General features: G+C 62.7%; 105 protein-coding genes and 1 tRNA gene (1 of these 106 cut by a window edge). 53 read left to right on the top strand and 53 right to left on the bottom strand.

Going from position 1 to position 112567, the window contains the following annotated elements; genetic code table 11:
• The 6 genes from OIK40_RS12290 to OIK40_RS12265 form a co-directional block, all read left to right on the top strand.
• Positions 1-251, top strand: partial view of a PilZ domain-containing protein gene (locus OIK40_RS12290; protein WP_273678635.1) — the 3' portion only. It extends 127 nt beyond the left edge of the window; the window shows 251 of its 378 coding nt (coding positions 128-378); its start codon lies off the left edge, out of view; it ends in the stop codon at positions 249-251.
• Positions 252-332: 81 nt separating this feature from the next.
• Positions 333-1796, top strand: coding sequence for an ABC transporter substrate-binding protein (locus OIK40_RS12285; protein WP_273678634.1), 1464 nt, complete (start codon positions 333-335; stop codon positions 1794-1796).
• A gap of 44 nt (positions 1797-1840) precedes the next feature.
• The gene (locus OIK40_RS12280) at positions 1841-2230 is read left to right on the top strand and encodes a DUF4112 domain-containing protein (protein WP_273678652.1); all 390 of its coding nucleotides are present in this window, start codon (positions 1841-1843) and stop codon (positions 2228-2230) included.
• A gap of 39 nt (positions 2231-2269) precedes the next feature.
• A complete protein-coding gene (locus OIK40_RS12275; protein ID WP_273678633.1) occupies positions 2270-3061 on the top strand; it encodes a tryptophan 2,3-dioxygenase in 792 nt (263 codons plus the stop codon).
• Positions 3058-4281 carry a kynureninase gene (gene kynU / locus OIK40_RS12270; RefSeq protein ID WP_273678632.1) on the top strand — a complete coding sequence of 408 codons (1224 nt, stop codon included), beginning with the start codon at positions 3058-3060 and terminating at the stop codon, positions 4279-4281. Before OIK40_RS12275 ends, kynU begins: the two co-directional genes overlap by 4 nt.
• Before the next feature lie 41 nt (positions 4282-4322).
• Complete coding sequence (locus OIK40_RS12265; RefSeq protein ID WP_273678631.1) at positions 4323-4928, top strand: twin-arginine translocation pathway signal protein; 606 nt, start codon at positions 4323-4325, stop codon at positions 4926-4928.
• A 12-nt stretch (positions 4929-4940) separates the two neighbouring features.
• Here OIK40_RS12265 and OIK40_RS12260 read toward each other — a convergent pair whose 3' ends face one another.
• A complete protein-coding gene (locus OIK40_RS12260; RefSeq protein ID WP_273678630.1) occupies positions 4941-5549 on the bottom strand; it encodes an HNH endonuclease in 609 nt (202 codons plus the stop codon).
• 142 nt (positions 5550-5691) lie between these two features.
• Here OIK40_RS12260 and gluQRS point away from each other — a divergent pair, with 142 nt between their 5' ends.
• The 4 genes from gluQRS to OIK40_RS12240 all read left to right on the top strand — a co-directional run bounded on the left by gluQRS (position 5692) and on the right by OIK40_RS12240 (position 8312).
• Positions 5692-6522: a tRNA glutamyl-Q(34) synthetase GluQRS gene (gene gluQRS, locus OIK40_RS12255; RefSeq protein WP_273678629.1), complete on the top strand. Its 831-nt coding sequence runs from the start codon at positions 5692-5694 to the stop codon at positions 6520-6522.
• A gap of 24 nt (positions 6523-6546) precedes the next feature.
• On the top strand, positions 6547-6777 hold the full coding sequence (locus OIK40_RS12250; protein ID WP_273678628.1) for an HIG1 domain-containing protein: 231 nt from the start codon (positions 6547-6549) through the stop codon (positions 6775-6777).
• Positions 6778-6789: 12 nt separating this feature from the next.
• A complete protein-coding gene (locus tag OIK40_RS12245) occupies positions 6790-7365 on the top strand; it encodes a cob(I)yrinic acid a,c-diamide adenosyltransferase (RefSeq protein ID WP_273678627.1) in 576 nt (191 codons plus the stop codon).
• A 77-nt stretch (positions 7366-7442) separates the two neighbouring features.
• Positions 7443-8312 (top strand): 3-hydroxyacyl-CoA dehydrogenase NAD-binding domain-containing protein, encoded by an 870-nt coding sequence (locus OIK40_RS12240; RefSeq protein WP_273678626.1) that lies wholly within the window; start codon positions 7443-7445, stop codon positions 8310-8312.
• Between the two features lie 5 nt (positions 8313-8317).
• On the opposite strand, the gene OIK40_RS12235 is transcribed toward OIK40_RS12240, so the two are convergent.
• Both OIK40_RS12235 and mutS read right to left on the bottom strand, forming a co-directional pair.
• On the bottom strand, positions 8318-8800 hold the full coding sequence (locus OIK40_RS12235; protein ID WP_273678625.1) for a hypothetical protein: 483 nt from the start codon (positions 8798-8800) through the stop codon (positions 8318-8320).
• Positions 8801-8841: 41 nt separating this feature from the next.
• Positions 8842-11484, bottom strand: a complete 2643-nt coding sequence (gene mutS, locus OIK40_RS12230) for a DNA mismatch repair protein MutS (RefSeq protein ID WP_510167389.1) — start codon at positions 11482-11484, stop codon at positions 8842-8844.
• A 150-nt stretch (positions 11485-11634) separates the two neighbouring features.
• Here mutS and OIK40_RS12225 point away from each other — a divergent pair, with 150 nt between their 5' ends.
• A complete protein-coding gene (locus OIK40_RS12225; RefSeq protein ID WP_273678624.1) occupies positions 11635-13908 on the top strand; it encodes an NADP-dependent malic enzyme in 2274 nt (757 codons plus the stop codon).
• Positions 13905-14297, top strand: a complete 393-nt coding sequence (locus OIK40_RS12220; protein ID WP_273678623.1) for a hypothetical protein — start codon at positions 13905-13907, stop codon at positions 14295-14297. Before OIK40_RS12225 ends, OIK40_RS12220 begins: the two co-directional genes overlap by 4 nt.
• On the opposite strand, the gene trmB is transcribed toward OIK40_RS12220, so the two are convergent.
• Positions 14294-14995 (bottom strand): tRNA (guanosine(46)-N7)-methyltransferase TrmB, encoded by a 702-nt coding sequence (trmB, locus tag OIK40_RS12215; protein WP_273678622.1) that lies wholly within the window; start codon positions 14993-14995, stop codon positions 14294-14296. The two genes, OIK40_RS12220 and trmB, sit on opposite strands and share 4 nt — an antisense overlap.
• A gap of 98 nt (positions 14996-15093) precedes the next feature.
• Between trmB and OIK40_RS12210 the strand changes: the two genes are divergently transcribed.
• A complete protein-coding gene (locus OIK40_RS12210; RefSeq protein ID WP_273678650.1) occupies positions 15094-16311 on the top strand; it encodes a mechanosensitive ion channel family protein in 1218 nt (405 codons plus the stop codon).
• A gap of 67 nt (positions 16312-16378) precedes the next feature.
• Here OIK40_RS12210 and ctrA read toward each other — a convergent pair whose 3' ends face one another.
• The 3 genes from ctrA to lptB form a co-directional block, all read right to left on the bottom strand.
• Positions 16379-17074, bottom strand: a complete 696-nt coding sequence (ctrA, locus tag OIK40_RS12205) for a response regulator transcription factor CtrA (protein ID WP_273678621.1) — start codon at positions 17072-17074, stop codon at positions 16379-16381.
• 204 nt (positions 17075-17278) lie between these two features.
• Positions 17279-18787: an RNA polymerase factor sigma-54 gene (rpoN, locus tag OIK40_RS12200; protein WP_273678620.1), complete on the bottom strand. Its 1509-nt coding sequence runs from the start codon at positions 18785-18787 to the stop codon at positions 17279-17281.
• 8 nt (positions 18788-18795) lie between these two features.
• Entirely contained in the window at positions 18796-19578 is a 783-nt protein-coding gene (gene lptB / locus OIK40_RS12195; protein ID WP_273678619.1) for an LPS export ABC transporter ATP-binding protein, read from the bottom strand.
• 251 nt (positions 19579-19829) lie between these two features.
• On the opposite strand from lptB, the gene OIK40_RS12190 reads away from it, so the two are divergent.
• On the top strand, positions 19830-20207 hold the full coding sequence (locus OIK40_RS12190; RefSeq protein WP_273678618.1) for a hypothetical protein: 378 nt from the start codon (positions 19830-19832) through the stop codon (positions 20205-20207).
• A gap of 237 nt (positions 20208-20444) precedes the next feature.
• Here OIK40_RS12190 and ppa read toward each other — a convergent pair whose 3' ends face one another.
• Complete coding sequence (gene ppa, locus OIK40_RS12185) at positions 20445-20978, bottom strand: inorganic diphosphatase (RefSeq protein ID WP_273678617.1); 534 nt, start codon at positions 20976-20978, stop codon at positions 20445-20447.
• 104 nt (positions 20979-21082) lie between these two features.
• Here ppa and hisS point away from each other — a divergent pair, with 104 nt between their 5' ends.
• From hisS to OIK40_RS12150, 7 genes are all read left to right on the top strand, one after another.
• The gene (hisS, locus tag OIK40_RS12180; RefSeq protein WP_273678616.1) at positions 21083-22351 is read left to right on the top strand and encodes a histidine--tRNA ligase; all 1269 of its coding nucleotides are present in this window, start codon (positions 21083-21085) and stop codon (positions 22349-22351) included.
• Between the two features lie 119 nt (positions 22352-22470).
• Positions 22471-23538, top strand: coding sequence for a peptide chain release factor 1 (gene prfA / locus OIK40_RS12175; RefSeq protein ID WP_273678615.1), 1068 nt, complete (start codon positions 22471-22473; stop codon positions 23536-23538).
• 13 nt (positions 23539-23551) lie between these two features.
• Positions 23552-24373, top strand: coding sequence for a peptide chain release factor N(5)-glutamine methyltransferase (gene prmC / locus OIK40_RS12170; RefSeq protein WP_273678614.1), 822 nt, complete (start codon positions 23552-23554; stop codon positions 24371-24373).
• Positions 24374-24650: 277 nt separating this feature from the next.
• Positions 24651-25355 carry a DUF4167 domain-containing protein gene (locus OIK40_RS12165; protein ID WP_273678613.1) on the top strand — a complete coding sequence of 235 codons (705 nt, stop codon included), beginning with the start codon at positions 24651-24653 and terminating at the stop codon, positions 25353-25355.
• Between the two features lie 38 nt (positions 25356-25393).
• Positions 25394-26968, top strand: a complete 1575-nt coding sequence (gene lnt, locus OIK40_RS12160) for an apolipoprotein N-acyltransferase (RefSeq protein WP_273678649.1) — start codon at positions 25394-25396, stop codon at positions 26966-26968.
• Between the two features lie 97 nt (positions 26969-27065).
• A complete protein-coding gene (gene metK / locus OIK40_RS12155) occupies positions 27066-28274 on the top strand; it encodes a methionine adenosyltransferase (RefSeq protein ID WP_273678612.1) in 1209 nt (402 codons plus the stop codon).
• A 22-nt stretch (positions 28275-28296) separates the two neighbouring features.
• Positions 28297-29490, top strand: a complete 1194-nt coding sequence (locus tag OIK40_RS12150; protein WP_273678611.1) for a DUF418 domain-containing protein — start codon at positions 28297-28299, stop codon at positions 29488-29490.
• Here the strand turns inward: OIK40_RS12150 and OIK40_RS12145 are convergent.
• The 5 genes from OIK40_RS12145 to OIK40_RS12125 are packed head-to-tail and all read right to left on the bottom strand — an operon-like array spanning position 29487 to position 33794.
• The gene (locus OIK40_RS12145) at positions 29487-30638 is read right to left on the bottom strand and encodes a CaiB/BaiF CoA transferase family protein (RefSeq protein ID WP_273678610.1); all 1152 of its coding nucleotides are present in this window, start codon (positions 30636-30638) and stop codon (positions 29487-29489) included. The genes OIK40_RS12150 and OIK40_RS12145 overlap by 4 nt on opposite strands.
• Positions 30639-30641: 3 nt before the next feature.
• Entirely contained in the window at positions 30642-31526 is an 885-nt protein-coding gene (locus OIK40_RS12140) for an alpha/beta hydrolase (RefSeq protein WP_273678609.1), read from the bottom strand.
• Entirely contained in the window at positions 31526-32176 is a 651-nt protein-coding gene (locus tag OIK40_RS12135) for a CoA transferase subunit B (RefSeq protein WP_273678608.1), read from the bottom strand. The genes OIK40_RS12140 and OIK40_RS12135 overlap by 1 nt, the downstream gene beginning before the upstream one ends.
• 5 nt (positions 32177-32181) lie before the next feature.
• On the bottom strand, positions 32182-33075 hold the full coding sequence (locus OIK40_RS12130; protein WP_273678607.1) for a hypothetical protein: 894 nt from the start codon (positions 33073-33075) through the stop codon (positions 32182-32184).
• Entirely contained in the window at positions 33072-33794 is a 723-nt protein-coding gene (locus OIK40_RS12125; RefSeq protein ID WP_273678606.1) for a CoA transferase subunit A, read from the bottom strand. The genes OIK40_RS12130 and OIK40_RS12125 overlap by 4 nt, the downstream gene beginning before the upstream one ends.
• 515 nt (positions 33795-34309) lie before the next feature.
• On the opposite strand from OIK40_RS12125, the gene OIK40_RS12120 reads away from it, so the two are divergent.
• Positions 34310-36616 carry a CDC48 family AAA ATPase gene (locus tag OIK40_RS12120; protein WP_273678605.1) on the top strand — a complete coding sequence of 769 codons (2307 nt, stop codon included), beginning with the start codon at positions 34310-34312 and terminating at the stop codon, positions 36614-36616.
• 34 nt (positions 36617-36650) lie between these two features.
• On the opposite strand, the gene OIK40_RS12115 is transcribed toward OIK40_RS12120, so the two are convergent.
• Together OIK40_RS12115 and polA are read right to left on the bottom strand one after the other, a co-directional pair.
• Entirely contained in the window at positions 36651-36884 is a 234-nt protein-coding gene (locus tag OIK40_RS12115; RefSeq protein ID WP_273678604.1) for a hypothetical protein, read from the bottom strand.
• Complete coding sequence (polA, locus tag OIK40_RS12110) at positions 36881-39733, bottom strand: DNA polymerase I (RefSeq protein ID WP_273678603.1); 2853 nt, start codon at positions 39731-39733, stop codon at positions 36881-36883. Before polA ends, OIK40_RS12115 begins: the two co-directional genes overlap by 4 nt.
• A 255-nt stretch (positions 39734-39988) precedes the next feature.
• Between polA and OIK40_RS12105 the strand changes: the two genes are divergently transcribed.
• A complete protein-coding gene (locus OIK40_RS12105; RefSeq protein ID WP_273678602.1) occupies positions 39989-40264 on the top strand; it encodes a hypothetical protein in 276 nt (91 codons plus the stop codon).
• A gap of 108 nt (positions 40265-40372) precedes the next feature.
• Here OIK40_RS12105 and OIK40_RS12100 read toward each other — a convergent pair whose 3' ends face one another.
• Entirely contained in the window at positions 40373-41407 is a 1035-nt protein-coding gene (locus tag OIK40_RS12100) for a serine hydrolase (RefSeq protein ID WP_273678601.1), read from the bottom strand.
• Positions 41408-41656: 249 nt separating this feature from the next.
• Between OIK40_RS12100 and OIK40_RS12095 the strand changes: the two genes are divergently transcribed.
• Positions 41657-43951 (top strand): DUF305 domain-containing protein, encoded by a 2295-nt coding sequence (locus OIK40_RS12095; protein WP_273678599.1) that lies wholly within the window; start codon positions 41657-41659, stop codon positions 43949-43951.
• Between the two features lie 285 nt (positions 43952-44236).
• On the opposite strand, the gene groL is transcribed toward OIK40_RS12095, so the two are convergent.
• On the bottom strand, positions 44237-45877 hold the full coding sequence (gene groL, locus OIK40_RS12090; RefSeq protein WP_273678598.1) for a chaperonin GroEL: 1641 nt from the start codon (positions 45875-45877) through the stop codon (positions 44237-44239).
• A 56-nt stretch (positions 45878-45933) separates the two neighbouring features.
• Positions 45934-46221 carry a co-chaperone GroES gene (gene groES, locus OIK40_RS12085; RefSeq protein WP_068864921.1) on the bottom strand — a complete coding sequence of 96 codons (288 nt, stop codon included), beginning with the start codon at positions 46219-46221 and terminating at the stop codon, positions 45934-45936.
• A 244-nt stretch (positions 46222-46465) separates the two neighbouring features.
• Between groES and OIK40_RS12080 the strand changes: the two genes are divergently transcribed.
• A complete protein-coding gene (locus OIK40_RS12080; protein WP_309557564.1) occupies positions 46466-47347 on the top strand; it encodes a mechanosensitive ion channel family protein in 882 nt (293 codons plus the stop codon).
• Here OIK40_RS12080 and OIK40_RS12075 read toward each other — a convergent pair.
• Positions 47322-48746, bottom strand: coding sequence for an MATE family efflux transporter (locus OIK40_RS12075; RefSeq protein ID WP_273678597.1), 1425 nt, complete (start codon positions 48744-48746; stop codon positions 47322-47324). The genes OIK40_RS12080 and OIK40_RS12075 overlap by 26 nt on opposite strands.
• A 266-nt stretch (positions 48747-49012) precedes the next feature.
• On the opposite strand from OIK40_RS12075, the gene OIK40_RS12070 reads away from it, so the two are divergent.
• Positions 49013-49879: a hypothetical protein gene (locus tag OIK40_RS12070; RefSeq protein WP_273678596.1), complete on the top strand. Its 867-nt coding sequence runs from the start codon at positions 49013-49015 to the stop codon at positions 49877-49879.
• A gap of 303 nt (positions 49880-50182) precedes the next feature.
• Here OIK40_RS12070 and rplL read toward each other — a convergent pair whose 3' ends face one another.
• The 7 genes from rplL to OIK40_RS12035 all read right to left on the bottom strand — a co-directional run bounded on the left by rplL (position 50183) and on the right by OIK40_RS12035 (position 54753).
• A complete protein-coding gene (rplL, locus tag OIK40_RS12065; RefSeq protein WP_068864947.1) occupies positions 50183-50560 on the bottom strand; it encodes a 50S ribosomal protein L7/L12 in 378 nt (125 codons plus the stop codon).
• 69 nt (positions 50561-50629) lie between these two features.
• Positions 50630-51145, bottom strand: coding sequence for a 50S ribosomal protein L10 (gene rplJ, locus OIK40_RS12060; RefSeq protein ID WP_273678595.1), 516 nt, complete (start codon positions 51143-51145; stop codon positions 50630-50632).
• A gap of 301 nt (positions 51146-51446) precedes the next feature.
• On the bottom strand, positions 51447-52499 hold the full coding sequence (locus OIK40_RS12055; protein ID WP_273678593.1) for a type 1 glutamine amidotransferase domain-containing protein: 1053 nt from the start codon (positions 52497-52499) through the stop codon (positions 51447-51449).
• A 74-nt stretch (positions 52500-52573) separates the two neighbouring features.
• Positions 52574-52810, bottom strand: coding sequence for a helix-turn-helix domain-containing protein (locus tag OIK40_RS12050; RefSeq protein WP_273678592.1), 237 nt, complete (start codon positions 52808-52810; stop codon positions 52574-52576).
• Positions 52810-53367: a DUF2975 domain-containing protein gene (locus tag OIK40_RS12045; protein ID WP_273678591.1), complete on the bottom strand. Its 558-nt coding sequence runs from the start codon at positions 53365-53367 to the stop codon at positions 52810-52812. Before OIK40_RS12045 ends, OIK40_RS12050 begins: the two co-directional genes overlap by 1 nt.
• Before the next feature lie 58 nt (positions 53368-53425).
• Positions 53426-53563, bottom strand: coding sequence for a hypothetical protein (locus OIK40_RS12040; RefSeq protein WP_273678590.1), 138 nt, complete (start codon positions 53561-53563; stop codon positions 53426-53428).
• 134 nt (positions 53564-53697) lie between these two features.
• Positions 53698-54753 carry a 50S ribosomal protein L11 methyltransferase gene (locus OIK40_RS12035; RefSeq protein ID WP_273678589.1) on the bottom strand — a complete coding sequence of 352 codons (1056 nt, stop codon included), beginning with the start codon at positions 54751-54753 and terminating at the stop codon, positions 53698-53700.
• A gap of 353 nt (positions 54754-55106) precedes the next feature.
• Between OIK40_RS12035 and rpoB the strand changes: the two genes are divergently transcribed.
• The 4 genes from rpoB (at position 55107) to gltX (ending at position 65675) form a co-directional block, all read left to right on the top strand.
• Positions 55107-59297, top strand: a complete 4191-nt coding sequence (gene rpoB, locus OIK40_RS12030; protein ID WP_273678587.1) for a DNA-directed RNA polymerase subunit beta — start codon at positions 55107-55109, stop codon at positions 59295-59297.
• Positions 59298-59365: 68 nt separating this feature from the next.
• Positions 59366-63667 carry a DNA-directed RNA polymerase subunit beta' gene (gene rpoC / locus OIK40_RS12025; protein WP_273678586.1) on the top strand — a complete coding sequence of 1434 codons (4302 nt, stop codon included), beginning with the start codon at positions 59366-59368 and terminating at the stop codon, positions 63665-63667.
• A 279-nt stretch (positions 63668-63946) separates the two neighbouring features.
• Positions 63947-64270 (top strand): DNA-directed RNA polymerase subunit beta', encoded by a 324-nt coding sequence (locus OIK40_RS12020; protein ID WP_273678585.1) that lies wholly within the window; start codon positions 63947-63949, stop codon positions 64268-64270.
• Between the two features lie 43 nt (positions 64271-64313).
• A complete protein-coding gene (gltX, locus tag OIK40_RS12015; protein ID WP_273678584.1) occupies positions 64314-65675 on the top strand; it encodes a glutamate--tRNA ligase in 1362 nt (453 codons plus the stop codon).
• A gap of 1529 nt (positions 65676-67204) precedes the next feature.
• Here the strand turns inward: gltX and OIK40_RS12010 are convergent.
• Together OIK40_RS12010 and OIK40_RS12005 are read right to left on the bottom strand one after the other, a co-directional pair.
• Positions 67205-67768 (bottom strand): recombinase family protein, encoded by a 564-nt coding sequence (locus OIK40_RS12010; RefSeq protein ID WP_273678583.1) that lies wholly within the window; start codon positions 67766-67768, stop codon positions 67205-67207.
• Positions 67769-67986: 218 nt separating this feature from the next.
• Positions 67987-68835, bottom strand: a complete 849-nt coding sequence (locus OIK40_RS12005; protein ID WP_273678582.1) for a hypothetical protein — start codon at positions 68833-68835, stop codon at positions 67987-67989.
• Between the two features lie 98 nt (positions 68836-68933).
• Between OIK40_RS12005 and OIK40_RS12000 the strand changes: the two genes are divergently transcribed.
• From OIK40_RS12000 to OIK40_RS11975, 6 genes are read left to right on the top strand one after another with little or no spacing between them, the layout of a single operon-like run.
• Complete coding sequence (locus tag OIK40_RS12000; protein ID WP_273678581.1) at positions 68934-71669, top strand: class I SAM-dependent DNA methyltransferase; 2736 nt, start codon at positions 68934-68936, stop codon at positions 71667-71669.
• Positions 71670-71680: 11 nt separating this feature from the next.
• Positions 71681-72409: a hypothetical protein gene (locus OIK40_RS11995; protein WP_273678580.1), complete on the top strand. Its 729-nt coding sequence runs from the start codon at positions 71681-71683 to the stop codon at positions 72407-72409.
• A 2-nt stretch (positions 72410-72411) separates the two neighbouring features.
• Entirely contained in the window at positions 72412-72609 is a 198-nt protein-coding gene (locus OIK40_RS11990; protein WP_273678579.1) for a hypothetical protein, read from the top strand.
• A 46-nt stretch (positions 72610-72655) separates the two neighbouring features.
• Entirely contained in the window at positions 72656-73069 is a 414-nt protein-coding gene (locus OIK40_RS11985; RefSeq protein WP_273678578.1) for a hypothetical protein, read from the top strand.
• A 3-nt stretch (positions 73070-73072) separates the two neighbouring features.
• Complete coding sequence (locus OIK40_RS11980) at positions 73073-75145, top strand: DEAD/DEAH box helicase (protein WP_273678577.1); 2073 nt, start codon at positions 73073-73075, stop codon at positions 75143-75145.
• Positions 75138-76316: a GIY-YIG nuclease family protein gene (locus OIK40_RS11975; protein WP_273678576.1), complete on the top strand. Its 1179-nt coding sequence runs from the start codon at positions 75138-75140 to the stop codon at positions 76314-76316. Before OIK40_RS11980 ends, OIK40_RS11975 begins: the two co-directional genes overlap by 8 nt.
• Positions 76317-76660: 344 nt before the next feature.
• On the opposite strand, the gene OIK40_RS11970 is transcribed toward OIK40_RS11975, so the two are convergent.
• The 3 genes from OIK40_RS11970 to OIK40_RS11960 form a co-directional block, all read right to left on the bottom strand.
• On the bottom strand, positions 76661-77194 hold the full coding sequence (locus tag OIK40_RS11970; protein ID WP_273678575.1) for a hypothetical protein: 534 nt from the start codon (positions 77192-77194) through the stop codon (positions 76661-76663).
• A 670-nt stretch (positions 77195-77864) separates the two neighbouring features.
• Entirely contained in the window at positions 77865-78824 is a 960-nt protein-coding gene (locus tag OIK40_RS11965) for a hypothetical protein (protein WP_273678574.1), read from the bottom strand.
• A gap of 1 nt (position 78825) precedes the next feature.
• A complete protein-coding gene (locus tag OIK40_RS11960; protein ID WP_273678573.1) occupies positions 78826-79602 on the bottom strand; it encodes a ParB/RepB/Spo0J family partition protein in 777 nt (258 codons plus the stop codon).
• A gap of 299 nt (positions 79603-79901) precedes the next feature.
• Here OIK40_RS11960 and OIK40_RS11955 point away from each other — a divergent pair, with 299 nt between their 5' ends.
• Positions 79902-80204, top strand: a complete 303-nt coding sequence (locus tag OIK40_RS11955; protein ID WP_273678572.1) for a hypothetical protein — start codon at positions 79902-79904, stop codon at positions 80202-80204.
• Here the strand turns inward: OIK40_RS11955 and OIK40_RS11950 are convergent.
• Entirely contained in the window at positions 80201-80761 is a 561-nt protein-coding gene (locus tag OIK40_RS11950; protein ID WP_273678571.1) for a helix-turn-helix domain-containing protein, read from the bottom strand. The two genes, OIK40_RS11955 and OIK40_RS11950, sit on opposite strands and share 4 nt — an antisense overlap.
• 144 nt (positions 80762-80905) lie before the next feature.
• Between OIK40_RS11950 and OIK40_RS11945 the strand changes: the two genes are divergently transcribed.
• Positions 80906-81076 carry a helix-turn-helix domain-containing protein gene (locus tag OIK40_RS11945; protein ID WP_273678570.1) on the top strand — a complete coding sequence of 57 codons (171 nt, stop codon included), beginning with the start codon at positions 80906-80908 and terminating at the stop codon, positions 81074-81076.
• A gap of 13 nt (positions 81077-81089) precedes the next feature.
• The gene (locus tag OIK40_RS11940; RefSeq protein WP_273678569.1) at positions 81090-82310 is read left to right on the top strand and encodes a tyrosine-type recombinase/integrase; all 1221 of its coding nucleotides are present in this window, start codon (positions 81090-81092) and stop codon (positions 82308-82310) included.
• A 130-nt stretch (positions 82311-82440) separates the two neighbouring features.
• Here the strand turns inward: OIK40_RS11940 and OIK40_RS11935 are convergent.
• Positions 82441-82527: transfer RNA gene (locus OIK40_RS11935), tRNA-Leu, on the bottom strand.
• Between the two features lie 227 nt (positions 82528-82754).
• Between OIK40_RS11935 and OIK40_RS11930 the strand changes: the two genes are divergently transcribed.
• The gene (locus OIK40_RS11930) at positions 82755-83711 is read left to right on the top strand and encodes a complex I NDUFA9 subunit family protein (protein ID WP_273678568.1); all 957 of its coding nucleotides are present in this window, start codon (positions 82755-82757) and stop codon (positions 83709-83711) included.
• Between the two features lie 49 nt (positions 83712-83760).
• On the opposite strand, the gene OIK40_RS11925 is transcribed toward OIK40_RS11930, so the two are convergent.
• Positions 83761-84639: a dienelactone hydrolase family protein gene (locus OIK40_RS11925; RefSeq protein ID WP_273678567.1), complete on the bottom strand. Its 879-nt coding sequence runs from the start codon at positions 84637-84639 to the stop codon at positions 83761-83763.
• A 111-nt stretch (positions 84640-84750) separates the two neighbouring features.
• On the opposite strand from OIK40_RS11925, the gene OIK40_RS11920 reads away from it, so the two are divergent.
• Positions 84751-86919 (top strand): PQQ-dependent dehydrogenase, methanol/ethanol family, encoded by a 2169-nt coding sequence (locus OIK40_RS11920; protein WP_273678566.1) that lies wholly within the window; start codon positions 84751-84753, stop codon positions 86917-86919.
• On the opposite strand, the gene OIK40_RS11915 is transcribed toward OIK40_RS11920, so the two are convergent.
• The 7 genes from OIK40_RS11915 to OIK40_RS11885 form a co-directional block, all read right to left on the bottom strand.
• On the bottom strand, positions 86916-87317 hold the full coding sequence (locus OIK40_RS11915) for a VOC family protein (protein ID WP_273678565.1): 402 nt from the start codon (positions 87315-87317) through the stop codon (positions 86916-86918). The two genes, OIK40_RS11920 and OIK40_RS11915, sit on opposite strands and share 4 nt — an antisense overlap.
• A 49-nt stretch (positions 87318-87366) precedes the next feature.
• A complete protein-coding gene (gene purU, locus OIK40_RS11910; protein ID WP_273678564.1) occupies positions 87367-88230 on the bottom strand; it encodes a formyltetrahydrofolate deformylase in 864 nt (287 codons plus the stop codon).
• 1 nt (position 88231) lies between these two features.
• Positions 88232-89245 (bottom strand): NAD(P)H-dependent flavin oxidoreductase, encoded by a 1014-nt coding sequence (locus OIK40_RS11905; RefSeq protein WP_273678563.1) that lies wholly within the window; start codon positions 89243-89245, stop codon positions 88232-88234.
• An 11-nt stretch (positions 89246-89256) separates the two neighbouring features.
• The gene (gene purT / locus OIK40_RS11900; RefSeq protein WP_273678562.1) at positions 89257-90441 is read right to left on the bottom strand and encodes a formate-dependent phosphoribosylglycinamide formyltransferase; all 1185 of its coding nucleotides are present in this window, start codon (positions 90439-90441) and stop codon (positions 89257-89259) included.
• 42 nt (positions 90442-90483) lie between these two features.
• Positions 90484-91404 carry a GGDEF domain-containing protein gene (locus tag OIK40_RS11895; protein ID WP_273678561.1) on the bottom strand — a complete coding sequence of 307 codons (921 nt, stop codon included), beginning with the start codon at positions 91402-91404 and terminating at the stop codon, positions 90484-90486.
• A 264-nt stretch (positions 91405-91668) separates the two neighbouring features.
• Entirely contained in the window at positions 91669-92343 is a 675-nt protein-coding gene (locus OIK40_RS11890; protein ID WP_273678560.1) for a helix-turn-helix domain-containing protein, read from the bottom strand.
• 103 nt (positions 92344-92446) lie between these two features.
• A complete protein-coding gene (locus OIK40_RS11885) occupies positions 92447-93718 on the bottom strand; it encodes an aspartate kinase (protein ID WP_273678559.1) in 1272 nt (423 codons plus the stop codon).
• Between the two features lie 49 nt (positions 93719-93767).
• On the opposite strand from OIK40_RS11885, the gene ubiG reads away from it, so the two are divergent.
• Positions 93768-94505 carry a bifunctional 2-polyprenyl-6-hydroxyphenol methylase/3-demethylubiquinol 3-O-methyltransferase UbiG gene (gene ubiG, locus OIK40_RS11880; protein WP_273678558.1) on the top strand — a complete coding sequence of 246 codons (738 nt, stop codon included), beginning with the start codon at positions 93768-93770 and terminating at the stop codon, positions 94503-94505.
• Here the strand turns inward: ubiG and OIK40_RS11875 are convergent.
• Genes OIK40_RS11875 through OIK40_RS11860 form a run of 4 tightly spaced genes read right to left on the bottom strand, consistent with a single transcriptional unit; the run spans position 94502 to position 97089 of the window.
• Positions 94502-95533, bottom strand: coding sequence for a glycerophosphodiester phosphodiesterase family protein (locus OIK40_RS11875; protein ID WP_273678557.1), 1032 nt, complete (start codon positions 95531-95533; stop codon positions 94502-94504). The genes ubiG and OIK40_RS11875 overlap by 4 nt on opposite strands.
• Positions 95512-95862 carry an ArsC family reductase gene (locus OIK40_RS11870; protein WP_273678556.1) on the bottom strand — a complete coding sequence of 117 codons (351 nt, stop codon included), beginning with the start codon at positions 95860-95862 and terminating at the stop codon, positions 95512-95514. Before OIK40_RS11870 ends, OIK40_RS11875 begins: the two co-directional genes overlap by 22 nt.
• Positions 95863-95875: 13 nt before the next feature.
• On the bottom strand, positions 95876-96349 hold the full coding sequence (gene ruvC, locus OIK40_RS11865) for a crossover junction endodeoxyribonuclease RuvC (protein WP_273678647.1): 474 nt from the start codon (positions 96347-96349) through the stop codon (positions 95876-95878).
• The gene (locus OIK40_RS11860; protein WP_273678555.1) at positions 96346-97089 is read right to left on the bottom strand and encodes a YebC/PmpR family DNA-binding transcriptional regulator; all 744 of its coding nucleotides are present in this window, start codon (positions 97087-97089) and stop codon (positions 96346-96348) included. The genes ruvC and OIK40_RS11860 overlap by 4 nt, the downstream gene beginning before the upstream one ends.
• Between OIK40_RS11860 and OIK40_RS11855 the strand changes: the two genes are divergently transcribed.
• Positions 97089-97883 carry a CPBP family glutamic-type intramembrane protease gene (locus OIK40_RS11855; protein WP_273678554.1) on the top strand — a complete coding sequence of 265 codons (795 nt, stop codon included), beginning with the start codon at positions 97089-97091 and terminating at the stop codon, positions 97881-97883. The two genes, OIK40_RS11860 and OIK40_RS11855, sit on opposite strands and share 1 nt — an antisense overlap.
• A 7-nt stretch (positions 97884-97890) precedes the next feature.
• Here the strand turns inward: OIK40_RS11855 and OIK40_RS11850 are convergent, their stop codons facing one another.
• From OIK40_RS11850 to OIK40_RS11840, 3 genes are all read right to left on the bottom strand, one after another.
• On the bottom strand, positions 97891-98238 hold the full coding sequence (locus OIK40_RS11850; protein WP_273678553.1) for a heavy metal-binding domain-containing protein: 348 nt from the start codon (positions 98236-98238) through the stop codon (positions 97891-97893).
• A gap of 79 nt (positions 98239-98317) precedes the next feature.
• Complete coding sequence (locus OIK40_RS11845; protein ID WP_273678552.1) at positions 98318-98554, bottom strand: DUF2312 domain-containing protein; 237 nt, start codon at positions 98552-98554, stop codon at positions 98318-98320.
• A gap of 81 nt (positions 98555-98635) precedes the next feature.
• The gene (locus tag OIK40_RS11840) at positions 98636-98947 is read right to left on the bottom strand and encodes a DUF1244 domain-containing protein (protein WP_273678551.1); all 312 of its coding nucleotides are present in this window, start codon (positions 98945-98947) and stop codon (positions 98636-98638) included.
• A 65-nt stretch (positions 98948-99012) separates the two neighbouring features.
• Between OIK40_RS11840 and pyk the strand changes: the two genes are divergently transcribed.
• The 5 genes from pyk to OIK40_RS11815 all read left to right on the top strand — a co-directional run bounded on the left by pyk (position 99013) and on the right by OIK40_RS11815 (position 102364).
• Positions 99013-100485 carry a pyruvate kinase gene (gene pyk, locus OIK40_RS11835; RefSeq protein WP_273678550.1) on the top strand — a complete coding sequence of 491 codons (1473 nt, stop codon included), beginning with the start codon at positions 99013-99015 and terminating at the stop codon, positions 100483-100485.
• Between the two features lie 70 nt (positions 100486-100555).
• The gene (locus tag OIK40_RS11830) at positions 100556-100867 is read left to right on the top strand and encodes an I78 family peptidase inhibitor (RefSeq protein WP_273678549.1); all 312 of its coding nucleotides are present in this window, start codon (positions 100556-100558) and stop codon (positions 100865-100867) included.
• Positions 100864-101253: a RidA family protein gene (locus OIK40_RS11825; protein ID WP_273678548.1), complete on the top strand. Its 390-nt coding sequence runs from the start codon at positions 100864-100866 to the stop codon at positions 101251-101253. The genes OIK40_RS11830 and OIK40_RS11825 overlap by 4 nt, the downstream gene beginning before the upstream one ends.
• Positions 101253-101858: a DUF1214 domain-containing protein gene (locus OIK40_RS11820; RefSeq protein ID WP_273678547.1), complete on the top strand. Its 606-nt coding sequence runs from the start codon at positions 101253-101255 to the stop codon at positions 101856-101858. Before OIK40_RS11825 ends, OIK40_RS11820 begins: the two co-directional genes overlap by 1 nt.
• On the top strand, positions 101855-102364 hold the full coding sequence (locus OIK40_RS11815; RefSeq protein ID WP_273678546.1) for a DUF1254 domain-containing protein: 510 nt from the start codon (positions 101855-101857) through the stop codon (positions 102362-102364). Before OIK40_RS11820 ends, OIK40_RS11815 begins: the two co-directional genes overlap by 4 nt.
• Positions 102365-102381: 17 nt before the next feature.
• Here the strand turns inward: OIK40_RS11815 and OIK40_RS11810 are convergent, their stop codons facing one another.
• Positions 102382-102771 carry a hypothetical protein gene (locus OIK40_RS11810; protein WP_273678545.1) on the bottom strand — a complete coding sequence of 130 codons (390 nt, stop codon included), beginning with the start codon at positions 102769-102771 and terminating at the stop codon, positions 102382-102384.
• 126 nt (positions 102772-102897) lie between these two features.
• Here OIK40_RS11810 and OIK40_RS11805 point away from each other — a divergent pair, with 126 nt between their 5' ends.
• The 5 genes from OIK40_RS11805 to mmsB all read left to right on the top strand — a co-directional run bounded on the left by OIK40_RS11805 (position 102898) and on the right by mmsB (position 107388).
• The gene (locus OIK40_RS11805) at positions 102898-104043 is read left to right on the top strand and encodes an acyl-CoA dehydrogenase family protein (protein WP_273678544.1); all 1146 of its coding nucleotides are present in this window, start codon (positions 102898-102900) and stop codon (positions 104041-104043) included.
• A gap of 2 nt (positions 104044-104045) precedes the next feature.
• Complete coding sequence (locus tag OIK40_RS11800; RefSeq protein ID WP_273678543.1) at positions 104046-104465, top strand: hypothetical protein; 420 nt, start codon at positions 104046-104048, stop codon at positions 104463-104465.
• Complete coding sequence (locus OIK40_RS11795) at positions 104462-105517, top strand: enoyl-CoA hydratase/isomerase family protein (protein WP_273678542.1); 1056 nt, start codon at positions 104462-104464, stop codon at positions 105515-105517. The genes OIK40_RS11800 and OIK40_RS11795 overlap by 4 nt, the downstream gene beginning before the upstream one ends.
• A complete protein-coding gene (locus OIK40_RS11790) occupies positions 105514-106308 on the top strand; it encodes an enoyl-CoA hydratase-related protein (RefSeq protein WP_273678541.1) in 795 nt (264 codons plus the stop codon). Before OIK40_RS11795 ends, OIK40_RS11790 begins: the two co-directional genes overlap by 4 nt.
• A gap of 213 nt (positions 106309-106521) precedes the next feature.
• Positions 106522-107388, top strand: a complete 867-nt coding sequence (gene mmsB, locus OIK40_RS11785) for a 3-hydroxyisobutyrate dehydrogenase (protein WP_273678540.1) — start codon at positions 106522-106524, stop codon at positions 107386-107388.
• Between the two features lie 121 nt (positions 107389-107509).
• Here mmsB and OIK40_RS11780 read toward each other — a convergent pair whose 3' ends face one another.
• From OIK40_RS11780 to OIK40_RS11765, 4 genes are all read right to left on the bottom strand, one after another.
• A complete protein-coding gene (locus tag OIK40_RS11780) occupies positions 107510-108262 on the bottom strand; it encodes a 3'(2'),5'-bisphosphate nucleotidase CysQ (RefSeq protein WP_273678539.1) in 753 nt (250 codons plus the stop codon).
• Positions 108259-110172 (bottom strand): sulfate adenylyltransferase subunit CysN, encoded by a 1914-nt coding sequence (cysN, locus tag OIK40_RS11775; RefSeq protein ID WP_273678537.1) that lies wholly within the window; start codon positions 110170-110172, stop codon positions 108259-108261. Before cysN ends, OIK40_RS11780 begins: the two co-directional genes overlap by 4 nt.
• Positions 110172-111074 carry a sulfate adenylyltransferase subunit CysD gene (gene cysD, locus OIK40_RS11770; RefSeq protein WP_273678536.1) on the bottom strand — a complete coding sequence of 301 codons (903 nt, stop codon included), beginning with the start codon at positions 111072-111074 and terminating at the stop codon, positions 110172-110174. The genes cysN and cysD overlap by 1 nt, the downstream gene beginning before the upstream one ends.
• Before the next feature lie 278 nt (positions 111075-111352).
• Entirely contained in the window at positions 111353-111766 is a 414-nt protein-coding gene (locus tag OIK40_RS11765) for a hypothetical protein (RefSeq protein ID WP_273678535.1), read from the bottom strand.
• Positions 111767-112567: the final 801 nt, after the last annotated feature.

Raw genomic sequence — 112567 nt, 5'->3', positions numbered from 1 at the left:
CCGAAGGCAATCTCGCGGTGAAACGCGGCCACCGGGTCGAGGTGGAGCTTCGCAACATCGGCTGTATAGCCGGCTCGGTCGCGTGGGTTCAGGACAACCGCTTCGGGATTGCATTTGACGAGGAAGTGGATTCGCAACAGGCACGACGGCCACTCCAGGCCGATGAGCTTGCTCCGGCCACCATCCTCAAGCCCTCGTGGGCGCACCGCGCGCCGTCGCCGCCCGACGCTGCCAAGCTGCGCAAGGTCTGATTTCACCGCAGCCGCAATTCTTCGGGCAATCTCGTTCCAGACAAGCTGACCCTTGCCGCACAAGCTGCTAGGCAAGGCGCGATGAGATTCTGGTTCGCCCTGTTACTGCTGACGCTCGGCTCCTGCGGTCCGTCCAACGGTGGCGGGCCTGTAAACGTGGCAATTATCGGGGCGCCCGAAAGCCTGTTCCAGCAAGGCGTGCGCCTCTCTCCTGCCGCCCAGCATCTTCGGGCGGCGAGTTTCGAAGGACTGGTCGCGCTTGATCCCGGCGGGCAGGTGGTGCCGGCACTGGCCGAGCGTTGGATCGTAACCGATGATGGCCTGAGCTACATCTTCCGCCTTCGAGACGGCACTTGGCCCGACGGCGAGGAAATCAGCGCGGTCGATGTGCGTCGTCTGCTCCGCGACGCGATCAGGCGCTTGCGGGACACTTCGCTCGGGCTCGATCTCGACAAGGTTTCCGAAATACGGGCGATGACGGGCCGGGTGATCGAAGTGCGGCTGTCGGGACCGATGCCCGACTTCTTGAGATTGCTCGCCCAGCCGGAACTGGGCTTTGTGAAGAACGGCAGCGGGTCGGGGCCGATGGTGGTTTCGCGAGACGACGATGCCATGCTAGCCCGGCTGTCGGCCCTGCCGCCCGAAGCGCGCGGTCTGCCTGCGCGCGAGGATTGGGAGGCGCTGGCTCGACCGCTCAATGTCCGGGCCATGTCTGCCGAGAAAGCCGCGGAAGCCTTTTCTCGGGGGGATGTCGACCTTGTGCTGGGGGGCAGCATTATCGACTTTCCGCTCGCCGAGGCCGGTCCGCTATCGCGCGGCACGATTCAGGTTGATCCTGCGCTGGGTCTGCTCGGACTGGTGATCCGCGAAGACAAGGGCCTGCTGTCCGATCCGGCACGACGCGAGGCCTTGTCGATGGCGATCGACCGTGCGGCGCTGATCCAGCCTTTCGGCTTGGGAGGTTGGCAGGCCAGCACATGGATCGTGCCGCCGGGCCAGTTTTCCGAACCGCCCTATCCGGCCCAGCGCTGGCAGGATCTCTCGCTCGACCAACGGCGTGCGACCGCGGCGGCGCGGATCCGGGCTTGGGAAGCAGAAGCGGGAGAAAAGGCGCAGATCAAGGTTGGCCTGCCTGCGGGGCCGGGCAGCGATATCCTGTTTCGTCAGCTGGCCAATGCCTGGGCGCAAATCGGCGTTGCGATTGTCCGCGCTGCCCCAGGCGAAGGGGCCGAGATCGAGCTGCGCGATAATCTGGCGCGATATTCTTCGCCGCGCTGGTATCTCAACCAGTTCAATTGCTCGCTGAAAGCCGGTCTTTGCTCGCCCCAGGCGGATGCGTTGGTTCGCCAGTCGCTGGAGGAACGCGATCCGGTCGTCCGCGAACGGCTGCTGGCCGAAGCGCATGCCGCGCTGGTTGCGCGCGAAGTCTATATTCCGCTTGGTGCACCGGTGCGCTGGTCGCTCGTGCGCGGATCGATCAGCAGCTACCTTGCCAACCAGTGGGGTTTGCACCCCTTGTTCCCGCTGTCCCAACCCACCACATGAAAAGGGAAAGGATTACCCACGTGAACCAGACCCGTCCCCGGCCGATGAATTTTGCAATGCTGACCGGCACCGACACTGCATCCGTGCGTGCACGGGTGGAGATGATGGAGCGCCTGCTGGAGCGGAGCTTCGTTGTGCCCGGGGTCAACATGCCGGTGGGGCTCGATGCATTGATCGGGCTGGTTCCGGTGCTGGGCGATGTCGTGGCCGCGGCGCTGGGTGCCTATGTCGTCTGGGAAGCGCGCAATCTGGGCCTGTCGAAGTGGAAGCTTGCGCGGATGGGCGCCAACGTTCTGCTCGACACCGCGATCGGCGCGATCCCTGTGGTCGGCGATGCTGCGGACTTCCTGTTCCGCTCCAACACCCGCAACCTGCGGATCATCCGCAAGCATCTCGATAAGCATCATCCGCAAACGCGCGTGATCGAGGGGTAGTTTCCTCGACGGTCGCACCGCGCTAGGACCGCGGCCACCATGGCCGAAAAAGTGACCTACGCGAGCTATCTCGATCTCGACCGCATTCTTGCGGCTCAGCACCCTGCGTCGGATGCGCATGACGAATTGCTGTTCATCATCGTCCATCAGGCGAGCGAGCTGTGGCTGAAGCTGTGCCTCCACGAACTCACCGCCGCGCGCGCAGCAATTGAAGCTGACAATCTGCGGCCCGCCTTCAAGATGCTGGCGCGGGTGGCGCGCGCGCAGCAGCAGCTGATCCAGAGCTGGGATGTGCTCAGCACCATGACCCCGCACGATTATTCCGCGATCCGCCCGCATCTGGGCGCGTCGAGCGGGTTCCAGTCGGCGCAATACCGGATGATGGAATTCATGCTGGGCGGTCGCGACGGCAAGCATATCAAGCTTCACAAGGGCAACGAGGACTGGGCCGAACGGCTGGAGACCGAGTGTGGGCGGGCGAGCCTGTATGACGCGGCGATCCGTCTGTTGGCTCGGCGCGGGTTCGACATCGACCCGGACTTGCTGAGCCGCGAGCCGGCGTCCCCTTATGTTCACAATGCCAGCGTCGAGGCGGCGTGGGCGGCAATCTATCGCGATCCGCAGGCGCACTGGGATCTCTACGAACTCGCGGAAAAGCTGGTCGATCTTGAATACCATTTCCAGCGCTGGCGGTTCGGCCATCTGAAGACTGTGGAGCGGATCATCGGCTTCAAGCGCGGTACGGGCGGAACCCCGGGCGTGCCCTATCTCGAAGGGGTGCTGAAACAGGCGTTCTTCCCCGAACTGCTGAGCGTGAGGACCGCGATATGACCCCTGAACAACGCGCCGCAGAGTTCGACGCCGCCGATCCCTTGGCAGCTTATCGCGAGCGTTTCACGCTGCCGGAGGGCGTAATCTATCTCGATGGCAATTCGCTTGGCGCACTGCCCAAGGCGACGCCCGCGGCGGTACGGTGTGTCGTCGAGCATGAATGGGGCGAAGGGCTGATCCGGTCGTGGAACAGCGCAGGCTGGTTCGAGGCCGCAGGCCGGATCGGCGGCAAGATCGCGCCGCTGATCGGGGCTGCGCCGCACGAAGTGATAGCCTGCGATTCGACCTCGGTGAACCTGTTCAAGCTGATCGCCGCCGCGCTGCAGATGCGGCCCGGACGCAAGGTAATCCTGTCCGAGCCGGGCAATTTCCCGACCGATCTTTACATGATCGCGGGGCTGGAACAGCAGGGCCTTGCCGAACGACGGCTGGCGGAGCGGGACAGGCTGACCGATGCTCTGGATGGTGACGTGGCGCTGCTGCTGCTCACGCATGTCCATTACAAGACCGGCGCAATGCACGACATGGTCGCACTGACCCGCGCTGCGCATGAGGCAGGGGCGCTGGTGCTGTGGGATCTGTCGCATTCGACAGGGGCGTTGCCAGTGGGCCTTAATGCAGCGCAGGCCGATTTCGCGGTCGGTTGCGGTTACAAGTATCTGTGTGGCGGGCCGGGCGCACCGGCTTTCGCCTTTGTTGCCGAACGGCACCATGCGAGCCTAAAGCAGCCGCTGACCGGCTGGTTCGGCCATGCCGCGCCTTTCGCCTTCTCCGACGATTATGCATCCGCGCCCGGGATCGAGCAGTTGTTGTGTGGCACCTCGCCGGTGCTGGGGTTGGCAGCACTTGAAGTCGGGGTGGAACTGATCGCCGAAATCGGGGTGGAGCGACTCTTCCAGAAATCCCAGGCGCTTTCCGAATTCTTCCTTGCCAGTCTGAAGGATCATGGCGTTGTGCTCGAATGCGTCAGCCCGGCTGACAGCGGCGCGCGCGGCAGCCAGCTTTCGTTTCGTCACCCGCAAGCCTACGCGATCTGTCAGGCGCTGATCGCGCGCGGGGTGATCGGCGATTTCCGCGATCCCGATGTGCTGCGGCTGGGCTTCGCGCCCGCCTATCTGTCCTTTGCCGACATCGCCGCCGCCGCGCGCCACCTCGCCGAGGTGCTGGCGAATGAGGAGTGGCAAAGTGACGAATTCCGTCAACGGGCAGCGGTGACGTAAGCTTGCGTCCGGGCCGCTTCCGGCCCAGCAAAGGACAAGAAATGCCACCCACACCATTCCCCGCCGCTCTTGCCCTGACGCTGGTGACGCTAACCGCTGCTCCGGCCTTCGCACAGGAGCCGCAGTCCGAAATGGCGGTGCCGCAGGCGTCTTTTGTTGCCCCGGAATTCGCGGTTCCGACACAGGTCGAAGGGCCGGGGTTCAAGCTTGTCCCGCTCGGTCCCGAATTGGTTGATCTCGACTATCAGGCCTACATGGGCTCGATCACTCATCTCCAGCAGACCTTCACTCGTAGCACGGGCTGGCCGCGCGAAGGCATTACCGCGGCCGAGGCGATGGTGGATATGGAGACCGAGCAAGGTCGGTTCGTCCGGCGCGAATCCTTCGCCTACGCAGTCCTGACTCCGGACGGCACCCGCGAGCGGGGGTGTGTTTATGTCTATCCCAGCAAGGTCGACGGGTATGATGCGGTGGTCCGGCTCTGGGTCACAAAAGCCGAGTACGACGCTGGTTTCGATGCCGAACTCTACGCCTGGACCCGGCAATGGATCGCCGAGAGTTGGCCGTTCGATAACGTCGCCTATCCGGGGCGGGCCATAAGTTGGGAAGCGTGGGACAATCTGGTCGCGAAGGAAAATACCGACTGATCCGGTGCAGCCTTACGCCTCCAGCTCGACATCCCAGTAAAGCCAGTCACGCCAAGTCTCGTGCAGGTAATTGGGCGGGAATTGCTTGCCGTATTGCTGCAATTGCCAACTGGTCGGACGGATCGGAGACTGGTGCACGGGCATTCCGGCTTGCTTCGGCGTGCGTCCGCCTTTCTTCATGTTGCATGGCGCGCAGGCGGTGATGATGTTTTCCCACGTGGTGCGTCCGCCCAGTCGGCGCGGGACAACGTGATCGAAGGTCAGATGTTCGTGGCTGCCGCAATACTGGCATTGGAAGCGGTCGCGCAGGAAGACGTTGAAGCGGGTGAAAGCAGGAAATTCGTTCTGCTTCACATATTGCCTGAGCGCGATGACGCTGGGGATCTTCATGTCGAGGCTGGGGGAGTGCACTTCGCGGCCATAGCTGGCGACGATGTCCACCCGATCAAGGAACACCGCCTTGATCGCGGTTTGCCAAGGCCACAGGCTGAGGGGGTAGTAGGACAGCGGCGTATAGTCCGCGTTCAGCACCAGCGCAGGACAGGCAGACAGGTTTCGCGTCGGGTCTTCGTCGACGCCGCGAAACCGGGCTGCTTTCTCGATCAGTTCGGCATTGAACACTGTGCGCGTTCCTCCCTGATTGACTGCATCCTGAACTGACAGGCCAAAGAGTCAAACCCGTGACAGGGTGGGTATCCACAGGGAGAGCTTGTGGAGAGCCTGTGGATAGCGAAACAAAATGTCCTGTGGCATGGGCAGAGCGATGAACGGACGCCCGCCTCCCGTGACCCGTTTCGCGCCGAGCCCCAACGGGCCACTGCATCTCGGCCATGCGCTGAGCGCGATCGTGGCCCATGATCTGGCGCAGGCGGGTGGCGGCCGGTTCCTGCTGCGGATCGAGGATATCGACGGGCCGCGTTCCCGCCCCGACCTTGCCGACGAATTCCGCCGTGATCTCGAATGGCTGGGGCTCGAATGGGAGGAAGTCCCCGCGCAATCGACCCGGCTGGCAACCTACGCTGCTGCGGCCGAGGCGTTGAAAGAATGCGGCCTGCTCTATCCCTGCACCTGCACCCGCAAAGAGATTGAGGCGGCGGGGGCGAGCGAGGGAACCGATGGCCTGATCTATCCTGGCACCTGCAAACGCACTGGGCCCGATCCGGCACGTCCCGCGGCATGGCGGCTCGATACCGAAAAGGCGCTCGCGGAGGTCGGACCGCTCACGTGGGAGGACGATCTGGCCGGTACGATCCCCGTTGATCTTGGCGGGTTGGGCGATGTGGTGCTGGTGCGCAAGGACTTGCCTGCCAGCTACCACCTCGCCGTTACGCTCGACGATGCGGCAGACGGGGTGACACTGGTGACCCGCGGGGCCGATCTATTCGCGCCAAGCCATGTCCACCGCACCTTGCAGGCCTTGTTCGGATTGCCGGTGCCGCGCTGGCATCACCACGCGCTGCTGACAGACGACAGCGGCCAGAAGCTCGCCAAACGCCGCGGTTCGCCCGCGCTGGCAGAGCGGCGGCAGGCGGGCGAGGATGGCAGAATGCTTGCCGAGCAACTGCGCTTGCGTCATTTGCGGCTTGGAACCTGACGCGCAAGGGCCCATTAAGATAGCATGACATATTTTCTCATCGCCGTGCTGCTCGTCCTGATGGGGCTGGTCGCCTATTCGCTGATCCGCGGGATCGTGGCTTTCCTCAAGACGACCAAGATCGACCTTGAAAGCGGCGAAGCTGAAACCGTGACCGAAATGCAGCTGCTGCAGAACAAGGCGATGTTCGCGCGGATCAAGTATCAGGCGCTGGCGATCGTGGTGGTTGCGATCATTCTCGCGGTTTCTCGCTGATCGCTTCGCGTCATGGTGAAGCTCAACCGCATCTACACCCGCACCGGTGATGACGGGACGACGGGCCTTGTCGATGGTTCGCGCTGTCCGAAATTCTCTGCCCGGATCAATGCGATGGGCCAGGTGGACGAGGCGAACAGCGCGATAGGGCTCGCCGTCTGCGCGATCACCGAAGATGGCGATCGCGCACTTCTGACGCGGGTGCAGAACGACCTGTTCGACCTTGGCGCCGACCTTGCCACGCCGGCCGCGGATGATGACTTCACCCCTTCGGAAATGGTGCTGCGGATTGTCCCGGCACAGGCCGAATGGCTCGAAGCACAGATCGATGCGCTCAACGATCGGCTTGAACCGCTGACCAGCTTCGTGCTTCCGGGTGGCACCGAGGCAGCGGCGCGCATTCATGTCGCCCGCGCCACGACCCGCGCGGCGGAACGCGCCATGGTTGCGCTGGCAGGCGAGACTCCGGTTAATCCGGCGGCGCTGGCCTATATCAACCGCCTATCAGACCTGCTTTTCGTGCTTGCCCGCGTGGCGAATGACGATGGCCGCACGGATGTGAAGTGGGTGCCTGGCCAGAATAGGTAGGGCGCTAATCGCTATAGTCAGGCGTGATCTTCCCCGCTAGGGCGGGCGCCTTGCTGCACTTGCGAAGGAAAACACCCATGCGCAACATCGCCGTCATCGGCGCCGGTCAGATGGGAACCGGCATCGCCCAGACCGTCGCCGCCCATGGCATGACTGTCATGCTCTCCGACGTGGATCTGGCCCGTGCAGAAGCGGGCAAGGCGAATATCGAAAAGGCGCTGGTAAAGCTGATGGGCCGCGGCAAGATCGAGGCCGCGGAGGCCGAGGCGCTGCTGGCCCGCATTACTCCGGTCGCCGACTATAGCCCGATGGCCGATGCCGATCTGATCGTCGAAGCCGCTACCGAGCGCGAGGAGATCAAGAACGCGATTTTCGAGGCGGCTGGCAAGGTGCTGAACGCGGACGCCGTGATGGCGTCGAACACATCCTCGATCCCGATTACCCGCATGGCCAACCACTCGCCCGATCCGGCGCGTTTCATCGGCCTGCACTTCTTCAACCCTGTCCCGGTGATGGGCCTGATCGAGGTGATCCCCGGTCTCGCCACGTCGAAGGAAACCACCGACCGCGTCACCGCCTTCGCGCGCGGGTTGGGCAAGGAAGTGGTGCTGAGCCAGGACGAGCCCGGTTTCGTCGTCAACCGCATTCTGCTGCCGATGATCAACGAGGCGGTGTTCGTGCTCGGCCAGTCGACCGCGGGGATCGAGGATATCGACAAAGGCTGTCGTCTCGGCCTCAACCATCCGATGGGCCCGTTGCAGCTGGCCGATTTCGTCGGGCTCGATACCTGCCTCGACATCATCAAGGTGCTCTACAAGACCACGCGCGACAGCAAGTATCGCCCGGCACCGCTGCTGGTGAAGTATGTCGAGGCCGGTTGGCTCGGCCGCAAGACCGGGCGCGGGTTCTATGATTATACGGGCGAAGCGCCGGTTCCGACCCGGTAGGCCCCTTAAAGCGACGGCGGTACCGGCGGGCGCCGCAACGCCGCGCGTTCCGCAGCGTCGTCCTCGCCCGGCTCGACGATTCCGGGATTGTCTGCAACGACCGGTAATCCGATCGGGCCTGACGGCCTTGCGACATATGGACCGCGACGCGCCGGTTCATAGCGGGGGTTGGACACCGGTTCGGGCTCTGTGACCGTGTCCGCCGCCTCCTCCTCCTCTTCCGGGGCAGCATCATAATCGTCGAAAACCGGAGCGCTTGGATTACCCCAGCCACTCGCCGGATCGAGCGGTTCCACGATCTGCTCCGGCTTTTTGCGGACAGGTTTCGGGGCCTCGCTGGCAACGTCCTGCTGCGGGGCAGAAGTTGTAGCCAGACGACTCAGCATACCGCCGCCGTCCTTCGGGCCAACCATCACCACCGCGCCGACAATCGTCACCGCCGCAAAGACAAGCGCATATTTGCTATTGGCTAAAGGTCCGTTCGACATGGCCGTGCGATAGCACAGTGGTGGTTAAGCTTTGGTGGATTTCAGCCGTTCCGGCGGGGCAGGGCCCGCTTCCATTCGTAAAGCAGATCGAGCGCTTCTCGCGGGGTTAACGCATCTAGATCGGCGTCCTGCAGCGCGTCCGCGAGTTGCTGCTCGGCCGAGGCCGGGGCGGGTTCGGCTCTCATCGCGGCGAATAATGGCAGATCGCCCAGGCCCGCAGCGATCCCGCCGGTTGCCTCGCGGGTTGCCTCCAGCTTCTCGAGCACCGACTTGGCGCGGTTGACGACGGACGCAGGCACGCCCGCAAGGCGTGCCACCGCGAGCCCGTAGGAACGATCCGCCGGACCTTCGGCGAGTTCATGCAGAAGCACCAGATCGCCCTGCCATTCCCGCGCGCGGACATGGTGGAGCGAAAGCGCCTCGCAGGTTTCGGCCAGCCGGGCCAGTTCGTGGTAATGGGTCGCGAAAAGGCAGCGGCAGCGGATCTGCGTGTGCACCGCTTCGGCCACCGCCCAGGCCAGCGCCAACCCGTCATAGGTCGATGTACCGCGGCCGACCTCGTCGAGGATCACGAAGCTTCTGCCAGTGGCTTGGGCAAGGATGGCAGCAGTCTCGACCATTTCGACCATGAAAGTCGATCGCCCGCGCGCAAGATTGTCTGCTGCGCCGACCCGGCTGAAAAGGCGGTCGACGAGGCCGATCCGGGCGCTTTCCGCAGGGACGAAGCAGCCGGCCTGTGCGAGCAGCACGATCAGCGCGTTCTGCCGCAGGAAGGTTGATTTGCCGCCCATGTTCGGCCCGCCGATCAGCCATAGGCGATCATCCTCACCCAGCGTGCAGTTATTGGCGACAAAGCGCTCCCCTGCCTTCGCCAAGGCAGCTTCGACCACCGGGTGCCGTCCGCCCTTGATTGCGAGGCCCGTATCCTCGGTGATCTCGGGACGACACCAGTCGCCCTCGGTTGCACGTTCGGCATTGGCCGCCCCGACATCGAGCCGGGCCAGCGCAGCGGCAGTAGCCGCTATCGCTTCGCGCGCCGCGACCACCTCGGCAACCAGTTCCTCGAAATGCGCCTCTTCCGCGGCCAACGCATGACCGCCGGCTTCGGCAATGCGGGCCGCTTCCTCGTGTAGTTTGAGCGAGTTGAAGCGTATCGCATCCTTCATCGTCTGCCGATGGGTAAAGCCGCTGTCTGGCGCCATCAGACGGTCGGCGTGGCGTGCGGACACCTCGATGAAATAACCCAGCACCCCGTTGTGGCGGATCTTGAGCGTGGCGATGCCGGTTTCGTCGCGGTAACGCGCCTCCATCGCTGCGATCGCACGGCGCGCATCGCCCGACGTCGCGCGCAATTCGTCCAGTGCGGCGTCGTAACCGTCGGCGATGAAGCCGCCATTACTGCGCTCGGTCGGCGGCGTGGGCACCAGCGCGCGCGACAGCAGGTCAGTCAGGGCGCCGTGGCCGGTCAGGCGGGAGAGGATTGCATCGAGCATCGCCGGGCGATCGGGCGCGCCGGTCAGCCAGTGGTGCAACCGCATCGCTTCGGAAAGGCCGTCGCGCAATTGTCCGAGATCGCGCGGGCTCCCGCGTCCGGCCACAACACGGCCCAACGCACGGCCAAGATCGGGAATCGCGCGCAAGGCGTCGCGCAGCTGTGCGCGTTCGATCGGACGGTCGCGCCAGAATTGCACCAGCGCGAGGCGTTCTTCGATCCGGTCAGAATCGAGCAGCGGAGCCGAGAGATCCTCGGCCAGGATCCGCGAACCGGCGCCAGTCACGCAGCGATCGACAGCAGCGATCAGACTGCCCGCGCGCGCGCCGGTCGAATTCTGGAGAATTTCAAGGCTGGCCCGCGTCGCCTCGTCCATTGCCATCCCCGACTGCGTCTCGCGCAGCACAGGGGGAAGCAGCAGCGGAAGATTCCCGCGCCCGACATGATCGAGATAGGCGATCAGGCCGCCGGCCGCCGCGAGCATTGCGCGGGTAAAAGAGCCAAATGCATCGAGGGTCGCCACGCCATGGATCGTGCGCAAGCGTTCGCTGCCCGTATCGCTGGCGAAGGTGCTGCGGGGACGGAATATTGCTGCATCAGGCCCTTGGGCCCAGTCTTCGGGCACCACCACTTCGCTGGGGGAAATGCGTGCCAGCGCCGCGCCGAGCATTTCCGGATCGCATTCCTCCAGCACCATCGCACCGGTTGAAACATCGACCGCGGCGATGCCGATGCTGCCGCGCAATTCGGCCAGCGCCACCAGCATGTTGGCGCGGCGCGGTTCGAGCAAGGCTTCCTCGGTCAGGGTTCCCGCCGTCACCAGTCGCACGATCGCCCGTCCGACCAGCGCCTTGGACGAAGGGGTGCCTTCGCGCTTTGCCCGCGCCTTGGCTTCGTCGGGGGTTTCGACCTGCTCGGCAATCGCAACCCTGCATCCAGCCTTGATCAGCCGCGCAAGATAGCTTTCCGCCGAATGCACCGGCACGCCGCACATCGGGATGGGTTCGCCCATATGTTCACCGCGCGTGGTAAGCGCGATGTCGAGGATCTGGGCTGCGGTGCGCGCGTCCTCGAAGAACAGCTCGAAGAAATCGCCCATCCGGTAGAACAGCAGCGCATCACCCGCTTCCTCGCGCAAGGCGAGGTATTGCGCCATCATCGGCGTGGGCTTGGATGCAGTGGAAGCGGCCATGCTGCCGGACTAGCCACAAGGCGCATGATTCGGAAATGTCTGCCGCTACGGCTTTCCCCCGACTCGGGCGATTTCCGGCCTATCGTTTGGCGGACGGCGCGGCTAAGACGGCCCCGGACGACCGGTTAAAGGCAAGAGGGATCAGGCATCATGGCCGAGGAAAACGCTAATCAGAGCAGGGGCGGCTTTACCACCCGCGAAGCGCTGTTCTATCACGAGACTATCCGCCCGGGTAAGCTCGAGATCGTTGCGACCAAGCCGATGACCTCGCAGCGCGACCTGAGCCTTGCGTATTCGCCGGGTGTGGCTGCGCCGGTCGAAGCGATTGCCGCCGATCCGTCGCTGGCGGCGCGCTATACCGCCAAGGCAAACCTTGTGGCCGTGATTTCCAACGGCACCGCGATTCTCGGCCTCGGCAATCTGGGCGCGCTTGCTTCGAAGCCGGTGATGGAAGGCAAGGCAGTGCTGTTCAAGCGCTTTGCCGACGTGGATTCGATCGACATCGAACTCGACACCGAGGACCCCGAGGCTTTCATCAATGCCGTCGCTCTGATGGAACCGACCTTCGGCGGCATCAATCTTGAAGATATCAAGGCCCCCGAATGCTTCATCATCGAGGCCGCGCTGCGCGAGCGGATGAAGATTCCGATCATGCACGACGACCAGCACGGCACCGCGATCATCACCGCGGCAGGCCTGCTCAATGCCTGCCACCTGACCGGACGCGACATCAAGGACGTGAAGGTGGTGGTCAATGGCGCGGGCGCAGCCGCGATCGCTTGCACCGCGCTTATCAAGGCGATGGGTGTGCGCCACGACAATGTCATCATGTGCGACCGTTCCGGCCCGATCACGCCGGGTCGCGAGGGCATGGACCAGTGGAAGAGCGCGCATGCAGTCGCCACTCCGGCGACCAACCTCGAAGAAGCGCTTGTCGGCGCAGACATCTTCCTTGGCCTGTCCGCGGCAGGCGCGCTGAAGCCCGAATGGGTGAAGAAGATGGCCGACAAGCCGATCATCTTCGCGATGGCCAATCCCGTGCCGGAAATCATGCCCGACGAAGCCAAGGCTGTGCGCCCCGATGCGATCGTCGCCACCGGGCGCAGCGATTTCCCCAATCAGGTCAACAACGTGCTCGGCTTCCCCTTCATTTTCCGCGGTGCCTTGGACGTGCAGGCGACCACCATTAACGAAGAAATGAAGGTCGCTGCGGCAGAGGCGATTGCCGAGCTCGCCCGCCAGCAGGTGCCCGAGGAAGTGGCATCGGCCTATGGCAAGAACCACAAGTTTGGCACCGACTACATCATCCCCGCCCCGTTCGATCCGCGACTGATCGAGGTGGTGTCTTCGGCCGTCGCCAAGGCGGCGATGGATTCGGGCGTGGCGCAGGCGCGGATCGATGATTTCGACGCCTACCGGATGCAGCTGCGTTCACGGCTCAATCCCACCACCTCGGTGCTTTCCGGGGTCTACGAAATCGCCAAGAGCAATCCCAAGCGGATGGTGTTCGCCGAGGCGGAAGAGGAAGTCGTGCTGCGCGCGGCGATCCAGTATCGCGATTTTGGTTACGGCACACCCATTCTGGTCGGCCGCACCAAGGCGGTGCTCGACAAGCTGCACCAGCTTTCCGTCAGCGATCCATCGAGCTTCGAGATCCAGAACTCGGCCGATAGCGAGCACGTGCCGGCAATGGTCGATTTTCTCTACAAGCGGCTCCAGCGGCGCGGCTTTACCGAGCGCGACGTGCGCCGGATGGTCAATCAGGAGCGCAACGTGTTCGCCGCGCTGCTGGTCGCGCTCGGCCATGGTGACGGGATCATCACCGGCATGACCCGCACTTTCGCGCAGACTGTGCGCGAGGTGAACCTTGTGCTTGATCGCAAGGAAGGCGCGCTGCCGTTCGGCATCCACATGATGATCGGCAAGAACCACACCACTTTCCTCGCCGATACTACCATCAACGAGCGCCCGAACGCGGAGGAACTGGCCCACATCGCCAAGGAGACCGCCGCAGTCGCACGGCGGATGGGGCATGAGCCGCGCGTGGCATTCCTGTCTTATTCCACCTTCGGCAATCCTTCGGGCCAGTGGCTCGACAATATTCGAGCGGCGGTGGCGATCCTCGACCGCGAGGATCCGGGCTTCGAATATGAAGGCGAAATGGCGCCCGATGCCGCGCTTAATCCCAAGGTGATGGCGCTCTATCCCTTCAGCCGACTGTCCGGCCCGGCCAACGTGCTGATCATGCCGGGGCTGCAATCGGCCAACCTGTCGGCCAAGCTGCTGCGCGAACTGGGCAGCAATGCCACCATCGGCCCGATGCTGATCGGAATGGAAAAGCCGGTGCAGATCGTGCCGATGACTGCCGCCGTGCCCGATGTGCTGACGCTGGCCGTGCTGGCCGGAGCGGGGATCGTGGGATGAGGATTGCCGGCGCGGCCGTTGCCTATTGGGCGATGGTGTTCGCGCTGGGGTTCGTGCTCGGAACCATCCGCGTGCTGTGGCTCGCGCCGCTGGTCGGCCTGATCCCGGCGACCGCGCTGGAACTGCCGGTGATGCTGGCCGCGAGCTGGATTGTTGCCGGCTGGCTGATGCAGCGGTTCGGGATTTCCGGTGGCGGCGGGGCGCTGGCCATGGGTCTGATCGCCTTTGCGCTCCTGCTGGCGTTGGAATGCGTGCTTGCCGGGGTGCTTTCGGGACAGACGCCGGCACAATGGCTGGCCGGACTGCGTGAACCGCACGCTTTGCTGGGACTGGGCGGGCAGGTGGTGTTCGCAGCCATCCCATGGCTGCGGACGCGCCGCAGTGGTTAGCGCCGCCGGAAGCGGAAGTACCACACCTCGTGCCCGTAAACCGTGCGGGCCTTGTGTTCGTAGCGTGTCTCGGGCCAACCCGAAGGGCGCACCTGCCAGTCGGCGGGCTTTTCGACCACCCATTCGAACAGGTCCGTATGGCGCTGCATCACCATCAGCGCGTGGCGCAGATAGACCGCGTGATCGGTGCCGAACCGCAATTCGCCGCCCGGTTTGAGCTTCTGCGCGAAGAGCTCCACCGGCCCGTCATTTATCATCCGCCGCTTGGCATGGCGTGCCTTGGGCCATGGGTCGGGGTGGAGCAGATAGAGCATCGTGAGTGCCCCGTCGGGGACGCGTTGCAACACCTCGATTGCATCGCCGTGATGGAGGCGGATATTGGCGAGCCGCTGGTCCTCGACATGGGTCAGCGCCTGCGCCACGCCGTTGAGGAACGGCTCGGCCCCGATGAAGCCGTGATCGGGCAGCAAGTCGGCGCGATAGGCCAAGTGCTCGCCACCGCCGAAGCCGATCTCGAAATGCAGCGGGCGATCATCGCCGAACAGCACCTGAGAAGTGACCGGGCCATCCGTTGGCACCGCGATCTGCGGCAAGAGGTTGTCGACCAGACCTTGCTGGCGCGCGCGCAGGGGCTTGCCCTGGCTGCGGCCATAGAGCCGGTTCAATGTGGTCGGATCGCCTTCCTTGAATGCCGTCATGGCCGCAGCCGCTAGGCGCGCAGCCGCCTGCTTGTCCAGTCCCCGTGTTTCCTGCCCGCCTTGCGATTGCGGCCCGATTGCCGCTATCGACCCGCGACATGGAGCAGGTCGCGCAATTTTTCGAAAGCCAGCCACCTTGGCTGCAATCGCTGATCGGGTTGACGGCGCTGGTGCTTTTGGCGCTGGCGGTGAACTATCTGCTCAAGCACGTAATCCTGCGCGCCGCTGCCCCGTGGCTTGATCGCCGGACCAAAACCATCGACAAGTCGGTGGGCTGGCTGGCGACCGTGGTGCCGCTGCTGATTGTTTCGAACGGGATCGCGCTGGTGCCGTTCCTGCCATTGGCTGTGCGCGAGCTGGTGGCCAATGTCGCCCAGACGCTCATCGTGCTGTCGGTCGCCCTGTCGATCGTCAAGGCGCTGACCTATCTCAACGAGCTATACGAACGCCTGCCGCAATCGAAGCATCGGCCGATCAAGGGCTATCTGCAGGTGGTCAAGATCATCGTGCTATGCGGTGCGGCGCTGATCGTCATCTCGATCCTGATAGACCAGTCACCCCTGTTGCTGCTGTCGGGTCTGGGTGCGATCACCGCGGTGCTGCTGCTGGTATTCAAGGATACCATCCTCAGCCTCGTCGCCAGCGTCCAGCTGTCCACCAATGATATGCTGCGGGTGGGCGACTGGATCGAGATGCCGGGGATGAATGCCGATGGCGACGTGATCGACATCTCGCTGCACACGGTGAAGGTGCAGAATTTCGACAAGACCATCACCACTATCCCGACGCACCGGCTGGTGTCGGATTCGTTCCGCAACTGGCGCGGCATGAGCGAGAGCGGCGGGCGGCGCATCAAGCGGGCGCTGCCGCTCGACCAGAACACCATCCGCTTCCTGTCGGACGAGGAGGTCACAGCGCTCCACCGCTTCCGGCTGCTGCGGCCCTATCTGGCGGAAAAACAGGCCGAGATCGCGGCCTGGAACGCGCGTGAACTGGCGGGGGAGGAGAACCCGGTCAACGCCCGGCGGCTGACCAATATCGGCACCTTGCGCGCCTATGTGCTGGCCTATCTCCAGCATCATCCGCGCATCAGCGACCATTTCACCCTGCTGGTGCGGCAGTTGCAGCCGGGCGGGCAGGGCCTGCCGCTGGAGATCTACTGCTTCGCCGATACCACCGCATGGGTGGAATACGAGGCGATTCAGGCGGACATCTTCGATCACCTGCTGGCGATCCTGCCCGAGTTCAACCTGCGGCTGTTTCAGGAGCCCGCCGGCGTGGATTTCGGCGGTCTCGCCCCGGCGGAACAGGTCTAACGCAAAGCGAAAGGCCCGGAAGCATTGCTGCTCCGGGCCTTTGCTTGTCTTGTTCGCAAAGCAGCGCTCAGGCGGCTTCGGCTTCCTCGTTCGGATCGCGCAGCACATAGCCGCGGCCCCAGACAGTCTCGATGTAATTCTCGCCCGCGCAGGCCAGCGACAGCTTCTTGCGCAGCTTGCAGATGAACACGTCGATGATCTTGAGTTCAGGCTCGTCCATGCCGCCGTAAAGGTGGTTGAGGAACATTTCCTTGGTCAGCGTGGTGCCCTTGCGCAAGCTGAGGAGCTCCAGCATCGCATATTCCTTGCCGGTCAGGTGCACGCGGGCGCCATCGACTTCGACGGTCTTGGCGTCGAGGTTCACCGCCAGCTTGCCGGTGCGGATGACCGACTGCGAATGGCCCTTTGAACGGCGCACCACGGCATGGATGCGGGCGACCAGTTCTTCGCGATGGAACGGCTTGGTCACGTAGTCGTCGGCACCGAAGCCAAAGCTGCGGACCTTGGAATCCATTTCCGCGATGCCCGAAAGGATCAGCACCGGCGTCTGCACCTTGGCGACGCGCAGCTTCTTGAGCACGTCGTAACCATGCATGTCGGGCAGGTTCAGGTCGAGCAGGATGATGTCGTAATCATACAGCTTGCCGAGATCCAAACCTTCCTCGCCTAGGTCGGTCGAATAGACATTGAAGCCTTCGGTGGTGAGCATCAGCTCGATTGCCTTGGCCGTGGTCGGTTCGTCTTCGATGAGCAGAACGCGCATTGCTGTCCCCTATCTTGCCCCTTGGTAACCCCCGCTTAGGAGAGGTTTCCGTCTGTTAACCACGCCACTTCTCACCAAAAAAGGTTAATAAGAAGTTTAGAGCGTTAACTTTTTGAAGTGAGTCTTTCGAGTCACACCACGGCTGATGGAAATTCCGCTGTCGGGGACGGTCTTTACGTCTACCGCGCAGGGGCGGAAAAAGTCCTAACGCAGCCCCGCCAGCTTCTTTGCCCGTCGCCGCTCGGCGCTGGATCCCACGCCGATCGCCTCGCGATATTTCGCCACGGTTCGGCGGGCGAGGTCGAAGCCCTCCGTCTTCAGCATGTCGGCAAGCTGTTGGTCGGACAGCACCTTCTTTGCGTCTTCGGCATCGATCAACGCCTTGATCCGGGCCTTGATCGCTTCGGACGACGCGCCTTCGCCGTCGGCGCCTTCGCCCACGCGGCCGACCCCGCTGGTGAAGAAGTACTTCAGCTCGAACGTCCCGCGCGCGCAGGCGAGATACTTGTTGCTCGTCACGCGGCTGACGGTGCTTTCGTGCATCTCGATCTTCTCGGCGATCTCGCGCAAGGTCAGCGGACGCAGTTCGGAAACCCCGCGACGGAAGAACCCGTCCTGCTGTTTCACGATCTCTGCGGCGGTCTTGAGGATCGTCTTCTGCCTCTGGTCGAGCGCGCGGATCAGCCAATGCGCATCGGCGAGCTTTTCCTTGAGCCAGCCTTGCGATGCCTTGTCCGACGCACCGGCATCGAGTTCGAGAAAATAGCCGCGGTTGACGATCAGCTTGGGCAGTGTCTCCTCGTTCAGCGCAATATCCCAGCCTCCGGCCGCATTGGCGGTCAGCAGGATGTCGGGCACCACGGTGCCGCTTGAAGCAGGCGCGAAAGCGAGGCCGGGCTTGGGATTGTAGCTGCGCAATTCGCGCAGCATGTCGGCGAAATCCTCGTCGTCCACCCGGCACAAGCGCTTCAGCCGCTCGACCTCGCCCCGCGCAACCAGTTCGAGATTGCCGATCAGCGCGGCCATGCACGGATCATAGCGATCCGCCTCGCGCGCCTGGATCGCGATGCATTCGGCCAGGTTGCGCGCGCCGACGCCGGACGGATCGAGTGACTGCACCAGTGCGAGCGCGGCCTCCGCCTCGTCCGGTTCGACGCCAAGATCGTCCGCTACCTCGTCCAGCGGCGTGGCCAGATAACCCGCATCGTCGAGCAGGCCGATGATATGCCGCGCAATAAAAGCCAGCCGCGCGTCCGGTGCAACCGCGCCGATCTGCGCTTCGAGATGTTCGGCCAGCGTGACCTCGGCAGCACGCAGCTGTTCCCAGTCGGGCATCTCGTCGAAATCGCCGCCGGAGCCGCTGGCCGCTGCGCCCCATTCGGCGTCGCGGGCGTTCGGAGCCTCACCGTCGCCAGTGTCCCAGTCGCGGTCGACAGAGGCAAGGTCGAGCGGCGCATCACCTTCGCCGCCGCCGCGCAGCATCAATTCGTCGGCCGACGCATCTTCGCCGAGCGGAACTTCGATCTCGCCGCGTTCGGGTTCGTCCGCGGCGGGGGCGGCGGTATCGAGCAGCGGATTGGCTTCGAGCGCTTCGGCGATGAAGGTTTCGATCTCGAGATTGGAGGCCGCCAGCAGCTTGATCGCCTGCTGCAACTGCGGCGTCATCACCAGCGATTGCGTCTGCCGTAAGTCGAGGCGGGGGCCGAGCGCCATCGAGGATGCTAAAGCGTGAAGCTCTCGCCGAGATAGAGACGCCGCACGTTCTCGTCGGCGACCAGTTCCTGAGGGGAGCCGGCGAACAATACCTGCCCGCCATAGATGATGCACGCCCGGTCAACGATATCGAGCGTTTCGCGGACGTTGTGATCGGTGATCAACACCCCGATGCCGCGCTGTTTCAGGTCTTTCACCAGATCGCGGATGTCGGCGATCGACAGCGGGTCGATGCCTGCAAAAGGCTCGTCCAGCAGCATGATCGACGGCTTGGCCGCCAGCGCGCGCGCAATCTCGCAGCGCCGCCGCTCGCCGCCCGAAAGCGCCATCGCGGGCGATTCGCGCAGGCGGGTGAGCCCGAATTCGTCGAGCAGGCGTTCGAGTTCCGCCGCGCGGGTCGTGGCGTCGGGTTCGACCAGTTCGAGCACGCAATTGATGTTCTGTTCCACGGTCATGCCGCGGAAGATGCTGGTCTCCTGCGGCAGATAGCCGAGGCCGAGGATCGCACGGCGATACATCGGCAGTTTGGTTACATCTTCGCCATCCATCAGGATGCGGCCCGAATCCGGCTTCACCAGACCCATGATTGAATAGAAGCAGGTGGTCTTGCCCGCGCCGTTGGGGCCGAGCAGACCCAGCACTTCGCCCTTGGCCACATGCAGCGAGATATCGGTCAGTACCGCGCGCTTGTCGTAGCTTTTGGCGATCGAGATCACCTCCAGCCCGCTGCCCAGCGGTGCGTTTGCGGCGATGGTGTCAGGCACCGCGTCGGAGAGCGAGGACTCGTGCATTTGATGCGGTCTTTAGCAGTCCTGAAGCCTCAGGAAAGACCCGAGACGGGTTTGGCAGGATTTTTGCTTAGTCTTGCGGCGCGTTCCGGTACGCCTCGTCGCCCATACGGGAGATCCTGCGATTCCCGATGCTTGCTGGTGTCAAGGTGCTCGTGACGCCACAAATTGACGAAATTTCGGGGACTGTTGCAACCTCGCGCCTGCTTTGCGATACTCCGCCCATCACAGGAAACCGTTGGGGAGCGGCCGAAATGGGGAAAGCAACCGGACAGCACGGCGCGCACGTAGCGACAAAAATCCGCGTGCGCGACTGGCGAAGGGCGATGAGCGATCATGTCGCCTACGGATTGCTGGTCTACACCGGCCTGCAGATTTTCGTGACGGTCAAGGCGCTGAGCGAAGGCACCTCGGGCTTGCTGCCCTACCTTGCACTGATCGTGCTGGTGGCGGGCATCATTCCTGCGCTGCGCTGGTTCGAGCGCCGCTGGATCGGGCTGGACGACATACAGGCTGCTGACGAAAGCTATGCTGCCGCCTTCCGCCGCGACACCATTGGGCTGTGGCTGATGGCGATCGGTCTGCCGTTCGTCCTTACCCTGATCTTCAAGGCGCTGCTGAGCGTCTTTTAGTTTTCCGCACGCCCTCCGGCGTACGAAATCCTCGCTCATGCGACCTGAAGGTCGCGTCGCTGCGGGCGGCCACTTGGCCTTGCAGTCGCTGACGCGAACGGAACCGGCGCAACCTTCTTGGCACAGTGCTGATTTTCGGTCGCGCCAGCGACCGCGAGCGCAAGGCGCGAGCCGCAGGAGCCCCGTGGCGCACGCCACGGGAACAGCGCCGAGGACGCAGCCGCGGAGGCGGCTGCGCTATCTGGGCGCCTGATACCGCTCGATCGCTTCAAGCACGATCTGGCGTGCTTCGGCGGCGTCGCCCCAGCTGCCGATCCGCACCCACTTTTCGGCTTCCAGATCCTTGTAGTGGGTGAAGAAGTGTTCGATCTGCTGGAAGATGATGCTCGGCAGATCCTTGGTCTCACCCACGTCCGAGTAATAGGGGAACGTGGTGTCGACCGGCACGCAGACCAGCTTCTCGTCACCGCCATGCTCGTCTTCGAGGTTCAGCACACCGATCGGACGCGCGCGCACCACGCAACCAGGGATGAAGGGCGAGCGCGAGATCACCAGCGCGTCGAGCGGGTCGCCATCGGGCGACAGGGTGTGCGGCACGAAACCGTAATTGGCCGGGTAGCGCATCGGGGTGTGCAGGATACGGTCGACGAACAGCGCGCCCGATTCCTTGTCGAATTCGTACTTCACCGGTTCGCCGCCGGTCGGCACTTCGATGATGACGTTGAGATCGTTGGGCGGGTTTGTTCCGGTCGGGATCTTGTCGATGCGCATGGATGGTCTCTTTTGCAGCTTATGTCGGTAGAGATAACGCGCCGCCCCTTAATCGGTGCCGCAGGATTGCGAAAGACCCTGACTGGCCTTAACTGCGCGGCCTTATGAGCAAGAAGACCACACCCCAGGCCATTCGCGGCACGCAGGACATTTTCGGCGCCGATGCCGAGGCTTTCGCCTTCGTGGTCGAAACCTTCGAGCGCGTGCGGCGCCTTTACCGCTTCCGCCGGGTGGAAATGCCGGTGTTCGAAAAGACCGAGGTGTTCGCCCGCTCGCTTGGCGAGACGACAGACGTGGTGTCGAAGGAAATGTATTCCTTCGAGGATCGCGGCGGGGAAAGCCTGACCCTGCGCCCCGAATTCACCGCCGGGATTGCGCGCGCTTACCTCACCAATGGCTGGCAGCAATATGCGCCGCTGAAGGTCGCGACCCACGGCCCGCTGTTCCGTTACGAGCGCCCGCAAAAGGGCCGCTACCGCCAGTTCCACCAGATCGACGCCGAGGTGATCGGCGCTGCCGAGCCGCAGGCGGATGTGGAGCTGCTGGCGATGGCGGACCAGCTGCTGAAGGAGCTCGGCATCAATGACGTGACCCTTCACCTCAACACGCTGGGCGACGCCGCCAGCCGCGAGGCGTGGCGGGCGGCGCTGATCGAATACTTCCGTGCGGTGAAGGATCAGCTGTCCGAAGAATCGCAGGAGCGGCTGGAGAAGAACCCGCTGCGGATCCTCGATTCGAAGGACCTGAGGGACAAGCCGTTCCTCGCGGACGCGCCGAAGATCGACGCGTTTCTGTCGGAGGAGGCTTCGGCCTTCTTTGCTGCCGTCACCAGCGGGCTGGACGCGGCAGGCGTGACGTGGGTGCGGGCGGAGAGCCTCGTCCGGGGCCTCGACTACTACCGCCACACGGCGTTCGAATTCATTCCCGATGAGGGCAGCGCCTCGGCGGCCGCCTTGGGAAGCCAGAGCACCGTGCTGGGCGGCGGGCGTTATGACGGGCTGCTGGAAAGCCTCGGCGGCGCGCCGACGCCTGCGGTCGGCTGGGCTGCGGGGATCGAGCGGCTGGCGATGCTGGTGGGGACCTCCGAAGATGACTGGGCAGATGTGGCGCTCGTGATCGAGGAAGAAGGGCTCGAAGCACTCGCCGCCAAGGCGATGCGCGCATTGCGCGAGGAAGCCCTGTCAGCCGAACTTTTCGATACCGGCTCGATCCGCAAGCGTTTCGACAAGGCGAGCAAGTCGGGTGCCTCAATTATTTATGTCGTGCGACGACAGGACGGCAAACTTGTCGGGCAGGCCAAGGGCCACGATCAGGGGCTCTGGGATAGCGTCACCAAAGTGATGGAGTTGCAACTGGCCGAGGCCAATCGCTAGCCGTCCCTTTTCAAACGTCTCCCCGGGCTTGACCCGGGGCCCCGCTTTTCTTCTCGCGGCGGGTCATTAAGTAACGGGATCCCGGATCAAGTCCGGGATGACGAGTAAGATAGACCGCAATGCAAATCCCCCCCGAACGCCTTGATCAGATCGCGCACCGCTTTGCGGAGCTGGAAGCGCGCATGGCGTCCGGCACGCTGGAGGGCGAAGCCTTCGTCCGTGCGTCGCGCGACTATGCGGAGCTTGAACCCGTGGCGAAGATCGCCGCCGAGGTGAAGGCCGCGCGCGAGGAGATGGACGGGCTGCAGGAAATGCTCGGCGATCCGGAAATGAAGGCCATGGCCGAGGAGGAACTCGCCCACCTCAAGGCCACGCTGCCCGATCTCGAGCGCCGCCTCGCCATCGCGCTGCTACCGCGTGATTCCGCCGACGCCAAGCCCGCAATGCTCGAAATTCGCGCCGGGACGGGGGGCGATGAAGCCGCGCTTTTCGCGGCCGACCTTTACCGCATGTACGAACGCTACGCCGCCGAGCAGGGCTGGAAGGTCGAGCCGGTCAGCATCAACGCCTCGGACATCGGCGGCTACAAGGAAGTGATCGCCAACGTCACCGGCACCGGCGTGTTCGCCAAGCTCAAGTTCGAAAGCGGAGTCCACCGCGTCCAGCGCGTGCCCGTGACCGAGAGCGGCGGGCGCATCCACACATCGGCGGCGACCGTGGCGGTGCTGCCCGAGCCGGACGAGGTCGATGTCCATATCGAGGACAAGGACCTGAAGATCGACGTCTACCGCGCGAGCGGAGCCGGCGGCCAGCACGTCAACACCACCGATTCGGCGGTGCGGATCACCCACCTGCCGACCGGCACCGTGGTGACATGTCAGGACGGGCGCAGCCAGCACAAGAACAAGGAAAAGGCGATGCAGGTGCTGCGCACGCGCCTCTATGACGCGCAGCGCGAGGCCACGCAGGGCGCCGAGGCCGAGGCACGCAAGGCCATGGTCGGTTCCGGCGACCGTTCGGAGCGCATTCGCACCTACAACTTCCCGCAAGGCCGCGTTACCGATCACCGCATCGGGCTGACCCTGCACAAGCTGGAAGAGGTGCTCGCCGGACCGGGCCTCGCTGAACTGATCGATGCGCTGATCGCCGAGGACGAGGGCAAGCGGCTGGCGGCGCTCTCGGAGTGAGGGGGGCGGAATAATGACCGTCGGCGAAGCCCTGCGCGCCGCTGCCGAACGCCTCGACGCGACCAGCGATACCGCGCGGCTGGATGCCGAATTGCTCATGGCCCATGCGCTGGGAGTAAGCCGTTCGGACATGCTTTTGAAGGCAATGCGCGATCCCGCTCCCGAAGGCTTCGCCGCGTTTGTCCAGCGTCGCGCAGCGCACGAGCCCGTCGCCTACATCACCGGCGAGGCCGAGTTTTACGGGCGCGTCTTTGCCGTCCAGCCGGGCATCCTTATCCCGCGCGCAGACAGCGAGGCGGTGATCGAGACAGCCCTGTCTGCGTCTCCCGATCCGCGCCGCGTGCTCGATCTGGGGGTCGGCTCAGGCGCGCTGCTGCTGACCGTACTGGCCGAACGTCCCGAGGCAGTGGGGGTGGGGATCGATGCTTCGGCAATTGCCATTGATGTGACAGGCAAGAATGCAATCGCGCTCGGCATTGAAAACAGGTTGGATTTGCACCGCCATGACTGGCGGGTAGCGGGATGGGCAGACGATCTCGGCTCCTTCGACCTCGTCCTTTGCAACCCGCCCTATGTTGAGGCAGACGCCGCGCTTGATGCCCAGGTGCGCGATTTCGAGCCTGCCACGGCGCTGTTTGCCGGACCCGAGGGGCTCGACGACTACCGCATCCTGATCCCGCAACTGCGCGCGCTTATGAACCCCGCCGCAGTCGCGATTTTCGAGATCGGAGCGAATCAGGCCGATGCTGTGGGCACAATCGCGCAGGCCGCCGGATTTGCCGTCGAGCTTCGCCGCGACCTTGCCGGACGGCCACGCGCGCTTATCCTTCGGTGAGGAAAAGCGCGGCAGGGCTTGGCAAAGCGATCCGGCATCGCTACTTGGCATAACAGGCCAGATGATCTGCGAAGGGCGCAAATCGCTGGGCCAAGCTCCAAAACCTAGCTGTAACGGCCGTCAGGGCACGTCCCCGGTCATGGCAGCGCGGAGCGCGCGTCACGCGTTGGCAGGCCCACAAGGCCGGGTCAAAACGGTGGGGTGCAAGGACAAGGGGTCTGTTGGCCGCGCGTGCAGATATTTTTTGCGCAGGGCCGCTGATTAAGGAACAATTTCCTTGAATAACAACCGCAACAACCGTCGCCGCGGGCGCGGGAATCGCTCCCAGGGCGGCAACGGCAACCAGCTTAACCGGATCGACAGCCGGGCGCGTGGCAATGCGCCCCAGATGCTCGAAAAGTACAAGAAGCTGGCGCAGGATGCACAGCACAACGGCGACCGAGTCCAGATGGAGTATTACCTCCAGTTCGCTGACCACTATTTCCGCGTGATCGCCGACAACAAGGCCCGTCAGGAAGAATCCCGCGGTCCGCGCCGCGGCGATGATCGCGATCAGAGCGACGATTCGGGCGAGGACGAAGGCGATTTCGATCGCGGCCGGCGTAGCGAACGCGGCCAGCGCCAGCGTCGCGACGAACAGGACGGCGAAGACCGCGCCAGCGATGAGGGCGAATATGGCCAGGAGGGCGAATCCTTCCTGAGCGGTGACGACAATGAAGCGCGTGGCGATAGCGATTCCGCACGCCCCGCCCCGCGCCGCCGCCAGCAGCCCCGCAAGTCGCGCGACGACGCACAGGGCGAACGCGGCGACAAGCGCGCCGAAAAGTCCGAACCGCGCCGCCGCAAGCCGCGCAAGACCGACAAGGCCGATGACGGAGAGCCGGGCGGCATCGATTCCTCGATCCTTCCGCCTTCGATCCGCGGCGAGGATTCCGGCGAAGGTGCCGGTGACGGGGACGGCGCGCTCGAAGCGGTCGGCTGACTGCCGTGAGGGAAAGGCTGGCGGCGATCCCGGCGCTGATGCAGCGCCGTGCGGCGCTTTCGGCCATCCTCCTCGGCCTGATCGGCGCCTGCGCCTATCCACCCTTGCACCTCTGGCCGCTCGGTCTCGCCGCTCTGGCGGGGTTCGTGTGGCTGATCCACACAGCGCCGAGTTGGCGTAGCGCGTTGTGGCGCGGGTGGTGGTTCGGCTGGGCACATCTGACGCTCGCCAATAACTGGATCGCGACGGCCTTCACCTATCAGGCCAAGATGCCCGAGATACTCGGTTGGGCCGCGGTGCCGCTGCTGTGCATCTATCTGGCATGGTATCCCGCTTTCGCCGCGCTAGCAGCACATCTACTGGCGCGGAAAAAGCCGCTGTGGGCTTTCGGGCTGGTGCTGGCAGGGGTGTGGATCGTTACCGAATGGCTGCGCAGCTGGGTGTTTACCGGCTATCCTTGGCCCCCGCTCGGCCTGATGCTTTTGGGCGGATGGGAAGCGCAGGGACTGGCGCGGATGCTGCCGGTCACTGGCACCTATGCGCTTGGCGGCTTCGCGATACTGGCTGCCGCGCTCATTCTTGAAGGGCTGATTGGACGCCGCTGGGTGAACACCGCTGGCTACGCGCTGCTATTGATTGCGGGGATGCTGATGCCCGTCGGGGTCCATCGTCCCGAAAGCGACATCCGCTACACGCTCGTCCAGCCACTTATCCCGCAGACCGAGATCAACGACGCCTCGAAGTTTGAAGAACAGTTCGCGCGGATCGCCGCCCTGACCAATCCGGGACGCGACGAATCGCGCATCGTGCTGTGGCCCGAAAGCGCGATTCCCGACTATCTCGAGGACGGCTATCCCCAGCGCTACTATCAACAGATGACCGCCGGGGCTGATCCCGAGTTCGCCCGTAAACGCATCGGCGGCATCATCGGGCCGCGATCCACCTTGCTCACCGGTGTCGTCAATCTCGACATCGGCACCCGTCCCGACGGCACCATCGGCGCTGTGAGTGCGCGCAATTCGGTCGCGGCGATTAACGGCAAGGGCGAGATCGCGGCGGGCTACGACAAGGCGCACCTTGTACCCTATGGCGAATATCTGCCGATGCGCCCCCTGCTCGAACCGCTCGGCCTGTCGCGGTTGGTGGCGGGCAGCATCGACTATGAACCCGGCCCCGGACCGCGCACGATTGACCTGGGCGAGCATGGCAAGGCGGGGATCCAGATCTGCTACGAAATCGTGTTCTCGGGTGCCGTGGTCGATCCGGCAAGCCGCCCGGACTACATCTTCAATCCCTCGAACGACGGTTGGTTCGGCACCTGGGGTCCGCCCCAGCATCTGGCGCAGGCGCGGATGCGTGCGATCGAGGAAGGCCTGCCGGTGCTGCGCTCCACCACCACCGGGATCAGCGCGGTCATCGATGCAGACGGGATCGTGAGCGGCAGCATTGCGCGGGGCAAGGCAGACAAGCTTGAAGGCATGGTTCCCAAGGCGAAGGCACCCACCTTGTTCGCCCGATGGGGTCACGCGCTGACGATTGGTTGGGCGCTGGTGCTGGTGGGCCTCGGACTGGCGCTGCCAAGAGCGCTTGCGCTGTTCCGCGCGCGCGGCTAGGGCGGTCCGGCACGAAGCCGGACATAAAGGTTTCCTTATATCTGCATAAGGTAACCGGCCCGGTGGACATCCGATCACCACAGCCCCCGGGGGACTCATGCGCAACGAATATCTCTTCACCTCCGAAAGCGTCTCCGAAGGCCACCCCGACAAGGTTTCCGACCAGATTTCGGATGCCATCGTCGATCTTTTTCTTTCGAAGGATCCCGAAGCGCGCATCGCCTGCGAAACTCTGACCACCACTCAGCTGGTGGTGCTGGCCGGCGAGATCCGCTGCAAGGGTGTGTACGAAGACGGCAAGTGGGCACCGGGTGCCGAGCAAGAGATCGAAGACACCGTGCGCGATACGGTGAAGCGCATCGGTTACGAGCAGGAAGGCTTCCACTGGGAGACGCTGACCTTCGAAAATCATCTCCATGGCCAGTCGGCGCATATCGCGCAGGGTGTCGATGCCGGGGCCAACAAGGACGAAGGCGCGGGCGACCAGGGCATCATGTTCGGCTTTGCCTGCGACGAGACCCCCGATCTGATGCCGGCGACGCTCGATTACAGCCACAAGATCCTCGAACGGCTTGCTGCCGACCGTCATTCGGGCGCAGCGCCGTTCCTTGAACCCGATGCCAAGAGCCAGGTCACGCTGCGCTATCGCGATGGCAAGCCGGTCGCCTGCACGGCGGTGGTCGTCAGCACCCAGCACGCGCCGGGCTATGACGAAGGCGAGAAAGAAGCCGAGCTCAAGGCCTATGTGAAGAAGGTCGTGGGCGAGATCTTGCCGGAAGGCTTCATTTCGGACGAGACCGTGTGGCACATCAACCCGACGGGCAGTTTCGTGATCGGCGGGCCGGACGGCGACGCGGGCCTGACGGGCCGCAAGATCATCGTGGATACCTATGGCGGTGCCTCGCCCCATGGCGGCGGCGCTTTCAGCGGCAAGGACCCGACCAAGGTTGACCGCTCGGCGGCCTATATCACCCGCTACCTCGCCAAGAACGTCGTTGCTGCGGGTCTGGCCAAGCGTTGCACGATCCAGATCGCCTATGCCATCGGCGTGTCGCAGCCGCTTTCGCTCTATGTCGATACCCACGGGACCGGCACGGTGGGCGACGACAGGATCGAAGCCGCGATCAAGGGCATCGACAAGCTCGGCGGGCTCACGCCGCGTGCGATCCGCACCCACCTCGGCCTCAACAAGCCGATCTACCGGAAGACCGCTGCGTACGGGCACTTCGGCCGCAAGGCGGAGGGCGATTTCTTCCCGTGGGAACGCACCGATCTGGTCACCGATCTGAAAGCGGCGCTGGGCTGAATTTTGCGCTAGGGCGTCGGCAATGGCGACGCCCGCGCATCCCGGCAAACGTATCCCCGCGCTCGACGCGCTGCGCGGGCTGGCGGTGGTCGGCATCGTCGGCATGAACGTCCATGCCTTCGCCTTGCCCGCGCCGGCCTATTACAACCCGTTGAGTTACGGCGCGACCGGTCCGTGGGATTACTGGGTGTGGCTGGCGAGCTTCGTCTTCATCGAGGACAAGTTCCGCACGCTGTTCGCGATGCTTTTCGGAACGGGATGCCTGATCCTGCTGGAAAAGGGCGGGGCGAGGCCGTGGCGGGCGCATTATGCCCGGATGATCGTGCTGTTCGCGTTCGGCCTGCTGCACGCGACCCTGCTTGCCAGCAACGATGTTCTGCGGGCCTATGCCTTGGCGGGATTGGCGCTGCCATTGCTGGCGGGACTTTCCGCGCGGGCGTTGCTGGCGGTCGCCCTCGGGCTGGTTACGATGCATTTCGGTCTCGGCCTGACCGCATTTGGCAGCGCGATGGTCGATCTGCACATGCAGCGATGGGGCACCGACGCGATGCTGTTTGCCGAGCGCAATTTCGGCAGCGACCCGGCGGCCATTGCGGCCTTGATCGAGCAGGGGCGGGAAGGGCTGGCGGATCGGATCGTCCGGCGCAGTCTCGGCATCCCGGCACAATTGACGACATTGCTGGCCTCGCTCCCGCTCAACCTCGCGGCGATGGCACTGGGCATGGGGCTGTGGAAGGCCGGGATGCTCAAGGGCGAATGGCGCACTTTCCGGCTGCAACGGCTGGCCGGCCTGAGCGCGTTGGCGGCGTTGCCCGTGTTGCTCGTGCTGGCCGGATGGCTGGTGCAGACGGGTTTCCCGGCAGCGCTGGTAGGGCCGGTGGCGCTGGTGCTGTCAGCGCCTTTCGACATGTTGCTTGGGGTTAGCTACGCCGCATTGGCGATGGCCTTCTTCGTCCCCGAAGGCCGGATTACCCGCGCCCTTGCGGCGACCGGTCGCCTGTCGCTGACCAATTACCTGATGACGAGCGTGATCCTGTCGGCGATCTTCGCGTCATGGGGTCTGGGGCTGTTCGGGACGCTCACCCGTTCGCAGGCATTCGCGATCGGCCTGGTGCCCGTGGCGGCGATGCTGCTGTGGTCGCCGTGGTGGGTGGCGCGGTTCGGGCAGGGTCCGTTCGAGCGGCTGTGGCGGGCGGCCGCAAGGCGGCTTGCCTAGCCGTCTTCTCCGTGAATTGGCGAGGGCCGGTCGAGCGCCAGTTCAGCGTCCGAGAAGGTGAAAGGGCTGCGCACCCCTGCCATCCCGCCAAGTTCCACCCGCAACCCGCGCGCGATGACCTGCGGATCGGCGAACACCTCGTCCAGCCGATTGATCGGCCCGGCGGGAACGCCTGCGGCGTGGCAGGCATCGAGCAGGCCCTGCTTGGTCCAACCCGCCGTCGCTGCTGCGATCTCGGCATCCAGAGCCTTGGCATTGGCCGTCCGGTCGCCGTTTGCCACAAACCGTGGGTCGGCCGACAGATGACCGAGACCGAGCACATCCATCAGCTTGTGGAACAGTCCGTCATTGGCGGGCGCAAGGATTACGTGCCCGTCGCTCACCGCAAAGACGCCATAGGGCGCGACCTGCGCGTGCGCATTGCCCATGCGCGGCGGGTTTTCGCCCGTGGTGAAGAAATAGGTCGCCTGATTGGAGAGCAGCGCGACCGACGAATCCATCAGGCTGATATCGACCTGCTGCCCCTTGCCCGTCCGCGCGCGCATCAGCAGCGCCGCCTGGATGCCGTTGGCGGCCCAGACACCGGTCGATAGGTCGGAGATCGAGATTCCCATCTTGACCGGATGACCCTCCGGTTCGCCGGTCAGCGACATGAAGCCGCTCATCCCCTGCACGACGAAGTCATACCCGGCCTCGTGCGCGCGCGGGCCGGTCTGGCCGAAGCCGGTGATCGAGCAATAGACGAGGCCGGGATTGGCGGCTGAGAGCCTGGTGTAATCGAGCCCGAACTTGGCGAGGCTGCCGGTCTTGAAGTTCTCGATCACCACGTCGGCATTGGCGATCAGTGCCTTCACCCGCGCAAGGTCGTCCGCGTCGGCGAAATCGGCGATGATCGAACGTTTGCCGCGATTGCAGGCGTGGTAATAGGCGGCCTCGCGGTGGACCTTGCCATTGGCATCGGTGCGCTCGACCCAAGGCGGGCCCCACAGGCGGGTGCCGTCGCCTTCCGGGCTTTCGACCTTGATCACGTCCGCGCCGAGATCGGCGAGGATCTGCCCGCAGAACGGCCCTGCCAGCACGCGGGCAAGCTCTACCACCTTGAGTCCTGCCAGCGGAGCGTCGGGGTTGCGCGGCTGATCGAGCCACATTGCCTATTCCCCCATCCGCGCTTTCAGGAAGGCGATGCTGTCGGCCAGCACCGGGCCTTTGCTGCGGAACGGCACCGAAAGCGCCATCACTATCTCCTCGTGATCGAGCGGGCCGTAGTTCTTCACCTCGACCGGGGTGCCGAGCTCGCGCAAGCGGGCAGCAAGATTATTGGCGTTCTTCGGGCGAACGGTGGTGTCACCTTCGGACGTCACCAGCAGCATCGGCGGCGCGTCGGCGCGGGCAAAGGCGATCGGCTGAGTCTCGTCGGGTTGCGGCCATTCGCTGAACGCTGCAATCGCCCGGTCCGATGTGAAGGGGTAGAAATCATAGGGACCGGACAGGCCCACTGCCGCTTTCACATTTGCAGGGCTTGCCCCTGCCGCCGTCAGCCGCTGGCTGTCCAACGCCAGCATCACCGCCTCGTAGGCACCGGCCGAATGGCCCATGAAGGCGAGCCGTTCGGGATCGCCGCCGTGCTGTGCGATATTGTCCTCCACCCAGGCGACAGCCTCGGCTCCGTCATCAAGGAAGGCAGGAAAGCGCACCTGCGGCACCTTGCGGTAATCGGGGATGGCCACAAGGAACCCTGCGCGCGCTAGCGCCCTTCCGGCAAAGGCATAGGATGTGCGGTCGCCATCGACCCAGCCGCCGCCATACCAGAAGATCACCACCGGCAGCTTGCCCGGCGGTGGATCGTCTGGTGCCCAGATGTCGAGTGTCTGCCCGTGGCTGCCGAAGGCTACGCCCTGCGCCACCAGCTGCGCGCCTGCAGCGCCGCCTGTGACGCGGTCGTAGTATGACAGCAGCCGCGGGGGCGAAACGAAAGCAAACATGCTGCCGCTCACCAGGGCCAGTGCGAAAACGCCGAGCGCAACAGCACGCAGCATCAGGCCACGTAATGCGCGGTTGTGCAGGCGGCGATATCGGCTTCGGTCACGCCCGGCGCCATTTCGATCAGGCGGAAGGGCGAATTGTGATCGGGCCGCTGGAACACCGCAAGATTGGTGATGATCATGTCCACCACCCCCGCGCCGGTCAGCGGCAGGGTGCATTGGGGAATGAACTTCGGGCTGCCGTCCTTGGCGGTGTGATCCATCACCACGATGATCTTCTTGACCCCGGCGACGAGGTCCATCGCCCCGCCCATGCCCTTGATCATCTTGCCGGGGATCATCCAGTTGGCGATGTCGCCGTTCTCAGCCACTTCCATCGCGCCGAGCACTGTCAGGTCGATATGCCCGCCGCGGATCATCGCGAAGCTGGTGGCGCTATCGAAATAGGCGCTGTGCGGCAGCTCGCTGATGGTTTGCTTGCCAGCGTTGATGAGGTCCGCATCGACCTCGTCATCGTAAGGGAACGGCCCGATGCCGAGCATCCCGTTCTCGCTTTGCAACGTTACCAGCATCCCTTCGGGGATGTGGTTTGCGACCAGTGTCGGAATGCCGATGCCGAGATTGACGTAATAGCCGTCCTGCAATTCGCGCGCGGCGCGGGCGGCCATTTCGTCGCGGGTCCATCCGGTGGGAAGCGTGTTCATGCCGTTTATTGCCCTTCTGTACCCAGCAGCGGTTCGATCAGGAACCACCCGTCACCGATCAGCGGTTCCAAGCCTGCGCCGGCTTCGGGACTGCGGAGATATTTGTAGCGTTCGTCGAAATCGGCGCGCTCGTCTCCGGCGATGGCAACGACGCAGGTGATTCCGGCAAGGTTTTCGCGGCGCTTCTGCTTGCTGTCATCCGCACCGCGGCTGAGCGAAATGATATCCTGACCGCGCGGATCAAGGCCCGATTGTTCAAGCACGGCGCGCAGCTGCCCCGATTTCTCCACGGGCATGTCCGAAAGCCAGGCGATTTCGACCCCTGCTTCGCGAAGCACAGCAAGGCCAAGCACAAGTCCGTCATGCCTTACAGGTTTGGCAGGTGGCGTGAAAACGCCCCCCTTGGGATCAAGGTCGATCACCGCGACCGACTGTTCGCCCACAGCGCAGCGGCGGCGCTGGCCATCCAGCGCAACCGGATCGCTCAGCATCGCCGAAAGCAGGTCGGCACCGTTTCTTGCGCCCACCGCCGATGCCTGGCCGTAGCGCACGAAACGGGCAAAGCCGTACTGGTTTTCGGGGATTGGATTTGCCGGATCGGGATAGGTGGTCAGCGCCTGGGGTGCTTTTGGCGGCGCAGGCGCAGCGGCCACTACCGGTGCCGCAACTGCCGCTGCAGCCGGCGGCGGGGCTGCGATAACAGGCGCGGGTTCCGGAGAGGGCCGGGCGACGGCCACAGAAGGCGCATTGGCCACCGGCTCTCCAGCTCTTTCGCCGTCCACCCGCGTACCGAGAATACCGGCACCGGCCAGCGCCGGGATAGCCGCAGCAACGCAACCCGAAAGCGACATGCCGGCCAGTGCCAGCAGAGACCCCATGGCGATCTTGCGATTCATCATGCCGTTTCCCTCTCCCGAACGGTACGGAACTCGATCTTCTTGTCATAGGGCGCGCCGAGCACGATGCGGTTCACGAACACGCCCGCGAGGTGGATCTGATCGGGATCGAGCGCGCCTGCGGGCACCACTTCCTCGACTTCGGCAATGCAGACCTTGCCGCAGGTTGCGGCCGGCAGGTTGAAATTGCGCGCAGTCTTGCGGAACACGAGGTTGCCGGTTTCGTCGGCCTTCCACGCCTTGATAATCGAAAGATCGGCGAAGATGCCGCGTTCGAGGATATAGGTCTGCATCACTCCGTCGCGATCGGGGAAGTCCTTGTGCTCCTTGTCCTGGGCCACCGCAGTGCCCACCCCAGTGCGGGTATAAAAGCCGGGAATCCCCGCACCGCCTGCGCGCATCCGTTCTGCCAGCGTGCCTTGCGGACAGAATTCCACCTCGAGCTCGCCCGCGAGATATTGCCGTTCGAATTCCTTGTTCTCGCCGACATAGGAACTGATCATCTTCTTTACCTGGCGTGTGCGCAGCAGCTTGCCGATACCTTCGTTGTCGATCCCGGCATTATTGCTGGCAAAGGTCAGCCCCGTCACGCCGCTGTCGCGAATCGCGTCCAGAAGGCGTTCGGGAATGCCGCACAAGCCGAAGCCTCCGGCGGCGATCAGCATGTCGTTCCTGATGATGCCTTCAAGCGCGCTGGCGGCATCGGGGTAGAGCTTGGACATCGGGCCTCGCTGATTTGCTTCGTGGTTTTGGCGGGGCTTGCCCCCGCCTGTGGTCGGGGATGATTAGTGCCATCGGGCGACGCTGTCACGTCCGTGCGGGGCAAAAGTTGAACCAACTTTCATGTTGCAGTGCAATGCAAAAGCACCGCCGATTTCTGCCCATAGTTTGAGCGATTGCCGCTTTTTCAGGCATTGATTTTGCAAGTTTTGAGACATTGAGACTCATTTTGCCGCCAAGAATGCAAACTTTGCATCAAACTTCGCGCTTTACGCACTTGCACAAAGTCCGAATCTGCTGCAAATGCGAAGTGCCTTTAAGGCATCCTCTCCCAAACTTTTCAGCCCGGCCTTTGTGCCGGGCTTTTTTCTGCCCGGCGAAAATCTTCGGTATCGCGGCTCTTCCGATCGCGCGCGATGTCGTTGGCGCGCAGGCTGCTGCTTGATTGCAATCGGGGAAGCGCGTGCCTAGCTAATCCTGCAAGTCTCGACAAAACAGGCAAGCGCAGGAAATCCCCATGGCCGAAGCAGAAACCGCCGAGTCCGCCCGCACCGTCCGGTTGCAGGTTGCGCCCGCCCGGCAGGAGGAGTCGGGGCAGGGCATTGCCCGCATGCCGCGAACCGCTTTCCAGAAGCTCGGCATTACCGAAGGCGACGTGGTGGAGATCGTCGGTAAGCGCACCACCGCTGCGATCGCCATGGCCGCCTATCCCGAGGATGACGCGCTCGACGTGGTGCGGCTCGACGGGCTCCAACGCGGCAATGCCGAAGCCGGATCGGGCGAGCACGTCGAAATTGTCCGCGCCGAATCGCGCCCCGCCACCCGCGTCGTCTTCGCCCCTGCCCAGCGCGAAATGCGCCTGCAAGGCCCGACCCAGGCGCTGAAGCGCAATTTCTTCAGGAAACCGCTGGTGGCGGGCGATCTGGTTGCCACCACCGGCCAGCAGCCGGTGCAGAACATGCCGCCCGACGTGCGCCAACTGCTGCGCGCGCCGGCCTATGCGCTGACGCAGATCCGCCTGTCGGTGCATTCGACCAGCCCCAAGGGCATCGTCCATATCGACGAGAATACCGAGGTCGAACTGCGCGCTGAATTCGAGGAACCGCGCGATGCCCGCGCCGCGGTGAATTATGACGATGTCGGCGGCATGGAGGAAACGATCCGCGCCTTGCGCGAGATGGTTGAACTGCCGCTACGCTATCCTGAACTCTTCATCCGGCTCGGGGTCGAACCGCCCAAGGGCGTGTTGCTGCACGGACCGCCGGGCACCGGAAAGACCCGGCTAGCGCAGGCCGTCGCGAATGAAAGCGACGCGGAATTCTTCACCATCAACGGCCCGGAAATCATGGGGTCGGGCTATGGCGAATCCGAAAAGCGCCTGCGCGAGGTGTTCGAGGAAGCAGCCCGCGCCGCGCCGGCAATCATCTTCATCGACGAAATCGATTCGATTGCGCCCAAGCGCACCCAGGTGCCGGGCGAGGCGGAAAAGCGGCTGGTCGCCCAGCTGCTGACGCTGATGGACGGGCTGGAAAAGCGCGCCAACCTTGTCGTCATCGCCGCCACCAACCGTCCCGATGCGATCGACGAGGCGCTGCGCCGTCCCGGCCGGTTCGACCGTGAAATCGTTATCGGTGTTCCCGACGAACGCGGGCGGCGCGAAATTCTGGCGATCCACACCCGCGGGATGCCGCTGGAGGATGCGGTCGATCTGAACGAGCTGGCGCGCGTCACCCACGGCTTTGTCGGTGCGGACATCGCGGCGCTGACCCGCGAAGCGGCGATCGAGGCGGTGCGCCGGATCATGCCGAAGCTCGATCTCGACGAACGGACCATTCCGCCCGAAGTGCTCGAAGACCTGTGCGTCACCCGCGAGGATTTCCTTTCGGCGCTGAAGCGCATCCAGCCTTCCGCCATGCGCGAGGTTATGGTGCAGGTGCCCAATGTCGCATGGTCCGATATCGGCGGTGTGGGCGATGCGATCGACAAGCTGAAGGAGGGTATCGAGCTTCCGCTGAAGAACCCCGATGCCTTCCGCCGGCTAGGTATCCGCCCGGCCAAGGGCTTCCTGCTCTATGGCCCGCCGGGCACCGGCAAGACCCTGCTTGCCAAGGCCGTCGCCAAGGAGGCCGAGGCCAACTTCATTTCGATGAAAAGCTCGGACCTGCTGTCCAAATGGTATGGCGAAAGCGAACAGCAGATCGCCAAGCTGTTTGCCCGCGCCCGCGCGGTTGCACCCTGCGTGGTGTTCATCGACGAGATCGACAGCCTCGTCCCCGCGCGCGGTTCAGGGCAGGGCGAGCCGCAGGTGACGGGCCGCGTGGTCAACACCATCCTTGCCGAAATGGACGGACTGGAGGAGTTGCAGTCGGTGGTGGTCATCGGTGCGACCAATCGCCCTGCGCTGGTCGATCCGGCGCTGCTGCGTCCGGGCCGTTTCGACGAGCTGATTTACGTGGGCACCCCCGACAAGGCGGGCCGCGAACACATCCTTGGAATACATACGGCGAAGATGCCGCTGGTCGACGACGTCGATCTCGCGATGCTGGCAGGTAAGACCGAACGCTTCACCGGCGCCGACCTCGAAGACGTCGTGCGGCGCGCCGGGCTCAGCGCGCTCCGGCGTGTCGGCGGCGAGGTGAGCGTGGTGGAAGCACAGGATTTCGACGCTGCGCTCAAGGATTCACGCGCCACCGTCACCGAAGCGATGGAGGCCGAATACAAGAAGATGCGCGGCGAGTTGAAAAAGCGCGCTGCCGAAGTCCAGCCGATCGGCTTCCTGTCGCCGGATATGCTCACCCCCACGCGCGAGAAGAAGCACGACTAGATGTTCTGCAAATGTTTCACGTGAAACATTGGCGTTAGGGTCGTCGCGCGAGCCACCCCAGGCCGACGCCGACCAGTGCAAGAACGATGCCCACCATCGCATAGCCCGTGACCGATTGCTGGTGGATCACAGCCGCATTGTCAGGGTCAAAATACCGGCCCTCGGCGTTGAACGGCAGTGCCCGGCGCGCATTCCAGATCAGCGCACTTGCCGCAGCCAAGCCCAGCGCGAACGCGGAGGCAAGCCACAGCAGTGCGCGCCGGATCAATGTGCCGCGTCCCACGACAGGCCGGTGCCGATATCTACCCCCAGCGGCACGGTAAGCTCGACTGCGGGTAGCGCCGCTTCGGCCATTACCCGGCGGATCACCGGGGTGGCGGCTTCGACGCGGCTTTCCGGCAATTCGAACACCAGTTCGTCATGCACCTGCAACAGCATCCTGACGTCGGTCAGGCCTTCGTCGGCCAGCGCGGGCAGCATGCGCGCCATCGCCCGCTTGATGATGTCGGCGCTGGTGCCCTGGATCGGCGCATTGATTGCCGCGCGTTCGCTGCCCTGCCGTTCGGCCTGGTTCTTCGAATTGATCCGCGGGAACCATGTCTTGCGGCCGAACAGCGTTTCCGAATAGCCCTTGGCCCGCACGCTCTCCAGCGTTTCGTGGATGTAACGCTGGATGCCGGGGAAGCGCTGGAAATAGGTGTCGATCATCGCCTGAGCCTCGTCCGGCTCAACCTCTAACCGCCCTGCCAGACCCCAACGGCTGATGCCGTAAAGTATTGCAAAGTTGATCGTTTTTGCCCGCGCGCGGGTGTCGCGGGTGACTTCGCCGAACATCTCCTTCGCGGTGCGGGCATGAATGTCCTCACCGGCGGCGAAGGCTTCCTTCAGCGTATCGACCCCGGCCATATGCGCGGCCAGCCGCAGTTCGATCTGCGAATAGTCGGCGGCGAGCAGGACGTTGCCGGCCTCCGGCACGAAGGCCTCGCGGATCTGCCTGCCGATGGGCGTGCGGACGGGAATGTTCTGCAGGTTGGGATCGGTCGACGAAAGCCGTCCGGTCTGCGCGCCGACAAGGCTGTAGCTGGTATGCACCCGCCCGGTGGCCGGATTGATCGCGGCCTGCAGCGCATCGGTGTAGGTCGATTTGAGTTTGGCCAGCTGGCGCCAGTCGAGCACTTTGCGGGCAATCGGTGCGCCTTCGCCCGCAAGCCGTTCCAGCACCGAAACGTCGGTCGAATATTGTCCGCTTTTGCCTTTCTTGCCGCCCTTGTAGCCGAGCTTGTCGAACAGGATTTCGCCAAGCTGTTTCGGGCTGCCGACGGTGAATTCCTGTCCGGCCAGTTCGTGGATTTCGCCTTCGAGCCGGCCGATCTCGACCGCGAATTCTTCCGACAGCCTGGCAAGACGTGCGCGATCGACCTTGATGCCTTCGCGCTCCATCCGGGCAACCACCGGGATCAGCGGGCGATCGACCCGTTCGTAAATGCGGGTGCCGGCTTCCTCGGACAGGCGGGGCTTCAGCAAACGGTAAAGCCGCATGGTCACATCCGCATCCTCGGCGGCGTAGCGGGTGGCATCGTCGAGCGGCACCTCGGCGAAGGAAATCGCCTTCTTGCCGGTGCCGCACACATCCTTGAACGCAATCGGGGTGTGGCCGAGGTGGCGTTCGGACAGCTCGTCCATGCCGTGGCCGCCGCCCATGCCTTCCTCGCCGCGGCCCGCGTCCAGCGCGAAGCTGATCACCATCGTGTCCTCGATCGGCGCGACCGCAATGCCGGCGCGAGCGAAGACGTTGAGATCATATTTGCCGTTCTGGAACACCTTCAGCACGCTGTCGTCCTCGATCAGCGGCTTGAGCGCGGCGATCGCCCGATCCATCGGCACCTGTTCGGGCTTCTGCGCGAACATGTCATCGCCGCCGTGGGCAAGCGGGATGTAGCACGCATCATTGGGCCCGAGCGCGAGGCTGACCCCGACCAGATCGGCACGCACGGAATCGAGCGATGTTGTCTCGGTATCCACCGCCACCAGCCGGGCGGCGCGGGCGCGGGCGATCCAGTGTTCGAGCCGTTCGATGCTCTGCACTGTCTCGTAGGCGGAGTGATCGATGCGCGGCATTTCGGGCAGCGGCTGGCGGTTGGCGGTGGTGCCGTCCCCTGCGCCATTATCGCCCGCCTTGTCCGGTTTGGGCGGGTTGAGATCGGTCTTGCGCGCGGGGCTGCCCGTGCCGGTTTCGAGCCGTTTGAGCAGCGAGGTGAAGCCGTGCTTCGAAAGGAACGCGGCGAGCGGTTCGGGCGGGACCGGGCCTAGCTGCATCTCGTCAAGCGGCTGGGGAAGGTCGCAATCTTCCTTCAGCGTCACCAGCACCTTGGAAAGTTCGGCATCCTCGCGCCCTTCGAGCAGGCGCTCCTTGAGCTTTGAAGGCTTCATATCGGGCGCGGAATCGAGCGCCGCGGTAAGCGAGCCATGTTCGGCAATCAGCTTGGACGCGGTCTTGGGGCCAATGCCGTAGATGCCCGGCACGTTGTCCACCGCATCGCCCATCAGTGCCAGCACGTCGCCCACCAGTTCGGGCGGCACGCCGAATTTCTCCTCCACTTCCGGCAGGTAGATGCGCTGATTCTTCATCGTGTCGAGCATGTCGATCCGCGCGCCGTCGGTCTCGCCGAGCAGTTGCATCAGATCCTTGTCGGACGAGACGATGGTAACGTCCCAGCCGCGGCGCTGTGCCTCACGGGCGTATGATGCGATCAGATCGTCCGCTTCCAGCCCTTCGACCTCGATGCACGGCAGGCTGAAGGCGCGGGTGGCATCGCGGATCAGCGGGAATTGCGGCACCAGATCCTCGGGCGGATCGGGACGGTGCGCCTTGTAATGCTCGTAGATCTCGTTGCGGAAGCTGACCGAGCCTGCATCGAGGATCACCGCAAGGTGCGTCGGCCCGTCCGCTTCGTCGAGATCGGCGGCAAGCTTCCACAGCATGGTGGTGTAGCCATACACCGCGCCGACCGGCGTTCCTTCCGGGTCGGTCAGCGGCGGCAACCGGTGATAGGCGCGGAAGATATAAGACGAGCCATCGACGAGATAGAGATGCTGTTTGGTGCTGGGTTCGGCCATGCCGTCTGCTAGCATCCGGGGCCGCCATCGGGTAGCCGCTTTCGCCGTGCCATCCCCTGCCAACAGGCGGGGCAGGGCGGTTCAGGGATGCGGCCAATTACGGCGAAAACATGGCCAAATTTGGGCTGCGTTGCCTTAATCTGCTTGCGCTGCCTCAATCTTGCCATTATTTGAGGCACCGGACCGGGGGTCTTCTGCCGGTTTCGACACGCTCCTTTACAGGGCGTGGAACACACTGAACCAAGGATTCATATTATGCGTAAGATCATTCTTGCTGCCGCCATCGCCACCTCGGCTCTCGGCCTCGCTGCTTGCTCGGGCGAAACCGCCACCGAAACCGAAGAAGCTGCCGACGCCATGGCTGCTGACGCCGAAACCAACGCTGACGCGGCTATGGAAGCTGCCGGCGAAGCGACCGACGCTGCTGCCGAAGCCACCACCGAAGCTGCTGACGCCGTCGCCGACGCCGCGACCGAAGCTGCTGACGCTGCCGAAGCGACCGCTGAAGCCGCGACCAAGGCTGCCGAATAATTCGGACACGATCAGCGTCGCTTGGGCGGTGCTGGTTACGACAGAAGGGCGGTGCCGCAAGGCGCCGCCCTTTTCGTTTGCGCTATAGCGCGGTGACCGGACGCGATCTCAGCCGCCGGTATTGTAAGGTGCGGCAGTCCAGTTGCGCACCGGATTCTGCTGCTGCGCGCGCACGTTGAAACCGTCATACAGTGCGCGGGCAATCGCCGCGATGCGTTCCTCGCGCGCGAGACGGGTGCCTTGTCCGGTGACATAGATCGCCACTGCGATCGCGCGGCCATCGGGACATTCGATGATGCCGATATCGCTGGAAGTGTTGTTGAGCGAGCCGGTCTTGTGGCTCACGCGGGCTTCATCCGGAATATGGGCAACGATGCGGCGCTTGCCGGTTACGGTGCGGCTCATCGCGCCCAGAAGCACCCGGCGGCTTTCAGCCGACAGGAAATCGCCACGATAGAGCCCGGCCAGCAGCTGCGCCATGGCCCGCGGCGTGGCCGCATCGCGTTTGTCGATATGGGTCGCCGGATTGAATTCGCCGTCGTCCCGAACCAGCGTCGCAATGTCGCGGTTGATGCTGAATTCCTTGATACCCTGCCGGCGGGCCCAGTCGGTGACGACCGAAGGGCCGCCCACTGCGGCCAGCAGCGCATCGGTGGCCGGGTTGCTGGAGCGGGTGATCATGATCTCGATCAGGTCGATCGCGGGCATATATTGCCCTTCGCGCACCGGGGCGCGGGGCGAGGAGAACTTGGCCGACCGTACCGGCAGCATCAGCGGGAATTCCGAGGTCAGCGAGAACTTGCCCTGTTCGACCATTTCCAGAAAAGTCGCGGCGACGGCAATCTTGCTGGTCGAAGCCATCGGAAACAGCTGGTCGCCCAGCACCATGATTTCCTCGCCCGTGGCAAGATCGATCGCGGCGACGCCGATGCGTCCCTGTTCGGGATCGGCCAGTTCCGCGATGCGCTGTTCGAAGCTGCTGGCGTAGATCGCCTCGAAGCTTTGCGGTTTGCGCAGCTCGGTGCCGAATGCGCGGTCGAAGCTCGATTGCAGTTCGTCCGCACGCGCGCTGGCCGGCATGGCAAGCGTCGCAATCGCGGCGACGAGCCCCGTGGCAAAGGCGGAAAGGCGGTTACGTGCCATGGCGTCAAGATACTCCCTTAGGGTTTCCTCGAGCTTAAGACACATTCTAGTCACGTGCGATTCGTCGGAGCAAGGTTTCATTTCATCGCATGCGACGAAAGGTGCGACCGGCACGACCGGGCTGCATCGGCCATTACTCGGATGTCGTCGCGTCTTCGTCGAAAGCGGGCTTGCCGCGTCATTCGTACCCTTGACTGCCGCCCCGTTCACTGCAGTCTGCGTCCTGACCTACCGAAACCAGGGGACATCATGACCAACGCTTTGAACTCGCGCGCTTCGGGCGCGCTGCTTTCCGCTTTGCTGCTCGGCACCTCGGGCATCGCCTTCGCGCAAAGCGTGCCGATCGTGCAGCCCGGCGCGCCGGGGCAGGACAGCCGCACGTTGACGGCAGAAGAGGCGACGAAGCTTGCCGCAGCGACATATGCCCCTGCCGACGTCACCTTCATGCAGCACATGATCGTGCACCACCAGCAGGCCCTGGATATGGCGAAGCTGGTCAAGGACCGCACCAATACCGAAGAAATCGTCGCCATTGCCGGGCGCATCGAAGCGAGCCAGGCGGACGAGATTGCCTTCATGAAGTCTTGGCTGACCGAGCGCGGCGAGGCGCTGGAAGACCCGAAGATGAAGGGCCACGGCGCACACATGCACCACATGATGGCGGGCATGGCGAGCCCCGAACAGATGAAGGCGCTTGCCGCAGCCAAGGGCGTGGATTTCGATCGCCAGTTTCTCACGCTGATGATCGCCCATCATGAAGGCGCCGTCGACATGGTCGATGATCTGTTGCGTCAGCCCGGCACCGCGGCCGATCCGGTGCTGTACCGCTTCGTCGGCGATATCGACAACGAACAGACCGGCGAGATCGAGCGGATGGACGTGCTGCTCGCCGGCCTTTCGGCCGATCCGCGCGCCGGACTGGCCGCCGGGTTCGACAATGCGGGCGAGGCAATCCTGAACCTCACCAAGGTTGCGAGCCTGCGAAAGCCGGCGGGCTTCTTCAACCCCGACAATCCGGCCGACCTGCGTCCGCCTGTGGCCCCGAAGAAGGATGCCAAGAAGGACGAGAAGACCGAAGCCGAGGCCAAGCCCGCTGCAGAGGCTGAAGCGGCCGCCGCAACCGAGGCGGCGGCGGGCGAAACCCCCGAACGCGGCGATGAAGAAAGCCTCACCCAGTTTGCCGAGCGCTCGCCGCTGCTGGACTTCGCCAATACCGACATGGCGTTCTTCGACGACATCATGGTGGCGGGCAATTACCACGGCTTCAACATCTACAAGCTGGACGCCGACGGCGCGCCCAACCTGATGAGCTCGGTCGTCTGCCCGGGCGGGCAGGGCGATGTCTCGGTGGTCGGCAACATCCTCGTGATGAGCGTCGAGCAGACCCGCGGGCGGGTAGATTGCGGACTGCAGGGGGTCGATGGCAAGGTCAGCGAGGATCGCTTCCGCGGCCTGCGCATTTTCGACATTTCCGATCTATCGCGCCCGCGCCAGGTCGGCGGGGTGCAGACCTGCCGTGGCAGCCACACCCATTCGATCGTCAGCGCCGACGACACCCGCATCATCGTCTACAACTCGGGCACCGCGAGCATCCGCGAGGAAGACGAACTGGCCGGCTGCGTGGGCGGGATCCCGGGCGATACCCGCACCGCGCTGTTCTCGATCGACGTGATCGAAATCCCGGTGGCCGACCCGTCCAAGGCGCGCATCGTCAAGAGCCCGCGCGTGTTCGCCGACGAGAAGACCGGCAATATCGCCGGCCTGTGGACCGGCGGCGATCACGGCGAGGGCACCCAGCGCACCGCCGCGACCGATCAGTGCCACGACATCACCGTTTTCCCGGCCAAGGGCATCGCCGCGGGCGCATGTTCGGGCAACGGAATCCTTTTCGACATCCGCGATCCGCTGAACCCCAAGCGGATCGACGCGGTGACGGATACCACCTTCGCTTACTGGCATTCGGCCACCTTCAACAATGACGGCACCAAGGTGATCTTCACCGACGAATGGGGCGGCGGCGGACGGCCGCGCTGCAAGGCGTCCGACCCCATGACCTGGGGCGCGAACGCGGTTTATGACGTGGTGGACGGCAAGCTGGTGTTCCGCGCCCATTACAAGCTGCCCGGGCCGCAGAGCGACAAGGAGAACTGCGTCGCCCACAACGGTTCGATCATCCCGGTGCCGGGCCGCGATCTGTTCGCGCAGGCATGGTATCAGGGCGGGCTCTCGGTGATGGACTTCACCGACAGCGACAACCCGAAAGAGATCGCCTATTTCGACCGCGGCCCGATCGACGACAAGCAGCTGGTGCTGGGCGGCTACTGGTCGGTCTACTGGTACAAGGGCCACCTCTACGGCACCGAGATCACCCGCGGGATCGATGTCTTCAAACTTGAGCCGAGCGAATTCCTGACCGAGGCAGAGATCGCCGCGGCAGAGGCTGCGAAGTATGATGGTGGACGTTTCAACCCGCAGACCCAGACGCAGGTGACGTGGGACGATGCGGCGATCGAAGCCGCCGAGGCGAGCCGCAAGGGCGGCTGACGACCGGAAAAAATGCCCCTGCCGATTTGGCAGGGGCATAAGGTCAAGGGCCACGTAAGGCCCCTCGGGTCGCGTGGCGGTTTTAGCAGAACGGCACGGCCATACCCGTGACAAATGCTGTTAGTTTGCCTTGCAAATCTTCCGAGGCGACGCGGTGACGCGCAATGCATATAAGAAAACCCCGGTGGATCGCTCCACCGGGGTTTCTTGTTCCTTGAAAGCTTAGCAAGCTGTGGAGGCCGAGTGCGAAGCCGGCTTTCGCCGGCTCGCGCCCGCCCTCGCGGCTTAGAAGCCCATGCCGCCCATGCCGCCCATGTCGGGCATCGCGGGCGCGGCCGGCTTGTCTTCCGGACGCTCGACGATGGCCGCTTCGGTGGTGATCAGCAGGCCGGCGACCGAGGCCGCGTCCTGCAGTGCGGTGCGCACGACCTTGGTCGGGTCGATAACGCCGGCCTTCACCAGGTTTTCGTAGGTGTCGGTGGCGGCGTTGAAGCCCTGGGTTTCGTCATCTTCGCGCAGCAGGTTGCCCGCGACGACCGCACCATCGTGGCCGGCGTTCTGGGCGATCTGCTTGACCGGGGCGGTGATCGCCTTGCGGATGATGTCGATACCGCGGGTCTGGTCTTCGTTCGCGCCCTTCAGGCCGTCCAGAGCCTTGGTGGCATAAAGCAGCGCGGTGCCGCCGCCCGGAACGATGCCTTCCTCAACTGCAGCGCGGGTCGCATGCAGGGCGTCGTCGACGCGGTCCTTGCGCTCCTTCACTTCGACTTCGGTTGCACCGCCGACCTTGATCACGGCCACGCCGCCGGCGAGCTTGGCAAGACGCTCCTGCAGCTTCTCACGGTCATAGTCGCTGGTGGTGTTTTCGATCTGGGTGCGGATCTCGGCAACGCGCGCCTTGATGTCGTCGGCTGCGCCCGAACCATCGACGATGGTGGTGTTGTCCTTGTCGATGGTGACCTTCTTGGCCTGGCCGAGCATGCCGACGGTGACGTTCTCGAGCTTGATGCCGAGGTCTTCCGAAATCATCTCGCCCTTGGTCAGGATCGCGATGTCCTGCAGCATCGCCTTGCGACGATCGCCGAAGCCCGGAGCCTTCACCGCCGCAACCTTCAGGCCGCCGCGCAGCTTGTTGACCACGAGGGTCGCCAGCGCTTCGCCTTCGATGTCTTCGGCGATGATCAGCAGCGGACGGCCCGACTGCACCACCGCTTCGAGGATCGGCAGCATCGACTGGAGGTTCGACAGCTTCTTCTCGTGGATCAGGATGTAGGGGTTATCCAGTTCCACGGTCATCTTGTCGGGATTGGTGATGAAGTAGGGCGACAGGTAACCGCGGTCGAACTGCATGCCTTCGACGACATCGAGTTCGAATTCGAGGCCCTTGGCTTCCTCGACGGTGATCACGCCTTCCTTGCCGACCTTTTCCATGGCTTCGGCGATCTTTTCGCCGACTTCACGGTCGCCGTTGGCCGAGATGATGCCGACCTGCGCGATTTCCGAGCTGTCCGACACGTCCTTCGAGCGCGACTTGAGGTTTTCGACCACGGCGAGCACAGCCTGATCGATGCCGCGCTTCAGATCCATCGGGTTCATCCCGGCGGCGACCGACTTCATGCCTTCGGTCACAATCGCCTGGGCGAGCACGGTGGCAGTGGTGGTGCCGTCGCCGGCCGAGTCATTGGCCTTGCTGGCGACTTCGCGCAGCATCTGCGCGCCCATGTTCTCGTACTTGTCCTTGAGCTCGATTTCCTTGGCGACGCTCACACCGTCCTTGGTGATGCGCGGCGCGCCGAAGCTCTTGTCGATGACGACGTTGCGGCCCTTGGGGCCGAGGGTCACCTTGACGGCATTGGCGAGGATGTCGACGCCGCGCAGAATGCCTTCGCGGGCTTCGCGGCCGAACTTCACGTCCTTGGCAGCCATGATTGTTTCTCCTGAGATTGGGTTGTTGTTGAAAGGAAGCAGAAGGGGTCAGGCGATCAGCCGACGATCCCCATGATGTCGCTTTCCTTCATGATCAGCAGGTCTTCACCGTTGATCTTGACTTCGGTGCCCGACCACTTGCCGAACAGCACGCGGTCGCCCACCTTGACGTCCATCGGGATGCGGTCGCCGTCGTCGTCACGGGCGCCGTCACCGACGGCGACGACTTCGCCTTCGCTCGGCTTTTCCTGGGCGCTGTCGGGGATAATGATGCCGCCAGCGGTCTTCTGGTCGGCTTCGATACGACGGACCACGACACGATCGTGGAGCGGACGAAATGCCATTGCTATGACCTTTCCTTGAGTGGATGAGTTGGCTTGGCACTCTCACCTCGAGAGTGCCAACGCGGCGCATTTGGTCGTGAGCGGCGAATGAATCAAGCCCTGAAGACGCAAAAAATTTTGCGGCTGGTGCGATTTTCGGCCCGGGGTGGCCAGCGCCTTTCCGGTCCTCTATTGGGGGCTGCCCGATCCCCCCGTGCCTGCCTTCTCTTGTCGCGCAGGCCCGCAAACGGAGCATTACCCCTTTATGTCGATGACAACCTCGAAGCCGCTTTCCGCATTGAAGACCCAGATCAAGACCGAGCTTGGCACAGAGCTCGATTTCGCCGCCACCGCACTCGGCTGGTTGCGCGACAATCTGGTTCATCTGGCGGGCGCGCTGGCGGTGCTTGTCATCGGGGTGATCCTGGCGCGGTTGCTGTCCAAGGCGGCAGACCGCGCGCTCAACCGCTCCGGCCGGATCGAACCGACCGTGGCGAAGTTCCTCAGCAACATCATCAAATATGCCCTTTGGGTGGTGGTCGCGATCACCGTGTTGACCCAGTTCGGGGTGCAGACCACCAGCATCATCGCCGCCCTGGGCGGCCTTGCCTTGGCGGTCGGACTGGCGCTTCAGGGCACCCTCAGCAATGTTGCGGCCGGCGTGATGATCCTGATCCAGCGCCCGTTCCGCGTCGGCGAGACGATCAGCGCAGGGCCGGTGCTGGGCACTGTCAGCACGATCGGACTGTTCACCACCGAGATGGTCCAGCCCGACGGGCTATACGTCATGGTCCCCAATAACGAGCTGTGGAACAAGGCGATCGTCAATTTCAGCCGCATGCCGACCCGCCGGTTCGAGCTGCTGATCGGCATTTCCTATTCGGACGACATCAGCGTGGCGCGGCGTGAACTTCTGGCGTTGGCCGAAGGTGATCCGCGCGTGCTGGACGAACCCGCACCCGACGTTTTCGTATCGGCACTGGCGGATAGCGCGGTGACCGTCGGACTACGAGTGTGGTGCGCGACGAGCGATTACCTCGCCCTGTCGTGGGACCTGACCGAGAAAGCCAAACAGCGCTTCGACGATGCGGGCCTCACCATCCCGTTCCCGCAGCGCGAAGTCAGGACGATTGCTGCGGCGGCGTGACGCGCACATCGCCGTCCCGCCGCGTCAGACCCAGTGTCTCGCGGCGGTTCCAGCGCCAGATCAGCAGCACAGCGGCGAAGAAGAGCCCGGTTGCAAGCCCGATCCACACGCCTGTCCCTTCGAGCGGGGTGAAGAAGCCCAGCCCGATCGCGGTGCCGATGCCCGGCACCCAATAGCTGAAGATCGCGATCCACATGGGCACGCGGGTGTCCTGCAAACCGCGCAGCGCACCCGCCGCCACCGCCTGCACGCCGTCCGCCAGCTGGAAGATCGCTGCCAGCACCAGATATTGCAGCGCGAACATCACCAGCGCGGCATTGGCCGGATCGCCCGGATCGACATAGATCGTCAGCAGCAGTTCGGGCACCAGCACCATCGCCAGCGCGGTAATCGACATGAAGCCCGTGCCGATCGCCAGTGCCACCCATCCGGCACGCTTCACGCCGAGTGGATCGCGCGCGCCATAAAAATAGCCCACTCTGATTGCGGCTGCCTGCCCCACGCCGAATGGCACCTGAAAGGCCAGCGCCGCCAGTTGCAGCGCGACCGTGTGGCCCGCCAGCTCTGCCGCGCCGAAGCGCCCCATCATGAATGCCGCACTGCCGAAAATTCCCGCCTCCGCTGTGATCGTCAGTGCGATCGGCGTGCCGATCCGCAAGATCAGCTTCAGGCGCTGCCAGTCCGGCGCCCAGAACCGGCCGAACACCCGGTAGCGGTGCAGCCGCCGGTCGAACCGTATCGCTGCGATATAGGCGCCCAGCGTAAACAGCGAGGTGATGATGGTCGCCACCGCCGCGCCTGCCAGCCCCAGCGCCGGCGCTCCGAGATTGCCGAAGATGAAGGCATAATTGGCCAGCGCGTTGACGAAAATGCCCACTCCGGTGATCGCCGTCGCAAAGATCGGGCGACCGAGGGCCGAGACGAAGTTGCGGAGCACTGCCGCAAGCAGCATCGGCACCATCGAGAAGACGATGACATTATTGTACTCGTTCGCCAGAGCCCGGATGGCGGGTTGTTGTCCCGACGCCATCATTACCGGATCGAGCAGCAGGCACAGGCCCATTCCGCCGACGCCCGCGATCACCGCCAGCCACATGGCCATGCGGACCGACCGTCGCACAGGGCGCACCGAGGGCGCCCGTGCACCGATCGCTTCGGCAATCAGCGGAGCGACCGCGCCGGTCAGCCCGGTCAGCGCCCACAGCACAAGCCCGAACAAGGAAACGGCCAGCGCCGATGCGGCAAGCTGCTGTTCCCCCAGGCGCGCGATGAAGATCACGTCGACGGCGTAGGTCAGCATCTGCAGCAGATTGGCAGCAGCCAACGGCCCCGCCAGCGCGAGCGTCGCGCGGGTTTCCTGCCCCCAGCCGGGCGTCGAGAGAGGAGCAACTTGCTGCATGGTCGGTGCTTGGTGGTTCCGTGCCCGCCAGCAGGCGAGCCCGCGGCGATAGAGGCACGGACGATTCGGTGAAAGGGGAATAAGCCTCTGCGCCCGCTCTTTACGTTTCCGCATGGGGGGCCTGCCGAACAGTTAGTAGCCTAGGATGTTAACCTTTGGACATGGAGGGTTTATCGGAACGAACCGTGGAACCCTAGGTTTTGCGCCGTTTTTGCTTTTCCGAATCGCCTTGCTGCACCACACTTGGTCGCTTGGGGGTTAACCAATTGTCGCAAGCAGCATCCGAACAGCCCGGAGATTCGCTGTCCTCGCTTTCGCAAGGGCGGGCGATGGAGGCGTTCGGGATGCGCGCGAAAACGCCGATGACGCCCAGCCGCATGCTGTGGTCGCGTGCATTGCCCGGCACCGTGATGGTGGTCGCCGCACTGGCCCTGCCCGAATTTTCGGTGGGCGCAGGGGATCTGCCCGATGGCCGTTCTGGCCTTGCCGCGGTGCGGGAACCCGCATCGGTTGTAAGATTGCCGATTTTTTCCGCGCCCGAAGCTGCGCCGCTGATCGCTCTGCCCGCCCGTCCGGCATCAAGGAGCGGCGCGGATGCGTTCGATCTGAACACAGCGCCGCCATCGTCGGCGGCTGGCCCTTTGCACGCTTTCGCGAACGCCTTTCCGGCACCCTCGGTGGAACAGCCTGCGGTCGCCGCAGTTTCGGCACCGCAAGCACCATCCGTCACGCCCTCCGCGGGGCAGAGCAGTGCGCCTTCCCGGCCGTCCCTGCCGCAAACGGAACTCTCGCCGACCGTCTTTACCGGCCCCTTGACCAAAGCGTCTCTTCCGCTTGATGGTTTCCGGCCCGACCTCCCGGTGCGGACTCCCGAGCCGGCGTCGATGGCGCGCCCGCTATCGACCATTGCCGTTGGTGAAGCAGATGCACCGTCCCCGGTAACCGCCGCGAAGGATCGGGCAGACAGTGCGCCCGTCGCAGCCGCACCCGCAGAACTTGCGAAGCCGGTGTCGCTGGCGGAACAGCCGCTGACGTCTGCGGGCCTTGGCGCGGTGTCAGTTGCCGCGTTGCCGGTTGTGCCGGTGGTTGCACCTGAACCGACCTTGCCCGCGGCACGCGCAAGCTCGCCTTGACCAACGTCATTTTCCCCCCTCATTCACCAAATTCGTTCAGCAGGGGGTTAGTCCCCCTTGTTTTTCCGGTCGTTGCGACTCGGCTACTGTAGGGCCGCGATGTTGGGCCTTATTAACAAGCTGTAAAGCAGCTTCCTCGCAGCGAAGCGGAATTGTCTGTTAACAGGACACTTGAATTTCGCGCACCTTGGCGGCTGGTGTTGAAGCTAACGCAACAGCCCGCGTCGGAGCGTTGGGCAGCAAAAAGGCGGCACCATTGCTGGCGCCGCCTCCTTGTCCTTTCCGGCGTTGCCGGAGAAAGGCTTACTTGAGCTCGACGGTGCCGCCGGCTTCTTCGATCTTCTTCTTGATCTCTTCGGCTTCCGCCTTGTTGACGCCTTCCTTGAGCGCCTTCGGGGCACCTTCGACCAGCGCCTTGGCTTCGGTCAGACCGAGGCCGGTGATGGCACGGACTTCCTTGATGACCTGGATCTTCTTGCCGCCGTCGCCGGTCAGGATCACGTCGAATTCGGTCTGCTCTTCAGCAGCCGGGGCGTCGCCGCCGGCAGCCGGACCGGCAGCCACAGCCACCGCAGCAGCGGCGCTGACGCCCCATGCTTCTTCGAGGGCCTTGGCGAGTTCGGCAGCTTCAAGCACGGTCAGCTGCGACAGTTCTTCAACAAGCTTGGCAATATCAGCCATGATGGTTCACTCCAAAATTGTGGCGGGGCAAAAGCGCCCCAGATTGTTTCGTCTGGCGAAAAGCGTCTCTTAAGCGGCGTCCTTGGCGGCATAAGCGCCGAACACGCGTGCGACCTTGGCTGCGGGCGCGGTAACGACCTGGGCGATCTTGGTCGCCGGGGCGTTGATCAGGCCCACGAGCTTGCCGCGCAGTTCGTCGAGGCTCGGCATCGAGGCAAGCGCCTTGATCCCGGCTTCGTCGAGCACGACCGCGCCCATCGAACCGCCGACGATTTCAAGCTTGTCGTTCGACTTGGCGAAATCGACAGCAGCCTTGGCAGCCGCGACCGGGTCAGCAGACCAGGCCAGCCCGACCGGGCCGGTGAGCATGTCATCCAGCCCGACATAGTCGGTGTCCTTGAGCGCGAGCTTGGCGAGACGGTTCTTCGCAACCTTGTAGGAAGCACCAGCGTCGCGCATCTTGTTCCGCAGGTCGGTGGACTGGGCCACCGTCATGCCGAGGTTGCGGGTGACGACCACCACGCTGACCTCGTTAAAGACCGCATTGAGCTGGGCAACCGCGTCGGCTTTCTGCGAACGATCCATGCCATACTCCTTCACATGTGATCGCACGGGAAATGGCTCTCCCGGGCGACCGGCTACGTTTGTCCATGCACGGTGCCGCGAAGGCTCCGAACACGGGCGAGTCCGTCGATAGGGAAGGAGGGTGTGCCATCAGGCACGCTCGGGCCAGACCGCAATGCGGCTGTCCGATAAATCTCGTTTCCCCGTCTAGGCTGGACATTAAGAAGGCCGTATTGCCTTCACCAACTGTCTCGGACGGATGACCGCACAAGGCACGAGGCCCGCGGGTCAGCGCGGGCCTCTAGGGGAAATGGCTTGGAAGTCAAGGGCGCTGTTGGCGGGCCAGCACTGCGCGTGCCTCGGCCATCGCCGCATCGAGCTGGGGCTCGGGAAAATGCGGCCGGGCCAGCTCCATGACCTTCAGCGCCGGAGCGAGCATTGCGGGATCATCCCCGGCCTGAAGCGCGCGGTAATAGCCCCAGATCGCGACCAGCGGCGCATCAATGTCAGCGCTGCCCTGTTCCAGCGCAGCGGCAAGGGGGGCGGTATCGCCCGCAACGGTAAGCGCGACAAGGGCAAGGCTGCGTTCGTCCGGCCAGAGGTTGCGGGCAAGCGGTGTTCTTCCGAGCGCCGCGACCACGGCATCGGCAGCGGCGGCCACGGAAAAGGGATTCTGGCCGGTCACCACCCTCCCGTCGATTGCAACATGGGGCAGCATTATCGGCGCTTCGGTCACTTCGGCGCCAAGCCTGCGCAGCTCGCTTTCGAGAAGAAACGGGAAGTGTGGAACCCATGTCTTGCCGAACAAGGCTTCCTCTTCGTCGGTAAAGCCGGTGAGACGGCGGCCCTGAATCCAGGCCGAACCATCGGCATTGCGGATGCGGGCGAATACGGCCGGGCCGTGACACACCGCCGCGACCACGCCGCCGCGCGCCTCGGTCTGCTTGAGTAGAGATTGCAGCACCTGGCTGAAAGGCAGATCAAACATCGCGCCCTTGCCGCCGATCACCATGATCGCGCTGTATTGCCCGGCCATCGCCGGAGACAGTGGCAAGGTGGCGGCCAGCTTGCGCTGCGCCTCGGCATCGGCAGCAAAGGCGGCGTTGTAAGGCTTGCCCGGATCGTGCTCGTCAGCGACGACGGGCCCGCCGGCGGGGCTGGCGATGTCGACCGCAAATCCGTTGGCGCGCAGTACCAGCCACGCTTGCGACAATTCATCCATTTCGAAGCCGGGCTGGGTTTTGCCCGCGTCGCGGCCGTGACTGCTGACAACCAGAAGGACGCGTTCAGGCAGAGGTGCGGCACTGGTTTGAGCGGCCTGGGCTTGAAATGCGCCCAGAAGCAGGGCGCACAAAAGGGTGATCCAGCGGACCATGACATTCTCCAGTAATTTTCGAGGAAATGGGTTGGCCCGCCGCCTATCGGGTGGCGGCGGGCCGGGAGGCCGCGTCAGTCGGTCTCGTAGGCGAGCAGATCGCCCGGCTGGCAATCCAGCTCGCGGCAGATCGCGGCGAGGGTGGAGAACCGGATCGCCTTGGCTTTTCCGGTCTTGAGGATCGACAAGTTGGCGAGGGTGAGGCCGACCCGCTCGGCCAGTTCGGTCAGCGTCATGCGGCGGGCGTAGAGCAGATCGTCGAGCTTCACCATGATGCGGGCTCCTTCGAGATCGTCGTTGATCGGTGGCATCACACGGTCCCTTCCAGATCTTCGCGCATCGCTGCGCCATGACGGAACACGCGGGCGAGGATGAACAGGACGACCACCATCAATATCGACGTTAGGTCAAAGCCGGAGGAGAAATCGGTGCTGATATGCAAATCTTCAGATTTGAGCGCCGAAGCCCACGTTGCGACCGGTACAGCCGCCGCGCCGAGCACAACCTTGGCGACCTGAAGGGCTGCCAGCAGCCACGCCATGGCGTTCAATCGATCAGCATTGTCGGGTAGAAACGGTTCGCCCTCGGCGACTGTGGAAATGATGGCGCGCAATTTTCCGAAAAAGAAAAAGACCAGCGCAACCGCCACAAGCGCACATGCGAAAAGCCCCAGAATTGCCGATACTGGCATCGGCGCGACCGTTGATCCGTATTCAGCCACCATTTCGGCATTGATCGTGTCGGACATCACCACCACCAAAGGGCCAGTGATGACTAGAGTGAGTGCTGCAAAGGCCATGAAGCCTTGCATGAGAATGGTCAGGACTTTGCCTGCCAGCAGAAGAATATCGTTCGGTTTGTCGGTCATTGCGCTTCACCCTTTTGCGGTGGCTGGGCCTCGGCTTTTTTGTCTGGCCGAAGCCTGATCAGGCGACTTCTGGCAGAGCAAATGTGGCGAGGGCTTCTGCCTGCGCCGGGGGCACGGTGACAATCGCGCCGATTGATCCGAGCGTCAGGGCAAAGGCGAATACGGCGGCGAAAGCATGGTTGGCATAGCGGGTCATATCGTTCTCCTTTAATCGACATATTGGTATTCGATAAGGAGCGTCTACTGCCGATTCGGCTTATCGTCAATCAATAATATTGAAAAACGATATGTAGCAGGTTGTTTTTCGAAAAATGATCGCCGTAGGGCAGCCTAGCCGGATGTTTGCCTGGCTTGGTTTGCCCAGACTTGGAGGGTGGCTGCGTGATAGAAGGCCTCTACCTCCAATGTCTCGCCCGGTTCGGTTTGCAGGGAGCTCGGTAGAAGATAGGTGATCGGATACCAGTGTGCCGCGGCATCTCCGCCAGGCGGATTCTCGTAGGCCACGCCGTTACCGAAATCGATCTTGAGCCACTGGGCCACGGCATTGATCGTGCCGCCGGAGGCCGTCACGCTGGCGGCGGCGTGACCGGTGACCGGGACCGGCGAGGGGATGTTCCAGTTCAGCAACGCCAGATCGACAGGCTGGCTGCGCAAGGCAAATTTCGTGCTGGCAGGGTCGATAAAATCGGTGTTCGAATAAAGCGGCAGGAATTCGCCCAGATCGAAGCCTTCGACCATGCGCGGTGTGGCCTCCATTTTGGCCAGTTCTACAAGCGCAACCCGCAGGCAGGCAGCTTCGGGAACGAACAACGCGTCCGGTGCGCAAAGTTCTTGCCGTGCGTGCTCGAGGGCGGGCAACACGCCTTCACCGACGAGATCGGCGGCGAAGATTTCGGACACCACCACTTCAGCCCCGGCATCGCCTATCATGTCGCGCGTCAGCTTGGTCGAATGGCAGGCGTGGATGGTAATCACATCCGCGAATCCGTTGGCCGCGATTATCCGGCGCGCTGTTTCGGCAACCAGCGGATTGGCCTCGCAGGCGATTACCCGTTTCGCGCCGGCGCGGGCCGCCATCATTGCCAGCAATCCCGAGCCGGTTCCGATGTCGAGGACGACCCGGTCTTCTGCGACGGCTTCGATCGCCGCCCGATAGGCGGCATTGCGCGGCCCATCGCGCAGCATCGAGGCGTGCCAGCTCGGCAGCTTGCGGGTGCGGATGATGCGTGCGACGTTTTCGTAAAGCGGATCGCCCGGGTGGCGCGCCAGCGTGTCGGCAATCAGCTCCTCGGCCGCCGCTACCTTGTTCTGGTCGAGCAGCGAAACGGCAAGCGACAGGAAGATCTCCGGCCGGTCGAATACATCGGCACCCGTAGATTTGGTCATTGTCCTTGCCTTGGCCCCCTTGGAACTGATCGTCCAATGGCACGCGAGCGCGACATAGGGAATAGTTCGCGCACGTCCACCGATGTGCTTGCCGATTGACTCAAGCACAAGGCCGCCTATATGCGCCCTCTACCGACGGTTTCGAGCAATGCGTGCCTTTCGCGGGGGTGCGCAGATGGAAGGAAACCCGGTTATTCCGTGGGACGTATGTAACAGGCTGCTGGGCGGCACCGTTTGGTGTTGCCCGTGCAGTCGTTTTTTGCGTTCCGGGAATACCGCCCTCGAGGACAGTTTTATCCGGCGCGGCAGCCACGATCGGCATGCCTGCGCACAACGAAGAGGCCCAAGTCTCCATGGCAACCAAGGCGAAGCCGCCCGTCACCCGCAGCCGCAAGGCGCAGGGCACCGCTAAGAAGCGTATCCGCAAGATCTTCGGCGACATCCACGAAGTCGTCCAGATGCCGAACCTGATCGAGGTTCAGCGCGAAAGCTACGAGCAGTTCCTGCGTTCGGACAAGACCACGGGCTATGTCTCGGGCCTCGAGAAGACCTTGCGCTCGGTGTTTCCGATCCGCGACTTCGCCGGCACCGCCGAACTCGATTTCGTGCACTACGAACTCGAAGAGCCCAAGTACGACACCACCGAGTGCCGTCAGCGCGGCATCACCTATGCTGCGCCGATGAAGGTGACGCTGCGCCTCATCGTGTTCGAAGTGGACCAGGAAACCGAAACCCGCTCCGTGCTCGATATCAAGGAGCAGGACGTGTACATGGGCGACATGCCGCTCATGACCGAGAACGGCACCTTCATCATCAACGGCACCGAGCGCGTGATCGTCTCGCAGATGCACCGTTCGCCGGGTGTGTTGTTCGACCATGACCGTGGCAAGACCCACTCTTCGGGCAAGCTGCTGTTCGCCGCGCGCGTGATCCCCTACCGCGGCTCGTGGCTGGACTTCGAGTTCGACGCCAAGGACATCGTCAACGTCCGTATCGACCGTAAGCGCAAGCTGCCGGTTACTGCGTTGCTTTACGCGCTGGGCCTCGATGCAGAGGACATCCTCCACCACTTCTACAACACTGTTGTGTGGGAACGCGCGAAGGACGGGTGGAAGATCCCGTTCGTGGCTGAGCAGTGGCGCGGTGCCAAGCCGACTTTTGCGCTGATCGACGCCAAGACCGGCGAGGAAGTCTTCCCCGCCGGCACCAAGATCAGCCCGCGTGCCGCCAACAAGGCTGCCAAGGACGGTCTTGCCGAATTGCTGCTGCCGACTGAAGAAGTCGTCAGCCGCTATGCCGCGCGCGACATGATCGATGAAAGCACCGGCCGCATCTACATCGAGGCGGGCGACGAAGTGACGCTCGAGCATGTCGAAGCCTTCGACAAGGCCGGCATTGACAGCCTCGAACTGCTCGACATCGACGAAATCAACACCGGCCCTTGGATCCGCAACACACTCAAGGTCGACAAGGCCGAGAACCGCGACGAGGGTCTGGAGGCGATCTACAAGGTCATGCGTCCGGGCGAACCGCCGACGAAGGAAACCGCCGAAGCGCTGTTCGAAGGCCTGTTCTTCGATGCCGAACGCTATGACCTGTCGGCTGTGGGCCGCGTGAAGCTCAATATGCGTCTGGGCCTCGAATGCGAGGACACCATTACCACGCTGCGCAAGGAAGACATTCTCGCAGTGGTGAAGGAACTGGTCGGCCTCAAGGACGGCAAGGGCGAGGTTGACGACATCGACAACCTCGGCAACCGCCGCGTGCGCTCGGTGGGTGAGCTGCTGGAAAACCAGTACCGCGTCGGCCTGCTGCGCATGGAGCGCGCCGTCAAGGAGCGCATGAGCTCGGTCGACGTGTCGACGGTTATGCCGAACGATCTGATCAACGCCAAGCCCGCCGTGGCCGCGGTGCGCGAGTTCTTCGGCTCCAGCCAGCTCTCGCAGTTCATGGACCAGACCAACCCGCTGTCGGAAGTCACCCACAAGCGCCGCGTTTCGGCGCTTGGCCCGGGCGGTCTTACCCGCGAGCGCGCCGGCTTCGAAGTCCGCGACGTTCACCCGACGCACTATGGCCGCATCTGCCCGATTGAAACGCCGGAAGGCCCGAACATCGGTCTGATCAACTCGCTGGCGTCGTTCAGCCGCGTGAACAAGTACGGCTTCATCGAAACCCCCTACCGCAAGGTGGTGGACGGCAAGGTGACGGCGGACGTGATTTATCTCTCCGCGATGGAAGAGCAGAAGCATACCGTCGCGCAGGCTTCCGCTGAGCTTAACGAAGACGGCTCGTTCGTTGAGGAACTGGTGTCGGCGCGTCACAACGGCGACAACCTGATGGCGCCGCGCGAGCACGTGACGCTGATGGACGTGTCGCCCAAGCAGCTCGTCTCGGTCGCGGCCTCGCTGATCCCGTTCCTCGAAAACGATGACGCCAACCGCGCGCTGATGGGTTCGAACATGCAGCGCCAGGCGGTGCCGCTTGTGAAGGCCGAGGCACCGTGGGTCGGCACCGGCATGGAAGAAACCGTGGCGCGCGATTCCGGCGCTGCGATCGCTGCAAAGCGCGGCGGGATCGTCGACCAGGTCGACGCGACCCGTATCGTGATCCGTGCGATCGGCGATGTGGAACCCGGCCAGTCCGGCGTCGACATCTACACGCTGCAGAAGTTCCAGCGTTCGAACCAGAACACCTGCATCAACCAGCGTCCGCTGGTGAAGGTAGGTGACGTGATCGAGGCTGGCGACATCATCGCCGACGGCCCGTCGACCGATCTGGGCGAACTGGCGCTGGGCAAGAACAGCCTCGTCGCGTTCATGCCGTGGAACGGCTACAACTACGAAGACTCGATCCTGATCAGCGAACGCATCGTGAAGGATGATGTGTTCACCTCGATCCATATCGAGGAATTCGAGGTGATGGCCCGCGACACCAAGCTCGGGCCGGAAGACATCACCCGCGACATTCCCAATGTCGGCGAGGAAGCGCTGCGCAACCTCGACGAAGCGGGTATCGTCTACATCGGCGCCGAAGTGCATCCGGGCGACATCCTCGTCGGTAAGATCACCCCGAAGGGTGAATCGCCGATGACCCCGGAAGAAAAGCTGCTCCGCGCGATCTTCGGCGAAAAGGCGAGCGACGTGCGCGACACCTCGCTTCGTCTGCCGCCGGGTGTTGCCGGAACCGTCGTGGAAGTCCGCGTGTTCAACCGTCACGGTATCGAGATTGACGACCGTACTCGTGCGATCCAGAACGAGGAAATCGAACGCCTGCGCAAGGACGCAGCGGACGAACGCAATATCCTCAACCGTGCCACCTACAACCGCCTCAAGGACATGCTGATCGGCCAGATCGCTTCGGCTGCGCCCAAGGGGTTGAAGAAGGGCATCGAGATCACCGAGGAAGTGCTCGAGGAAATCGACCGCCACGAATGGTTCAAGTTCGCGGTGGCTGACGATGGCCGTCAGACGCAGATCGAGGCGGTGAAGTCGCAGTATGACGAAGCTGTCGCGCTGATCGATGCCAAGTTCCACGACCGCAAGGAAAAGCTCGAACGTGGCGACGAACTCGCTCCGGGCGTGCTCAAGATGGTCAAGGTCTTTGTTGCCGTGAAGCGCAAGCTTCAGCCGGGCGACAAGATGGCCGGCCGTCACGGGAACAAGGGTGTGATCAGCCGCATCCTGCCGATCGAGGACATGCCGTTCCTCGAAGACGGGACGCCGGTTGACCTCGTGCTCAACCCGCTGGGCGTGCCCTCGCGCATGAACGTCGGGCAGATCTTCGAAACGCACCTCGGCTTCGCCGCACGCGCGCTGGGCCACGAGATTAAGGAGAAGCTAGAGGAGTGGCGCGCCGCCAATCCGAACGCTGCCGAGGATTATGCCAATGCAGCGCCGCCGGCGGCTGTGCTCGAGCGCCTCAAGGACGTCTATGGCGAGCAGTATTTCGAGGACCTCGAAAGCCGCTCGACCGCTGACATCGTCGAACTGGCAGGCAACCTTTCGGCCGGCGTGCCGATGGGAACCCCGGTGTTCGACGGTGCGCGTGAAGCCGACGTGTCGGACATGCTGGTCAAGGCGGGGATCGATTCCTCGGGCCAGTCCGTCCTCTATGACGGCCGCACCGGCGAGGCGTTCGACCGCAAGGTGACCGTGGGCATCATCTACATGCTGAAGCTCCACCACTTGGTCGACGATAAGATCCACGCGCGTTCGATCGGCCCCTACTCGCTCGTCACCCAGCAGCCGCTGGGCGGTAAGGCGCAGTTCGGCGGCCAGCGCTTCGGCGAAATGGAGGTCTGGGCGCTCCAGGCCTACGGCGCGGCCTATACCTTGCAGGAAATGCTGACGGTAAAGTCCGACGACGTGGTCGGCCGCACCAAGGTCTACGAAGCGATCGTCAAGGGCGACGACACCTTCGAGGCCGGCATTCCGGAGAGCTTCAACGTGCTCGTCAAGGAAATGCGCTCGCTGGGTCTGAACGTCGAGTTGAAGTCGCTCAGCGACGACGAGGACGACGCGGACTACGCGGAGGCAGCGGAATAAGGGGCGGGGGTCTCTGCGCCCCTGCCACCTTCGCCCATCGGAATTCATCCCCCTAAGGGAACACAGTCATGAACGACCTGACCAAATTCACCAACCAGCTGGCGAAGCCCGAAACCTTCGACCAGATTCAGATCGGCATCGCCTCGCCGGAGCGCATCCGCTCGTGGTCCTATGGCGAGATCAAGAAGCCCGAGACGATTAACTACCGCACCTTCAAGCCGGAGCGTGACGGCCTGTTCTGCGCGCGCATCTTCGGCCCCGTGAAGGACTACGAATGCCTGTGCGGCAAGTACAAGCGCATGAAGTACAAGGGCGTCGTCTGCGAAAAGTGCGGCGTCGAAGTGACCGTGACCAAGGTCCGGCGTGAGCGTATGGGCCACATCGAACTGGCCGCGCCCGTCGCGCACATCTGGTTCCTGAAGTCGCTGCCGTCGCGCATCGGCTTGCTGCTCGATATGCAGCTGAAGCAGCTCGAGCGCATCCTCTACTTCGAAAGCTATGTGGTGATCGAGCCGGGTCTGACCCCGCTCGAGAAGTACCAGCTGCTGACCGAGGACGAACTGCTCGAAGCGCAGGACGAATATGGCGAGGATGCTTTCACCGCTAATATCGGTGCGGAAGCCGTGCAGACCATGCTCGCCGAACTCGACCTCGAGGCCGAGCGTGACGCGCTGATGGAAGAGCTGGCGACCACCAAGTCGGCGCTCAAGCCCAAGAAGATCATCAAGCGTCTGAAGGTCGTCGAAAGCTTCATCGATTCGGGCAACCGCCCCGAATGGATGATCCTTGAAGTGATTCCGGTGATCCCGCCCGAACTGCGCCCGCTGGTGCCGCTCGATGGTGGCCGCTTTGCGACTTCGGATCTCAACGATCTCTATCGCCGCGTGATCAACCGTAACAACCGTCTGAAGCGCCTGATCGAACTGCGCGCGCCGGACATCATCGTCCGCAACGAAAAGCGCATGCTGCAGGAAGCCGTTGACGCGCTGTTCGACAACGGTCGCCGTGGCCGCGTCATCACCGGTGCGAACAAGCGTCCGCTGAAGTCGCTGTCCGACATGCTCAAGGGCAAGCAGGGTCGCTTCCGTCAGAACCTGCTCGGCAAGCGCGTCGACTATTCGGGCCGTTCGGTGATCGTGACCGGTCCCGAGCTCAAGCTGCACCAGTGCGGCCTGCCCAAGAAGATGGCGCTCGAACTTTTCAAGCCGTTCATCTACGCGCGTCTGGATGCCAAGGGTCTCTCCATGACCCTCAAGCAGGCCAAGAAGTGGGTCGAAAAAGAGCGCAAGGAAGTCTGGGACATCCTCGACGAAGTGATCCGCGAGCACCCGGTTCTCCTGAACCGCGCGCCGACGCTTCACCGTCTGGGCATTCAGGCGTTCGAACCCGTTCTGATCGAAGGCAAGGCGATCCAGCTGCACCCGCTGGTCTGCTCGGCCTTCAACGCCGACTTCGACGGTGACCAGATGGCGGTTCACGTGCCGCTTTCGCTGGAAGCCCAGCTCGAAGCGCGCGTGTTGATGATGTCGACCAACAACATCCTCTCGCCCGCCAACGGCAAGCCGATCATCGTGCCTTCGCAGGACATGGTTCTGGGGATCTACTACCTCTCGATGGAGCGGCAGGAGAAGACGCCCGAGTTCATCGAGGAAGCCGACGGCACCAAGGTCGAGAAGCTGCCGCGCTTCTCGGACATGGCCGAAGTGCACCAGGCGCTCGAGGCCAAGGCGGTCACGCTGCATACCAAGATCATCGCCCGCGTCCCGCAGGCCGATGAAGATGGCAAGGTGGCAATGAAGCGCTTCGTCACCACGCCGGGTCGCATGCTGATCGGCGAATGTCTGCCGAAGAGCCACAAGGTGCCCTTCGACATCGTCAACCGCCTGCTTACCAAGCGTGAGATCGGCGACGTGATCGATCAGGTCTATCGCCACACCGGCCAGAAGGACACGGTGCTGTTCGCCGACGCCATCATGGCGCTGGGCTTCCGCCATGCGTTCAAGGCAGGCATCTCCTTCGGCAAGGATGATATGATCATCCCCGACGCGAAGGAAAAGCTGGTCGAGGAAACCAAGGAACTGGTTGCCGGTTACGAGCAGCAGTACCAGGACGGTCTCATCACCCAGCAGGAAAAGTACAACAAGGTGATCGACGCCTGGTCGAAGTGCGGCGATATGGTCGCTGACGCGATGATGGCCGAGATCAAGGCGACCCCGATCGATCCGGAGACGGGCAAGGAAGCCCAGATCAACTCGATCTACATGATGAGCCACTCGGGCGCCCGTGGTAGCCCGGCGCAGATGAAGCAGCTCGCCGGGATGCGCGGCCTGATGGCCAAGCCGTCGGGCGAGATCATCGAGACCCCGATCATCTCGAACTTCAAGGAAGGCCTGACCGTTCTTGAATACTTCAACTCGACCCACGGCGCTCGTAAGGGCCTCGCGGATACCGCGCTGAAGACCGCGAACTCGGGCTACCTCACCCGCCGTCTGGTCGACGTGTCGCAGGATTGCGTCATCGTCGAGGAAGATTGCGGCACCCAGAACGCGCTGGAAATGCGTGCCATCGTGCAGGGCGGTTCGGTTATCGCCTCGCTCGGCGAGCGCATTCTCGGCCGCACCGTTGCCGAAGACATCATCAACGCCGCCACCGGTGAAGTGATCGTCCCGGCCGGTACGCTTCTGGACGAAGCGATGGTCAAGGAAATCGAAGCGGCCGAAGTGCAGTCCGCCAAGATCCGTTCGCCGCTGATCTGCGAAGCCGAGCAGGGCGTTTGCGCGACTTGCTACGGGCGCGATCTGGCGCGGGGTACGCCGGTGAACATCGGCGAAGCGGTGGGCGTCATCGCGGCGCAGTCGATCGGTGAGCCGGGCACCCAGCTGACGATGCGGACCTTCCACATCGGCGGCGCGGCGCAGCTTAACGAGACCAGCCACCTCGAGGCGATCTCGGACGGCCGTGTCGAACTGCGCGACATGCCGACCATCACCGACAAGAAGGGCCGCATCCTTTCGCTTGCCCGCAACGGCGAAATCGCGGTGATCGACGCCGAAGGGCGTGAGCGCGAGATGCACAAGGTGCCCTATGGTACGGTGCTGATGTTCAAGGATGGTGATCAGGTGAAGGTCGGCGACCGTCTCGCCGAGTGGGATCCGTTCACTCTTCCGATCATCACCGAACAGTCGGGTGTCGTGAAGTATCAGGATCTCGCCGAGGGCATCACGCTCGAAGAGGCGGTCGATGATGCCACCGGCATTGCGCAGCGCGTGGTGACCGAGAATCGCGCCACCGGCCGCAAGAAGAAGGAAGACCTGCGTCCGCGGCTCACCCTTCTGGCAGAAGGCAGCGGCGAAACGGAAGCGGCGCGCTATATGCTCGCACCCGGCACCACCTTGTCGGTCGAGGATGGCCAGACGGTCGAGGCGGGCGACATTCTTGCCCGTGCGAGCCGCGAAGCCGCCAAGACCCGCGACATCACCGGGGGTCTGCCGCGTGTGGCCGAACTGTTCGAGGCGCGTCTGCCGAAGGACAACGCGATCATTGCCAAGATTTCCGGCCGGATCGAATTCGTCCGCGAATACAAGGCAAAGCGCAAGATCGCGATCATCCCCGAGGAGGGCGAAGCCGTCGAGTACCTGATCCCCAAGACCAAGGTGATCGACGTGCAGGAAGGCGACTACGTGAAGAAGGGTGACACCCTGATTTCCGGTTCGCCCAACCCGCACGACATCCTCGAAGTGTTGGGCGTGGAAGCGCTGGCCGAATATCTCGTCAACGAGATCCAGGAAGTCTACCGCTTGCAGGGCGTGAAGATCAACGACAAGCACATCGAGGTGATCGTTCGCCAGATGCTGCAGAAGGTCGAGATCACCGATGGCGGGGATACCACCCTGCTGCCGGGTGAGCAGGTCGATCTGGCCGAGATGCTGGAGATCAACGCCAAGCTGGCCAAGGGCAAGCAGCCCGCGGAAGGCAACCCTGTGTTGCTTGGCATTACCAAGGCCTCGCTCCAGACCCGCTCGTTTATTTCGGCGGCCTCGTTCCAGGAAACCACCCGGGTGCTGACGCAGGCGGCGGTTGAAGGGAAGAAGGATACGCTGATCGGTCTGAAGGAAAACGTGATCGTTGGCCGTCTGATCCCCGCCGGTACCGGTGCGGGCATGAACCGCCTGCGCGTCACCGCCAACAGCCGCGACGCCGCGCTCAAGGCCGCTTGGAAAAAGCAGCAGGAAGCGCTTGCCGCTTCGGGCCAGCGCGAAGTCGAACCGGAAGCGGACGCGATCGGTTCGGAAGAGAAGATGAAGGCCGCGATGGCTGCGATGGCTGCCTCGACACCTGCGGCTGACGTTGAGGACGCAGGCGAAGAGTAAAACCCGCGCCCGCGCACATCTGCGAAACCATCGAAGACCCCGCCGGAGATTGCGCTCCGGCGGGGTTTTTCGCGCCCGTGATTACCGAGAAGTGCTATTGCAAATCACTCGCATAAATAATATGCCTGCTGTCACTATAGCAGGCAGCAGCAGCGAGGTTTCATGTCCGGTAATCGTCCCCCGTCCGCCACCGCGCAGAAAACCATCGCTGCATTGGCTACCCCACCGCGGGTGGAGGCCCTCGGTCCTATCGGAGGTCGTTTTGTTCATGCCCTGCGGATGATTGCTCTGCACGAGCGCGTCGGTCGTGATCCCGTGCCCGAGCTGGCGGCCCGGCTTGGAAGTGTCGAGGTTGCGGCAAAGGCGCTGATCCTTGCGCAGACGATCTCCGCGAGTTGGCCCGAGAACATCCACGTCAGCCGTTTCTGCTGCCGGTTGATGAGCCATGACGAAGCGACCATCGGCGGCTTTGTCGATGCCGCTGCCTGCGGCGACCGCGTTGGTTTCGAGAACCTCCTGACGGGTCTTGTCCGTCCCGAACGGATGACCCGAATGTGGCAAGGCGCGCTTGCGCTCGCCGCAGCTGAAATGCGCGCAGCGTGAGCCTGCTTGCGGGCGGGCGCGCAGGCCTCTACCGCTCGCCGTCATGACCATCACGCGCTTCGCTCCGTCGCCCACCGGCCGTCTGCATGTCGGCAATATCCGCACCGCGCTCCACAACTGGATGTTGGCGCGTCAGGCCGGTGGCAGCTTCATCCTTCGTATCGACGATACCGATGCGACTCGTAGCCGCGAGGAGTATGTCGAAGCGATCCGTGCCGATCTGTCCTGGCTCGGCCTCGATTGGGATCGGGAAGAGCGTCAGTCTGCGCGTCTTGAGCGGTACGAAGCCGCTTTCGAAGCCCTCAAGGATGCCGGGCGAATATACCCCTGCTACGAAAGCGCACAGGAACTGGAGGTGAAGCGCAAGATCCAGCTCGGACGCGGTCTGCCGCCGATCTACGACCGCGCGGCGCTGAAGCTTGATGATCAAGAGCGTTCGCAGAAAGAGGTTGAAGGCATCGCGCCTCACTGGCGCTTCATGCTTGACCATAAGGAGCCGATTACCTGGAACGACGGCATTCGCGGCGTCCAGAAATTCGATCCCGCGCAGTTGTCCGATCCCGTCATCCGTCGGGCCGACGGGTCATGGCTCTACATGATGCCGAGCGCAGTGGACGATATCGATATGGGTGTCACCCAAGTGCTTCGCGGTGAGGACCATGTTTCGAACACAGCTGTTCAATTTCAGATCTTTACCGCACTTTTTGCTGCAGGCTTTGCTGCAACAGAAAATGCAGGAAAAACGGTGCCGGCTTTCGCGCACGAGGCATTGCTGGTGGGCCGGGAAGGAAAACTGTCGAAGCGTCTCGGATCGCTCGGCTGCGATGCCTTCCGCGACCGCGGCATTGAACCTGAAGCCATCATCGCATTGCTGGCCCGGCTGGGAACTTCGCAGCCTGTCGAACCGATTGCCGACCGTGCCCTGCTGGTAGCCAATTTCGATCTTGCAACCTTCGGTCGCGCACCTGCGAAGTTCGACGAGCACGACCTCGACCGCCTCAATGCCGCAATTGTCCACCAACTGCCGTTCGAAGCGGTGAGGGCGCGCTTGCCCGAGGGTATGGACGAAGCCGGTTGGCACGCAATCCGCCCCAACTTGTCACACGTAGGCGAGGCTGCGGAGTGGTGGCAGCTGGTGACCGGTCCGATCGCCCAACCGGCATTCTCCGAAGAAGACCGCGCCTATCTCGCGGAGGCAGCGGCGTTACTTCAGTGGAATGGGGATCCCTGGTCGACACTTACCGGAGCGCTGAAGCAAAGCACGGGCCGAAAGGGCCGCGCGTTGTTCCTGCCGCTGCGTCAGGCGCTGACCGGCATGGGCCACGGCCCCGACATGGGCGAATTGCTAATCCTAATCGGCGAGAACGAAGCGCAGACCCGCCTGAGAAGCGCGGCAGGCCTCTAACCGGCCGGCCAACGCCGAAGGCAGTCGAACAAATGGTGCCCAGAAGAGGAGACACACCCTTTAGGTAAGTGCTTGATTGAAAATGTATATGAAAAAGTATTGTGGCTGCCGACCCCCAAAGTGACCCCCGCCCTCAGAGCGTAAGGACGCTACGATTGCGAGCAGAAGCTTCCCAAGCTTCCAGCAATGGCGGAAATCTGCGGTTTTTGCTGTAAACTGGCGCGTTTTTGGCTCGAATGATTTCAAATGTTTGCCGTTCAGCTGTAAACTGGCTTGGGGTGCGCCGAGGCCCATGATGACGGTGTGCTGCTGACTCTTCGAGTGGTCGCATCGTCATCTCTCTCGTGACGCCGCAAACAGCAGCGGCCGTGAGCCGAGCCTGTGCGCGATCCCGAAAGCCGCATGTCGGCTTTGCCCCGGTCGCGAAAAATTCCTGCCTTTCAACTATCGACCCCGAAGCGGTCATCAGCCTTTTAGCAGAAAGTGCCCAGTTGCGGACATTCTCAGCGCGTGCGAACATCCCATTATGAATGATGTGCACCAGATTGTTGAGACCGCCGCAAGTCAGGACGGCTTTAAGCGGTGGCAACTCCTACGGCGATTGGATGGTCTTTTCCTCTACGAGGAGGAAACGTTTGAAAGGGAGATTTACTGGGTCGATGAGGATGGCGGTGAACGCGATGTTGCCGCCCAGTCCTATTGGGCACCTACGCACGTCTCAGGATTATTTGACACGAGAGAGCGAGCGCGAGCAGATGCGTTCGGGACACTTCGTTGGCTTGGCGACACCTCGACTAGCTTTGAAACGAACGGCAGCTAACCACCCACTAGCAGCCGTGAGCGGGGCCAATGTTCGATCCCGAAAACGGTATGTCGGCTTAGCCAGCCTTCGAGAAAATTGCTGCCGTTCAGCAATCGACCCCATTGCCGCCATCACGATCCAATGCGAAAAACGCGTATGAGGCGACGCAGTCTGACAGAGGAAGAACGGCATTTCAGAAAGATCGGATCGGGCATTCCGATCTCGCGCTGGTGGCCATTGATCGCGGTCGTTGTTAGCGTGTTTATCGCTACACTGAGGGCTGATTTTGTAGAAACCTGCACTGGGATACCGCTGAACGAATACAGCGCACGGCGATCGGCAAGGATTGCGATGTTGTTCGCCTACCCCTGTAGCCCATATCTTTTGCGTGAAGGAGTTGAAGGCTGGCTGGTCTTTCTAAGCCTTTGGGCACCTTGGCCGTTCGCATTCGTCAACTGGCGCTGGGCGAGGCGTCAGCGAAAGTTTTGGGACAGTGAGAGGTCACGAGAGGCAGAACGCCGTAAGGCGAAACGCGAAGCGAAAATGCTTAATAGCGATTGACCGTTTTCCACCCACTTCCCGCCATGAGCGATGCACGGTCACCGACCTGGAAGCGGACGTTTCATGCTCGGTGGATGGGCGCCATTTTGAAATGCCGCCTGATCGGCACCATCCGGGTGCGAAGTCGCGATAATTCCTTGGACTTCTCGAAATTGCAAAGCAGACACTACACGACGGAGCTCGGCACACCTTTCAGCGCTCGATAAACGCTTGCTCGCGCGATCCCCAGCTTCGCTGCGATTTCGGTTGCCCCAAGTCCCTGACCGCGGAGGGAACGCACCTGCTCGACGTCTACGGTAGGTTTGCGCCCTTTGTAGATGCCCGCCGCCTTAGCGCGCTCAATGCCCTCTCGCTGGCGTTCTTTGCGGATGTCGGTCTCGAACTCGGCGACGGCTCCGAGAATGCCAAGGATGAGCTTGCCCATGGAGGTGGTAGTATCGACCGCACCTTGCTGCACGCACCGGAAGCCTACCTGCTTGGCTGACAGCTGCGCTAGAATGTCATGCAGGTCGCGACCAGATCGAGCAAGGCGATCGAGGCGCGTGACAACCAGCATGTCACCCTCGCGCACCCAGTCGAGGCACTCTGCGAGCGCTCGCCGGTCATTGCGCGACGTGCCGGTGACCTTTTCCGAGAAGACCTTTTCGCATCCCGCATCGGCGAGCTGCTCAAGCTGGAGGTCGAGGTTTTGGGAGCTGCTGCTGACGCGCGCGTATCCGACGATGCTCATGTGCTGGTTCTCAATGTCTCAATGGAGTCTAGAGTTAGCGCAGCATAGCGTCTCAAAATCAGAGACGAACTCGTATGAGACACTCCGTGGACGGTGTGAGACGCCTCGTGAGGGTATACTCAAACGAACTCGTCCAGCGCTGCATTCGAGCAAATGGGTTAACCTGAGGACCGCCGCCTTCGAAATGCAAGGAGCTGAAACAACTAGATGATAGTTGCTCAGCGAGCCTCAGATAGGATCAGCTTGGTAAGCTCGGGCACCATGACCAACTCATACTCACGTTGCGCGCCGTTTTTGGCGGGTGGAGACCAACCTTCTGCGACTATGCTGATCCATATTGGACTGCCGTCTGAGCGGACATCTGGCTTCCACCCCGTGGCTTCCACTAATCGCCGAGCGAGCTTGCCATAGGCAAGATTCGCGGTCTGAGCGCTCTGTGATCCCAAGACTTCAACAGCAATTGCGCGCATAGTCGTTGTGCGCCGATAAGCTTGAGCATGGTGCCGCAAGATCGCCTCCTCTTTCTCTGAGGGAGCGATTGCCGACAAAGCCTGCTTGAAAGCAAATTTGTCTGGTCGCGGACGGAGCGGGCGAGGCCGTGCCCACGGTGCTTGGAGCGATTCTGGGTCAAGCGTCAGACTGCGCCACCATTGATCACCAAGCTTGCGCTCGCGGATCGCCGGAACCTCAAATGGTTCTCCGTCAGCGAGCTTGTGCATCAAAATCTTACGCCGGGCCAACGGATAAGTAGCCACGAATTCGCGTCCGTATCCGCCTGCATCAACATGGCGGCAGAACAGTTCCCACTCTTCGGGAGGCTGGTTGAACCGCTTGTGCAGGCGCAGATGACATGACTTGCACAACGGATATGTTTGTGGCGGCTCAAAGGTGAATGGCTGCGAGTAGTCTTCCGAATGCCATTCGCCTTCGGGGCGATCAGGATCGCCGCACAACCCGCAAGGCTTGCCTTTCAAGGTGAAGTCGGGCCCAGCCTCCCCACGATGATACGCCTTGAGGATAAGGTCCCGCTGCTTCCAGCTATATCCATTATACCATGTTCCGCTCATGCTCGCACCAAAGCAGGAAATGGATAAATATCAATGAGGATGTGTGTTTTTGAAGTGAGCCTATTGGCGACTTCTGTCACTGGCCGTATCCAAAGCCCATGAACCCCGTAGAAATCGGCGACGCCATCTCCGACCTCGCGCAGCAGCCCTTCGATTCTGTCGAGTTCCCGTTCCAGTTCCTCGAAGCCTTTGGCAACAAGAAGACCGCGCTCGATCGCTTGCGCAAGGGCAACACGAACCAGTCCGACCTTCCCGGCGCCGTCCTCCAGCGCAGTCACATCCACATCGCGACATGCCCGACGGGCACCGTCGGCGATACACTCACCGCGCTTCGCAACAGCCCCAAGACCGCCAGCCAGAAGGCTCGTTTCATCCTCGCCACCGATGGCGACCGGTTCGAGGCCGAGGACGTCACCACCGGCGAGACGGTCGTTTGCGACTACCCCGATTTCGCCAACCACTTCGGCTTTTTCCTGCCGCTCGCCGGCATCACCACTGTCGCGCAGATTCGCGAAAGCTCGTTCGACATCCGCGCCACCGGGCGCCTCAACAAGCTCTACGTCACGCTTCTCCAGGACAACCCCGAGTGGGCCTCCGCCGATCGCCGCTCCGACATGAACCACTTCATGGCCCGGCTGATCTTCTGCTTCTTCGCCGAGGATACCGACATCTTCCACTCCGGCCACAAGTTCACCGAGACGGTCGAGCGGATGAGCAGCGGCGGGGCGGACAACACCCATGAGGTGATCCAGGAGTTGTTCCGCGCCATGAACACGCCGCTGGCCGATCGCACGGCGGCAGGCATCAAGACCTGGGCGAACGGCTTTCCCTACGTCAACGGCCAGCTCTTCAGCGGCAATATCGATGTCCCCCGCTTCAGCCGCACCGCGCGCGGATACCTCATCCACATCGGCAATCTCGACTGGACCAAGATCAACCCCGACATCTTCGGCTCGATGATCCAGGCCGTCGCCGATGACGAGGAGCGCGGCGCGCTCGGCATGCATTACACCAGCGTGCCGAACATCCTGAAGGTGCTGAACCCGCTGTTCCTCGACGACCTGCGCGCCAAGCTGGAGGAGGCAGGCGACAACGCGCGCAAGCTGCTCAACCTGCGCAGCCGCATGGCCAAGATCCGGGTGTTCGATCCGGCCTGCGGCAGCGGCAACTTCCTCGTGATTGCCTACAAGCAAATGCGCAAGATCGAGGCCGAGCTCAACACGCGGCGCGGCGAGCCAGATCGCCGCAGCGAGATCCCGCTCACCAACTTCCGCGGCATCGAGCTGCGAGATTTCCCGGCCGAGATCGCCCGACTTGCGCTTATCATCGCCGAATACCAGTGCGACGTGCTCTATCGCGGGCAGAAGGAGGCGCTGGCAGAGTTCCTGCCGCTCGACAGCCAGAACTGGATCACCTGCGGGAACGCGCTGCGTCTGGACTGGCTGAGCATCTGCCCGCCGACTGGCACGGGAGCGAAGGTGCGCGGGGATGACTTGTTCGAGACGCCGCTCGACCAGTCTGAGATCGACTTCGAGAATGCTGGGGGGGAAACGTATTTGTGCGGGAACCCGCCTTACATTGGGACAAAATACCAAACCAAACAACAAAAGTCAGACCTGAGTGATCTGTTTGCGCCGCTCAGCCTAAAGTTTGGCAACCTCGACTATGTGGGAGGATGGTTTCTAAAGTCAGCGCATTATCTGCTGGCTGACGAAGCAGCGGAGTCGGCTCTGGTTACGACCACAAGCCTGTTCCAAGGCGAGCAGGCTGAACTTTTCCATGCTCTGCTTCGCAAATATCGTCTCTGCATCTCGTGGTGCCACGAGACTTTCAAGTGGTCTAATCAAGCAGCGAATAACGCCGGTGTGGCTTGCTGCATTGTTGGCATGAAACCGCATTCACGCTCAGGTGATCGTCGAATCTACAATGACACGAGTATGAGGTCGGTCGCCAACATCGGGCCATATTTGGTAGCAATGCCAGACATCGTCGTGAGCAAGAAAAGCAGTCCTATTTCGGGTCTCGCTGAGATGACCTACGGAAGTATGTCTAATGATGACAATAACTTCACGCTGTCGTTCTCAGATTATCACGAACTTCGAAGCTCTCATCCCGAGAACGAATCTATCTTGCACCGATCGGTAGGGGGGAATGAGTTTGTGAAGGGCATTTTTCGAGCGGCCATCTACATCGATGACCGTGCGTCCCTCACCGAGGCTCAACTCGACCGCCTTTCGCCAGTGTTTGAGCGCGTGAAGTGTTATCGGTCGGACAGCAATAGAGAGGCAACAAGGAAACTGGCGTCGACGCCCTGGCTATTTGCTGAGCGACGCCACGCACAGGCGCGGAAGCTCTTTATACCGCAGATTATGTCTGAACGCCGCCCCTATTTGACCGTTGGCTTGTTAGATGAATCCGATCTGGTCATAGCCCCTCACATGCAGATATTGGGGGGAACACTCGCTGACTTCGCAATCGCTTCAAGTTTAATGCATCACGTCTGGGTGGCGACGGTCTGCGGAAAGCTTGAAACCCGCATCCGCTATTCGGCAACCCTCGGCTGGAACACCTTCCCGCTCCCCAAGCTGACCGAGCAGAACAAGGCCGACCTCACGGCTTGCGCCGAGAACATCCTGCTCGCGCGCGAGGCGCACTTCCCCGCCACCATCGCCGATCTCTACGATCCCGAAGCCATGCCCGAAAACCTCCGCCGCGCCCACGAGGCAAACGACGAGACCCTCGAACGCATCTACATCGGCCGCCGCTTCAAGAACGACACCGAACGCCTCGAAAAGCTGTTCGAGCTCTACACCAAGATGACAGGGAAAAAGTAACGGGAGGGGGCATGACGAAGCCGTTCTACGCGCAACGAAGGCTAAAGGACCTGAAGATTGCAATTGCTGAGGCACGATCTTTTTTTGACGAAAGTATAGAACAGCAAACCATCTCGTTCCTCGACGATCTGGCCGAAAACATTGCAAGCCGTGCCGTTGAGGATGACGATCAAGCCCATGCGCTCATCGTGCGCTGTATGGGCACGATCGCACAACATTATGCCGACGACTCATATGACTTTTGGGGCATGCCAAATCCTTTCCGCTGCCTTGAGGCTGAACCTGCCTTAATACCTCCCGCACCTTCTGCTAAACTGGTTGAATGGACCTGGCCGGTTATCAACGAACCACCTGCCGCGACAAATGGCGGGCCATTCGGCGGTAACTTCCGGAAATACTCCGCGATGAAAATGTTTGGCTACACGGTCGTTCAGAAGGGGCGTGCTGATGGGTGGACGGAACCTGTTAGAAAGAGATTCCTGAATGATTTTATGGAGATGAACTTGCCTCCGATCGTCAAGAAAACCTTTGGTGATGAGTATGGCAATCCTATGAGCGCCACACGCCTACGCAAGGTCGCCAACGTCATTGCAAGCAATGCCTCGCTCCGGGCGCGGGCGAACCCAACTGGTTTCGAAATGGCGATCGACGACTGGGAGACCGATCTCGCACATCTCGAGAAGAAGTATTACCACGGCGCAGGATTGAAATTCGAGCCGTGGCCTCAGGTGGAGCGATAGGAATGAGCAAGACGCCCGGCTGGGACGCCAAAGCCATCAGCGACATCGCCGCCCGCCACTATGGCGGATTCACAGGCATGTTCGAAAAGCACGACTGGCCTGAGCGCGGCTCCGACATGATGCGCAAGGTGCAGACTCGCGTGAAGGAGACCTACGGCAGCATCGAAGCGTTTGTCGCGAAGCACGAGGCTGGCAAGTGATCATAGGTAATCGCATCCCGCGCCTCGACGACGAGAGGGTCGAAGTGTGAGCTTCCTCAAGCGGATCGACTATGCCGCGCTCAACTCCCGTCAAAAAGAGAATTACAACTTCCACAAGGTGGCAGCGCGTCTCGCCGATTATGGCTTCAACAGCATCAGGCTATCCGATGATTGGCAGGGCGCGGATTTCATAGCCGGGCACATCGATGGAAACACGTTCTTCAAGGTGCAGCTGAAGGCACGGTTCACGATCGACAAGAAGTATCTGGGGCGCGGTATCCACATCGCTTTTCTCGCGGACGATGCCTGCTACCTGTATCCGCACGACGAAATTGTGGAGGCCGTTCTGGCGCTTGGTGTAATGAATGCCGATGCGGCGCTGTGGCGGGACGTCGGGACACGCCATTGGAAGAAGCCGCCCCGGTGGGCGCAAACCCTCCTTGCCCAATACAAGGTCTGATTGATGACAACCGCGAAGCCTATCCCCGCCGTCTCATTCCAGACCGCCCGCACAGGCGCGTCGACGAACGCCAATGAGATGGGCATGCGTCCGATGCAGGAGCGCGCCTACAACAAGCGCGGCGAGCAATACCTGCTGATCAAGTCGCCGCCAGCCTCGGGCAAGAGCCGGGCGCTGATGTTCATCGCGCTCGACAAGCTGCAAAATCAGGGGCTGCGTCAGGCAGTCATCGTGGTGCCGGAAAAGTCGATCGGTAGTAGCTTCGGCGACGAGCCGCTCACGCAATACGGCTTCTGGGCGGACTGGTCGGTCAAGCCGAAGTGGAACCTGTGCAACACGCCCGGCGCGGATGACGAGAAGGCAGATCCGTCCAAGATCAAGGCGGTCGGCCAGTTCATCGAGAGCGAGGATCAGGTGCTGGTCTGCACCCACGCCACTTTCCGCTTCGCCGTGGAGCGGTTCGGCGTGGAGGCGTTCGACGATCGCCTTATCGCTGTGGACGAGTTCCACCACGTTTCGGCCAGCGAGGACAACCGCCTCGGCAACCAGCTCGCCGAGTTTATCGCCCGCGACAAGGTGCACATCGTGGCGATGACCGGCAGCTATTTCCGCGGGGATGCCGTCCCGGTGCTGACCCCCGAGGACGAGGCAAAGTTCGAGCCGGTCACCTACACCTACTACGAGCAGCTCAACGGCTACGAGCATCTCAAGGCGCTCAACATCGGCTACTTCTTCTACACCGGCCGGTATCTGGAGGCGATTGAGCACTGCCTCGATCCGACTTTGAAGACGATCGTGCACATCCCCTCGGTCAATGCGCGTGAGAGCACGAAGGACAAGGTCAGCGAGGTCAACGAGATCCTCCACTACCTCGGCAAGTGGACTGATGCAGACCCAGTGACCGGCTTCGAGCTTGTGGCCATGCCGGATGGCCGCGTGCTGAAGATCGCCGATCTGGTGGATGACAGCGATCCGGCGCGCAGATCGAAGGTGCTGGCGGCGCTGAAAGACCCTGCGCACAAGAACGACCGCGATCACGTCGACATCATCATTGCGCTCGGCATGGCGAAGGAAGGTTTTGACTGGATCTGGTGCGAACACGCGTTGACGGTCGGCTACCGATCGAGCCTGACCGAGATCATCCAGATCATTGGCCGCGCGACCCGCGATGCACCGGGGAAGACGACCGCTACCTTCACCAACCTCATCGCTGAACCCGATGCGTCCGAGGCGGCGGTGGCCGATGCGATCAACGATACGCTCAAGGCGATCGCGGCAAGCCTGCTGATGGAACAGGTGCTGGCGCCTCGGTTCACTTTCAGCCCCAAGAGCGCCGGGCCGCTCCCTGATTTTGACTACGGCCCTGATGGCTACCAGGAAGGCAAGGCGAATGTCGGCGTAAATGAGGAGCGTGGCCAGTATCACTTCGAGATCGCTGGGCTCGTCACACCGAAGTCCTCCGAGGCCGCGCGGATCTGTGAGGAGGACCTGAACGAGGTCATCGCGGCTTTCGTTCAGAAGAAGTCGGTCGCCGAGCGAGGAATGTTCGACGAAGAGACTCCTGCGCAAGAACTCACCCAGGTTGCCATGGGCGCGATCGTCCGCGACCGTTACCCCGATCTCAGCGCCGAGGATCAGGAAGCGGTGCGCCAGCACGCAATCGCCGCACTGAACTTGACCCAGAAGGCTAAGTCGTTGGCCATGGATGCGGCCGATGTTGGTGGCGGCGAGCTGCGGGCGAATACAGCCTTGCTGGATGGTGTCCGGCAATACGCGATGGACGTCCGCGAGCTCGACATCGACCTGATCGACAGCATCAACCCATGGCAGGCCGCCTACGCCGTGCTCGCAAAGTCGATGAGCGAGAGCACGCTTAAGCAGGTGCAGGCTGCGATCGCCGCCAAACGCACAAAGATCAGCCCCGAAGAAGCTAAGGAACTCGCGGCAGCGGCGGTTAAGTTCAAGAAGGAGCGGGGCCGTCTGCCCGCGGTCACGTCCCCCGATGCATGGGAGCAGCGGCTTGCGGAAGGTGCCGCAGCCTTTATGCGCTTCCGCGAAGAGGGCCGCTATGAGTGATCTGAACCTGGACGATCTGGCTGACGAGCTGGCTGACTTCGCCCCTGGCAAGAAGAAGCAGACAACCTACACGGCCCGCGAAGAGCGGATCATTGCGGGTTTCGAGGACATCGTCCGCTTCTACGCGGAACATGGTCGAGCGCCGCAGCATGGTGAGGACCGTGACATTTTTGAGCGGCTTTATGCTGTTCGGCTGGATCGGCTTCGCGCCCAAGAGGACTGCCGTGCGCTGCTGTCGGACATGGATCGGCATGGGCTCCTTACCGAGCCTGATGTTTCGTCGTTCGTGGAGGCTGATCCCGATCTCGATGAGCTGGCATCGGAACTCGCGGACTTGGGCGGCGAGGGCGACATCACGCAATTGCGTCACGTCCGCTCTGTCGAAGAAAAACGTGCAGCCGAGGAAATCGCCCGGCGCGACAAGTGCAACGACTTCGAGAAGTTCAAGCCGCTGTTCGAGCAGGTGAAGCAGGAGCTGGCCTCCGGAGCGCGCGTGACGCGACCATTCGAGCTGAAAGCGGAAATCCGGCCAGGCGCGTTTTTTATCGTTGGTGGGCTGATCACCTACGTCGCCGAGATGGACGACATCTTCACGAACGCGCAAGGACGCACCGACGCGCGATTGCGCGTGATCTTCGACAACGGGACGGAGAGCGGCATGTTGATGCGTTCGCTCCAGCGCCAGCTCCACGATGATAACGCCGGGCGCAGAATTACGGATCCGGCTCCTGGCCCGCTGTTTGCCGATCGGCCCGAAAACGGCGAAGCCGAGACGGGAACGATCTATGTGCTGCGCAGCCAATCTGATCATCCGTTCGTAGCTGAGCACCGCGAGGTGGTGCATAAGATAGGTGTCACGGGCGGATCGGTTGAGACCCGCATTTCAGGTGCCGAGAAGAGCTCGACCTACCTTTTGGCCGGGGTCGACGTTGTCGCCACCTACAAGGTCTACGGTGTGAACTGCCAGAAGCTCGAAAGCCTTCTGCACAAGGTCTTCGCCGCCGCGCAGCTCAATCTGATGATCCCCGATAGGTTCGGCCATATGGTCAAACCGCGTGAGTGGTTTCTTGTCCCACTCCATATCATTCAGGAAGCGGTAGAACGCGTCCAAGACCGCACGATCATTGAATATCGCTATGATGCCTCCTCGGCGAGTATGGTGAAGCGCTAGCCTGACAAGTTGGTGGGTCACTCACCCGACATCGCACGAGCGACACGCGCAGTGCCTACATCTGGCCATGGATGGCTGAAGCGCGTCCTGCGCCGCCTGATCGGCACCATCCGGGTGGAGCCGACTGTGTCGAATTTGGACTTTCATCTAATTACGGGCCCCGGAACCCATGGGGCGCTCGCGAGCGGTGGCAGCTACACCGACACGCCCTTAGCCACGATCGCAAACCTTGCCCCGAACCGGTTTATCAGTTCAGGGCAAGGTTTCTGTAGTTAGCCCGCGAGGATGAACCCCAAGGACTGGTCTGACCTTTCGAGCGCTGCGGTTCCTGGCGTGGCGGTGCTTTACCAGACCCACCAGCCGTTGTGCTCATCGTCGCACTCCGCGATCCCGGCTTGACCCGCCGTGAGCACCTCGTCGAGGTTCTTGCGCCTATCCTCAGGGATGCTGTCGGTGACGTCGGTGATCTTTAAGGCGTGGACGTGGCTGCTTTTCGGCAGCTGCATGTTCACCATCAGGGTCAAAGCGACCCCGGCGTTGGGTGCAATCGCATAGATCGGCGCCCCGCGGTGATCCTCCGAGGCGTAGAGCCGGAGCTTGTGAACCGGCGCGCTGTGCGCCACCCAGCCGATGTCGGTAAGGCTGACGAGACCCGCCGGTGCGTTTTCGAGGATGTCGTCGAGGTGCCGACCACCGCCCTGATCTTCCGGCAGCGTGTGATCGACGCGCAGGATCGAATACCATCCGAGCTTCACTCCGAGAGCTTCGTAGTGATCGAGCAGGCGGAGGGCGGCATGCTCCTCCGAGGCGGCGATGATGTGGCAGGTGGTCGTGCCTGTGGCGAGCTTGACCTGGCACTCGAAGAGATGAAATCGCATTGGTGTCTTCCTTGTGATCGTTGTCGATGCACAAGATCTACGCGAACCCCGAGCGGGGGTCGGGTGGGAAGCGCGGTGGGCACAATGGGATCGCTGAAGGTTGATCGATTCAACTTCAAGCGGTTCCACTAGATTGCAAATTGGCTCAGGTAAACAGAACCTTAGTTCACCGCTTGGTGAATGGCAGAAAACTCCGACGTCACTTTTTTCGTGGAATCTGCTCAATAACACCGCAACAAGATTCAACCTGTAGTCCCGAGCCTTACAAAGAGAAGGCGCATCTCCGGCGTGAAAGCGGGCGAGCGTAGCGAAGCCCGCCACGCCGGAGGTGCCCTTCACCCCCGCGCACTGCGCGGGGGTGGGCTTGCCATTCCCCCTTGCCCCTCAGAGGTTAAGCAGGTGCCGCCCTGCGGGGCGGCACCAGGCAACGCCGGGGCGTGTCATTGTGCTCCGCTCGCGTTGCTCGCTCCGCTATGACACGCTCCCGTCTCGCCTGTATTTTCTAGAATGGTCCGGCGTGTGTCTTGCTTGGTCAACAAGTAAGCGTGGACCGGATATGTTTGTCGAGGCATGCCCTTCTCACAAGGGGTCCGGGGGGGTGTCGAACTTCAGCCACGCCTAGTCCACAGGGGGCGCTTCACAGGGGTTGTTGGCTTACTCATGGCGCCTTTCAGACCCACGCCGGCCAAAACGGTGTGCCTCCACGATCATCTTCGAGTCGGGCCAGCCGCTTGCTCATGTCTTCGCCCACCCGAGCCGCCAACGACTTCTCATCCCACGCTGCGTAGGCCGGCCCCTTGGCGATAAGGTTTCTGGCGATGGCGGTCTTCGTCGGCGCGTAGCCCAGCCTGGTTAGCAGCTCCCGCTCTGCCCAGACGTGCGCAATGCGATCGCAGACCGCGTCGGACAAGGTATCGATCCAGAACGTGCCGGTAGCGGAGTTCGTAGACAGTCCCCGAAGAGATCTGAGCTGCGTGGCACGGCGCTCACATTCGTCCTCAAGGGCTTGCAAATAGCCCTGAGTAACGACGGGCTGCGACATGCTTCTCGCTGCCTTCTTCGCGGCTCTCTTGCGCCTTTCACTCTCGTTACGCTTCTTGCGCTTTTCCTCTGCGCGGCACAATCCGGCGAGCTTGACCTGCTCGTCGTTCACGTTGCTCCAGCCCCCGGAGTCAATGATCGCCGCGCGAACCTTCGGCCACAGCGGGCCAAGAAAATGACGTCGACCCACATAGCCTCGCGCGTCCCCGTTTTCGATCCATTCCGCTATGGCGTTCTTCACACGCGCGCAGGACGAAACCCGCTCATCCACCACCTTGAGGCACGCCTCGAATACGCCGGGTGAATGTTCAAAGCAGGTGTCGCATGGCGTGTCTGCGAGACAGGTCTCGCCAGCGTCATTGGACCAAACCTTCCCGCCTGCCATACCGCGGTAGAAGCGCTCCGGCCGTCCGAAGCAGGGCTTCCTTCTAAGCAGCGGCATGCTGATCACATTTCCCTGACCATCGGTATTCACCAGATCTGCGGTGAAGTCATCGTCGTGGCTCAGATTGCGGCGCTGCCCATGTTTGTCGTGGAAGGGCTTCGGGCCAGCGAAGCGATGCACATCATCGACGTAGGAATGGGGCACTCTACACCCCCTCCGTCTGAGCAAGTTGCTGAGCCTCACTGGCAGGTGTCCTCAGCGCTTCTTGGGTGCTTGCCTCAACATGCTCAACCTGCTCCTTGGCCCAATTTAGAAACTGTTGGCGCGCAGCGGCTTCAGCCTTTCTCCATGCAGACTGAAGGCGTTTGAAGGCTGCCTCGGGATCGGACTTCGTGTTGTTAGTGTCGGTTGCGTCAGGTGCGCGCTGGTCTGCATTCAATGCGCGGTCGATCGTCTTCTTCGACAAACCCGTTTCTACGGCAATCCGGGCCGCCAAGCCCAGCGGTTTATGTCCCTTGCCATCAGCGCGCTTACTCTCAAACGGGACATTCTGACCGTATTGAAGATCGCGTTCGTGGAGAAGGTCAGCATATCGACGGATGTGAGCGTCTCGATCCTTTTTGGTCAAAACCTTCCGATTGAGGTTCTCGGCGATAGCCCGCAGCTCGACGTCGATCGCTTCTTCGACAGCGACGATGCATGCAATCTCGGTCCAGCCAAGCTCCTTGGCTGCCTGGAGCCTCAACACGCCAGCGACAAGGATCGGGCGTGCAGCTTTATTCTGACTGTCCTGCTGGTCGAACCTGATGGTGATAGGCGTCAGAAGGCCGATACTTTTCATGGATTCGAGCATCGCCTTGATTGCGCGCTTGCTGAATTCGCGACCGCCCTCAGGCGTGGCGATCTGATCGATCTTGATCATTTTGACGGCGGGTGTGCCGGGACGCTGCGTTGCAGCCACTGCGTTCTTGGAAATGCTCATTCTTCGTTCTCCTTAGCTTGAGCGTTGAACGAAGAGGTCCACTAGGCACATTTTTCGAGATGTCGTGTTGGCTTTCGTTGCATTTTCGTGTCCACCCCTTCACGTGAGGCAGCATGAGTAACAGCACATCCGATGATCGCCGGAGGTCCAAGTGGCGTGCGCAGAAGGCTGCCCAGCGACGAAAAAGGCCGAAGGTGCCGCCGCCGCAGCCACCAGGTGAGGTGTTCGTCCGTCTTGTATTCGCAGAGCGGGATCATAGGCTGGAGCGAGAGCACCGAACCTGGCGCCACCCGGATTTAATGACCCACGCCTATCGTGCGGCGTTGCTGTATTTCTCGGCCGACGTTTGGGTAGCGCGCACGGTGCTTGAGAAACAGTTTGGGAAGGGCAAGGCTAAGCCTAAGCGCATATTGGCCTGGCTCGTTGCGCGTGGCCTTGCGCACGGCTGTCAGCCGAACTCGCTACGAACCATGATCTGGCGCGCTGCGGACAAGCTCAAGCGGCTTGAAAGCGAACGATACCTCTACGACCCATCTCAGCTCTTGTGGCCACCGTTCAACGTTACCGACGCAGTGGAACGCGCGAAACGCCGGCTGGTCTAAGTCTGCGGATCATGAGAGCCGGCAAGCATCGCTTTCAGCGCGCGCCGGTCGGTTTCAGGAAGTCCTGCTTCGCGGAACGACGGACGCCACTGCCGGATGAGTTCCAGCGTGGGCAGTTCCTGAACCGTTGCCCATCGACGTTCAGCCCTCCCATCGTGGGCCACTTCACGGAGAACCCTGCGTTGGCCGCTGGTCAGCTCTTGCAACGATCCACCGATGATTGCCTGCAACTCCTCAGCCAGTCCCGAGGATTGAGGCTCGGGTTCGACGCTCGTCCCCAAAAGCGCCCAGTCAACTTCGGGATGCCGTTGCTCGACCACCGCCCGCAGAAAGGACGCCTTGTCGAGGCCGAGCACCTCGGCCAGTTCCTCCGCACGATCGATTGGGATCGGAACTCTGCCCAGCGACATGTGGCTGAGAACCACAGCTTGCTTGTAATTTAGGATTTTGGCCAGCTGCCGCAGGCTCAATCCGCGCTCTTCGCTGACGCGTCTAAGGCCAGCCGCCAGCATGCGCGCGGCCTTCGTTTCCGACAATCTGGAGCCGCTTTCATCCATAAACCGACATTGATCCACACACATCGTGTGTCAATCCGCTATCGACTCTCTACACTGCGTGTGATAAACTACACCCACACCCCAATTCGTCCAGGTGCGCTCCTGATTTCAGGAGCTTGTCGGCGATCTTCAAGGAAACGTGAAGTGCAACGCAAAACCTACAAAGTGAATGAAGTCACCACCATGCTCGGGATCGGCAAATCGACCGTTTACAAGCTGATCGGCGAGGGGACGCTCCAGCGCATCAAGATTGGTGCCAGCACGCTGATCACCGCGGCCTCGGTCGATGCCCTCCTGACACATGACGCTGCTTGAGAGGCTGATACTGATGCCCCTCACGGTCAAGGAAATCGAGAATATCCAGCCCGGCTCCAAACCCACAAAGCATACTGACGAGAAGGGCTTGTTCCTCCTTGTCGCACCCACTGGCTCCAAGCGCTGGCACATGAAGTATCGCTTCAACGGCAAGGAGAAGCGAATCAGCTTCGGGCCGTTCCCGGAGGTCAGTCTCAAGGCCGCACGGGCCAAGCGGGACGAGGCTCGCGCCTTGCTTGCTGACGGTGTCGATCCCTCGGGCAAGCGGCAGGCCGAGCGGCTTGAACAGCGTTTGGCACAGGAGAACACCTTCGGGATGGTCGCTCGCGAGCTGATCGAGAAACGGGCTTCTGATGGGGACAAGGCTATCTCCGAAACCACCCGCAGCAAGACCGAGTGGTTGCTATCCCTGCTTGAGCCTGCGATCGGCTCCGTGCCCGTGCCGGAGGTCACTGCGCCCATGCTTCTCGCCGCCCTCCGCCAGGTTGAGGAGTCGGGTCGGCGCGAAACGGCCCGTCGGCTCCGTTCATTCGCGAGTCGTGTGATCGACTATGCCATCGCGACGGGCAGGGCGGAGCACAATCCGGCGCCGGCCCTTCGGCGTGCTCTTCGCTCGCCGGTAGTGCGTAACCATCCTGCCATCATCGATCCGCGCCAGCTCGGCAAGCTTCTGAAGGCGATCGACGATTACCGCGGCTATGCCTCGACGAACGCGGCGCTCAAGTTGTCTGCGCATCTCTTCCAGCGCCCAGGAGAGATTCGTGCCATGAGATGGGCCGACCTAGACCTCGACAAGGCCATCTGGACCATTCCGGCAGGCGATACGAAGATGCGTCGGGAACACCGAGTGCCATTGTCGCGTCAGGCATTGGCGATCATCCGCTCCATGGAGGACGTGTCGAGCTACAGCGAATGGGTGTTCCCGAGCTGGACGCCGAAGAAGCCACTGTCCGAGAACGCCATCAATGGGGCCCTGAGGCGGCTTGGATACGAGGGCAAGATGACCGCTCATGGCTTCCGCTCCACGGCGAGTTCGCTGCTCAACGAGAGCGGCAAGTGGAACCCCGATGCGATCGAGCGGGCGCTGGCGCACCAGGATGGGAATGCTGTGCGATCGGTCTACAACCGGACTCAGTATTGGCCCGAGCGTGTCGCCATGATGCAGTGGTGGTCGGACCAGCTCGACTCGTTCAAGGCGGGGGTGTTCGAGGAGCTTCAAGGTGGGGGTCAGTGACCCCCATTTTGACCCCCAAACGTGCTGGCAGCCCGCAATCGACCGCGGACTTGCGCGGAGTTCTATTGGGAGATTATCAAATCTTTTGAGTGGTTTGGTATGCTTATGCGGTCTGTCGCAAAAGCATACCTGGTGCCCAGAAGAGGACTCGAACCTCCACGCCCTTGCGAGCGCCGCCACCTGAAGACGGTGCGTCTACCAATTCCGCCATCTGGGCACGGATGCCTCCGGTCGTCGTCGCCGAAGGCTGGGTAGGCGCGGGCCTTTAGCGAGGGCGAAGGGGCGCTGTCAACGCAAACATCGCGGGATATTTGCGCACCCCGTCATGCGGCCCGATTCGGTGCGGCATTCTGCACTGGCGAACATCGCGGGTCTTGCCCGCGGCGGCACATTGCCGCATGGCGCGGCGCAGATTAAGGGACAGCCAGCAAGAGCAACCAACCAATGCCAACCTCCTCCCCGCTTTCCGGCCAGCTTGTCACGATCTTCGGCGGCAGCGGCTATATCGGCAATTATGTCGCACAGAGCCTGCTTGAGCGCGGTGCGCGATTGCGGCTGGCCAGTCGCAATCCGCAAAAGGGTTTTGCGCTGAAACCGCTCGCCAATCTCGGGCAGCTGCAATTCATGCCCTGCGACATCACCCGCGAGAATCATGTGGCTGCAGCGCTTGAGGGTGCGAGCTATGTGGTCAACCTTGTCGGCGCGTTCGACGGAAAGCTCGATGCGTTGATGGGCGAGGCGCCCGGCACGATCGGCAAGATTGCTACCGCCAATGAAATCAAGGCGGTTGTCCATGTCAGCGCGATCGGAGCCGATGCCGCCTCGCCTGCGGCCTATGCCCGGGCCAAGGCGCTGGGCGAAGAACGGGTGCTTGCGGCATTCCCCAAGACCACGATCCTTCGTCCCTCGATCGTGTTCGGCAAGGACGACAACTTCCTGAATCTGTTCGGGGGCATGATCGAGATGTTGCCCGTGCTGCCGGTGTTCGGCCCCGATGTGGAGCTCCAGCTGGTCTATGTCGATGATGTGGCCGAAGCAGTGACGGCCGCCTTGGAAGATCCCGAGCAGCACGGCGGACGGATCTACGAACTCGGCGGACCGGAACGGCTCACCATGATGGAGATCCACAACCGTATCGCCGAGGCGCAGGGTCGCAAGCGGCGCTTCATTGCTATGCCTGACGGACTTTCCGCGACCTTTGCTGCGCTGCCCGGCACGCCGATGAGCCGTGATCAATGGACGTTGCTGAAGGCGGGCAATGTCGTTTCCGACGGAGCCCACACGCTTGCCGATCTGGGGATCGAGGCCAAGCCGCTCGGCCTGTTCCTCGACAAGTGGATGCTGCGCTACCGCAAGCATGGCCGCTTCGGCGCTGCGAACGAGCGCGCCAAGGCCCGCTAAGGGCGGCGAAAGGGCGCGGGACCACCCGGTCCCGCGTGCATGTCAAAGCTCAGAGCGCTGCGCCGTAAAGCGCCAGCAGATCGGCTTCGCCCTTGGCGGCTGCTGCTGCATCATATGCCGGGCTGTCCGACACCATCCAGCCGTGATCGCCGGGGTAGACTTCTACCTTTGCCGTCACGCCGGCCGCCTTTGCGGCATCCGCAAAGGTCGTCTTGTCCTCCGGTGCTTTGGCATCATCGTCCTGTGCCACGGCGATCAGCAGCTGCGCATCCACCTTGTCCAACACTTTATGCGGGCTCATCGGATTGTCCGGACGCACCAGTCCGCCGCCGTGGAAGCTCGCCGCGGCCTTGACGCGTGAGGGAACTGCGGCGGCGCTCCAGACGGTAAAAGGGCCGCCCATGCAATAGCCCTGGGTGCCGATTCCTCGCGCCTGGTCGACACCCTCTTGCCGGTCGAGCCAGTCCACGATCGAGGCAGTGTCGCGCATTATCGCTTCGGCATTCAACTTGCCGCGCCACGGGCCAACCTTCCGGAATCCCCCATCCGAAATGAAAGCGGCGAAATCGGCGAACTGTTCGCCCGTCACGTCACGATAATAGGGGTTCACGACAAGCACTGCGTAGCCCGCACCGGCCAGCTTGCGGGCGATATTGCGCTTGGATTCGCGAATGCTGGCGATATCCGGCCACAGGATCACGGCGGGATGGTTGCCCGTAGCGGGCTGAACGAAGAATCCGTCCATCGTTCCGTCGGCGGTGGCGAAATTGATGCCTCGCTCGGTCAGAGCGGGGGTGGGGCTTTGCGCATTGCCCGAGCTTTCGCCGGAGGCGCAGGCTGCCAGCGCGGCTGCACCGGTCAGGGCACCGAACTGGCGGCGGCTGATTGCCTGCCGGGCCCATTCCCCGAGTTTTGCTTCATCGCACATCTTGAACTCTCCTGTCAGCCCCTCCGCCATCCAGATAGGCCGAGGCAGCGGGCATGGACAAGCGAAGTTTCTCGCGGCAACATGCGCAGCAAAACACGGGGAGTGGGATCGATGAAACTTATGCGTTGGACGCTGAGCGCAGGCCTGTTGCTGTCTGCCGGGGTGCTGGCGAATTGCAGTCAGATTTTCGGACCGGGCGAAGGCGAAGGCGTCACAATGGCGGCTTTGCTGGAAGCGGATGCCGACAGCGCCAACTGGATCACCCACGGGCGCACCTATTCCGAACAGCGTTTTTCGCCGCTCGACAGCGTCAATCGCGACAATGTTGGCCAACTCGGTCTGACATGGTTCGCCGACATGGACACCGCACGGGGGCAAGAGGCGACCCCGCTGGTGATCGACGGCAAGCTCTATCTCACCACCGCGTGGAGCAAAGTGAAGGCGTTCGACGCCGCAACCGGGGCAAAGCTGTGGGAATATGATCCGCAAGTGCCCGGGGAGACTGCGGTCAAGGCGTGCTGCGACGTGGTGAACCGCGGGTTGGCGGCGTGGGGGGACAAGCTGTTTCTCGGCACGCTCGACGGGCGGCTGGTGGCGATCGACCGCGAGACCGGCAAGGTGGCGTGGGAGAAGGTCACCGTCGACCAGTCGAAGAGCTACACCATCACCGGGGCGCCGCGGGTGATCGACGGCAAGGTGATTATCGGTAGCGGCGGGGCAGAATTCGGCGTGCGCGGCTATGTCGCGGCCTACAGTGCCGAGGACGGCGAGGAACTGTGGCGTTTCTACACCGTGCCGGAAGGCGGGCAGGGAGACAATGCGCCGGCCTATCTGCAGAAGGCCGCCGAGACGTGGAACATGGATGTCCTGGGCGCGTCGGACGCGATCGGCGGCGGCGGGACAGTTTGGGATTCGATGGCCTACGACCCCGATCTCGACCTGCTCTATATCGGGGTGGGCAACGGGTCTCCGTGGAACCGTGCCTATCGTTCGCCCGGGCCTGACGGGACGGGCGAGGGCGACAATCTCTACCTCTCCAGCATCGTGGCTATCCGGCCCGGCACCGGCGAATATGTCTGGCACTATCAGACCACGCCGGGCGAGACTTGGGACTTCACCGCCACCCAGCATATCATCCTTGCCGACATGGAAGTGGACGGCAAGGCGCGCAAGGTGCTGATGCAGGCGCCCAAAAACGGTTTCTTCTATGTCATTGATCGCGAGACGGGCGAGTTGATTTCGGGCAAGCCCTATATCCCGATCAGCTGGGCCAAGGGACTGGATGAGAATGGACGTCCCATCGAAAACCCCGAAGCGCGCGTCGACAAGACCGGTAAACCCGCGCTGGTGATGCCCGGGCCGCTGGGCGGACACAACTGGCACCCGATGGCCTTCAGCCCGCAGGAAGGGCTGGTCTACATTCCGGCCTTCGAAGCAGCGTCGCTCTATGCGCCGCAGGCCGACTGGAAGCCCGACCGTGCGCGCGGTTTCAACGTCGGCTTCGATCTGGGCGCGGGTGATCTCCCGCCCGACCTCGGTATCCGCAAGCAGGTCTATGGCACGGTCAAGGGCAAGCTGATGGCGTGGGACCCGGTCAAGCAGGAGGCGCGCTGGACGGTCGAGTTCCCCGGGCCGTGGAACGGCGGGCTGCTGGCGACTGGCGGGGGTCTGGTTTTCCAGGGCAATTCGGGCAGCGAATTCGCCGCCTATGATGCCGCCAACGGCAAGAAGCTGTGGAGCTTCGCCGCCCAGACCGGGATCGTCGCACCGCCGATCACTTATACCGTCGACGGGGAGCAATATGTTGCGGTTCTGGCCGGCTGGGGCGGAGCCTATGCGATCACCGCCGACGGCGATCTCATCAACAATCAGGGGCCGGTGCGCAACATCAGCCGCCTACTGGTGTTCAAGCTCGGCGGGAACGCCGCGCTGCCGCCGGAGCCGGAGCTGGTCAAGCTCCCGCTCGATCCGCCGCCGAGCCGTGCCAGCGCTGACGTAATCGCGCTCGGCAAGGCCAAGTATGGCCGCTACTGCGCGGTGTGCCATGCGCCCGGCGCGGTTGGTTCGACCGAACTGCCCGACCTCAGGCGTTCCGGCGCACTCGGCGACGCCAAGGCGTGGAGCGCGGTGGTCTATGACGGCATCCTCAAGGATAACGGCATGGTCAGCTTTGCGCCTTCGCTATCGAAGGAGGAGGTCGAGGCGATCCGTGCCTACGTGATCCAGCGCGCCAACGAGGACAAGGCAATCGAGGGAGAGAGGAAGATTGCGCGGCGTTAGGCGCTGAAGAAGTTCAGCTCCAGCAGCACGTTGTTGGGATCGGCGGTGAAGATCTGGCGCAAGCCGATGCTGCTCAGATCATTGATCCGGTAGTCCCCGCCGCGCGCGTCGAGCCGGGCTTTGACCTGATCGAAGTTCCCACAGCGCAGCGCGACGTGGTGGATCGCGCCGGTCTCGGCCCCCGGCGAGACAGCGCGATCAAAGGCGCGCGGGCAGTCGGTGGAATTGAGGTGCAGGATCGCCTGCCCACCCGCGTCATACATCCAGCGCACCTGATGCGGCGGCAAGGGTGGCGGGCCGTCGCGCTCCTCCAGATCGAGCAGTTCGGAATAGAACCGCGCGGTCTCGGCGAGCCGGTCGGTAATGATGTTCACATGGTCAAGGCGTTCGACGATCATTCGCGGTAGTGTGCGCCTCGTGCGGCGGCGCGGCAACTGCGAAAAGCAATCAGCCCCTGAACACCACCGTCCGGTTGCCGTTCATCAGCACGCGTTCCTGCGCGAACAGCCGCACCGCTTCGGCCAGCACACGGCGTTCGATATCACGGCCCTTGCGCACGAGGTCCTCCGGGCTGTCGGCATGGGTGATGCGCTCGACATCCTGATGGATGATCGGGCCTTCATCGAGATCGGCGGTCACGAAATGCGCGGTCGCACCGATGATCTTCACGCCCCGGGCATGGGCCTGATGATAGGGACGCGCACCCTTGAAGCCGGGCAGGAAGGAATGGTGGATGTTGATGCAGCGTCCGGCGAAGTGGGCGGATTGTTCGTCCGAGAATACCTGCATGTAGCGCGCCAGCACCACCAGCTCCGCGTCGGTTTCCGCAGCCAGCGTGCGGAACTGCGCCTCGGCGGCGGGCTTTGTGTCGGGGGTGACGGGGATGTGGTGGAAGGGAATGTCCCCGATTTCCACCCGGATCGCCGCCTCGCGCGGGTGGTTGGAGACGATCGCGACGATGTCGATTGGCAGCTCCCCGGTGCGGCAGCGATAGAGCAGATCGACGAGGCAGTGGTCGAACTTGCTGACCATGATGATGGTGCGGCGCGGACGATCCTCGCGCACCATGGTCCAGTCCATCCCGAATTCGCTTGCTAGCGTGGCGAAATCGGCGCGCAGGCCCTCGCGCGTCGAGCCGTCGGGATCGAACACGACGCGCATGAAGAAGCGATCACCGCCCCCGTTACCGGCCCGGTCGTTGAATTGCTGCGCGTCGAGGATGTTGCACCCGCGCTCGAAGAGGAATCCGGTGACCCGCGCGGTAATGCCGGGCCGGTCGGGACAGGCGAGGGTGAGGATCAGCGGCCCCATGCTAGCGGGCGAGCGCCGCCTCGCACTGGCTCATCAGCTCGGCGATGATGTCGGCGGCAGGTTCTTCCTTGGTGACCATGCCGACCGACTGGCCCGCCATCACGCTGCCGTTCTCGACATCGCCCTCGATCACCGCGCGGCGCAGGGCGCCGGCCCAGAAGTGCTCGATCTGAAGCTGCGCCTCGCCCATGTCGACTTCGCCCGCATCGAGCAGGGCGGCGACTTCGCGCTGCTTGGCGGTGAATTCCTCGGTACCCTTGTTCTTGAGCGCGCGGACGGGGATCACCGGCAAGCGCGGGTCAACCTGCACGCTGGCAATTGCCTCGCGTGCCGAGGCGCGGAAGAAGGCTTTCTTGAAATCGGGGTGGGCGATGCTTTCGCTCGCGCAGGCAAAGCGCGTGCCGAGCTGCACGCCCGCCGCACCCATTTCGAGGTAGCTCGCAATCGCCTCGCCCCGGCCGATGCCGCCGGCGACAAAGATCAGGTGCTCGTCGGCAAGCGCGGGCAGGATTTCCTGCGCCAGCACCGAGGTGGAGACCGGGCCGATATGCCCACCCGCTTCCATTCCCTCGATTACCAGCGCATCTGCGCCCGAGCGCAGCAGCTTCTTGGCGAGCGCCAGCGTGGGCGCAAAGCAGATCACCTTGATGCCGCTGTCATCGGCCTTGATTGCTTCGACCGAACCCTTCGGCGGGATGCCGCCCGCCAGCACCACGTGGGTTACGCCATGCTTGCGACACACCGCGATTAGATCGAACAGCGCGGGGTGCATGGTGATGAGGTTCACACCGAATGGCTTCGCCGTCAGCGCCTTGGTCGCGGCAATCTCGGTGTCGAGCAATTCGGGCGTCATCGCCCCGCAGGCGATCACGCCGAAGCCGCCCGCATTGGAGATGGCGGCGACAAGGTTGCGCTCCGACACCCAGCTCATCGCGCCGCACAGGATCGCGGTGTCGCAGCCGAGGAAATCAGTGCCGCGCTGCATCAGGGCAGCGGTGTGGGGATAGGTTGTCATGGCGGCGGCGCTTAGTCGGCTTCGGACGAATAGACAATCCGCACGGCATTCGCGGCCTGTTTTGCCAATTCCACCGCCGATCCCGCATCATGGGCGCGGGCGAGGGCGACACCCATGCGGCGATAGGGACGGGTGACGGGCTTCCCGAAAATGCGCACGTCGGTGTCACCCAGCGCCAGCGCATCGGCCAGCCCCTCGAAGGCAAAGTCCTCGCTCTCCCGGTCAGCGAGGATCACGGCGGAGGCGGCGGGGCGGGCAGCGATGGTCTCCGGCACTGGCAGGCCGAGGATCGCGCGGGCGTGGAGATCGAATTCGGTCAGATCCTGCGAGGCGAGCGTCACCATGCCGGTATCGTGCGGGCGTGGGGAGAGTTCGGAGAAGATTACCTCCTCGCCCTTTACAAAGAACTCGACGCCATAGAGCCCCCAGCCCCGTCCGCCACCCTGCAACGCCATGACGACCTTGGCGGCCATGTCCTGGGCCTTGGCGAGGGCCGAAGTGGACATGGCGGCCGGCTGCCAGCTTTCGCGGTAGTCGCCGCGCTCCTGCCGGTGGCCGATCGGGGGGCAGAAGGAAATGCCGCCCGCGTGGCGCACTGTAAGAAGAGTAATTTCATAATCGAAGGCGATGAACTGCTCGCAGATCACCCGCGCGCGGTCGCCGCGCATGTTAGCGACGGCATATTCCCACGCGGCCTCCAGCGCCTCCGGCCCGTCGACCTTGCTCTGGCCCTTGCCCGATGAGGACATGACCGGCTTCATCACCAGCGGATAGCCGATGCGCGCGGCGATGGTCTGCGCCTCGGCAAAGCTTTCGGCATAGCCATATTGCGAGGTTACGAGGCCCAGCTCGCCCGCCGCCAGATCGCGGATCGCATCGCGGTTCATGGTCAGCTGCGCGGCGCGGGCGGAGGGCACCACCGTGAAGGCTTCCGCTTCCAGTTCGGCCAGCATCTCGGTGCGGATTGCCTCGATCTCGGGGACGATCAGGTCGGGCTGATGCTTGATCACTGCCGCGCGCAAGGCCACGCCGTCGAGCATTGAGAAAACTTCGCGCGTGTCAGCGAGCTGCATCGCGGGCGCATCGTCGTAGGAATCACAGGCGATCACCCTTGCACCGAGGCGCTTGGCGGCTATCGTGAATTCTCGTCCGAGTTCGCCCGAACCGAGCAGCAGGATGGTGGCAATATGGCTCATCTGGCCGGTTTAGCTGCCCTGCGCGCCAAGTCTAGCGGCACGTCAGGCCGCTCGGCGATGCCCTGCTACGGCAACCTGACGTCCGCCGCCGGCGCGCGCCAAGACGAGGCCCAGTTCCGCCTCGCGCATTGTCCAGTCAACGGTGTATTCGACCCGGGCCAGCCCCGCGCTGGCGGAAAGCTGCGGCGCTTTGGCCGACACAGGTGTGGCCAATGTCGAGAATGTCTGCACCACATCCTCGGCCCATTCGCGCGCCGTTCGCGATGTCATTTCCGGCAGCAATACGCCGAAACGTTCGCCGTCGAGTTGTGCCAGTTCGTGTCCCGGCAGGGCCATGGTTTCGAGGAATTTGGCAAAGCCCCATACCACTTCGTCGGCCGTGCGCTGGCCATAGCGCAGCAGCAATGCGCGCATTCCGTCGACCGCGAACACGCCGACGATCTGCCCGCCTCCGCCCGCAAGATGCCGTCGCAGGCTCGCGCAGAAAGCCTGACGATTGGCCAGCCCGGTCAGCGGATCGGTGACTGCCCGATTATGCAGCTCGCCTTCAAGCAGGCGCACTTGCTGGACCGAACGCATCAGGCATAGTGCGCCGTCGATATTGCCCATGTTGTCGATCATCGGTCGCAGGCTGAGCGCGTGCCAACGCTGGCATTGCGTCTCGCGGCAGGTATCGCGTTCGGCGCAGGTGATAACGGGAAATTCTACCCAGCCACTGCGGGTCCGCCCTTCGAGCACGGCGCTGACATGTTCGCCGAGAAAAGCGGCATGGTCAGCTTCGGCCAGATCGGTGATGTGCGGAAGCAGCAATGCAGAGGAGAAATCGAAGCCCAGTTCGGTGATATTCGAGGATGCGTGGAGGATAAATCCGCGCTGGTCGATCCTCAGAACGATATCGCCGGAAGTCTCTTCAAGAAGGCCGTGCAGAACTCGACCCTCGACGTCACTCAGACCAATTTTCATACCGACAGCGCCCCCGCGGTTTAACGATAAATTCGCCAACTCGCATTAGTCGGATTTACTTGGTAACTAACAAATCACATTCAGGAACAACATTTCCCCTGTTTTTCCTGAATGTGATCGTATTTTGGTTAGTTATGTAAGTTTATTCGACTAAAAAACGAATCACATCCAAGTTTCGTTTACCATAATTTTCAATATGTGGAGCAATTGCGTGCGAATTTCGCGAAGCAATTATCCATCTCTATCTGAAGGCTGGCGGCTTTATTAGAGTTCGATCATGATACGAACGGCATTTGGCGATGCGCCGCAAGCGATGGCGATGCGGGTACGGCAATCGTCGATCAAGCCGTTGAGATCGACATCGCCCTCGTTCGACCCGGCCAGATCCTCGGTCGCTGCGCCCAGTGCGTCGGCAATCGCCTCCATCCGTTCGGGCAGAGGACGGGCCTTGCCCTTTTCCCATGCCCACACGGTCGGTTTGCTGACCCCCAGCCTTGCCGCGACGTCAGCAAGGGTAAGGCCGGCTTCGCGTCGCAAGCGGGCGAGCCGCAACCCGAGCGTTTCGGCCGGGTTGGCCATCGGTGTGGGTCTGGCTGGTTGAGTGACTTCGCTGACCGGGAGCCCCTTGAGCTGGGCTGCGGCCAGCGCGCCCGCGTTCAGTGGCTGGGAAAAGGCACAGCCATATAGTCGATCGCTGCGCCAGATGATCCGGGCGAATACCTGGCCTGCGGCCGGCAGGTCGATCGCAAGCTCCTCGCCTACTGCGACCTCCAGCCCTGTCTCGATCAATAGTCCCGTGGCCGAGATATTGTGAATGACAACATTGCTCTCGCCGCTTCCCGGCAATGCTCCGCTGGTTTCCAGCCGCAATGATCTGCGGTGGGCGCTGCGCTGGCTTTCGCGGGCGACAGACTGATCGAGATGGGCCCTGATTGCCATGGGGTGCGACTCCGAATGCTCTGCGTTGAGCAGCGAGAGTCCGGCCCCAAGGGTTAAGCAGTGGTCACCGATAATGGTTAATGTCGATAAAGCGGGCTGCCTGTCAGCTAACTGCGTCGAGCCCGTAGGCTGTGTGCAGAACGCGCACCGCAAGCTCGGTCTCGTCCTCGTCGATCATGACGCTGATCTTGATTTCCGAGGTCGAGATCGCCTGGATGTTGATGCCGCGATCGGACAGCGCCCGGAACATTGTGCTCGCAACCCCGGCGTGGCTCTTCATGCCGACGCCAACGACGCTGATCTTGGCGATCTTACTGTCTGTAATGATACGGTTGAAACCGATTTCGCTGCGGCGGTCCTCAAGCAGCGCCTGCGCGCGGGCGAGGTCGGACTGCGGGACGGTGAAGGTCACGTCCGTTTCGCCCTTGTCGCGCCCGACGTTCTGGATGATCATGTCGACATTGATGCTGGCAGCCGCCAGCGGCTCGAAGATGTTGGCCACTGCGCCAGGGCGGTCGGGCACGCGGGTGAGGATGATCTTGGCCTCGTTCTTGTCGTGCGCAATACCTGTTACAAGCTGGCGTTCCATCAGGCCCTTCTCCACCAATTCGTCCATTTCCTCGTCCGAGACGATCATCGTTCCCGGCAGATCATCGGCGGGCGGTGCGCCTTCGCCGATGAAGCTCGACAATACCTGCACCCGGACGCCTTCCTTCATTGCGAGGCCGACCGAGCGGGTCTGAAGCACCTTTGCGCCCACGGATGCCAGTTCGAGCATTTCCTCGTAGGTCACCGCCTTCTGCTTGCGCGCTTTGGCGACGATGCGCGGGTCGGTGGTGTAGACCCCGTCAACATCGGTGTAGATGTCGCAACGGTCCGCCTTGATCGCGGCCGCGACCGCCACCGCCGAGGTGTCCGAACCCCCGCGCCCGAGCGTCGTGACACGGCCATCCTCCGAAATGCCCTGAAAGCCCGGGATCACTGCGATCTCGCCAGCTTCCAGCGCCTCAATCAGGCCGGGTGCATCGATCGTATCGATGCGCGCCTTGGCGTGGGCTTCGATCGTCTTGATCGGCAATTGCCAGCCGAGCCAGCTGCGCGCCTTGCAGCCGAGCGCCTGTAGGGTGAGCGCGAGCAGCCCGCTGGTCACCTGTTCTCCGCTTGCGACGACCACGTCATATTCGGCCGGATCGTAAAGCGGGTTGGCCTCGCGACAGAAATTCACGAGCCGGTCGGTCTCGCCCGCCATCGCGCTGACGACCACCGCGACCTGATCGCCTTTCGCGGCTTGCGCACGCACGATATTTGCGACGCGGCGGATGCGCTCCGTCCCGGCCATCGAGGTTCCGCCGAATTTCATCACGATCCGGGCCAAAGTTCAGCTCCCGCTGGTGAGTGTTCGCGGGCGCTGTTAAGGGGCGTTCATGGGAAACGCAAACGTATCGAATGTAACTATCCGGCCCGAGGAAGCCGATTTCTTCGCCCAGCTGGCGCATAACTGGTGGGATGCGAAAGGGCCGATGGCGAGCCTGCATCAGGTCAACCCGGTGAGACTGGCATTCATTCGGGACGCGATCGACGCGCATTGGCCGGAGGCGGCGCGGGCGGCGAGGCCGCTGATGGGCAAGGCCGCGCTCGACATCGGCTGCGGGGCGGGGCTGCTGTGTGAACCGCTTGCCCGTCTCGGTGCGGGGGTGACCGGCGTTGATGCTGCGCCCGAAAATGTCGCGGCCGCGGCTGCCCATGCGGAAGGCGTGGGGCTCGATATCCGTTACATGGCGGGCGAGGTGGGAAGACTCGATATCGGCACGTTCGATCTGGTGACTTGTGTCGAGGTGATCGAGCACGTGGCCGACAAGCCCGCCTTCCTGCGTGACGTTGCAGCGCGGCTGGCACCCGATGGCCTGCTGGTCATGTCCACCCCCAACCGCACTGCGGCAAGCCGGGTGCTGCTGGTCGGCGCTGCCGAAGCGGTGGGCTATGTTCCCAAGGGCACCCACCATTGGCAGGACTTCGTCACCCCCGATGAACTGGAAGCGCTGCTGGCAGAGGTCGGATTGACGGTAACGGCCAAGCGCGGGATCGCGTGGCGGCCGGGCAAGGGCCTGCACCTGTCCGATGACGAATCGATCAATTACATCCTGAGCGCGAAGCGGGCCTAGGGGCAGCTGCGTCCCGCCAGCGGCCCATCGCTGAATATGCCCGCAACCCCCGCGGCCTTGAGCAGCGCCGCCAGCTTCACATCACCGCAGCCCTTGCCTTTGGGGTCGCTACCTGTCCGAAGCATAACCGGTAGAAACTCGTTTTCCGGCCTCACAGTCCACGCATGAACCACCATCCCTACCGCCTTCGCGTCCGCGACCAGGCTGGTCGGGGTGCCATCTGGATTGAGAGCCATGCCAATATGCGCGCCTATCGCGTCGGCATAGGTTGCCACCTCTGTCAGTCCGGTTGGCGTGACCATCTCGGCATAGCGCATGCCTGGCTCGTCCGCCGGGCCGCCGATCGGCTCGACAAGCTGCACCAGCTTGAAGCCACCGCCGCGCTGCTTGAGGCGTTGCAAGGGCGCGATTTCGAAGCTTTGAACGAATACGGGGTCTTGCGGCGTGATTCCGAGCTGGCGGAACTCGCGCAGCAGCAGGTCCACCATGTCGATCCCGGCATCCTGCAGCAGGAAGGTGGGATGCTTGATTTCGGGATAAAGCCCGATGCGTCGCCCTGTTTCGGCCTCCTTGGCACGCACCAGCTTCACGATTTCGCTGAATGTCGGCACCTGGTATAACCCGTCGAAACGCGCATTGGCCGGTCGCACCGAGGGGATGCGCTCTTTGGCCCGCAGCGTGCGCAGTTCGGCGAGCGTGAAGTCCTCGGCAAACCAGCCAGCGACGCGCTGACCATCGATGATCTTGTCCCGGCGACGATCCTCGAACTCTTCACGCGATGCGACATCGGTGGTGCCGGACAGTTCGTTTTCGTGTCGCGCGACCAGAACCAGATCCTTCGTCGCGACCAGATCGGGTTCGATATAATCCGCACCCTGATCGATAGCGCGCTCGTAAGCGGCAAGGGTGTGTTCGGGGCGTTCGGCGCTGGCGCCGCGGTGGGCGATGACCAGCAAGCCGTTGTCTGCTGCGGCAGCGGGCACCGGAGAAAGCGCCAGAAGCGCGATCAGAGCAAGGCTGCGGACCATTCTTCTTCCTTGAAACCGACCAGCAACCCGCGCGGATGCTCGGCAATCGGGCGCTTTATGATGCTCGGCTGCTGGACCAGCAAAGCGACAGCCGTGTGACTTTCTGCGACGGACTGTTTTTCGTTGTCCGAAAGTTTGCGGAAGGTCGTGCCCTTGCGATTCACCACCGTGTCGAGACCCGCAGCGGTGATCCAAGCGGCCAGCTTTTCCGGATCGGCACCTTCCTTCTTGTAGTCGTGGAAAGTGTAATCGATGCCCTGCTTGTCCAGCCAGACGCGCGCCTTCTTGACCGTGTCGCAATTGGGAATGCCGTAAAGATGGATGGTCATTTCATGCTCCGCATCAGAATTTCGGACCCAGATGTGCGTCCGCAATTGCCACGGCCAGTGCGTCGGCGGCGTCGGGCCCTGAAATGGTGATGCCCGGTAGCAACACCTTCATCATCGCCGCTACCTGCGCCTTTTCCGCCGCGCCGGTGCCGGTAACGGCTTTCTTGACCAGCCGCGCGGCGTGCTCGTTCACCGCAATACTCGCGGCGCCGCAGGCGGCCAGCACGGCGCCTCGCGCCTGTGCCAGCTTCAGCGTCGATTGCGGGTTCTTGTTGACGAAGATTTCCTCTGCCGCGGCACGGGCAGGGCGGTATTCAGCGATTACCATCGCCAGCCCGGCCTGCAAGGTGGCCAACCGGTCGGCCATTGATGTGGCCGCATCGGTCTTGATCTGACCATTGGCCACATGCGCGATTCGCGCGCCCTCGCTGCGGATCACGCCCCAGCCGGTGGACGAAAGTGACGGATCGAGGCCGAGGATGATCAGCCCAGCTTCTCCACCACCTCGTCGGAGATCTCGTAATTGCCCCAAACGGTCTGCACGTCATCATCGTCGTCGAGCGTATCGATGAGCTTCATCAAGGTGGTTGCGGTGGCCTCGTCCACGTCGACCGTCAGAGAGGGCTTCCACGCAAGCTTGACGTTGTCCGCCGCACCCAGCGCCGCTTCAAGCGCGCTGGCGACACCATGCAGAGCATCGGCAGCGGTCCAGATGGTGTGGCCGTCGTACGATGATTCGACATCGTCCGCTCCTGCTTCGATCGCGGCTTCGAGCACCTTTTCCTCGTCGCCCACCTCAGCCTTGTATTCGATCAGACCGCGCCGCTCGAAGCCGTGGCTGACCGAGCCTTCCGAGCCGAGGTTGCCGCCGTTCTTGCTGAAAGCGGTGCGGACATTGGTGGCGGTACGGTTGCGGTTGTCGGTCAGCGCCTCGACGATGAGCGCAACGCCTCCCGGGCCGTAGCCTTCGTAGCGTACTTCGACATAATCCTCGCCGCCCGCTGATGCCGCCTTGTCGATCGCGCGCTGGATATTGTCCTTGGGCATCGACTGGGCCTTGGCCGCGTTGACCGCGAGGCGCAGGCGCGGGTTCATGTCGGGATCGGGCAGACCCATCTTGGCCGCCACGGTGATCTCGCGGCTCAGCTTGGAAAACATAGCTGAGCGTTTCTTGTCCTGCGCACCCTTGCGGTGCATGATGTTCTTGAACTTGGAATGGCCTGCCATTGGACGAACTTCACCGGGATGTTGGAAAACTGAGCGCGGGCCTTACTCCGAGCGTGAAGGCGGATGCAAGGCCGCTCGTTGCAGACGATTTGACCGTGCGCGAACGGGTGGCCGACGCTGCGCGTTTCATGATCCGCCCGACCTTTGTCGATGGGACTCTGCCATGGGGTCGGGCAATGCTGATTGCATTGCTTACGGTTTTCGCTTTCGATCTGGTGCTCGATACGCTGGTTGGGGAGGTGACGGCGCTGCTCGATTCGGGCACCGGATTTCTTCCCGAGCCGATCGAACAGGATGCTTCATTGGCAGAGGATCTGTTCGGCTATCTTCTTTTGGCGCCGGTGCTCGAGGAGCTTGTCTATCGCGGCTGGCTTACGGGGCGCATCGCTGCGCTGCGCTTTGCGCTTTACGGTTTTGCCGCCGAGGCGATTTTCATCGGGACGCTGTTTGTGAGCGCCGACATAGCGATGCCGCTGGCGCTGGCAGGGGTCGGCTTGGTGCTGTTCGGGCTTGTTCACTGGAGCCTCACCCGTGATCGCGACACGACAGTGCCCGAATGGTTCACGCGCCATTTTCGCTGGTTCGTGTGGGGCAGTTCGCTTTTGTTCGGCCTGATGCACCTCGGCAATTACGAGGCACTGACGAGCCCGCTCGGTGTGTTCGTCGTTCTGCCGCAGACAATCGGCGGCCTGCTGCTGGCCTATACCCGCACAAGGATGGGCTTGCGCGCGGCAATGATGCACCACGCGGCCTATAATGCGATATTTCTGGCCGTTGATTATGGCTGGTGGTGAGATCCGATCAGATCCGGACGGCCGTCCCGCTGGCCGAAACCATCAGCATCGAGCCGTTCGCGCCGATCACTTCGTAGTCGAGGTCGATGCCGACCACCGCATTGCCGCCGAGCGATGCCGCGTCGGCCTGCAATTCCTCGATCGCCTGCTTGCGGGCATCAGCGAGGATGCGTTCATAAGAACCCGAGCGTCCGCCGACGATATCGCGGATGTTGGCGAAAAGATCTCGGAACAGGTTGGCGCCGACGATCACCTCGCCGGTGACGATGCCGCAATATTCCTGAATTGGGTGGCCTTCGATGGTCGGCGTGGTGGTGACGATCACACCGCGCGCATCTTTCCATGGTCCGGACATTGGGTTTCTCCTCGTGCTGTCTTATTTCCATAACACAGCACGAGGGAAATTCAACGAAAGCCGGTGGGTATGCGCGAAATCACGCCATGCCGAGTGCCGCCTTGTAAGTCTCGAGCACCATTTCCTGCTCACTGCGGTCGTCGGGCTTCATCTTCCGAAGACGTACGATCTGGCGCATGATCTTCGGATCGTAGCCCACTGCCTTGGCTTCCATGTAGACGTCACGGATGTCGTCGGCGATGCCCTTCTTTTCCTCTTCAAGGCGTTCGATGCGCTCGATCAGAAGGCGCAGGCGGTCGTCGGTGGTTTCGGCCATGGGGGTCTCCATCGGTAAAGTGAGAATCGGTTGGCGGGTGCGATAGCCAGCCCCTTGCGCCGATTGAACCGCCCGCGAAAATTATTCCTGTGCGTTCTTCGCGATACTTGCCTGCATCCGGGCCAGCTGTTCCTCCGTGGCAGGTGTCTGGCGCGTCGCCTTCCATTCCGCGCTCGGCATCCCGTGGATCAATGCGCGCGCTTCCTCCTTGTCGCCGGGAAAGCCAGCGTCACGGATCCAGTCGGAAAGGCAGTTGCGGCAGAACCCGGCAAGTCCCATCAAATCAATGTTCTGCGCATCGTGGCGATGCCTCAGATGGCGCACCAGCCGGCGGAAGGCGGCTGCTGCCTGCGCATCGTCGAGACTGTCGAGCGGATCGGCATTGCTATTCATCGCGGCTTTTCCTTGAGTTGAAGAATTGGTGTGCCATAGGCCAGCGCAACGAGGGATAGCCAAAAATGACACGACGCGAGCAGCCAAGGATCGACCCGCGCGGTCGCAAGGTCAAGATTCTCGCCACTATCGGCCCGGCCAGCCGTTCGCCCGAGATGCTGGCCAAGCTGGTACGGGCCGGTGCCGACGCATTCCGACTCAACATGAGCCACGGGTCGCACGAGGATCACGAGGCCGCGATCCTCGCGATCCGCGCGCTAGAGAAGCAATTTGGCAAGCCGATAGCGATCCTCGCCGATTTGCAGGGGCCGAAGTTGCGCGTCGGAACCTTCAAGGATGGTCAGGCCGTGATCCGCCATTCGGGCCACTTCGTGCTCGATCGCGACGACACGCCGGGCGACGAAAATCGCGTTTGCCTGCCGCACCCTGAACTGTTCGGCATCATGGAGCGCGGCCAGCGCCTTTTGATCAACGATGGCAAAATCCGTCTGAAGGTGCTGGAGGCTGACGAGAACCGCATACTGTGTAGCGCCGAAGTCGGCGGTGTTATCTCCGATCGCAAGGGCGTAAACGTTCCCGATGCCGAAGTGCCGATCCCGGCGCTGACTGAAAAGGACCGTCGCGACCTCGCCTTCGCCACCGAGCACGGGGCGGACTGGATTGCGCTGTCTTTTGTCCAGCGGCCCGAAGATATCGCCGAGGCGCGCAAGCTTATCGGAAGTCGCGGCACCGCGCTGTGTGCCAAGATCGAGAAGCCGCAAGCTGTCCACCGCCTCGATGCGATCATCGAACTCGCCGACGGCATCATGGTTGCGCGCGGGGACCTTGGTGTAGAGCTCGAGCCTTTCGAGGTGCCGCCGCTCCAGAAGAAAATCGTCGCCACTGCACGCCGCGCGGGCAAGCCGGTAATCGTGGCGACCCAGATGCTGGAAAGCATGATCGAGGCTCCGACCCCGACCCGCGCCGAAGTCTCCGACGTTGCCAATGCGGTCTATGACGGGGCGGACGCGGTGATGCTGTCGGCTGAAAGCGCGGCCGGGGCGTGGCCCGAAGAATCGGTGGCCATGATGGACCGCATTGCCGTGCAGGTCGAAGGCGATGACGGCTACAAGGAGCGCGTGCGTTTCCTCGACACGCCGCCCGATGCGACAACCTCCGACGCGCTGGCCCACGCCTGCATGACTATCGCAGACACCGTTCCGATCAGCGCGATCACGGTTTTCACCTCCTCCGGCTCGACCGCGCGGCGGGTCGCGCGCGAACGGCCCGGCACGCCGATGCTGGTGCTGACCCCGTCGATCCGCACTGCGCGGCGGCTGGCGCTGTTGTGGGGGACGCATGCTGTGGCGACCAAGGATATCGGCAGCTTTGAGGAAATGATCGGCAAGGGCCGGCGCATGGCGCTGCGCCATGGCTTTGCGCAAGGCGGAGCCAAGCTGATCGTGCTTGCCGGTGTGCCCTTTGGAACGCCGGGTGCGACCAACCTTTTGCATGTCGTCACCGTTACCGGCGACGAACTCGACAAGCACAAGGGCTAGTTTGCCCGATGGGTGCCTGATAACCTCAGTGCGCGCCGGAACAATCCGGCGTTTGCCAAGGGAGGATGGCATGAAGCAGACGATGATCGGACTGGCCGCAATCGGGCTGGCGGGCTGTGCAACGAATGGCGGTTATGCAGCCCCGGAGGCCGCTGCCCCAAATGGCGGCGCGATGGCCAGGATGTGCGATGCGGGGACAGTGCAGTCTTATGTCGGCAGCAAAGCCGATGCGACAATCGGCGCGGCGATCCTGACGGAAAGCGGCGCACGCACGCTTCGCTGGGGACCGCCAAACGCTGCCTGGACGATGGACTACCGGCAGGATCGGGTAAACGTCCAGTATGATGCGGCCATGACCATCGAACAGATCACCTGCGGATGACCGGGCGGGTTCGCGCAACATCCGGTTCGCCTTTCGAAGCGACTTTCGGTTTTGCTCGAGCCGTTCGTGACGGCAACCGGATTATCGTCGCAGGCACGGGTCCGGTGGAGCCCGATGGTTCGACCACGCCGGGCGGTGCGACAGAGCAGGCGGTGCGGTGCTGTGCGATCATAGTTGCGGCGATCGAGGAACTGGGCGGAACCGCGACGGATGTCGTGCGAACGCGCATGCTGCTGACCGATCCGAATGATCAGGACGCGGTCGGGGCTGTGCATGCGCGCTTCTTCGGTGCGGCCCGTCCGGCAGCGACCATGGCGGGCGTGGCATGGCTGTGCCGTCCGGAATGGAAGGTCGAGATCGAAGCAGAGGCTGTGGTTCGGGGTTGATGCGGCAGGTTGTTGCATATCTGGTCGCGATACTGACGGGCTGCGCGATCGGCTTTGGCAGCGCGGTGGCGATGGCGGGGTTGTGGCCGGGCTCAAGCGCCCTTGCCTTCGGCGACGTCAACGTAAACGATTGGCGAAGCGATTTCGCGATCGGCTCCGAGGCCGCCGATCCTTATACCCGCGCCCGTGTTGCGCGTCACGGACTGCTGGCGCTCGCGAGGAGCGAGGCGGTTTATTTCACCCGGGCGACTGACGATGACGGCCAACCTCTGCGCGAGGCCTGCATCTATCGCCTCTCTGGCGGAACCATGCCGGCCGGCTGGTGGTCAGTCACATTATACGACGCGCGCAGCATGCTGCCGAACAATAAGGATGGTGCGCTAAGTATCGATGCCGGTCGTGCGGGGGGAGGGGAATGGGAGGCCATAATTTCCCCTGAGAAGCCTGCGGGCACGGCGCATTGGATTTCGAGCCGTAAGGCTGGGACTTTCGATCTCACCTTGCGCCTCTACATGCCCGATCCCGCAGTGCTGGAGGCGCCGGCCAATTCGCTCATTCCACCCCGCATCGAGCGGCAGAGTTGCACGGACAGGGCGCGCACATGAGGCGCTGGGTCGGCCCGCTTGCTGCATTGCTAGGCTGTGCGGTCGCCGTGCATCTGGCCGTGCTGCATTTCGCCCCTGGTTTCATCATGGGCCGGGCAATGGATGCGCTTGCCGCGCGCGGCGTGGCGCTCCATCGCTTCACCGCTCCACAGCGGATCAACCCTCAGACGCAGAGCGTTGTGCGCTCCTCGCCCGATCTCTACTATGCGCTGTGCCGTTTTGACCTCGCAAATCCCGAAGCGCGGGTTGAGGTGCACATGGGTGGCTGGCCGAATTACCAATCACTGTCGTTTTTCGACGCGCGGACGGATAACTTCGCCACCTTGCGGGGCATTGGAAAAGATGTGACGGTCGCCTTGCTGCCACCGGGGAGCAGGGCGGGTGCTGGGGAAATCGTCAGCCCGACGACCAAGGGTGTCGTCCTGGTCCGCCGCCTCGCACCCGACGAGCAGCGGTTCGCGGCCGCTACCCGCGCCGGGATGCATGACAGTTGCAGCCTTGAATAAGCGGTCTGAAGCAACGCTTAGTCCAGCGCCTCTGGAGGGATGGCGAGCCGTGCTGAGACCAGCGCGATAAGGGCTTCGAGATCGGGCAGGGCATCAATTTCCGCCGCGCTTACCAACACCTTCGGCGGATTATCTTTCTGTGCCACCAGGATCGCAGGCAAGGTGATGATCTGGCTAGGATAGGCCTGCGCGAAATCGTCGCGGTGGTGGAATACCTTGCCGTGCGGCAGGCGAAGAAGAAACCGCCGCCAGCGGCCGTGCATCGCTACATAACCATAGGTCAGCGCGCATAGAGAGCAGGGATAGGTCGAAGGTCGCGCCGCCTTCCATACTGCGTCCTTGAGCGCGTTCAGCCAGCCACCATCGGCATTGTAGACGAGGATCAGGCGACTTTCAGGCTGGATCATGTACCCAGATACGCAAGTGGCAAGGTCCGGGGTTACGAAAATCGCACGCCGCCTAGCAAAAATCCTCACACCGCATGGCAGCGCCAGCCTTTTCCAACCCAGCAAAGCCCGTTAGAGGCCTTGGCCATGCACGGACAATTCCAACTCACCGACGATCAGCTCGCGATCCGCGAGGTCGCCCAGCGGTTTACCGCCGACAACATCACTCCCAACGCCGCCGAGTGGGATGAGAAGCATATTTTCCCGCGCGAGGTGATCCAGCGCAGCGCCGAACTCGGTTTTGGCGCGATCTACGTGTCCGAGGAATCGGGCGGGATCGGGCTTGGCCGGCTCGAGGCGGCGCTGATCATGGAAGCGATGGCCTATGGCTGCCCTTCGACCAGTGCCTTCATTTCGATCCACAACATGGCCGCGTGGATGATCGACCGTTTTGGCGGCGAGGCGGTGAAGGCCAGGTATCTGCCCAGCCTCGTCACCATGGACAAGATCGCGAGCTACTGCCTGACGGAACCCGGCTCGGGTTCGGACGCGGCAGCGCTAAAAACCACCGCGCGACGCGACGGGGATGACTACGTGCTCAACGGCACCAAGCAGTTCATCTCGGGCGCGGGCGCTAACGAGATCTATGTCGCGATGGTGCGTACCGGTGAGGACGGGCCGAAGGGCATTTCCTGCATTGTAATCGAAAAGGACATGCCCGGCGTCAGCTTCGGTGCACAGGAGAAGAAGCTCGGCTGGCATTCGCAGCCGACCGCACAGCTGATCCTCGAGGACGTGCGCGTGCCGGCGGAGAACCTCGTCGGCGCAGAGGGCGAGGGCTTCCGCATCGCGATGATGGGGCTGGACGGCGGGCGGCTCAATATCGGCGCCTGTTCGCTGGGCGGGGCGCAAAGGTGCTTGGACGAAGCGATCCAGTACACCAAAGACCGCAAGCAGTTCGGCCAGGCGGTCGCCGAGTTCCAGAACACCCAGTTCATGCTCGCCGACATGGCGACCGATCTGGAGGCCGCGCGCGCGCTGCTCTATCTCGCGGCGGCGAAGGTGACCGACAATGCGCCCGACAAGACGCGCTTTTCAGCCATGGCAAAGCGGCTGGCGACCGACAATGGCAGCGCCGTGGTCGACCGCGCGCTCCAGCTGTTCGGCGGCTATGGCTACCTACAGGATTACCCGATCGAACGCTTCTGGCGCGACCTCCGGGTGCACTCGATCCTCGAAGGCACCAACCAGATCATGCGCATGGTCGTAGGCCGGGACCTGCTGCGCCAGTGAGGGTGCTAACGATCCTGTTTGCCTATGCCTGCGCGGCTCTGGTCGCGCCATTGCTCATGTTCGCTTATGGTGCAGCAATCGAGGGCTTTTCATCGGCTGTCACTGCAAACGAAACATTCTTGTTTACTAGCCTGTTCGCATCTGTGTCGGCAGTCTACGCTTTGCCCGTCGCATTGCCGATCATTGGCTTTACGGAGTTTCGCAAGCGCGGCGAATGGAAGGTTTTCGCGCTTGCTGGTCTGGGGCTTGGCGTCGTCATGGCCGCGCTTTTCACCGAGCTTCCCTTTAGTTGGCAGAACCTCGGCTACTCCATCTTTTTTGTCCCGATCGTGTTTGCCTGCGTCATGACCTACTGGGCCGTGGCATGGAAATGGCTTCCTCCAAAGGCGGTGACCCAATTGCAATTCGAGATGACCCAATGACCGACGACGTCCTCATTTCCACCAACGGCCCGATCGGCCACATCAGCCTCAACCGGCCCAAGGCGCTGCACGCGCTGACGCTGGAGATGTGCCACGCGATGAGTGCGGCCCTGACTGAATGGGCAAACGATGACAACATCAAGGCGGTGATCCTCGATCATGCCGAAGGGCGCGGTTTCTGCGCCGGGGGCGACATCGCCTTCCTGCGCAACTCCGCCCTGAACGACGACGGGGTATCGGGGCGCAAGTTCTTTCACGACGAATACCAGCTCAACCACCAGATGTTCACCTACGAAAAGCCGATCGTGGCTTTCATGGACGGCATCACGATGGGTGGCGGCGTGGGCATCTCGCAGCCCGCGAAGTTCCGCGTAGCGACCGAGAACACCCGCTTTGCGATGCCGGAAACCGGCATTGGCCTGTTTCCCGACGTGGGCGGCGGCTGGCATCTTTCGCGCCTCGGACGGCGGCTCGGGCAGTTCCTCGCGCTTACCGGCGCGCGGCTCGACGGCTCGGAGTGTCTATGGACGGGGCTGGCGACGCATTACGTGCCGCACGAAATGCTCGAGGATATCAAGGCGCGCATCTACGATCATCCTGACCGGATCGCGGGCATCCTGTCCGAACCGGTCGGCACCCCGCCCAAGGCGCGGATCGAGGCCAATGCGGACAAGATCGCCAAGCATTTCGCCTCCGATGCCTATGAAGATATCCTCGCCAGCCTTGAAGCCGCTGCCGAGGCCGGCGACGACTGGGCGATGAAGGAGCGCGACACGCTCGGCACCAAGAGCCCGCAGACCTGCAAGGTCGCGCTGCGCCAGCTCGCAGAGAGCGCACAGCTTACCGATTTCGCCGACAATATGCGGATGGAATATCGCATCGCCAGCCGGGTGCTGACCCGTCCCGACTTTGCGGAAGGTGTGCGTGCCGTGATCGTCGATAAAACCAATGATCCCAAGTGGGACCCGGCCACCCCGGAAGAGGTAACTGAAGATCTGCTCGACAGCATCTTCGCACCCCTGCCCGCCGATGAGGAATGGAAGCCCCTATGACCTATGAAACGATCACCGCCGAAACCGATGCCCGCGGTACGAAAGGCGTCACGCTGCTCACGATCAACCGCCCGCAGGCGCTGAACGCGCTCAATTCCAAGGTTCTGGAAGAACTGATCGACGCCTTCGCCGCCTACCAGGCCGATAGCACGCAGCTTTGCGCGATCCTGACCGGCAGCGGCGACAAGGCGTTCGCGGCGGGCGCGGACATCAAGGAAATGAGCGAGAAGCCGGCGGCGGATTTCTATCTCGACGATTTTTTCGGCCCCTGGACGTCGGAGATCGTCAAGAAGACCCGCAAGCCCTGGATTGCCGCGGTGAACGGCTTTGCGCTCGGCGGCGGGTGCGAGCTGGCGATGATGGCGGACTTCATTATCGCGTCCGACAAGGCGAAGTTCGGCCAGCCCGAGATCAAACTCGGCGTCGCGCCCGGCATGGGGGGCTCGCAGCGGCTGACCCGCGCGATCGGCAAGTCGAAGTCGATGGAAATGTGCCTCACGGGGCGGATGATGGATGCGGTAGAGGCCGAGCGCAGCAATCTGGTCGCGCGCGTGGTGCCACATGAGGAACTCATCGCCGAGACGCTCAAGACCGCAGCAACCATCGCCGCGATGCCGCCGATGGCGACCATCGCCAACAAGGAGATGGTGAACTCGGCCTTCGAAATGACGCTCGATCAGGGCCTGATCGTCGAGCGCCGGATCTTCCAGATCCTCACCGCGAGCGAAGACAGGTCGGAAGGCATGGCGGCGTTTATCGAAAAGCGCGAAGGACAGTGGAAGGGGCGGTAATCTCCGCAATTTGGGCAGTGATCTGGCTGGCTTCTTTGATCTACGTGCTTAGGTCTTGGCGCCAGTGGGCCAAGCGGGGGAGGGCCATGCCGCAGCGGTTAGAGCATAGGCACCGCATGGCCATCCATGGCAGCTTCGGGATGTGTTCGGTTGGTGCACTGGGGCTCCTGATGTTCGGGCTCGTGGGTGCAATGAGCTGATACGGAGAGTGACATGAAAATCGCCTTTATTGGCCTCGGCAACATGGGTGGCGGGATGGCCGCCAACCTGGTCAAGGCCGGCCACGAAGTCCGCGCCTTCGACCTCTCCGAACCTGCGCTTGCAGCCGCACGTGAAGCGGGTTGCCAGACCTTCGGCACGGCTAGAGAAGCTTGCGCCACCGCCGAAGCGGTCGTCTCGATGCTGCCCAACGGCCAGATCGTGAAGAAGGTTTATTGGGACGAGGTGATCGGCCACGCCCCTGAAGGTGCGATCCTGCTCGACTGCTCCACCATCGATGTCGCTACCGCGCGTGAGGTGATCTCTGTGACCGAACAGCATGGCTACGAGATGGTCGATGCGCCTGTGTCGGGCGGGATCGCAGCCGCAGCTGGCGGGACGCTCACCTTCATGGTCGGCGGTTCGGACGAGGCTTTTGCCCGCGCCAAGCCGATACTTGATGCGATGGGCAAGGCGGTGATCCATGCGGGCGGTCCGGGCAACGGACAAGCGGCCAAGATCTGCAACAACATGCTGCTGGCCATCCACATGATCGGCACCTGCGAGGCTTTTGCAATGGCCGAGAAGCTCGGCCTTGATCCGCAGACCTTCTACGATATTTCCAGCGTGTCGTCCGGCCAGTGCTGGTCGATGACGTCCTATTGCCCCGTCCCCGGCGTCGGCCCGGTAACGCCGGCAGACAATGATTATCAGGGCGGTTTCGCTGCCGGGCTGATGCTGAAAGACCTTCGGTTGGCGATGGAGGCCGCGCAGAATGCGGGCGCTACCGTCGCCCTGGGCGAACACGCCAAGGCGATTTACGAGGCCTTTGCCAAGGACAACGCGGGCACCGATTTTTCGGGCATCATTCGCAGTCTTTAGGCGACGGAGAGTAGACCGTCGCGGTCGGGTACTAAGGCCGGTGTACGCGTCGGTTGGCGCCCAGCGCCTGCGTGCAGCGGGGATCGATGTGCGCGGGCTGATGGACTTCGAAGGCGACTGATCAGGCGAGGCGCGCCACCGCGCCCAGCACCCTGTCTGCCCATTCCGGCCGGCAGATCAGCAGATCGGGCATGAAGGTGTCCGCGCGGTTATAGACCAGCGGCGACCCGTCGATGCGCGAACAATGCAGCCCGTGCGCCCGCGCCACCGCTACCGGTGCGCAGCTGTCCCATTCGTGCTGTCCGCCGGAGTGGAGATAGACCTCTGCCTCCCCCGTCACCACCGCCATCGCCTTGGCTCCGGCACTGCCCATCGGCACCAGCGTCCCGCCGAGCGCGGCGGCGACCGCTTCGGCCTCTTTGGCGGGCCGGGTGCGGCTGACCACGAAGCGCGGATGTTCTTCGGCTGCCTTCAGCGCCAAGGGCCGGTCCGATCGCAGCACGACGCCGCCATCCAGCCCCGGCAGCGCCACCGCGCCGATGCTCGCCACGCCGTCCAAAGCCAGCCCGACATGCACCGCCCAGTCGGCCCGTGCCTCGCCATATTCGCGGGTGCCGTCGACCGGATCGATAATCCACACCCGGCGCTTGCCCAGCCGTTTGGCGTTGTCCTTTTCCTCTTCGGAAAGCAGCCCGTCATCGGGTCGCGCCGCGCGGATCGCTTCGCACAGCAGGCGGTTCGCGGCTTCATCGCCGGCCTGGCCCAACGCCTTGCCCGTCAGCCCGCTCCGCTCGCGAACGTCGATCAACAGCTGCCCTGCTTCGGCAGCCAGCGCCGCCGCCAGTGCGGCATCGTCGAGTTCGGCAAGGGTCATTTGAGCGGCATGATCTGTTCGATGATGTAGCGTGCCGCCTGTTCGGGGGTCATGTCCACCGTGTTGACGCGGATTTCCGGATGTTCCGGCGGTTCATAGGGGCTGTCGATCCCCGTGAAGTTCTTGAGCTGGCCCGAACGCGCCTTCTTGTAGAGCCCCTTCACGTCGCGCGCCTCGGCTACGCTTAGCGGCGTATCGACGAAGATTTCGATGAATTCGCCTTCGGGCAGCATCTCGCGCACCATCTGCCGCTCGGCGCGGAACGGGCTGATGAATGCGGTGAGCACGATCAGGCCCGCATCCGCCATTAGCTTTGCCACCTCGCCCACACGGCGGATATTCTCGATCCGGTCGGCCTCGGTAAAGCCGAGATCGCGGTTGAGGCCGTGGCGCACATTGTCCCCGTCGAGCAGGAAGGTGTGGCGGTTCATCAGGTGAAGCTGCTGCTCCACCGCGTTGGCAATGGTCGACTTGCCGCTGCCCGAAAGCCCGGTGAACCACAGCACCCGCGGCGTCTGGTTCTTCATGCCTGCATGATCCGCGCGGGTGATCGCAGTCGGCTGCCAATGGATGTTGTCGGCCCGGCGCAGGCTGAAGGCGATCATGCCCGCCGCGACGGTGGCATTGGTGAACTTGTCGATCAGGATGAACCCACCAAGCTGGCGGTTGGTGTCATAGGGTTCGAAAGTGATCGGGCGATCGGTAGCGAATTCGGCCACGCCGATGCTGTTCAGCCCCAATGTCTTGGCTGCCAGATGCTCGCGGCTGTTGACGTCGATTTCGTATTCGGGGGCTTGGATCGTCGCGGTGACGGTCTGCGTGCCAAGTTTGAGCCAGTAGCCGCGCCCGGGCTTCAGCGCTTCCTCGTCCATCCATACGAAGGTGGCGCGGAACTGGTCGGATGCCTGCGGCGGATCGCCTGCGGCGGCGATCACGTCCCCGCGGCTGCAATCGACTTCGTCGGCGAGTGCAAGGGTGACGGACTGGCCGGCGACAGCTTCTTCAATGTCGCCGTCAAAGGTGACGATGCGGCTGACCGTGCTGGTCTTGCCCGAGGGCACGATCCGCACCGGATCGCCGACCCGCACGGTGCCGCTGGCGATCAGGCCCGCAAAGCCGCGGAAGTCGAGATTGGGGCGGTTGACCCACTGCACCGGCATGCGGAACGATTGGGTCTGTGCTGCGGCATTATCGACCTCGACACCCTCGAGATGCGCGATCAACGCCGGCCCGTCGTACCATGGCGTGCTCGCTGAAGGGGCAGCGGTGATGTTGTCGCCCTTGAAGCCCGAGATCGGGATGGCGGTGAAGTCGGCAATCCCGATAGCTTCGGCAAAGGCGCGGTAATCTGCAACGATCGCATCGAAGGTCGCACGGTCATAGCCGACCAGATCCATCTTGTTCACCGCCAGCACCACGTGACGGATGCCGAGCAGGTGGACGAGCCACGAATGCCGCCGCGTCTGTTGCAGCACGCCCTTTCGCGCATCGACGAGGATCACCGCGAGGTCTGCGGTCGACGCACCGGTGACCATGTTGCGGGTATATTGTTCGTGCCCTGGCGTGTCGGCGACGATGAACTTGCGCTTCTCCGTGGTGAAGAAGCGATACGCGACGTCGATGGTGATGCCCTGTTCACGCTCGGCGGCGAGGCCATCGACCAGCAGCGCAAAGTCGATCTCCTCGCCCTGCGTGCCGTGGCGCTTGCTGTCGTTTTCGAGCGCGGCGAGCTGATCCTCGAAGATCATCTTCGAATCGTAGAGCAGCCGCCCGATCAGCGTCGATTTGCCGTCGTCCACGCTGCCGCAGGTGATGAAACGCAGCAGGCTCTTGTGCTGGTGCCGGTGGAGATAGGCGTCGATGTCCTCGGCGATCAGCGCATCGGTTGTGAAGGAGGGGGGCGTGTTCATCAGAAATACCCCTCCTGCTTCTTGTCTTCCATGCTGGCCGATTGGCCCTTGTCGATCGCGCGGCCCTGGCGTTCGGAGCTGGTGGCGAGCAGCATTTCCTGGATGATGTGGCTCATTTCGGTGGCCTCGCTCACCGTCGCGCCGGTTAGCGGGTAGCAACCCAGTGTGCGGAAGCGGACAGAGCGCATCACCGGCTGCTCGCCCTGCTCGAGCCGGAAGCGCTCGTCATCGACGACAAGGATCATGCCGTCGCGCTCCACCGTCGGGCGCGGCTGGGAGAAGTAGAGCGGCACGATGTCGATGTTTTCCAGCGCGATATATTGCCAGATGTCGAGCTCGGTCCAGTTCGACAGGGGGAAGACGCGGATGCTTTCGCCCTTGTTCTTCTTGGCGTTGTAGAGGTTCCACAGCTCGGGCCGCTGGTTCTTGGGGTCCCAGCGGTGCGCGGCCGTGCGGAAGGAAAAGATGCGCTCCTTGGCGCGCGCCTTTTCCTCGTCGCGTCGCCCGCCACCAAAGGCCGCGTCGAAACCATGCGCGGTCAGCGCGCGTTTCAGGGGATCGGTCAACTGCGCCTGCGAATAGAGCGCGCTGCCGGTGTCGAAGGGATTGATGCCCTGTTCCTCGGCGTCTTCGTTTTCGGCAATGATCAGGCGCAGGCCGTATTCGCGCACCGTGCGGTCGCGGTGGGCGATAAGGTCCTGAAAGTCCCACCCGCTTGCCACGTGCAGCATCGGGAAAGGCGGCGGCGAGGGGTAAAAGGCCTTGCGCGCCAGATGCAGCATGACCGAGCTGTCCTTGCCCACGGAATAGAGCATGACGGGGTTTTCCGCCTCGGCCACGACCTCGCGGAAGATATGGATGCTTTCGGCTTCGAGCCGTTCGAGATGGGTGAGAGAACGCATGAAACCGGCTGCTACACGTTCGGGTCCTAGCGACAACTAAATATGTCGTTGATGCCGGGTGTTCCGGCTATTGGCCGCTCTGTTTGGACTATTTCGACCGAGAGAGGCTGACCCATCCATGCTGGCCTACTTCATCAGCCACGGATTCTTTCGCCCAAGGCGTGCACAGCGCAATCCGAATTCGTGACAGAGGGAAATTCCTCGGCAAGTCGGAACGGCCGAAAACCGCTCTGAGCCGTCTCTCTCTACGATAAGTAATCCAGCAGCCGCGCAATCGTCTAAGATTGTCGCCTCGTGGCTTCCATATGCCTTCGCAGTTCGATGCTTGCTGACTTGCGGATTTCATTGATCTGCGCTTGGAACATTCTTGAAATTTTTTGTTCTGTTTCGTCAGCAATAGTGAAAATGCCATTCTGGCTTGTGAGCATCTTCCTTTCAACGAGAAGGTTGATCCATCTTTTCGTGGTTGCAAGACCTAAGCCAATGGTACTTGCCACACCCTCTGAAGTGCAGGCTACCCCCTTGCGATGAGCGATGAATGCACAAAGAAGAATATCCCAGCCTGGCTCTCCAAAGATATCTTTATCAAGGACAAGGTAGCGAGCCAACCTCTGAAACAAGATGGTCTCTGCTTGATGGAGTAAAGAATCGTAGACTTTGTCATCACCCGTAAGATTTGAAGACATCGGCATGACCGCCTAATTCACTTTGTTCTGGGGTGCGCTCTCGCAAGTGACATCGGCACGCACCAAGTCTATCGCGTGTGAAATATAAATTCCCACAAAAGGCATTTTCAGATCATCTGCTTGCCGGAGGCAAACATCGAGCTCCCGCAAGAGTTTATGTTTTTGAGCTCGATGAGGCATTGGTCTCCCCTGATTCTTAGCGAGGCAAATCCCTTGGATGGGGCCGGGATGTTGGTTCGCAGTCTTATTTTTCCGCGAAAATAGCCACCTTTCACGTTTTTGCAATGGATTGCAGTGGTGGTGTGTAAGCGGGTCGGGGAAGTTTCAGGCCAAAAATAGGAATCGCGATTTTCGACCTGTTTTGAGGTAGATGGTTGACGAAAGGCCCTGTGCTGCTTCAGCCCGCTGTCCAGTCGGGGGAGGACAATCAGCGAGCACTCCCGAACTGGCATTTCGATATCCCGCGACTCAGGTTATTGGCCATCCCCGGGAGGCTGTTGAACGCAAAATCGCTGGCAAATCGCCACATTCTCGGTTGCTGTCCCCTTGACGGATATTCGTGCCGTCGGTGCATGGCGTATCGCGCCAGGTTTTCTGATCAGTCATTTGTGGGGCCACAATCAGCAAACCAGGAGCCAGGCTTCTTTCTACCTAATCTAACGCAACGACGAAATTACCACATTCCGGTGATCTGCCCCCTTCTGAGTGGCCCAATTTCTATTTTAGAATTGGTCACGAAGGAGGAATGGAATGGCAAGGAAGCACAGGCCGGAAGAGATCATCGGCAAGCTGCGTGAAGCGGAGATC

The organism is Erythrobacter fulvus (genome assembly GCF_028595285.1).
Taxonomy (GTDB): domain Bacteria; phylum Pseudomonadota; class Alphaproteobacteria; order Sphingomonadales; family Sphingomonadaceae; genus Erythrobacter; species Erythrobacter fulvus.
The sequence above is the reverse complement of the archived record's forward strand: the minus strand, read 5'-3'. Positions and strand labels throughout refer to the sequence as shown.

What these genes read in the sequence shown, in the direction of transcription:
- OIK40_RS12285 (WP_273678634.1), top strand. Translation starts at nt 333, where the DNA reads ATGAGATTCTGGTTCGCCCTGTTACTGCTGACGCTCGGCTCCTGCGGT.
- OIK40_RS12280 (WP_273678652.1), top strand. Translation starts at nt 1,841, where the DNA reads ATGAATTTTGCAATGCTGACCGGCACCGACACTGCATCCGTGCGTGCA.
- OIK40_RS12275 (WP_273678633.1), top strand. Translation starts at nt 2,270, where the DNA reads ATGGCCGAAAAAGTGACCTACGCGAGCTATCTCGATCTCGACCGCATT.
- kynU (WP_273678632.1), top strand. Translation starts at nt 3,058, where the DNA reads ATGACCCCTGAACAACGCGCCGCAGAGTTCGACGCCGCCGATCCCTTG.
- OIK40_RS12265 (WP_273678631.1), top strand. Translation starts at nt 4,323, where the DNA reads ATGCCACCCACACCATTCCCCGCCGCTCTTGCCCTGACGCTGGTGACG.
- gluQRS (WP_273678629.1), top strand. Translation starts at nt 5,692, where the DNA reads ATGAACGGACGCCCGCCTCCCGTGACCCGTTTCGCGCCGAGCCCCAAC.
- OIK40_RS12250 (WP_273678628.1), top strand. Translation starts at nt 6,547, where the DNA reads ATGACATATTTTCTCATCGCCGTGCTGCTCGTCCTGATGGGGCTGGTC.
- OIK40_RS12245 (WP_273678627.1), top strand. Translation starts at nt 6,790, where the DNA reads ATGGTGAAGCTCAACCGCATCTACACCCGCACCGGTGATGACGGGACG.
- OIK40_RS12240 (WP_273678626.1), top strand. Translation starts at nt 7,443, where the DNA reads ATGCGCAACATCGCCGTCATCGGCGCCGGTCAGATGGGAACCGGCATC.
- OIK40_RS12235 (WP_273678625.1), bottom strand. Translation starts at nt 8,800, where the DNA reads ATGTCGAACGGACCTTTAGCCAATAGCAAATATGCGCTTGTCTTTGCG.
- mutS (WP_510167389.1), bottom strand. Translation starts at nt 11,484, where the DNA reads ATGGCCGCTTCCACTGCATCCAAGCCCACGCCGATGATGGCGCAATAC.
- OIK40_RS12225 (WP_273678624.1), top strand. Translation starts at nt 11,635, where the DNA reads ATGGCCGAGGAAAACGCTAATCAGAGCAGGGGCGGCTTTACCACCCGC.
- OIK40_RS12220 (WP_273678623.1), top strand. Translation starts at nt 13,905, where the DNA reads ATGAGGATTGCCGGCGCGGCCGTTGCCTATTGGGCGATGGTGTTCGCG.
- trmB (WP_273678622.1), bottom strand. Translation starts at nt 14,995, where the DNA reads ATGACGGCATTCAAGGAAGGCGATCCGACCACATTGAACCGGCTCTAT.
- OIK40_RS12210 (WP_273678650.1), top strand. Translation starts at nt 15,094, where the DNA reads ATGGAGCAGGTCGCGCAATTTTTCGAAAGCCAGCCACCTTGGCTGCAA.
- ctrA (WP_273678621.1), bottom strand. Translation starts at nt 17,074, where the DNA reads ATGCGCGTTCTGCTCATCGAAGACGAACCGACCACGGCCAAGGCAATC.
- rpoN (WP_273678620.1), bottom strand. Translation starts at nt 18,787, where the DNA reads ATGGCGCTCGGCCCCCGCCTCGACTTACGGCAGACGCAATCGCTGGTG.
- lptB (WP_273678619.1), bottom strand. Translation starts at nt 19,578, where the DNA reads ATGCACGAGTCCTCGCTCTCCGACGCGGTGCCTGACACCATCGCCGCA.
- OIK40_RS12190 (WP_273678618.1), top strand. Translation starts at nt 19,830, where the DNA reads ATGGGGAAAGCAACCGGACAGCACGGCGCGCACGTAGCGACAAAAATC.
- ppa (WP_273678617.1), bottom strand. Translation starts at nt 20,978, where the DNA reads ATGCGCATCGACAAGATCCCGACCGGAACAAACCCGCCCAACGATCTC.
- hisS (WP_273678616.1), top strand. Translation starts at nt 21,083, where the DNA reads ATGAGCAAGAAGACCACACCCCAGGCCATTCGCGGCACGCAGGACATT.
- prfA (WP_273678615.1), top strand. Translation starts at nt 22,471, where the DNA reads ATGCAAATCCCCCCCGAACGCCTTGATCAGATCGCGCACCGCTTTGCG.
- prmC (WP_273678614.1), top strand. Translation starts at nt 23,552, where the DNA reads ATGACCGTCGGCGAAGCCCTGCGCGCCGCTGCCGAACGCCTCGACGCG.
- lnt (WP_273678649.1), top strand. Translation starts at nt 25,394, where the DNA reads ATGCAGCGCCGTGCGGCGCTTTCGGCCATCCTCCTCGGCCTGATCGGC.
- metK (WP_273678612.1), top strand. Translation starts at nt 27,066, where the DNA reads ATGCGCAACGAATATCTCTTCACCTCCGAAAGCGTCTCCGAAGGCCAC.
- OIK40_RS12150 (WP_273678611.1), top strand. Translation starts at nt 28,297, where the DNA reads ATGGCGACGCCCGCGCATCCCGGCAAACGTATCCCCGCGCTCGACGCG.
- OIK40_RS12145 (WP_273678610.1), bottom strand. Translation starts at nt 30,638, where the DNA reads ATGTGGCTCGATCAGCCGCGCAACCCCGACGCTCCGCTGGCAGGACTC.
- OIK40_RS12140 (WP_273678609.1), bottom strand. Translation starts at nt 31,526, where the DNA reads ATGCTGCGTGCTGTTGCGCTCGGCGTTTTCGCACTGGCCCTGGTGAGC.
- OIK40_RS12135 (WP_273678608.1), bottom strand. Translation starts at nt 32,176, where the DNA reads ATGAACACGCTTCCCACCGGATGGACCCGCGACGAAATGGCCGCCCGC.
- OIK40_RS12130 (WP_273678607.1), bottom strand. Translation starts at nt 33,075, where the DNA reads ATGATGAATCGCAAGATCGCCATGGGGTCTCTGCTGGCACTGGCCGGC.
- OIK40_RS12125 (WP_273678606.1), bottom strand. Translation starts at nt 33,794, where the DNA reads ATGTCCAAGCTCTACCCCGATGCCGCCAGCGCGCTTGAAGGCATCATC.
- OIK40_RS12120 (WP_273678605.1), top strand. Translation starts at nt 34,310, where the DNA reads ATGGCCGAAGCAGAAACCGCCGAGTCCGCCCGCACCGTCCGGTTGCAG.
- polA (WP_273678603.1), bottom strand. Translation starts at nt 39,733, where the DNA reads ATGGCCGAACCCAGCACCAAACAGCATCTCTATCTCGTCGATGGCTCG.
- OIK40_RS12105 (WP_273678602.1), top strand. Translation starts at nt 39,989, where the DNA reads ATGCGTAAGATCATTCTTGCTGCCGCCATCGCCACCTCGGCTCTCGGC.
- OIK40_RS12100 (WP_273678601.1), bottom strand. Translation starts at nt 41,407, where the DNA reads ATGGCACGTAACCGCCTTTCCGCCTTTGCCACGGGGCTCGTCGCCGCG.
- OIK40_RS12095 (WP_273678599.1), top strand. Translation starts at nt 41,657, where the DNA reads ATGACCAACGCTTTGAACTCGCGCGCTTCGGGCGCGCTGCTTTCCGCT.
- groL (WP_273678598.1), bottom strand. Translation starts at nt 45,877, where the DNA reads ATGGCTGCCAAGGACGTGAAGTTCGGCCGCGAAGCCCGCGAAGGCATT.
- groES (WP_068864921.1), bottom strand. Translation starts at nt 46,221, where the DNA reads ATGGCATTTCGTCCGCTCCACGATCGTGTCGTGGTCCGTCGTATCGAA.
- OIK40_RS12080 (WP_309557564.1), top strand. Translation starts at nt 46,466, where the DNA reads ATGTCGATGACAACCTCGAAGCCGCTTTCCGCATTGAAGACCCAGATC.
- OIK40_RS12075 (WP_273678597.1), bottom strand. Translation starts at nt 48,746, where the DNA reads ATGCAGCAAGTTGCTCCTCTCTCGACGCCCGGCTGGGGGCAGGAAACC.
- rplL (WP_068864947.1), bottom strand. Translation starts at nt 50,560, where the DNA reads ATGGCTGATATTGCCAAGCTTGTTGAAGAACTGTCGCAGCTGACCGTG.
- rplJ (WP_273678595.1), bottom strand. Translation starts at nt 51,145, where the DNA reads ATGGATCGTTCGCAGAAAGCCGACGCGGTTGCCCAGCTCAATGCGGTC.
- OIK40_RS12055 (WP_273678593.1), bottom strand. Translation starts at nt 52,499, where the DNA reads ATGGTCCGCTGGATCACCCTTTTGTGCGCCCTGCTTCTGGGCGCATTT.
- OIK40_RS12050 (WP_273678592.1), bottom strand. Translation starts at nt 52,810, where the DNA reads ATGCCACCGATCAACGACGATCTCGAAGGAGCCCGCATCATGGTGAAG.
- OIK40_RS12045 (WP_273678591.1), bottom strand. Translation starts at nt 53,367, where the DNA reads ATGACCGACAAACCGAACGATATTCTTCTGCTGGCAGGCAAAGTCCTG.
- OIK40_RS12040 (WP_273678590.1), bottom strand. Translation starts at nt 53,563, where the DNA reads ATGACCCGCTATGCCAACCATGCTTTCGCCGCCGTATTCGCCTTTGCC.
- OIK40_RS12035 (WP_273678589.1), bottom strand. Translation starts at nt 54,753, where the DNA reads ATGACCAAATCTACGGGTGCCGATGTATTCGACCGGCCGGAGATCTTC.
- rpoB (WP_273678587.1), top strand. Translation starts at nt 55,107, where the DNA reads ATGGCAACCAAGGCGAAGCCGCCCGTCACCCGCAGCCGCAAGGCGCAG.
- rpoC (WP_273678586.1), top strand. Translation starts at nt 59,366, where the DNA reads ATGAACGACCTGACCAAATTCACCAACCAGCTGGCGAAGCCCGAAACC.
- OIK40_RS12020 (WP_273678585.1), top strand. Translation starts at nt 63,947, where the DNA reads ATGATTGCTCTGCACGAGCGCGTCGGTCGTGATCCCGTGCCCGAGCTG.
- gltX (WP_273678584.1), top strand. Translation starts at nt 64,314, where the DNA reads ATGACCATCACGCGCTTCGCTCCGTCGCCCACCGGCCGTCTGCATGTC.
- OIK40_RS12010 (WP_273678583.1), bottom strand. Translation starts at nt 67,768, where the DNA reads ATGAGCATCGTCGGATACGCGCGCGTCAGCAGCAGCTCCCAAAACCTC.
- OIK40_RS12005 (WP_273678582.1), bottom strand. Translation starts at nt 68,835, where the DNA reads ATGAGCGGAACATGGTATAATGGATATAGCTGGAAGCAGCGGGACCTT.
- OIK40_RS12000 (WP_273678581.1), top strand. Translation starts at nt 68,934, where the DNA reads ATGAACCCCGTAGAAATCGGCGACGCCATCTCCGACCTCGCGCAGCAG.
- OIK40_RS11995 (WP_273678580.1), top strand. Translation starts at nt 71,681, where the DNA reads ATGACGAAGCCGTTCTACGCGCAACGAAGGCTAAAGGACCTGAAGATT.
- OIK40_RS11990 (WP_273678579.1), top strand. Translation starts at nt 72,412, where the DNA reads ATGAGCAAGACGCCCGGCTGGGACGCCAAAGCCATCAGCGACATCGCC.
- OIK40_RS11980 (WP_273678577.1), top strand. Translation starts at nt 73,073, where the DNA reads ATGACAACCGCGAAGCCTATCCCCGCCGTCTCATTCCAGACCGCCCGC.
- OIK40_RS11975 (WP_273678576.1), top strand. Translation starts at nt 75,138, where the DNA reads ATGAGTGATCTGAACCTGGACGATCTGGCTGACGAGCTGGCTGACTTC.
- OIK40_RS11970 (WP_273678575.1), bottom strand. Translation starts at nt 77,194, where the DNA reads ATGCGATTTCATCTCTTCGAGTGCCAGGTCAAGCTCGCCACAGGCACG.
- OIK40_RS11960 (WP_273678573.1), bottom strand. Translation starts at nt 79,602, where the DNA reads ATGAGCATTTCCAAGAACGCAGTGGCTGCAACGCAGCGTCCCGGCACA.
- OIK40_RS11955 (WP_273678572.1), top strand. Translation starts at nt 79,902, where the DNA reads ATGACCCACGCCTATCGTGCGGCGTTGCTGTATTTCTCGGCCGACGTT.
- OIK40_RS11950 (WP_273678571.1), bottom strand. Translation starts at nt 80,761, where the DNA reads ATGGATGAAAGCGGCTCCAGATTGTCGGAAACGAAGGCCGCGCGCATG.
- OIK40_RS11940 (WP_273678569.1), top strand. Translation starts at nt 81,090, where the DNA reads ATGCCCCTCACGGTCAAGGAAATCGAGAATATCCAGCCCGGCTCCAAA.
- OIK40_RS11930 (WP_273678568.1), top strand. Translation starts at nt 82,755, where the DNA reads ATGCCAACCTCCTCCCCGCTTTCCGGCCAGCTTGTCACGATCTTCGGC.
- OIK40_RS11925 (WP_273678567.1), bottom strand. Translation starts at nt 84,639, where the DNA reads ATGTGCGATGAAGCAAAACTCGGGGAATGGGCCCGGCAGGCAATCAGC.
- OIK40_RS11920 (WP_273678566.1), top strand. Translation starts at nt 84,751, where the DNA reads ATGAAACTTATGCGTTGGACGCTGAGCGCAGGCCTGTTGCTGTCTGCC.
- OIK40_RS11915 (WP_273678565.1), bottom strand. Translation starts at nt 87,317, where the DNA reads ATGATCGTCGAACGCCTTGACCATGTGAACATCATTACCGACCGGCTC.
- purU (WP_273678564.1), bottom strand. Translation starts at nt 88,230, where the DNA reads ATGGGGCCGCTGATCCTCACCCTCGCCTGTCCCGACCGGCCCGGCATT.
- OIK40_RS11905 (WP_273678563.1), bottom strand. Translation starts at nt 89,245, where the DNA reads ATGACAACCTATCCCCACACCGCTGCCCTGATGCAGCGCGGCACTGAT.
- purT (WP_273678562.1), bottom strand. Translation starts at nt 90,441, where the DNA reads ATGAGCCATATTGCCACCATCCTGCTGCTCGGTTCGGGCGAACTCGGA.
- OIK40_RS11895 (WP_273678561.1), bottom strand. Translation starts at nt 91,404, where the DNA reads ATGAAAATTGGTCTGAGTGACGTCGAGGGTCGAGTTCTGCACGGCCTT.
- OIK40_RS11890 (WP_273678560.1), bottom strand. Translation starts at nt 92,343, where the DNA reads ATGGCAATCAGGGCCCATCTCGATCAGTCTGTCGCCCGCGAAAGCCAG.
- ubiG (WP_273678558.1), top strand. Translation starts at nt 93,768, where the DNA reads ATGGGAAACGCAAACGTATCGAATGTAACTATCCGGCCCGAGGAAGCC.
- OIK40_RS11875 (WP_273678557.1), bottom strand. Translation starts at nt 95,533, where the DNA reads ATGGTCCGCAGCCTTGCTCTGATCGCGCTTCTGGCGCTTTCTCCGGTG.
- OIK40_RS11870 (WP_273678556.1), bottom strand. Translation starts at nt 95,862, where the DNA reads ATGACCATCCATCTTTACGGCATTCCCAATTGCGACACGGTCAAGAAG.
- OIK40_RS11860 (WP_273678555.1), bottom strand. Translation starts at nt 97,089, where the DNA reads ATGGCAGGCCATTCCAAGTTCAAGAACATCATGCACCGCAAGGGTGCG.
- OIK40_RS11850 (WP_273678553.1), bottom strand. Translation starts at nt 98,238, where the DNA reads ATGTCCGGACCATGGAAAGATGCGCGCGGTGTGATCGTCACCACCACG.
- OIK40_RS11845 (WP_273678552.1), bottom strand. Translation starts at nt 98,554, where the DNA reads ATGGCCGAAACCACCGACGACCGCCTGCGCCTTCTGATCGAGCGCATC.
- OIK40_RS11840 (WP_273678551.1), bottom strand. Translation starts at nt 98,947, where the DNA reads ATGAATAGCAATGCCGATCCGCTCGACAGTCTCGACGATGCGCAGGCA.
- pyk (WP_273678550.1), top strand. Translation starts at nt 99,013, where the DNA reads ATGACACGACGCGAGCAGCCAAGGATCGACCCGCGCGGTCGCAAGGTC.
- OIK40_RS11830 (WP_273678549.1), top strand. Translation starts at nt 100,556, where the DNA reads ATGAAGCAGACGATGATCGGACTGGCCGCAATCGGGCTGGCGGGCTGT.
- OIK40_RS11825 (WP_273678548.1), top strand. Translation starts at nt 100,864, where the DNA reads ATGACCGGGCGGGTTCGCGCAACATCCGGTTCGCCTTTCGAAGCGACT.
- OIK40_RS11820 (WP_273678547.1), top strand. Translation starts at nt 101,253, where the DNA reads ATGCGGCAGGTTGTTGCATATCTGGTCGCGATACTGACGGGCTGCGCG.
- OIK40_RS11815 (WP_273678546.1), top strand. Translation starts at nt 101,855, where the DNA reads ATGAGGCGCTGGGTCGGCCCGCTTGCTGCATTGCTAGGCTGTGCGGTC.
- OIK40_RS11810 (WP_273678545.1), bottom strand. Translation starts at nt 102,771, where the DNA reads ATGATCCAGCCTGAAAGTCGCCTGATCCTCGTCTACAATGCCGATGGT.
- OIK40_RS11805 (WP_273678544.1), top strand. Translation starts at nt 102,898, where the DNA reads ATGCACGGACAATTCCAACTCACCGACGATCAGCTCGCGATCCGCGAG.
- OIK40_RS11795 (WP_273678542.1), top strand. Translation starts at nt 104,462, where the DNA reads ATGACCGACGACGTCCTCATTTCCACCAACGGCCCGATCGGCCACATC.
- OIK40_RS11790 (WP_273678541.1), top strand. Translation starts at nt 105,514, where the DNA reads ATGACCTATGAAACGATCACCGCCGAAACCGATGCCCGCGGTACGAAA.
- mmsB (WP_273678540.1), top strand. Translation starts at nt 106,522, where the DNA reads ATGAAAATCGCCTTTATTGGCCTCGGCAACATGGGTGGCGGGATGGCC.
- OIK40_RS11780 (WP_273678539.1), bottom strand. Translation starts at nt 108,262, where the DNA reads ATGACCCTTGCCGAACTCGACGATGCCGCACTGGCGGCGGCGCTGGCT.
- cysN (WP_273678537.1), bottom strand. Translation starts at nt 110,172, where the DNA reads ATGAACACGCCCCCCTCCTTCACAACCGATGCGCTGATCGCCGAGGAC.
- cysD (WP_273678536.1), bottom strand. Translation starts at nt 111,074, where the DNA reads ATGCGTTCTCTCACCCATCTCGAACGGCTCGAAGCCGAAAGCATCCAT.
- OIK40_RS11765 (WP_273678535.1), bottom strand. Translation starts at nt 111,766, where the DNA reads ATGCCGATGTCTTCAAATCTTACGGGTGATGACAAAGTCTACGATTCT.